Here is a 111,435-nt window from a genome sequence, read left to right as displayed (position 1 = left end):
ACCCGGTGGCCATGCGCGCCGAAGCTGGTCGCGTAGTCGACGAAATCGGGATTGCCGAAGGTCAGGCCATAATCGGCCAGGCCCATGTTCTTCTGCTTCCAGCGGATCATGCCATAGGCATCGTCGCGCAGGATCAGCACGGTCAGGTCGACGCCCAGCCGCACCGCCGTTTCCAGTTCCTGCCCGCTCATCATGAAGCCGCCATCGCCGCACACCGCCAGCACCTTGCGCTGCGGATGGACCAGCGCGGTGGCGATCGCGCTGGGCAAGCCCGCACCCATGCTGGCGAGCGCGTTGTCGAGCAGGATCGTGTTGGGCAGATGCGCCATGTAATTGCGCGCAAACCACAGCTTGTAGACCCCGTTGTCGAGGCAGATCACCCCGTCGCGCGGCATCGCCCGGCGGATCGCGGCAACCAGGAACGGCGGGAAGATCGGGAAGCGGCGATCCTCCATCAGTTCGCGCGAATGCTCCTGCTCCGCCTCGCGGTAGCGCAGCATGCAGCCTGCATCCCAGTCTTCGCGGGGGGTGATCGCCTCCTTCATCTGCCAGATCGCGTTGGCGATATCGCCGATCACCTCGATCTGCGGGAAGTAGACCGGGTCCACTTCCGCCGTGTTGTACGACACGTGGATGACGACGCGCTTGTCGTCGCGGTGCATGAAGAAGGGCGGCTTCTCGATCACGTCGTGCCCGATCGAGAGGATGCAGTCCGCTTCCTCGATCGCACGGTGGACGAAATCGCCCGAAGACAGTGCAGCGCAGCCGAGGAACAGCGGCCGCTTCTCGTCCAGCACGCCCTTGCCCATCTGGGTGGTGACGAAGGGGATACCCGTCTTGTCGACGAATTCGCCGAGCATCTTGCTCGCCATGTTGCGGTTCGCGCCCGCGCCGATCACCAGCAGCGGTTTCTTCGCGGCCTCCACCGCCTCCACCGCGATCCGCACCGCCTTGGGCTCGGCAGAGGGGCGGCGCGCGACCGAGGCTTTCAGAGGCGCAGCGATTGCCTCTTCCGCCGCAATGTCTTCCGGCAGTTCGAGATGGGTCGCGCCGGGGCGCTCTTCCTCGGCCAGCCGCACCGCCTCGCGCACCCGCGCGGGCAGCGTCTCCCCGCTCGCCAGCTGGTGCGCGAACTTGGTCACCGGGTTCATCATCGCGACCACATCGAGGATCTGGAAGCGGCCCTGCTTGGAATGCTTGATCGGCTTCTGCCCGGTGACGGTCAGCATCGGCATCCCGCCAAGCTGCGCATAGGCGACTGCGGTCAGCGCATTGGTCGCGCCCGGCCCCAGCGTGGTCAGGCATACCGCCGCCTTGCCCGTCAGCCGGCCATAGGTCGCGGCCATGAAGCCTGCGCCCTGCTCGTGCCGGGTGAGCACCAGGCGGATGTCGGAGCGCGAGAGCGAATCGAGCAGGTCGAGGTTCTCCTCGCCCGGAACGCCGAAGACATATTCGACGCCCTCCGCTTCAAGGCATTGGACGAACAGATCGCTCGTCTTGATCGCTTGTCCCTCGGCCATCGCTCTCTCCCCTCCTGGTGTGCCCGACCTATACGGGCGGCGGCACGGATTGGTTTCGCGAAGCGTTCAGTACCCCAGCGCGGGGTCGAAGCGCGGTTCAACCGGTTCGCCGGCGTGCCAGCGGGCAAGGTTCTCGATGAAGCGGTCCGCGCTGCGCTGAAACATCCCGGTTTGCGCCCGTGCCGACAGGTGCATGGTGATGTGGGCATTGTCGAGCGCCCAGAGCGGATGGTCCTGGGGCAGCGGTTCGGGATCGGTCACATCGAGCAGCGCGGCCTCGATGCGCTTCGCCTCCAGGGCCTCGACCAGGGCTGCCTGATCGACAACATCGCCGCGCGCGAAGTTGGCCAGTACCGCGGTGCTTTTCATCTCTGCCAATTCGTCCGCACCGATCATGTGATGTGTTTCCGGGGTGGAAGGAAGCACCAGGATTACCCAGTCAAAATCGGCGAGCTGGCCGCGCCACTCGTCTGGTCCGAGCGCTCCATCCTTGTCCGACCGCCGAACGGGAACGACCTCCATCCCGAAGGCCTCCAGCCGTGGTTTCACCAGCGATCCGATCGCACCCAGTCCGAACAGCAACACGCGTTCGCCATTCAGCTCGCGCTTGCCCGGGCTGTCGAGCAGCCACTCATGCCGGTCCTGCGCGTGAACAACCTCGCGATAGCGTTTGGCGTGAACGAGCATCATCATGACGATGTACTCCGCCATCGTGACCGCGTTGATGCCGGCGCCATTGGTGACGATCGTGCCGCGCTCGTTGAGCAGGTCGAGCGGCAGGAAATCGAGCCCGGCATAGATGGAGTTGAGCCATTTGAGGTTTGTCGTGGCGGCCACGACCTCGCACATCGGGCCGGGCTGGTTGAAATCGAACCAGCCGATCTCCGCACGCGGCGCGAGTTCGATCGCCTCCTCCTTGCTCATGAACCACAGCGGCTCGACCCAGTCGGGCAGGCGTGGTTCGACCAGCGGGCGGATCAGGGCGGACAGGACTGCGGTGGTCAAAGGCTCAACCTCTCTTGTCTCGTCGGCCCGGACTTGATCCAGGCCAGGGCTTCTCTCTCACGCGAACGGATCAGAAGTGAAGCACCAACCCCGCATCAAGTCCGGGGTGGCGGTTCGGCCTCAAGCCAGCTTCCACTCCCAGCCGAGGGGGTCACCATCCATCACATCGACGCCTTTCGCGGCGAGCTCGTCCCGGATCGCGTCCGAGGTGGCGAAGTCCTTCTCCACCCGCGCGGCCTTGCGGCGCTCCAGCGCGTCCTCGATTTCGGCTTCGGTGATGACCGCGTCCTTCGGGCGAATGCGCAGATCGGTCCGCGCGAGGTCGAGCAGACCGAGGCCAAGGACGGCGTCCATCGCGGAAACTGCCCGCAGCTTTTGCGCTGGGTCGACCTTCTTGATCGTCAACGCCTCTTCGAGCGCAGTCAGTGCGATCGACGTGTTGAGATCGTCGGCCAGTGCCGCCTGAAACTTCTCGATCGCCGGCGCGAGCTTGCCCCAGTCGTCACCCTGAACTTGTTTCAGGGTCCAGCCCGCCTCCTGCACAAACGGCTCGGGCTGCTCGCTGGATGCCGGAGTCGAAGACCTGCTTGCAGAAACAAGTTCGGCATGACGGTTTTTGAGCTGTTCAACAGCCATCACCATCCGCTTCAGCCGCGTCAGCGCGGCGCCCAGCCCCTCCCACGAGAACTCCAGTTCGCTGCGGTAATGCGCCTGCAGGCACATCATCCGGTAGGCTACGGGCGAGTAACCCTTGTCGATCAGCAACTGGAGCCGAAGGAACTCTCCGCTCGACTTGCTCATCTTGCCCGACCGCACGACCAGGAAGTTGTTGTGCATCCAGATCTTCGCGCCCGAATGCGCCGCGTCGTCGAGCCCGCCGCAGCCGCAGTAGGCCTGATTCTGCGCGATCTCGTTGGGGTGGTGGATCTCCCGGTGGTCGATCCCGCCGGTATGGATGTCGAACGGGAAGCCGAGCAGCTTGCCGCCCATCACGCTGCATTCGAGGTGCCAGCCCGGCGCGCCGCGACCCCACGGCGAATCCCACTCCATCTGCCGCGTCTCGCCCGCGGGCGTGGTGCGCCAGATTGCGAAGTCGGCAGCGTTGCGCTTGCCCTCGACCGTGTCGATCCGGCCCTCCCCCTCTTCGGTCACGGCACGCGCCAGCCGCCCGTAGTCCTCGACCGTAGAGACGTCGAAATAGAGGCCGCTATCGAGCTGGTAGCAGTGCTTCGGCTCGATCTTCTTCGCGAAGTCGATCATCTCCGCGATGTAGTCGGTCGCGACCGACCACTGCGCCGGTTGACGTATGTTGAGCGCGCTTATGTCGTCCTTGAACGCCTTGGTGTAATGCTCGGCAATATCCCAGATCGACTGCTTCTGCTTGGCAGCCATCTTCTCCAGCTTGTCCTCGCCCGCATCCGCGTCGTCGGTCAGGTGGCCGACATCGGTGATGTTGATGATGTGGGTGAGTTTGTAGCCGCGCCAGCTGAGCGTGCGGCCCAGCACATCGGCGAACACATAGGCCCGCATATTGCCGATGTGCGGGTAGTTATAGACCGTCGGCCCGCAGGTGTAGACGCGCGCCTCGCCCTCGTGGACCGGAACGAAGGGTTCCAGCTGACGGTTGAGAGAATTGAACAGCTTGAGTTGCGGCGCGTCGGTCATAGCCCGCGCAAATGCGCCAAGCCGCGCGGCTGCGCAACACCGGAGCAATCATATCAGCAAGGATTCAGGAACCGACACCCTCTCACGCACGCTGGGCTGCGTGGCCATCGCGGGCTGCGCGATCTCTGTGGTGTGCGACCTGCTGGGGGCTGCCCTGTCGGACCGGATCGGGCTGGCCAGCGACACGATCAGCAATCTGGCGGCGGGCAAGTGGGACATCCTTTCCGACCTCGGCATCTATGCCTTCGTCGTGGGCGTGCTCGCGGTGACGGTGGGGCTGATCCGCTGGCGCGTATCCCGCTGGGACTGGCGGCTGGGCACGATTCTGCTGGTGGTTCTGGCAGTCGATTACTCGCTGATCGCGGCGTACGAGGCCTATTCGACCGGCGAAGGCACGCAGATCCACTACAAGCTGGTCTACCTGATGGGCGTCGCCTTCCCGCTCACCGTGCTGCTGACCGCGGGCCAGTTCTACGAGATCGACCGGCGGCTGGGCATTGCGCTGTATGTCGGCGGGGTGCTGTGGGCGATCGCCGCGCCGTTCCTGTTCGTCGTGCCGACCGGGTGGGACGGGCTCTACGAACGCGCACTCGCCTTCGGCAAGCTGGGCTGGTTCGTCGCCATGGGGGTGATGATCTGGCGCGACCCGGACATTGTCCGCCGCGTCCCCGAAGACGAGCGGAGCTAGAGACCTTCGCAATAGTCCGGATTGTCAGAAGTTTCCCCGAAGTTGCAGCCGCGCTTCAGCTCGGCGCGGATCGTGTCGCAGGAGTTCTGGATATTGCACGCCGGCCGCGTGGCGGGCGACATCTCATAGCACTGCTCGGACAGGGTTTCGGCCTTCTCGCGCCCCAGTTCGGCAAGGCAGGAGCCTTCGGTCGGCTCGGCCGCGCCGTTGTCGAGCGCGGGACGGCTGTTGGCATATTCCTCGCTGGGCGGAGCGGGCTCGGCCTCGCTCGGAGTTGCAGGCTCAGCCACCGAAGATTGCGCTTCGGGCGGCTCAGCATCGGACGTGGCCGTGTTGGGCGCATCGCACGCCGCGAGCGCGCAGACTGCCGCCATCGTCGAAATCCATCCGATTATACGCATGTCCGCTCCCTGAGTTGGTGCCCCATCAATCTCTCGGCGCAGGGAGCGGTTCCGCGCCTCAGCCGCCCATTGCGGCGATCGTCGCAAAGATCACGATGCCGACGCCCGCGATTCCCATCACGATGGTCAGCCCGCGCGGGATCGCCGCGCCTTCCCTGCCGCCCGCATCGCGTCCACCAGCGGTCAGCACCGCCGTGGCAAGCAGGATGGCGAGCGCGGTGCCCAGCCATTCGAGCGTTTCGAGCAGCGACGACATCGGCACGGGCGTCACCGGGAATATCTCGAACAGGTCGAGCAGATAGGTCGCTGCAAAGCCGACCGCCGCCGCCATGCTCCACACCCGTCGCACGCCGCCGCGCCAGGTCAGCCATGCTAGCACCAGAGAGCCGAGGCCAAGCACGGTCAGGAAGATGTTGAATGCGGCCAGCCCGCTCGCCGGATAGGCACTGAAATCGCGCGTCTCGACGAAGCCGCCGGGGATCATCAGCGCGAGGTTGATCGCCGACAGGGCGAGCAGCAGGGCAACGAGGTAGCGCGGGCTCATGGGCGTGTATCCTTATTCGAAGCCTTCAAACCGGACATGCTCTTCCAGCGGCACGCGGTTGCGCTCGAAGCTGTTCACCGGCGCATCCGGATCACGATAGCCGATGCCCATGCCACAGAAGAAGCGGTGCGTTTGCGTACTCACGCCAATGTGCTCCATGATCGGATCGGCGTAGTAGGCCATGAATTCCTGCGGGCAGGAATCGAGCCCCTGCTCGCGCAGCAGCAGCATGATGGTCTGCAGCCACATCCCCGTATCGGACCACTGCGCTTCCTTCATCAGGCGCGGGAAATAGCACAGCAGGAGGACGGGCGCGCCGAAGCTGACGACGTTGCGGCCCATCGCCGCGGCGCGACCCGCCTTGTCCTCGCGCTCGATCCCGAGCGATTCGAACATGCTGGCCGAAAGTTCGTAGAGGCGCTGCTTGTAGCGATCCTCCTGCTTGGGCGCGTCCCAGTCGTAATCGGGCTTCTTCATCTCGGAGCCGCGCAGCTTTTCGCGCAGCTGCGCGAGCGGTTCGCCGGTCAGGATCGTCGCTTCCCACGGCTGATAGTTGCAGCCCGAAGGAGCCCAGCGCGCGGTGCCCATGACCTGCCGGATCGTCTCAAGCGGCACCGGCGTATCGAGGAAATCGCGCACCGAACGGCGCGAGGTGACGGCTTCGGAAACGGACATTGTCTGATCGCTCATGAGCGGCTGGCTAGCGGCTGGCCGCCGTCGCGCCAACCCGGCAGGCTGCATTTCGCGCTGTCCTACTCGCAAATCGCGCTCTAGCTGGACTCGCCCTGCGACCCTTTCGGGAGGACCACATGGGCGACCCCGCCACCTATCATTTCGATCTCGACCTCACGCTGCGCCCGGCGCACGCTCCGCTGGAGGAACGCTGGTGGCCGGACATCCGCGACGCGGCGCTCAAGGCATCGAGCGCGCGCATCTACGACGCGATCCTCGGCGTGCGCGCGGTGGTAATCCACGCCACGGCGGGTGGCAGCTCGGCAGGCGCGGCGAGCGTGATCTTTGATCGCAAGGCGAGCTTTCACTGGCTGGTACCCGACGAGGACGAGCCCCAGCACGGGCAATTTGTGTGGGCGACCTGCCACGAGGCACGCGCGGCATGGCACGTGCGCAATAGCTGCTCTCACCCCGCGATCTGGGGCGGGCGCGGACGGATCAACCACTGGTCGCTCGGGATCGAGGTGGTGAACCGGCAGGTGCGCACGGACGATTTCTCCGACTGGCAGATAGAGGCGACTGCGCAAATCGTCCGCTACGCCTGGGCCAAATACCCCAACCTGCGCCATGTGGTGAGCCACGCGATGCTCGACCCTGCGCGAAGGAGCGATCCGGGGAGCCCGTTTCCGTGGGCGCAGTTTCGGGAGGAGGTGCTGGATGCGCGGGGGGATGTTGTGCCGGAGCTGGTGGCGGAGGCGGCGGAGCTGGAAGCGGTCATGCCGTCGGTCCCGTGTTGCATGACGGTGTGAAGCACAGGCCTGCAGCTACGTGTCGCGCAAAATAGAGCCGACATCACGACGGCCCCGCAGGATGCGCAAGATCAAGACCGCATCATCAGGGCATTCGTAGATCACGAGGTAGGAGCCATAGCGTGCGGCGCGAACAGCCTGACCCCATTCGTGTCTCAGCCGATAGGCTAACGGGCGATCTTCGAGTTCGGTGCAGAAGCCGATGATCTCTTCGATATAATCGGCGGCGCGATCGGGATTGTCTTCACCGATGAACTCGGCAATCGCCAGCAGATCTTGCTCGGCCTCTGGCGCGAACCGCAAGGTCATTTCCCGGGCGCCGTGGCCTCTGCAACGACATCGGCAACCCGCTGCCGAACACGAGCGAACACCTCATTCGCGGGGAGCGAAGGGCTCTGCCGCGCCTCGTCCAGAAGCTTACGGATTGCGAGGTTCTCCGCTTCGGTTCGTTCACGCTCCTCGCCCCAGTCGCGCAGCGCCTCGCGAACCACTTCGCTGGTGGTGGCGTATTCGCCGCGCTCGACCGCAGCGCGGAGCCGCGCAGCCATTTCGGCGGGCATGGTGACGGTGATACGTTCAAGCTTGCTCATGCGTATGCATATATCACACGATGTGTGATATATGCTACTGGATCTCACACGCTCTTATCTTGTGGCTCTGGCAATTATCCCTCGCCGCAAGCGAGCCATCCAGAACGCAAGAAAAGCGCTCGGAATACTGAGCAGGAACAGAAAAAGCACTCCAACAAGCATCAGCGGACCTAAACCCGACTGAACTGTCATGACAGGCAACATCGCCCAGACTACGAGACCGCCCGCTAGCCAACCTTGCTGCGGAAAGATCAAGCCGAGACCTGCCGCAAGAACAAGAGCCACAGCGTAGGCATATCCGAAAGTCGGCGCATCCCAGGGTTCAGCAACTCCCGCGAGCCCGTTGAAGACGATCCATAAGAGCGCCCCCACCGCCAATGCAGTGATCGCACCCGGCAGCGCCCGTATCAACCCTCCACCTCGAACAGATCCGCCATCTGCCCGATCATCGTCCCGCCGAGCTGCTCGACATCCATGATCGTCACCGCGCGCTTGTAATACCGCGTCACATCATGGCCGATGCCGATCGCGACCAGCTGGACGGGCGAGGCCTTCTCGATCCACTCGATCACCTTGCGCAGGTGCGCTTCGAGATACCCTGCCCGGTTCACCGATAGTGTGCTGTCATCCACCGGCGCGCCGTCGGAGATCACCATCAGGATGCGGCGGTCCTCGGGCCGGGCGAGCAGGCGCTGGTGCGCCCACATCAGCGCCTCGCCGTCGATGTTTTCCTTCAGCAGCCCTTCGCGCATCATCAGGCCGAGATTGCGGCGCGCGCGGCGCCACGGCTCGTCGGCCTGCTTGTAGACGATGTGACGCAGGTCGTTGAGACGGCCGGGCTGCTGCGGCTTGCCATCGGCGAGCCACTTTTCGCGCGTGTGCCCGCCCTTCCACGCGCGGGTGGTGAAGCCGAGGATTTCGGTCTTCACCCCGCACCGCTCCAGCGTGCGCGCGATGATATCCGCGCTGATCGCAGCGATCGAGATCGGCCGCCCGCGCATAGAGCCCGAATTGTCGATCAGCAGCGTGACGACCGTGTCCTTGAACTCGGTCTCCCGCTCGACCTTGTAACTCAGCGAGTGGCCGGGGCTGATGACAACGCGCGCCAGCCGCGCGGCATCGAGCATGCCCTCTTCCTGATCGAAATCCCAGCTGCGGCTCTGCTGCGCCATCAACCGGCGCTGGAGCCGGTTGGCCAGCCGCGTGACGACATGCTGCAAGCCGGTCAGCTGGCTATCGAGATAGGCGCGCAGCCGGTCCAGCTCGTCGGCATCGCACAGTTCGGTCGCGGCGATCTCTTCGTCGAACTTGCGCGTATAGACCTGATACTCGAAATCGTCGGGAATGTCGGTCCAGTGGCGATTGGGGCGCACGGGCATCATGCCCTCTTCGCCGTCGTCGCCAGCGTCGTCGCTGTCGCCGTCCTCTTCGGACAGCTCGCCCTCGCCATCCTCGTCGGCATCGCCTTCCGCCATTTCGGAGGCGGCTTCGGGGCTCTGCTGCGGCGACTGGTCGCCCGCGTCTTCCTCGTCGGTATCGTCCTCGGGCGATTCGCCCTCGTCGTCGTCGCCGTCCTCGTCCGCATCATCGGGCGCGCTGTCTGCGCCTTCGATCAGGTCGAGCTGGCGCAGCATCTCGATCGAGAGGTCCTGAAACGCCTTCTGGTCGTCGAGCTTGTCGGCCAGCGCAGAGAAATCGCCGCCGGTGCGCTCGTTGACGAAGTTGCGGACGAGATCGACGCCCTTCTTCGCGCGTTCGGGAATCGGCTTTCCGGTCAGCGCCTCGCGCATCATCAGCGATACGGCGGTGGAGAGCGGCACGTCGCGCGCTTCGGTGGCGCGGGCAATGGGGTCGCTGGCGGCGCGCAGCTCGGTCGCGGCGGCGAGGTTCTCACCCACGCCCGCAAACCCTTGCGCGCCCAGCGCCTCGTACCGGACCTGCTCGACCGCGTCGTACACGGCGCGCGCGACCGGATCGCCCGGCGCGCCCGCATCATGCAGTGCGTTGTCGTGCAGGCGGATCTTGAGCGCGAAGCTATCGGCAAAGCCGCGCGCCTCGGCGGCCTGTTCGGGCGGCAGCTGGCGTCCGGGCAGCGGCACGCGGAAGTTCTTGCCTGCCGCGCCGGGTCGGTCCGCGCTCCACGCGACTTCCACCTCGGGCTCGCGCGCAATCGCTCGCGCGCCGCCGGTCAGCGCGCGTTTGAAACGGTCGAGAGGGGTTTCTTCGCTCAAGCCCGAAACCTCAGAGAATGCTCTGACCGGTCGACTGCCAGTCCTTCAGGAAGCCCTCGATGCCCTTGTCGGTCAGCACGTGGTTGACGAGGCCACGGATCACCTTGGGCGGCGCGGTCATCACGTCCGCACCGATCTTCGCCGCCTGCAGCACGTGGGTCGCATGGCGCACGCTTGCGACGAGGATTTCGGTCTCGAACGCGTAGTTGTCGTAGATCAGCCGGATATCCTCGATCAGCTGCATCCCGTCGAAGCCGTTGTCGTCGTGGCGGCCGACGAAGGGCGAAATGAAGGTCGCGCCCGCCTTCGCGGCCAGCAGCGCCTGGTTGGCGGAGAAGCACAGCGTCACGTTCACCATCGTGCCATCGTCGGTGAGCGCACGGCAGGTCTTCAGCCCGTCGAGCGTCAGCGGCACCTTGATGCAGACATTATCCGCGATTTTGCGCAGCTTGTCGGCTTCCTTCATCATCGTCTCGTGATCGAGCGCGACGACTTCGGCGCTGACCGGACCATCGACGATGCCGCAGATTTCCTTGGTCACCTCGATAAAATCGCGGCCCGATTTGTGGATCAGCGAGGGGTTGGTGGTCACCCCGTCGATCAGGCCCGTTTCGGCCAGGTCGCGGATGTCGGCGATGTCGGCGGTGTCTGCGAAGAATTTCATTTTGGTCACATACCTGTCATGGAAGCGTCACACCCGAACCCTGTTCAAGGATTCCCGATGCGATCAGTCAATCTTGCGGCGCGCGCCCTCCCACTTGCCGCCGCGACCGTGCTTTTGCAACCGAGCGCAGCTCTGGCAGACGAAAGCGAATTCTGGATCGAGCTGGCGGCCAAGGGTGATATCGCCGAGGGCACCAGCCTGAAGGTGGAAGTAGAGCAACGGCGCAAGGCCGGGCCCGACGAATATATCGTCGGTGCAGTGGTCGATCACGAAATCGGCGATGGCTTTTCGCTGGGCGGTGGGATCGAGATCCACGACATCGACGGCTTTACCGAGGTTCGCCCCTACCAGCAGGTCGGTTTTTCGACCGGAATCTTGTCGCTGCGCACCCGGATCGAAGAGCGCTTCTACGACAATTCGGACCGGATGGCGCTGCGCCTGCGCCAGCGCGTGCAGCTGAGCGACACGATCGCCCCAAAGCTCAAGGCCAGCGCATCGGCAGAACTGCTGTATCAGTTGCGCGATCGCAATGATGGCGGGCCGGAGCGGGTCGACCAGCTGCGCTTCGCCGTCGGGCTGACCTACCGCGTGGCGGAGCGATTGGAGGTAAGCGGCGGTTACCTGCTGCAACTGCGCCCGCGTCCGGGCGGCGACACCTATACCCACGTGCCCCAGCTGAGCGCGGCCTACCGCTTCTAGGCGCTCCTCGCCAATCAGCGCCGCCCGGCGAGGCCCAGGGCGCCGATCAGCACCGGATCATTGGTGCTGCGCGGATCGGCACGGATCGCCGCTTCCTCGCGCCCGATCTCGGCCCACACGGTATCGTCGATCTCGTTCGCGAGCCGCGCGGCCACCCCGCCGACATCGACCCCGGCCAGCGCCGAGACCAGCTGGCCGATCACCGGATCGCGCGCCAGCCGCATCGCATCGCCGAGTTCGGGCACCATCGCATCGACCAGCCGCGGGCCAAGGTCCGCGCGCAGATAACTCGTCGCGGCGGTCGGCCCGCCGGTGATCAGCCCGATCGTGTTCTCGACCCCGATCAGCCGGATCGAATCATAGATAATCGGCGCGGCGCGCTCGCTCGCCTCGACCGCAAAGCCTGCAAACTCCCGCTCCAGCCGCGACTTGACCAGGCCCGAGGTGAGAATCCCGGCGAGCACATTGCCCCGCGCACCGAGAAAATTGTCGAGCCCGGCCTGTGCGATCTGCTGGTCCCAGAAGCCGCCCGGCACGGTCAGCCGGGCGAAGGCGCGCTGGCTGGAGAGCAGCAGCAGCCGCTCGATCACGTTGGTCACGCGGGTCTCGTAGGTCGCGCAGCCGCCCAGCAGCATCGCGCCCGCCCCGGCACCGATAGCCCCCAGCAGGCTGCGCCGGTTCAGGCCATTTTCCAGAATTCCGGTCATCGTCTCACCTTCCATGCTTGTGGCGCGGGAGCCCCTGCACCCATATTGGCGGACGACCCATGCGCCGTATCCGCCTCCTCGTCCTCAACGCCGCGCTCGGCGTACTCGATTACCGCGTGCCCGATGGCATGGCGGTCGAGCATGGCAGCGTCGTGGTCGCCCCGCTAGGCCCGCGCCAGGTCACCGGCATCGTGTGGGAGGAAGAACGCCTTCCCGGCGAGTCGGTGCCCGAGGCGAAGCTGCGCCCGATCCTGTCGGTCCTCCCGGTGCGCCCGCTGCACGCACAACTGCGCCGCCTGATCGAATGGACCGCGGACTATTACTGCGCCTCGATGTCCTCGGTCGCGCGGATGGTGCTCGCCAGCGGAGGCGCGCTGAAGGGCGGCGTCACCGTCACCGAATACCGCCTGACCGGCACGCAGCCCGACCGGATGACCCCGCAGCGCAAGCAGGCGCTGGAAAAGCTGGTCGACCGGCAGGGCACGATCCGCGAACTGGCCGCGATTGCGGGGGTCTCCGACGGGGTATTGCGCGGCCTGGTGAGCCAGGGCGTGCTTGAACCCGAAGAGGTCGACGCGGACCGCCCCTACCCCCGCGCGCAGCCCGACCATGCCGAGCCGGTGCTCTCACCGCAGCAGGCCGAAGTCGCGGACGAACTGGTCAGGGCGGTCGAGGCGGAGGACTTCGCGCCGATCCTGCTCGACGGGGTGACCGGATCGGGCAAGACCGAGACCTATTTCGAACCCGTCGCCGCCGCGATCCGCGCGGGCCGTCAGGTGCTGGTGCTGCTGCCGGAAATCGCGCTGACCGAGAACTTCCTGCGCCGGTTCGAGGATCGCTTCGGAGTGGTCCCGGTGCTGTGGCACTCCTCGCTCAAATCTTCGGAGCGGCGCCGTGCATGGCGCGCGATCGCCCGCGCGCCGGAAGAGGGCGGCGCACAGGTGGTGGTCGGCGCACGCTCGGCACTGTTCCTGCCCTATGCCAATCTCGGCCTGATCGTGGTCGACGAGGCGCACGAGATCAGCTTCAAGCAGGATGACGGAGTGCGCTACAACGCCCGCGATGTCGCGGTGATGCGGGGGCATTTCGAGCGGATACCAGTCGTTCTCGCCAGCGCCACGCCGGCGCTCGAAAGCCTACACATGGCGGAGACAGGCACTTATCGGAAGCTCGACCTGCCCAGCCGTTTCGGCGGTGCCACGCTACCCACGATCCGCCTGCTCGACCTGACCGAGGAGCCGCCCGAGCGCGGCCGCTGGCTCGCCCCAACGCTCGCCCACGAGCTGTTCGCGCGGATGGAGCGCGGCGAGCAGACGCTGCTGTTCCTCAACCGGCGTGGCTACGCGCCGCTGACGCTGTGTCGCAATTGCGGATACCGCTTCCAGTGCAAGCAGTGCAGCGCCTGGCTGGTGGAACATCGCTTTTCACACCGCCTCGCCTGCCACCATTGCGGGCATGAGGAACCTACGCCCGAAGCCTGCCCCGAATGCGGCGAGAAGGACAGCCTCGTCCCCTGCGGTCCGGGGGTGGAGCGGGTGGCGGACGAAGTGCGCGAGATCGCACCCGAAGCGCGGATCGCGGTTGCCACGTCCGACACCCTCAACACCCCAGCCCGCGCCGCCGAGTTCGTCGCGATGGCGGAAAGCGGCGCGATCGACGTCATCGTGGGCACGCAGCTCGTCACCAAGGGCTTCCACTTCCCCGACCTGACGCTGGTCGGCGTGGTCGATGCGGATCTGGGGCTGGAGGGCGGCGACCTGCGCGCGGCGGAGCGCGTGTACCAGCAGATCGCACAGGTCGCGGGCCGCGCGGGCCGCGCCTCCAAGCCCGGAGAAGTGCTGATCCAGACGCGCCACCCGGAGGCGCCCGTCATCGCCGCGCTGGCGGAGGGCGACCGCGATGCCTTCTACGCGGCCGAGCTGGAGGCGCGTCGCCACGCCAATGCCCCGCCCTTCGGACGCTGGGCAGCGATCATCGTGTCGAGCGAGGACGAAAAAGAAGCGCGCCTGGCCGCTGCACGGATCGGAGATGCGCGCCCGCGGCTGGACGACATCATGATCCTTGGCCCCGCACCTGCCCCGCTTGCCCAGCTGCGCGGACGCTATCGTTATCGCCTGCTGATCAACGCCAAACGCACCGCCGCGCTGCAGGACGCGATCCGCGACTGGCTCGGCCCGCTGGAACTGCCGCGCGGCGTGCGCGTGGGAATCGACATCGATCCGTATAGTTTCGTCTAGGCGACGCTGATCTTGCCCCTCGCTTTCAAGCCGTTAGGGTAGCGCCAAAGGACATTTCGGGGGGTCGATATGAAGAACTGGGTCGCGGGACTGTGCGCGCTGCTGATGGCGATGGCGGTGCCTGCCAGCGCGGCGGACTGGAAGAAGGCCGAAACGCGCCACTTCGTCATCTATTCGGACGGCAGCACCAGCCAGCTGGAGGACTATGCAATCCAGCTGGAAAAGTTCGACGCTCTCCTTCGACTGGTGTTCGGTCGACCGGCAAGTGAACAACCGACCCGACTGCGCATCTACCTGCTGCGCTCGATGGGCCAGGTCGAGGATTTGCGCGGCCGCAACATCGCGGGCTTCTATTCCCCGCGGGTCGAGGGCAGCTACGCAGTCAGCAACCGGGAAGCGAACGACCGCGGCCTTCGCACGCTGTTTCACGAATATGCGCATCACTTCATGTTCAACAATTTCGGCATTCCCGCTCCTGCGTGGTTCGTGGAAGGCTTCGCCGAATATGTCTCGACCGCCGAATTCAAATCGAACGGAGAATGGATCTTCGGCTACCCCCAGAAGGACCGGGCCTATTCGGTCAACAACGGGCAAAAGATTCCGATCGAGGCGTTGCTGACTTCCGACGTCTCCGAGATTCGGGATGGTGGCGCTTTCTACGGCTGGTCGTGGGCATTGACCCACATGCTCGATTCGGACCCGAAGAAGCGCGGGGACCAGATTCAGGCCTACCTGCGCGAGATCAATAGCGGGACCGAGAACCTTGAGGCGGCGCGCAAGCACTTCGGCGATCTGGACGAGCTGGAGAGCAACTTGCGCCGCTACGTGCGGGGATCGATGGGCTATTCGAAGTCCGACCTTCCGCTTGCCTACGCCCGTGACATTCGGATCACCGATCTGTCCTCGTACGAGGGCGAACTTGTCGAGCTGACCCTGGAAAGGATCGCCCGATACGAGCCCGAAGCGACGCGCGACAAGCTGCGCAGCCTCGCGGAACGCGGCGAAGGCACGGCCGAGAGCTGGTACCAGTTCGCGGAGATCGAATTCGCACTCAACCACAAGGAGGAGGCCGGTTACGACTTCAGCGCGGCCGAGGCCGCGGTCGACCGGGCGCTCGCACTCGACGGCAATCATGTGAGAGCAAACCTGCTCAAGGGCAGGCTGCTACTCGAACCTTTCGACCATGGGGACGATCCGGACCCGGCCAACTGGGCGGCAGCCCGCGAATATATCGGCAAGGCCAACCGGCTCGATCCGGCCGACCCGCTCGCGCTATACGACTTCGCCAACAGTTATCTGCGTGAAGGCGCCAGCCATCCGCAAATAACCGATGCGCTGAAGATGGCATTCTCGTTGGCGCCCGAAGCTGCGGAAGTGCGATTCGCCTACGCCACCCAGCTTGCGCGTGAGGGACGCTATGATGATGCGATCTTCCTCCTGAAGGTGCTGGCCAACAATCCGCACGGAGATCGCGGGGCGAAAGCGGTGATCGAAGCGCTCACCAAAGCGCGCGACAGCGGAGGGATCGCCTCGATCCGCTTCGAGCCCTCGGAGGAAGAGGACGAAAGCACAGGAGACGAATAGGGTCGTGAATGCGCGTCCGCGAGGGTCCATCCTGCGGAGATCGGAACACTGCGGCTCCCTGCCGATTGACCGTTGATGCCATCCCCCGCCGAACGCCCCGTTCTCGTCCCCATCCTGGGCGACCAGCTGACCCGAACCATCGCCTCGCTGCGAGGGCGCACAAAGGACGACACCGTCATCCTGATGATGGAGGTGTGGGACGAGGCGACCTATGTGCGCCATCACAAGCAGAAGATCGCGCTGATCTTCTCCGCCATGCGCCACTTCGCAGCCGAACTGCGCGATGCGGGGTGGACCGTCGATTACGTCAAGCTGACTGATCCGGACAATGCGGGCAGCTTCACCGGCGAGGTCGCGCGCGCAATTGAGCGGCACGATCCGCGCGCGATCCACGTGGTCGAGGCGGGCGAATGGCGCGTGCAGCAGGCCATCGAGGAATGGCCCGACAAGTTCGCCTGCGAGGTGGAAATCCTGCCCGACGACCGCTTCATCTGCTCGCTGGCCGATTTTCGCGACTGGGCGGAGGATCGCGACAGTCTGCGCATGGAGTTCTTCTACCGCGAAATGCGGCGCAAGACCGGGCTGCTGATGGATGGCGACAAGCCCGAGGGCGGCGAGTGGAACTACGACAGCGAGAACCGCAAGCCACCCAAGGAAGGGCTTGAGGCGCCGGAGCGCCCGCTATTCAAGCCCGACGAGATCACCCGCGAATGCATCGATCTGGTCGAGGAGAAGTTCGGCGACCATTTCGGGAGCCTCGAGAGCTTCGGCTGGCCGGTAACGCGCGATCAGGCGGAAGAAGCCGCCGACGCGTTCTTCGCCGAGCGGATCGCGTGCTTCGGCCCCTACCAGGACGCGATGGTCCACGGGCAGGACGACCTGTTCCACTCGATGCTGTCGACCAGCCTCAATCTCGGCCTGCTCGACCCGCTCGACCTGTGCCAGCGTGCCGAGACAGCATACAAGGATGGCAAGGCCCCGCTCAACAGCGTCGAAGGGTTCATCCGCCAGCTGATCGGCTGGCGCGAATATGTCCGCGGGTTCTACTGGCTGCACATGCCGCATCTCCAGAAGGCGAACGCGCTCAATGCACAGCGCGCCCTCCCCGAATTTTTCTGGACCGGCGAGACCGATATGCGCTGCCTCGCCGACTGCATCCGCTCGACGCGCGACAATGCACATGCACATCATATCCAGCGGCTGATGGTGCTGGGCAATTTCTGCCTGATCGCAGGGATTTCCCCTCGCGAAGTGCAGGACTGGTACCTGGTGGTCTACGCCGACGCCTATGAGTGGGTCGAACTGCCCAACGTGGCCGCGATGGTGCTCTATGCCGATGGCGGCAGGCTCGCGAGCAAGCCCTATGCGGCGTCCGGCAACTACATCAACAAAATGAGCAATTACTGCTCGGATTGCGCCTACTCGGTGAGCAAGAAGACGGGCGACGGCGCGTGCCCGTTCAATGCGCTCTACTGGCATTTCATGGACCGCCATCGCGACACGCTGGAAAGCAACCACCGGATCGGGCGGATCTATTCCAACTGGGACCGGATGGGGGAGGAGAAACAGGCCGCCTATCTGGAGACCGCGCAAGACTTCCTCGAAACGCTGGAGCCCGCCGCGAAGGGCTGGGCGCGCGCCGACTAGGCCGGCTGCGCCTCCGCATCCTCGCGCTTGGCGAGCTTGTGCTCGTCCTCGATCAGGCCCGCCTTCCAGTAGCTGGAGATGTAGAGCGAGCGGCCACGCAGGCCCAGCTCGTCCCGCAGGAAGGCGCGCAGGTTTCGCATGCCTGAGAACTCGCACGCGGCCCAACCCGCCACCCGGCCCTGCGGCAGATCGACGCTGCGGAGTTGGTCGGCGAGCAGATCGGGCTGGCTGCCCGGCTCCCGGTTGACCAGCCAGCAGATCTCCACGCCCTCGGGCTCGTCCAGTTCGATCTTGTCCGCTTCGTTCTGGATCTCGATCGCGGCGAACCCTCGCGCGTCATCCGCCAGCGCCGCGAGGTTGACCGAAATCGCGGGCAGCGCGGTCATGTCGCCCGCAATCAGGTAGAAATCGTGCGCTTCGGGCAGCGGCTTCGCCGCGCCCGGGCCGCCGACCCTGATCGTGCTTCCCGGCTCGGCAGACAGGGACCATTTCGTCGCTGGACCCGCCGCGTCGTCGCCATGCAATGCAAAGTCGATATCCAGCTCGGTCTCGCGCTGGTGGCGGATCGTGTAGGTCCGCACGATCGGTTTGCCCTTGGCATCCTCGCCAAGGAACAGCTTGAGGTAGCCGCCCTGCTGGTCTGCGGGAAAGCCCGCCAGCCCTGACCCGCCCAGCGTGACGCGCTGGAGCGAGGGGGTAATCCGGGTGCGGTTGATGACGGTGAGTTCGCGGGGGTCTGGTCTGTTGCTCATGCCCGGCCATGTAATGCGAACGACTCTCATTTGCAATGAGAGGGGCAGGTGCGCAATTCGCGTGGGCTTGGAACGGGAGCCCGTCGCGAGACTTGGACAGGAGTACCCCCAAACGAAAGATTACCCCCAATGACTGATATTACGACCATCAACCCCGCCACCGGCGAGCAGATCGACAGCTATGCCCACCTCTCGAAGGACGAGGCCTTCGCCAAGGTCGATGCCTGCCATGAGGCTTTCAGCGAGTGGAAGCTGCGCAGCCTCGAAGAGCGCGCCGAGGTGATCAAGGGCCTCGGCAAGGCGCTGCGCGACAACAAGGAAGAGCTGGCCCAGCTGATGACCGCAGAGGTCGGCAAGCTGCTGCGCGACAGCCGCGACGAGGTGGAGCTGTGCGCCGCGATCTGCGACTACACCGCCGCCAACGGCCCCAAGGAACTGGCGGACGAGAAGCGCGACCCGAACAATGCCGGGCGCGGCATCGTCACCTACTCCCCCATCGGCGTGATCTACGGCATCCAGCCGTGGAACTTCCCCGCCTACCAGGTGATCCGCTACGCGATCGCCAACCTGATGACCGGCAATGGCGTGCTGCTGAAGCACGCGGCGAACTGCACCGGCAGCGGGCTCAAGATCGCGGAGATCTTTACCAAGGGCGGCCTGCCCGAAAACCTGTTCACCGTGCTGGTGGTCGACCACGACACGTCGGACGAACTGATCGCGCACGACAAGGTGCGCGGCGTGACGCTCACCGGGTCGGACGGCGCGGGCCAGCACATCGCGGAGGAAGCGGGCAAGGCGCTCAAGAAGACCGTGCTCGAGCTCGGCTCTAACGATGCCTACATGGTGCTGGAGGATGCCGACATCGACAAGGCGGTCGGCATCTGCGCCACCGCGCGCCTCTACAACAACGGCCAGACCTGCATCGCGGGCAAGCGCTTCATCGTGACCGAGAAGGTCTACGACGAATTCGTCGAGAAATACGTCGCGAAGTTCGAGGCGATCAAGACGGGCGATCCGACCTCTGACGATACCGACATGGGCCCGATGGCCCGCGAGGATCTGCGCAAGACGCTGCAGGAACAGGTCGACAAGTCGGTCGAGAAGGGCGCCAAGATCGCCTGCGGCGGCACGATCCCCGACGGCCCCGGCGCCTTCTACCCCGCCACCGTCCTGACCGATGTCGCCCCCGGCCAGCCCGCCTATGACGACGAGCTGTTCGGCCCCGTCGCCAGCGTGATCAAGGCGAAGGACGACGAGGATGCGATGCGGATCGCCAACGACAGCCGCTATGGCCTTGGCGGCGGGATCATGTCGAAGAATGTCGACCGCGCGATCGAGCTTGCCAGCAAGCACTTCGACACCGGCATGGTGTTCATCAACACCTTTGGCCTTGCCGATCCCTCGATGCCGTTCGGCGGGGTCAAGAACTCGGGCTACGGGCGCGAGCATGGCGGCTTCGGCGTGAAGGAATTCGCCAACGCAAAGGCGATCTTCGTCGGCGCGGAGTAAGCACCAACCAACCGCACTCGCGCACCATGCGCGAGCTTGTGATCGGCCATGCGAGACGGTAGCGTTTCGCATGGCCGAAACTTTTGAAAGCACCAAGCCGCGTGGTCGCCCCCGCAGCGAGCAATCGCGCGAGGCAATCCTGATTGCAGCGCTCAAGATTCTGGTCCGCGATGGCTATCAAAAGCTGACCATCGAAGGTGTCGCGCGCGAGGCGGGTACGGGCAAGAGCACGATCTATCGCTGGTGGGACGGGCGCAGCGACCTGGCGATCGACGCGTTCTTTTCCGCGGTCGACGAAACGCTCGACCTGCAGGACACCGGCTCTGCCGAGGCGGATTTCCGCGCGCAGATATTGGGCATGGCGAACCAGCTTCGCGGGCCCACGGGCCGGGCGTTCGCCGCCATGCTGGCCGGTGGGCGCGACAGCCCGGCAGTGGCCAGCGCGGTGCGCAAACGCTGGCTCGACCCGCGCCGCGACTGGGCGCGCAGGCGGATCGCGTGGGCGGCGAAGGCCGGGCAGTTGCATGAAGGCGTGGAGCCTCGCGCCGCACTCGCCCTGCTCTATTCGCCGCTCTATTCGCCGCTGCTGTTCGGCAACGACATTCCGGCGCAAAAGGATCTTGCAGCCTGCGTCGATCTTGCCGCGCAGGCGATCTTCAGGCGCTAGCGCAGCCTGCCGAGCTGTTCGTGGAAGGCAGCCGGATCGTCGAGCTTGAACGCCACCTTGTCGACCAGCCGCTCCCGCCCCAGCGGACCCGACACCCGCATGGGCTCGTGCAGATGGAACACGATGTCCGGCCAGGCGAGCAGCGCCGCGTTGAGCGTGGTTTTCGCCTTCACCTCAGCCGCATCCGAAGGCCCGCGCACTGCGGCGATCCGGTCGAATGGCACCAGCACATCGATGAGAAGCCCCGCACGCACCCGGACGCCCTTGTCCGTCAGCAGAACGGGACGCAGCCAAAGGCTCTTCAAGAGGGCGACGATCCACAGCGCGCCCCAGACGCTGAGCGCCAGCAGCACCCACGCGACCGTCGGGCTCCACAGCATCACCAGCAGGTGGACCACCGAAAGTTCGATCGTCTGCAGGGCCAGCAGCACCCAGATCATCGGCGCCAGATAGCGGTGGTAGGCAAAGCCGATGGCACCCTCGGGCACATCGGCGGGCCTCCGCCAGCTCAGCAGCGCGAGATGGAGCACGCGTGCTTCGGCCAGCGCCAGCGCGACCAGCGGGCGCGGCAGGACCTGCGCCAGCGCGTCCTCCATCGAGCCGCCCCCGCGCCGCACTTGCCATGCCTTCCGCCCTGACCAGCCGAGGTAGGAGAAGATCGTAAGCCCCAGCGCCAGCGGGACGGCAGGCACGCCCATGATGGCATCGCGCACCGGCCCGCGGGGGCCGATCAGCAGCACCAGACTGGCAAGGGCGAAGGCTCCCAACAGCGCTTTCGCACCGGGCCGACGCGCTTCGTGTTTCGCGATCGTGCCCAGCGCGAGCGCATCCGCCACGATCCAGCACAGCAATAAAGCAGCAATGCCGGGATTGGCCGCCGCCCAGCCGCTGGCCGCGAACGCCAAAGCAGCGACGACCGCGAAGGGCGGCGCGAGTGTCGCCAGGGTTCTGCGCGACAGCACGGTGTCGAGGGCGGACATGCAGCTACACTAGGCCGGGGTGCCCGGCCCCGGCAATCGAAAACGGGCCGGCGTACCGGGCGCTGCCCGTTGCGCCGCCTCGCCTACTCCTTGCCGCCCTGCTCCCGCTTCAGCAGCTCTTCCTTGATCGCGGTGCCATAGGCGTAGCCACCGATTCCGCCGTCGCTGCGGATCACCCGGTGGCAGGGGATCAGCACCGCGACATTGTTCGCCCCATTGGCACTGCCTGCCGCGCGCACCGCCTTTGGATTGCCCGCCGCCGCCGCAATCTCGGAATAGCTGCGCGTCTCGCCCGGCGGAATTTCGCGCAAGGCCTTCCAGCAGACTTCCTGAAACGCGGTGCCTGCGACGTCGAGCGGAATGTCCTGCGCGATTCCCGGACGCTCGACCGCAGCGATCACCCGTTCGAGCAAGTCTGAGAACTCAGCGCCTCCCTCGGCCAGTTCGGCCCGTGGGAAGCGGCCGCGCAGATCTTCCTCGCCCTCGTCGAACGAGAGGCGGCATACGCCCTTGTCGGTCGCCGCGACGAGCATCGCGCCCAGCGTGGTCTCGACCACCGCCCAGCGGATCGTCACTCCGCGTCCGCCATTCCTCCATGCGCTCGCACTCATGCCCAGTTTCCCTTCCATCGCGGCGTAGAAGCGGCTCGGCGCCTCGTAGCCCGCATCATAGATCGCATCGGTCACCCGCGCGGCACCGCTCAAGGCGTCTCGCGCGCGTTCTTCCTTCAGCGCGCGCGCATAGGCGGCAGGCGAGAGGCCGGTGGCGCGCTTGAACACGCGGCTGAAATGCGTCGGCGAATAGCCGGTGATCGCGCCCAGTTCGTTCAACGTTGCGCTTTCCCCGCTGCGGATCGAATCGATCGCGGCGCGCACCGCCGCTTCGTCTCGCGATACGTCGTCGGGCAGGCAGCGCTTGCAGGGCCTGAGGCCAGCCGCACGCGCCTGCGCCCCGTCGACGAAGAAGCGCACGTTGGATCGCGCAGGATGGCGTGCGGCGCAGCTGGGCCGACAATAGATACCCGTCGACAGCACGCCGGTGACGAACTGCCCGTCACACGCCCGGTCGCGCCGCATCACGGCGGCCCAGCGCATATCGTCGTCGGCATCGCAGGGGGCGGGTCGGGTCGTCATGGTGAAAGGCCTATACACAATGCGCAGCCACCGCATCCCGAAGCTTGCGGCCAAACCCGCGCGCGGTCAAAAGAGCGCCGATGATGCGAATCCTGATCCTGCTCGCCATGCTGATCGCGCCGCTCGCGATGCCCGCTCCCGCTCATGCCGAGCCTGCGGATATCGACGCCGCCGCGCGCGGTGTGGTGCGGATCGTGATCTTCGCCAGGGGGACCGACAGCCAGGGCGGGGAGTCGCTCTACCCGCTCAGCCATGGGACCGGCTTTGCGGTTTCTCCGCAGCGGATCGTCACCAATGCCCACGTCGTACGTGAGGCGCTGGCGGGAGGGACGCTGGGTGAGGACCGGGTGATCGGCATCATCCCGCCCGATGGTGATGCCTCCGCCTTTGCACGCGTGGTCGCGGTCGATCCGGGGACCGATCTTGCCCTGCTCGCGATCGAGGGATCGCTGCGCCTGCCGCCGCTCACGCTGGTTGGCGGGCGACCGGGGGCAAGCGGCGATTCGGTGACCTCGGTCGGCTATCCGATGAATGTCGACCGCGCGCAGGGTCTTTCCATCGAGGATATCGTCCGCTCGCAGCCGCCGGTAAAAAGCCGCGGCTTCATTTCGGGGGAGCGGCCCAGCCGCCAGTTCGACACGATCCTGCACACCGCACCGATCGCGCGCGGCAATTCGGGCGGCCCGCTGCTCGATACCTGCGGGCGGGTGCTGGGGGTCAATTCCTTCGGCGCGGAAAGCGACGGGACCGATGCCGAGTTCTACTTCGCGGTCTCCAACCGAGAGCTGCTCCCGTTCCTGCGCGCCAACAAGGTCTCTGCCCAGCTCAACGACCTGCCCTGCCGCAGCCTGGCCGAGATCGACGAGGCGGAGCGCGAACGGCGCGCTGCCGCCGCCGACGCGGCGCGCGCGCAGATGGAAGCCCGCTCCGAGGCGGCGAGCGAGCGGCGCTCGCGCCTCCAGCTCGAAGCTGCGCTGGCGGTGCAGGAAGAGCGGGAAGACCGCATTGCGCTGGCGCTGCTCGCCCTGCTCGCAGGGATCGGGCTTGGCGTGCTCGGCTATGCGCTCGCCCAACGGCGTGAGAAGGAACTCGCCGCCGGCGTGGCGGTGACCGAGGATGAGGCTGAGGACGATCCCGAGTGGGACGACGACGCGCGCACCACCCTGCCCCACTGGCTGCCCTATGCCTGCTACGCGGTGGCGGCGGTGCTCGTCTTGACCGCAGCGGCGCTCTATCTGACGCGGCCCGGCCTCGATGCGATCGACCGGCGGGTCGCCGCCGCGCTGGGCGAGGAGACGGGCAGCAACCAGGTCTCCAATGATTCGGCTGCAGCGGCCGCAGGCCATTTCGTGTGCACGCTGGAGCCTTCGCGCAGCCGGGTGACCGGCGATGCCGAGCGTTCGGTCGATCTGCGCTGGTCGGCGCAAGGCTGCGTCAACGGGCGCACGCAATACGGCTTCGCCAGCGGCCAGTGGGCCCGCGTATTCGTGCCCAATGAAGAAGACGTCGTCAGCGTCGCCCGGTACGATCCGCAGACGCGGACCTATCGCGCCGACCGCTACCTGCTGTCGCGCAACGCGATGGCCGCCGCGCGCGAGGCGCGGGGCTCCTACGCAGCGCCTTCGTGCGAGGCGCAGGACGGTGCGGCTCAGCTGGGCCGCCAGCAGGAGGCGGTGCTCTCCGCCTTGCCCAGCCAGCCGAACGAGCGGCTGGTCTATTCCTGCCAGCCGGCAGACTAGGCCGCCAGCGCCTCGCCGGTCAGGGTGATGCGGTGCATCGTGCGCGCATGGCCCTGATAGTCGTTCATCGCCATGTGCCAGGTGGTCCGGTTGTCCCAGATCGCGACCGAGCCCGGCTGCCACTCCACCCGTGCGGTATTGTCTGCCGAAAGGGCGGTGGCGAACAGGCGCTGGAGCAGCGGCATGCTTTCCTCCCGGGTCCGCCCAACGATGTGGGTGGTGAAAGCCGCGTTGACGTAGAGCAGCTTGCGCCCCGTCTGCGGGTGACGGATCGCCACCGGGTGCCTCGCGCCGGTGGTCATCTGCTGACCGCGCAGCGATTCGGCCATGTCGGTCTGCGCGTAATAGCCGTCCGGGCTATAGACGTGGTCGGCGCTGTGAAATGCCTCCAGCCCCTCGATCTCGGCTTTCAGATCGTCGGACAGCGCGTCGTAGGCCGCGCCCATATGCGCGAACAGCGTATCCCCGCCTGTGGGGGGCAGCTCGCGCGCGACCAGGATGGAGCCCATCGCCGGGATCTGGTCGTAGGAATGATCGGTATGCCAGCCGCCGCCGATATTGGTCGTCTGGTCGGCGCGCTTGCCGACCACTGCGATCTCCGGAAAGGCATCGGTCAGCGGGAAGTAATTGTTGATGTCGATCCCGCCCCACGCCCGCGCGAAGGCGATGTGTTCCTGCGGCCCGAAATCCTGATCGCGAAACACAGCCACGCCATGTTCCCACACGGCATTGCGAATCTCGTCCAGCAGCGCGGCGTCACCGGTCGCCTCGGCCAGTTGCACTCCGCGTATTTCCACCCCGCAATGCGGGGCCAGCGCCGTCATCTGCATGATCACCTCCCGATGCCATCTCTCCCGCGCCCGCGCCTTTGTGTACGGGTCGCGGGGCGCAGCCTACGCCTGCCGCACAGCTTTGGGCAAACGAATCCACTCCCCCTCGGCTTGCGCTTCGCAAACCCCGATGCTAGGCGCGCGCCAGCTTCGCCGGGGTGCCCAACCCTATCCATTGGACGCGCCCCGCTTAGGCAGGCTACACACTCGTTTCTTTCCGGACCCGAAGAGGACCCCCAGGCGTGGAGATTTCCGCCGGTATTCAGGCTAGCCTTGCAGGGCGTTACGCAGTCGCGCTGTTCGAGCTCGCTGCCGAAGATGGCGTGGTGAGCGCGGTCGAATCCGATCTCGAGACGCTTTCCGCCGCATTGGCGGAATCGTCGGAGCTCGCTTCGCTGATCACCAACCCCCAGCTCGGCCGCACCGCCAAGGCAGGCGCGATCGAACAGGTCGCCAAGCTGCTCGAGCTCAACACGCTGACGCGCCGCTTCCTCGGCGTGCTGGCGGAGAATCGCCGGCTGGCGGAACTTCCGCGCATGATTCGCGCCTTCCGCGACATCGCCGCCGCCCAGCGCGGCGAAGTGAGCGCGGACGTGATCAGCGCGCACCCGCTGACCGAAGACCAGCTCTCCACGCTGAAGGCGAAGCTGACCGCGCGCGAAGGCCGCACGGTCAAGCTGACCAGCAGCGTCGACCCCGATATGCTCGGTGGCCTCATCGTCACCATCGGCTCCAAGCGGATCGACGGATCGATCCGCACCCGTCTCAACGCGCTTACGCAGGCAATGAAAGGCTGACAGCGACCTCCTTCGGGAGGGCTGTCGATGAAAGGCTCAGGCAATGGATATTCGCGCCGCTGAAATCAGCAAGGTCATCAAGGACCAGATCGCAAACTTCGATTCGCAAGCGCAGGAAAGCGAAGTCGGCACCGTGCTTTCCGTCGGTGACGGGATCGCCCGCATCCACGGGCTGGACAAGGTCCAGGCCGGCGAAATGGTCGAGTTCAACGGCGGCGTGAAGGGCATGGCCCTGAACCTCGAAGCCGACAATGTCGGCGTCGTGATCTTCGGCTCGGACACCAACATCAAGGAAGGCGACACCGTTCGCCGGACCGAAACCATCGTCGACGTGCCCGTGGGCAAGGCCCTGCTGGGCCGCGTGGTCGACGCGCTGGGCAACCCGATCGACGGCAAGGGCCCGATCGCCACGACCGAGCGCCGCCTGGTCGAACAGAAGGCCCCGGGCATTATCCCGCGTCAGGGCGTGCACGAGCCGGTGCAGTCGGGCCTCAAGGCGATCGACGCGCTCGTCCCCGTCGGCCGCGGCCAGCGCGAGCTGATCATCGGCGACCGTCAGACCGGCAAGTCCGCCGTCGCGATCGACACCTTCATCAACCAGCGCGATGCGCACAAGGGCGATGACGAGAACGAGAAGCTGTACTGCATCTACGTCGCGGTCGGCCAGAAGCGCTCGACCGTCGCGCAGATCGTCAAGCAGCTCGAAGAAAACGGCGCGATGGAATACACCATCGTGGTCGCCGCGACCGCATCGGAGCCCGCTCCGCTGCAGTATCTCGCGCCCTATACCGGCGCCGCGATGGGCGAATTCTTCCGCGACAACGGCATGCACGCCGTGATCGTGTATGACGACCTTTCCAAGCAGGCCGTTGCCTACCGCCAGATGTCGCTGCTGCTGCGCCGTCCTCCGGGCCGCGAAGCCTATCCGGGCGACGTGTTCTACCTCCACAGCCGCCTGCTCGAACGTGCGGCGAAGATGAGCGACGAACAGGGCGCCGGTTCGCTGACCGCGCTGCCGATCATCGAAACGCAGGCGGGCGACGTGTCAGCCTACATTCCGACCAACGTGATCTCGATCACCGACGGCCAGATCTTCCTCGAAACCGACCTGTTCTTCCAGGGCATCCGCCCGGCGATCAACGTCGGCCTGTCGGTCAGCCGCGTGGGCGGTGCCGCACAGACCAAGGCGATGAAGAAGGTTGCTGGTTCGATCAAGCTGGAGCTGGCGCAGTATCGCGAAATGGCGGCCTTCGCGCAGTTCGGTTCGGACCTCGACGCCTCCACGCAGAAGCTGCTCAACCGCGGTGCGCGCCTGACCGAGCTGCTCAAGCAGCCGCAGTTCAGCCCCATGCCGTTCGAAGAGCAGACCGTGTCGATCTTCGCGGGCACCAACGGCTATCTCGACTCCGTCGCGACCGACCGGGTGACCGAATACGAAACGCAGATGCTCAGCTTCATGCGCCACGAACATGCGGACATCCTGAAGGACATCCGCGAAACCAAGAAGTTCGAAGGCGAGATCAAGGACCGCACGGTGGCCGCGCTCGACGCGTTCGCCAAGCAGTTCGCCTGAAGCCCAGCGAGATAGGGAGCCACGATGGCTAACCTCAAAGAACTCAAGGGCCGGATCAAGTCGGTCAGGTCGACGCAGAAGATCACCAAGGCCAAGCAGATGGTTGCGGCGGCCAAGCTGCGCCGTGCGCAGGAGGCTGCCGAAGAGGCACGCCCCTACGCCGAGCGGCTGAACGCGGTGATGGCCAGCTTGGCCGCCAAGGTTGGCGATTCGGCGGCGGCCCCCAAGCTGCTGACCGGCACCGGGAGCGACCAGCGCCACCTGCTGGTGGTGGTCAACACCGACAAAGGCCTGTGCGGCGGCCTCAACGCCAACATCGTCAAGGAAGCGCTGCGCAAGGCCGCCGCGCTCCGTGAAGCTGGCAAGACGGTCGAATTCTATCTCGTCGGCAAGAAGGGCCGCGCCCCGATCAAGCGGGCCAATGCCAGCGCGATTGCCAAGCACTTCGATACCTCCGACGTGCGCACCCCCGGCTTCAACGAGGCGGAAGCGATCGCGAACGAGCTGCTCGAAATGTTCGAGGACGGCGCGTTCGACGTCGCGCATCTGATCTATCCGATCTTCAAGTCCGCGCTCGCGCAGAACCCGACCGTGCAGCAGTTGATCCCGGTCCCCGCACCCGAAGCGGGCGACGTGCCCAAGGCGGATGCGGTGGTCGAATACGAGCCGGGCGAAGAGGAAATCCTCGAAGCCCTGCTGCCGCGCTACGTCCGCACCCAGCTGTTCGCCGCGCTGCTCGAACGCGAAGCGTCGGAACAGGGTGCATCGATGACCGCGATGGACAACGCAACGCGCAATGCGGGCGACCTGATCAAGAACCTCAACATCGAGTACAACCGCCAGCGTCAGGCTGCGATCACCACCGAGCTGATCGAAATCATCGCAGGCGCGGAGGCACTGTAATGCTGGGCCGCTCCATCATCCTCGCATCGCTGTTCGCGCTCGCCGCCTGCGCCGAGCCGGTGGATGATGACGCCACCACCGATACGGCCGACATCGAGGCCGCGCCGGTGGTCGAACAGAGCCCGGCAGCGCCCGAACCGGTCGGCGCGACCGCCGAGCTGGAAGCGGACGAAAACGTGCCCTCGCTCGCCGAGGTGCAGGTCGCACTGCAGCAGTGCGTCAAGGATCGCAAGGTTCTGGACGCGCAGTGCGAGGCGACCGGCGAAGGCACGGAATTCACCTGTACCTATTCGCTCGACGGCGACACGCCCGAAACCGAACGCGAGGCCATGATCGCCGCCGATGGCGCGAGCTATGTCCTCATCGATATTCCCGAAGACTGCCAGCAGCTGTAAACCGCTAGGATAAACACAATGGCCACCGCCGCAAAAACCACCACCAAGCCCAACCTTACCGGTAACGGCACGATCGCGCAGGTGATCGGTGCCGTCGTCGACGTGCATTTCGAAGGCGAACTGCCCGCGATCCTGACCGCGCTGGAAACCAAGAACGGCGATTCGACGCTGGTTCTGGAAGTCGCGCAGCACCTGGGCGAAAACACCGTGCGGACCATCGCGATGGACGGCACCGACGGCCTGACCCGCGGGCAGGAAGTCACCAATACCGGCGCACAGATTTCCGTGCCGGTCGGCCCCAAGACGCTGGGCCGGATCATGAACGTGATCGGCGAAGCGATCGACGAGCGTGGCCCCATCGGCGCGGAAAAGACCGCCCCGATCCACGCCGAAGCCCCCGAATTCGTCGACCAGTCGACCGAATCGAGCATTCTCGTCACCGGCATCAAGGTCATCGACCTGCTCGCGCCTTACGCGAAGGGCGGCAAGATCGGCCTGTTCGGCGGCGCGGGCGTCGGCAAGACCGTGCTGATCCAGGAACTGATCAACAACATCGCGAAGGGCCACGGCGGCGTGTCCGTGTTCGCGGGCGTGGGTGAACGGACCCGCGAAGGTAACGACCTGTACCACGAATTCCTCGACGCAGGCGTCATCGCCAAGGACGCCGACGGCAACGCGACCTCGGAAGGCTCCAAGGTTGCGCTCGTCTTCGGCCAGATGAACGAGCCTCCCGGTGCGCGTGCGCGCGTGGCGCTGTCGGGCCTGACCATGGCGGAATATTTCCGCGATGAAGAAGGCCAGGACGTGCTGTTCTTCGTCGATAACATCTTCCGCTTCACGCAGGCGGGTTCGGAAGTGTCCGCGCTGCTGGGCCGTATTCCCTCGGCCGTGGGCTACCAGCCCACGCTGGCGACCGACATGGGTAACCTGCAGGAACGCATTACCTCGACCAATAAGGGCTCGATCACCTCGGTGCAGGCCATCTACGTGCCCGCCGACGACCTTACAGACCCTGCGCCTGCCACCTCGTTCGCCCACTTGGATGCAACGACCACGCTGAACCGCGCGATTTCGGAGCTGGGCATCTACCCGGCGGTCGACCCGCTCGACTCCACCAGCCGCGTGCTCGAACCGCGCGTCGTGGGCGAAGAGCACTACGAGACCGCTCGCAAGGTTCAGGAAACGCTGCAGAAGTACAAGTCGCTGCAGGACATCATCGCGATTCTGGGCATGGACGAGCTTTCGGAAGAAGATAAGCTGACCGTCGCCCGCGCGCGCAAGATCCAGCGCTTCCTCAGCCAGCCGTTCCACGTGGCCGAGGTGTTCACCAACATCCCGGGCCAGTTCGTGCAGCTCGAAGACACCGTGAAGAGCTTCAAGGCGGTGGTCGACGGCGAATATGACCACCTGCCCGAAGCCGCCTTCTACATGGTCGGCGGGATCGATCAGGCGGTCGAGAAGGCCAAGAAGATGGCCGAGGACGCTTAAGCGACCATGGCTGATGGGCAGCAGGTGAGTGCGCCGACCGGCGTCGACCTGCTGCTCCGCCGGCTATTGCAGCTTGGCATAGCGGACTTTCTGCTGATCTCCGCCTTCGACATCCATCGCTGGCGGCGCGACAACTGGCAGGAATTCGACGAAATGTTCCGGATCGCAGCGCGGATGGTGTTCGATCAGCCCGCGCAGCCGGTCTGGCTCTATGCCTTCGCCTTCCCGTTCGTCGCGATCAATTTCGGCTGCATGGTCCATTGGCTGCGCGGCAAGCGCGTTCCGATCATGCTGCCGCTGTTCGTGATCAGCGCGATCGCCATCGCCGCAATGCCGCTGGCCGCGTGGCAGATGGTCGTCTACCGGATGATCTGGCCCGACATCCTGAGTTTTGTCGGCTATATGATCGGCGGCGGAATAGCGATTATCATCGGGCTGCGGCTCGACAGCACATCACAGGCCGCGGCGACCCTGCGGCCCGACACGGAGACCTGAAGATTATGCCCCTCCACTTCGAACTGGTGACCCCCGCCCGCCACGTGCGCAGCGACGACGTGCACATGGTCGTCGTGCCCGGGACCGAGGGTGAATTCGGCGTTCTGGAAGGCCACGCGCCCTTCATGTCGACGATTCGCGACGGCGCGCTGCAGATCTTCAAGACCGCCGGTGCCAGCCCCGAGACGATCGAAGTGCGCGGCGGCTTCGCCGAAGTGGGCGAGAACGGGCTGACCATCCTCGCCGAGCACGTCGAAGGCTGATTTCCCGGCGGGGCCTCCTGTCCCTGCCACGGGTCGCACCATGATCGTCTCCCCCCGCCTTGCCCGCTTCGCGCGGATCGCGCTGGTCGTGGCTGCGATCGGCGCGTTCACGCTGGCCATCCTGCCGACCGCGCCGGGGCCGGAGAACATGAACGACAAGGTCAACCATGCCTTCGCGTTCTTCGTCCTCTCAGGGCTCGCCTATGCCGGCTGGCCCAGGGCGGGCGCGGTGCGAATCTTCGTGCTGCTGACCGCGTTCGGCGGGCTTATCGAGATCGTTCAGGGGCTCGATCTGATCGGTCGCGATGCGGATATCTACGATCTGTTCGCGGACATGGTCGGTATCGTGATCGGCCTCTTCACCGCGCGGCTGGTGCTGCGCTTCGCACCCGAACTGACCGAAGAACTGCGCGAAAAGCTGAGCGACTAGCGTCGCTTCGCTAGCGCGTCGGCGCGTGGAAATCGGGCGGCTTGTCCGCGATCCAGCCGACGAATTTCGCCACCGCCGGATTTTCCTTCAGCCGCTCCGGATCGTCGCCGATCCGGGCCAGCTGCGCATTGGTGAAATTGGCGTGGATCGTGCGGTGGCAAATCGGGTGGACCGGCACGGTGCCCCGCCCCTTCTTCGCCTTGGGCACCGGATGATGCCATTGCAGCCGGGTCGCGATGGGCCGCCCGCACAGCCAGCAGGCGAGCGGGCCATCATCGCGCCCGTTCCGATCTTGGGTGTCGTCAGTCGTAATAGAACAGCTCGTTCGCGACGCCGCCGTAGGAATCGCCCGCCATCACATCGACCGATTCGACCTTGCCGGTGCAATTGCGCTCGGCAATCGGCTTGCCGTCACGCACGACCAGCACGCCATCGGTGAATTCGGGATTGTTCGGCTCGTCCGCCTCGAAATTGGTCCGCACCGTGCGGCTGTAGACGATGTAGCGCACGCCGCCGTTGGCAAACTCGATCTGCGCTTCGCCACCGCCCGAATAGGGCACGCTGGCGAAACGACCGCCGTCCAGCACGATCTCGGGCTTGCCCGAACCGCCGAAACGGTACTGCGCGGTCTTCTGGCCCTGCGCGTTGGTCACGCCACACACAGCGATCCGCTTGGTACCGGCTGCGCAGGAAAACAGCTCCTGCTCGTCCGATGCACAGGCAACCTTCGCCACGGCCGGAGCTTTCTCATCGCCCGACGCATCGGCCTGTGCAGCGTCCTCTTGCGCCTCGGCACCCTCGTCCGCTGCCTTCGCGGGAGCTTCGGCAGTCTCATCCGCGCTCGCCCCGCTGGTTTCTGCAGTAGCATCGCCACAGGCCGCCAGCGCGAGCGCGCCGCAGCCGACCAGAATCATTCGCTTCACTTGGTTTCCCCCCGCTTCTTCTTCTTCATCGTATCGTGGAAACGGTCCGCCCAGCCGGGTTTGATCGACTGCTCGGCCCGCTCCATCCGCAGTTCACCCGGCGCGACATCGCGCGTCACCGTGCTGCCCGCCGCGACGATCGCGTCCGCACCGATGGTGACGGGGGCGACCAGCGCGGAGTTGGAGCCGATGAAGGCCCGCTCCCCGATGGTCGTCTTGTACTTGAAGTAGCCGTCGTAATTGCAGGTGATCGTGCCCGCGCCGATGTTCGCGCCCGCGCCCACTTCGGTATCGCCGAGGTATGTGAGGTGGCTGGCCTTCGCGCCTTCACCCAAGGTCGACTTCTTCATCTCGACGAAATTGCCGACGAAGGCGTCCTTCTCCAGCACCGCACCGGGTCGCAGGCGGGCGTAGGGCCCGACCTGCGCGCCCTCGCCCACGGTGGCCCCCTCCAGGTGGCTGAACGCCTTGATATGCGCGCCATCCGCCACCCGCACGCCGGGGCCGAACACCACGTTGGGGTCGATCGTCACGTCGCGGCCGATCTGCGTGTCATAACTGAAGAACACGGTTTCGGGCGCGCGCAGCGTGGCCCCGTTCGCCATCGCTTCCTCGCGCTTCAGATCCTGCCACTGCGCCTCGGCGCGGGCGAGTTCGGCGCGGCTGTTGATCCCCGCGACCTCGCCCGGATCGCTTGCGGTCACCGCCGCGCAGGTGTCGCCATCGGAGATCGCGATGTTGACGATGTCGGGCAGGTAATACTCGCCCTGCGCATTGTCGTTGCCCACCCGGCGCAGCAGCGCGAACATGTCCTGCGCGCGCGCCGCCATCAGCCCCGAATTGCACAAGCTGCACGCGCGCTCTTCCTCGCTCGCGTCCTTGAATTCGACCATCTTGGAAATGCGGCCGTGTTCGTCGGCGATTACGCGTCCATAGGCCAGCGCGTCTTCCGGTTCGAAGCCCAGCACCACCACCTTGGGCGCATCCTCGGCATGCAGCCGGTCGAGCATTGCGCGCATGGTCTCCCCGCGCACGAAGGGCACGTCGCCATAGAGCACCAGCACATCGCCGGTGAAATCGCCCAGCGGTTCTTCCGCCTGCTGCACCGCGTGGCCCGTGCCCAGCTGCGGCTCCTGCACGCGCGTTTCGGCGTCGTCGCCCAACGCAGCTTCCAGCTGATCGCGGCCCGCACCGACCACCACGACCTTGCGCTTGGGCCCCAGCGTGTCGATCGAGGCCATCAGGTGATGCAGCATCGCCCGCCCCGCAATCGGGTGGAGCACCTTGTGCAGGTCGGACTTCATGCGGGTGCCCTTGCCCGCGGCGAGAATGATGGCTGCGAAATCGGTCATGCGGCAGGCTGTGCCACCATCGGCTTGCAGATTGAAGAAGGTTTCGCCACGCAGACCCGCATGAGCGATTTTCCCTTTGATGCGATAGGCCTCGATCTCGACGGCACGCTACTCGACACCAAGGCAGACCTTGCGGCGGCGGTGAACCACGCGCTGGCAGATGGCGGCTACCAGCAGGTGCCTGCCAAGCAGGTGGAGGGTCTGATCGGCGGCGGCGCGAAGGTGATGCTCGCCCGCGCGATCGAGGCCCAGGGCGGCAGCATGGCGGAGGAAGACTTCCGCCCGCTCTACAAGACGCTGCTGCGGTATTACTCGCAGCACAATGCGGTCCATACGCAGCCCTTCCCCGGAGTGATCGAGACGCTGGACGAGCTGGCCGCGATGGATGTGAAGCTGGCGGTGGTGACCAACAAGTTCGAAGGCTTCGCTGCCGAGATCCTCGAGCAGCTGGGCCTGACCGACCGCTTCGTGACGCTGATCGGCGGGGACAGTCTGGGCAAGGATGCGAACGGCAATTTCCGCGCGAAGCCAGCCGCCGATCCCGTGCTGACCGCGATGGAGCGGTGTGGCGCGCGGCGGCTCGCATTCGTCGGAGACAGCACCTACGACGTGATGGCAGCGCGCGCAGCGGGCGTGCCGGTGGTCGCGGCAGGCTACGGCTATTGCGACAAGCCCGCGCATGATCTGGGCGCGGACGCGGTGATCGACAGCTTCGACGCGCTGATACCTGCGCTGCGCGGGCTCGCCTGACGCGGGTGTGCAATCGACAAACAGACAGCCGCTTCCGTCGAGCGACATTGGCAAGTCTCGCCCCGCGCGGGACAAGTGCCTCACATTCCACTCACTTTCATCCGTTCCAGGGGGAGCCAGCCGATGAAATCCACTTCACTTCGCGCGATCATCGCATCGCTTGCCGTGTCGGTCGCCAGCGCGCCGCTTCTCACCAGTCCGCTTGCCGCGCAGGATACCAACGCCGTGGTTGAACCCGAATTCGAAGCCGAGAACGATCCCTTCATCTGGCTGGAGGAAACCCGCAGCGACCGCGCGCTGAAATGGGTCGAGAACGAGAACGAGAAGACCGTCGCCGCGCTGCAGACCGACCCGCGGTTCGAGGAACTGAAGGCCGAAGCGCTGGCGATCTACGATGCCGAGGACCGCATCCCCGGTGTCTCTTTCACCCCATACGGCCTGGTCAATTTCTGGCAGGACGCGAAAAACCCCAAAGGCATCCTGCGCCGCACCACGCTGGAAAGCTGGCGGACCGACAACCCGGAATGGGAGACCATCCTCGATGTCGACGCGCTTGCTGCGGCAGAGGGCAAGGAATGGGTCTATGGCGGGATGACCTGCCTGCCGCCCGCCGGCACGCATTGCATGGTCTACCTGTCCGATGGCGGCAAGGACGCGAGCATTGCGCGCGAGTTCGACCTCGACACGCTCGACTTCGTGGATGGCGGTTTCGAACTGCCCGAAAGCCAGGGCAGCGCGAGCTGGGTCGATGAAGACACGCTGCTGGTCAGCCGCGATTTCGGCGACGGCACGGTTACCGACAGCTTCTACCCCTTCACCACCCGCGTGTGGAAGCGCGGGACCGCGCTGGAGGATGCGCCGGAAATCTTCCGTGGCGAGAAGAGCGATGTCTCTGCCGGGGCCTACCTGCTGCGCGATGGCGAAGGGACGATCCACGGACGCATGGCCTATCGCGGGGTATCCTTCCACGAGCGCGAATATTTCTACGAGATGGACGGCGAGTGGGTGAAGCTGGACCTGCCCGCCAAGGCCGGCCCCTATGGCATCATCGACGGCCAGATCCTGTTCTCGACCGATGTCGACTGGGAAACACAGGGGCAGACGTTCCCGGCGGACTCGCTGGTCTCCGCCGATCTGGAAGAATGGAAGGCCGATCCCAACGGCGCGACCAAGACGCTGGTGTGGAAGCCCGCCGATCGCCAGACAAAGCGCGGCGCCAGCTCCACCAAAAGCAGCCTCTATGTCAGCATCCTCGACAATGTCCGGGGGCAGGTTCTCAAGTTCGACTATGTCGATGGCGCGTGGACCAGCCAGCGGATCGACCTGCCGGAGAACGCGACCGTCGGCGTGGCAACGGCGTCGGATGAGACCGACCAGATCATGTTCACCTCGACCGACTTCCTGTCGCCGGGCACCTATTACTACGCCGGGAACGGCGTCGATCTGGAAGTGGTCAAGGAAAGCCCCGAGCGGTTCGATGCCGCGGACATGGACATCGAACAGTTCGAGGCGACCAGCCCGGACGGTACCAAAATCCCCTACTTCCTCGTCAAGCCCAAGGGCATGGCGATGGATGGCAGCACCCCGTTGCTGATGGGCGGCTATGGCGGCTTCCAGGTGCCGCGCCTGCCCTCCTATCTCGGCAGCACGGGCAAGATGTGGCTTGAGCGGGGCAATGCCTACGTCCTCGCCAATATTCGTGGCGGTGGCGAGTTCGGGCCGAACTGGCACCAGAGCGCCATTCGCGAGAACAAGCAGCGCACGTGGGACGATTTCATCGCGGTGGGCCGCGATCTTGTCGCACGCGGGATCACCAGCCCGGAGCATCTGGGGGTCGAAGGCGGCTCGCAGGGGGGGCTGCTGGTCGGCACCGCGTTCACCCAGGCACCCGACCTGTTCAACGCCGCGATCGTCCAGATCCCGCTGTTCGACATGCTGCGCTACCAGTATATCGGGCGCGGAGCCTCGTGGATCGGCGAATATGGCGACCCGCGCATTCCCGAACAGCGCGCGTGGATCGAGGGCTATTCCCCCTACCAGAAGCTGCTCGAGCAGAAGGACTACCCGCGCGTGTTCTTCGTCACCTCCACCGCCGACGACCGCACGCACCCCAGCCACGGGCGCAAGGCCGCCGCGCGGATGGCCGCGCAGGGCGACGATTACCTCTATTACGAGGATACCAAGGGCGGCCATTCAGGCGGCGTCGACAACGAACAGCGCGCGACGCTGCGCGCGATGCAGATCGTCTATCTGCTGCAGCAGCTGGCGGACGACTGATCGCCGCAAAATAGCAGGCCGCGCAATGCAGGCGCGGCCTGCCCCTACGGCATGGCGGTCCATCCCGCGCGGTGTTGCCAGAATGGCCGGAACCTGCCACTCCGCAGCCAATTTTCACGTTCTGGAACCCTAGCGGAGAGACACTCATGAGCATCTCGTTCAAAGACAAGGTCGCAATCGTCACCGGTGCAGGCGGGGGCCTTGGCCGCGCCTACGCGCTCGAACTCGGGCGGCGCGGCGCGAAGGTCGTGGTCAACGATCTGGGCGGTTCGCGCGACGGCACCGGTTCGTCCGACGCGGCGGCGCAGGTGGTCGAAGAGATCGAAAAGGCCGGCGGTGAAGCAATGGCCAACGCAGCCTCGGTCACCGAATACGAGCAGATGGAAAAGATGGTCGCCGACGCCAAGCAGAAGTGGGGCGGCGTCCATGTCCTGATCAACAACGCGGGCGTCCTGCGCGACAAGAGCTTCGCCAAGATGGAGCCGGCCGACTTCGAATTCGTGGTCGACGTGCACCTCAACGGATCGGCCAACGCGACCAAGGCCGTTTGGGAGACCATGCGCGAACAGGCCTATGGCCGCATCCTGATGACCGCCAGCTCCACCGGGCTGTTCGGCAATTTCGGCCAGGCCAACTACGGCGCAGCCAAGCTGGGCCTCGCCGGCCTGACCAAGACGCTCCAGATCGAAGGCGCGAAGTACAACATCAAGGTCAACACGCTGGCCCCCGTCGCGGGCACGCGGATGACCGAGGACCTGTTCCCCAAGGAAGCGTTCGAGCTGTTCGCCCCTGAGAACGTGGTGCCCGCCGCGCTCTACCTCGTCAGCGAAGATTCGCCGACCAACGCGATCGTGGGCGCAGGCGCGGGCGGCTTCCACTCGGCATGGGTGGTGATGAACGACGCGGTGTGGCTGCCCGAGGGTGAGCGTACCGTCGAAGGCTTTGCCGAAAACTGGGCCAAGATCAGCGAACAGTCCAACCTCAAGGCCCCGCAGTCGGGTGCCGAGCAGTCGGGCGCGATCCTCGCCGCGATGCAGAAGGTCACCGGCACCGGTCCGGACAGCGCGCGCGGCTAACGCCCGCCGCAGATCCGGCTAAGGTCCGGTCGCCGCCGCGTTTTTTCGATAGCGCGGCGCGACAGGGCAGGATAATTCAGCCCCCGGGGGTCGGGGGAGCGGCCAGTACGGCTCGCTCCGCCCCTCGGGGGCTGATACTTTATGGAAACCATGGAATTTGCCGCGGCCGACGCACAAGCGGAGGCTTCGGACGGCGGCTTTGCGCAGCTGAAATCGCGCGCCCGCAATGCCGGTTACGCGATCATCGCCTATATCGGCATCGCCGCGGTGATGCTGGTGTTCGAAGTGCTCGCGCTGACGGGCCAGGTCGATCTTTATGCGATGACGCCGGAAACGCTCGCGGTCACCTACGGCTTCGCGGCGATCGCCTATCTGGCGATCTTCCTCGTCTCGGTCGTGCTGGTGGGCATGTGGATTTACCGCGCGCACGCCAATCTCAAGGAGCGCGGGATCGAGACCGAGTCCTCGCCCGGAATGGCGGTTGGCTGGTACTTCATCCCCTTCGCCAATCTGATCAAGCCGTTCCAGAACATGCGCGATCTGTGGAACGAGAGCCATCTGGAAAGCGACAGCTACGGCGAGCCTGCGCCGGGCCTCATCAACGCCTGGTGGGCCTGCTGGATCATCGGCAGCATCCTGTCGAATATCAGCGCGCGGATGGAAGGCTATGGCGATGGCAGCAATATGGTGGTCGCCAATGGCATGGGCGCCGTGTCGAGCGTGCTGCTGATCGCATGCGCGATGATGCTGCACCGGATCATCCGCCAGATCACCCACGCGCAGGACACCGCGCTCCACGTCAGCCACGTGTTCGACTAGCACCTGCCCGCATACCTGCACCCGACCAGCGACACACTCGCTCCGTCAGGCTGTATTGACACGCTAACACACTGGTCATAGCCTCCCTTTCCGAACAGGCAGGGGAGGCTTGGCCGGTGTATTCCGAAGAAGACATCAATTCCGCCGTCGCGGCAGGCGCGCTTTCGGAGGATGCTGCGGCAGCCTTCCGTGCGCACATGAGCGAGGTGCGCGGCATTTCGCGCGGGGACGAGGAGAATTTCCGGCTCCTCAACTCCTTCAACGACATCTTCGTCGCGATCGGCATCGCGATCATGCTGTTCGCCGCAGGTGCGATCGGGCAGCAGATCGGCAAGCTGATCGTACCGGTGCAGGCCTGGGACTGGTCGGTCGAGGCCTCCGAGGCCGCATGGGCCGCCTACCAGCAGCAAAGCAGTCTGAGCACCGCGGTATCGGTTGCGATCGCCGCCGGGCTGGTCGCGCTCACCGCGTGGCCGCTGGCCGAGTTCTTCACCCGCAGGCGGCGCATGGCGCTGCCCAGCATCATCCTGCTGCTGGCCTTCGTGGGCGGCGTGTTCATCGGCACGACCGCGCTCGGCGTGGTGCTGGTGGGCACCGAACAGGGCGAACCGCTGGCAGGCTATTTCGTAGCCGGAGCGGGCCTCATCGCCGCGCTCGCTGCGTGGTTGCACTGGCTGCGCTTCAAGGTGCCGATCACGATTGCAGCGGGCGCGGCGGCGCTTTCCGCGACGGCGATCGGGCTGGCGCTGTCGGCGCTCGCGCCACTCGATATCGACAAGGGCGACGTTGCGCTGTGGCTCACCTTCGTCGCTGGGCTAGCGGTGTTCGCCTTCGCGATGCGGTGGGATCTTCAGGACCCGGCGCGCACCACGCGGCGCAGCGATGTCGCCTTCTGGCTCCACCTGCTTGCCGCGCCGATGATCGCACACCCGATCTTCGCCACTCTCGGCGTGGTCGGCGGGTCGGATATCGGGATCGGCAAGGCGATCGCGGTGCTGGCGATCTACATCGTCTTCGGGATCGTCGCGCTGATCGTGGACCGGCGCGCACTGCTGGTTTCGGCGCTGATCTACGTGCTGTTCGCGCTCGCCTTCCTGTTCGACCGCTTCGGCGCGGTGGAACTGACCGTAGCGCTGACCGCGCTTGTGATCGGCTCTGCCCTGCTGACGCTGTCGGCCTTCTGGGCCCCGATCCGGCGCGGCGTGCTGGGCATCGTGCCCGAGGACTGGCGCGAGGCCCTGCCCAGCAGCGAGCGGGTGCTGGCGGCGGCGTAGCGGCCTCTCGTCGGACATCAGAACAAGGCCCGTCATCCCTGTGGATGGCGGGCCTTTTCTACGCCTAGTCCTCGATCGCCTTGACCAGCCGCCGTTCGAGCGGGGCGAGGACACCCGCCAGTTCGTGTCCGCGCTTGAGGATCTGGCCGTGTTCGCCGAACAAAGTCCACATGCCCTGCTTGTTGCGCAAGGAAGGGCGCTTTTCCACGCGCGCCTGCGGGCGTTCGGCGGCGCGGCGGAAGGCGGCGAAGCTGGCCGCATCGCGGCCAAAATCCATCGCGTAATCGCGCCATTCGCCCGCCGCGACCATCCGGCCGTACAGATCGAGAATGCGCATCAGCTCTTCGCGCGCAAAGCCGACCTGGCTAGGCTTCGCGCCGGGGAAAGCGAGTACGGTGCCGCCGGGACCGGCCGCCATCAGCTACCCGATCCGCTGCGCCGCATGGGGTCGCGCTCCGGCGCCCCGGGGGCGGCGCGATCGGCCTTCAGCGCCTCCAGCTCGGCACGCAGAGCGGCGAGTTCCGCCTCCATCGCGTCCGCGCGCCGCTTGCCGACCGTCGACTGGTCTTCGCACGGTTCGTCGCAGGGGGTGCCGTAGGGGATGAACTCGCGCAGCCATTCCTCGGCAGGCACCAGGGTCGATCGCGCCTTCATGCCGATCATCGTCGCGCCCTCTGGCACATCGTCGGTGACGACCGCATTGGCGCCGATCCGCGCGCGCTGGCCGACCGTGATCGGGCCGATCACCTGCGCACCCGAGCCGATGATGGCGTAATCGCTGATCGTCGGGTGCCGCTTGCCCGGCTGCCCGTTGGTCGGGTTGGTCCCGCCCAGCGTCACGCATTGGTAGATCGTCACCCAGTCGCCGATCTCGGCGGTCTCGCCGATCACGGTAAAGCCATGGTCGATGAAGAAGTATTTCCCGATCGTCGCGCCCGGATGGATGTCGATCGCGGTCAGGAAGCGCGAGAAATGGTTTACCAGCCGGGCGAGGAAATAGAGCTTGGCTTCGAACAGCCAGTGCGCGACCCGGTGCAGCCCCAGCGCGAGCACGCCCGGATAGAGCAGCACTTCCCACCGCGACCGTGGCGCGGGGTCCCGCTTCTTAACGGAGTCGAGATAGTCGATCAGACCCACGAGCATCGTGCTTTCAACATTTCACCGTTCCCCGACTAAAGCAAGCGGCCCTGATCGGGACCATATAGGGTTTCGAGCGCATCGCGGCACAGGTTACGCGTCGGGCGGGCCTGTCGTTCCAAAGCGAGACGGTCCAGCACGGCAACGAACCTTTCTGCAGCGGCAAAGCTGCGGGTCATGCGCGGAGCCACATAGGTCAGCGCGTCTTCACCCAGCATCAGCCCGCGGCGCGCCGCATGGCTGACGATCAGGTCCCGCATCATGTCGTCGTCGGGCTGGCCGATTTCAAGCGCCAGAGCCGCGCCCAGCCGCGATCTGAGGTCTGGCAGTGCGATCTCCCACGGGGCCTTTTCGGGGATCAGCAGCAGCGCGGTGCCCTCTTCCTGCGCGCGGTTCCAGCGGTGGAACAGCGCGGTTTCCTCCATCGCGTCGGCCGGATCGATCGTCTCGCCCAGCCCGGCATGGGCGAACCAGCGCCCCAGCAGCGATTTGCCCGAGCGCGGCTCGCCTCGCAAAATCGCGGTCCGGAAGGGCCAACGCTCCGGCTCGCGCAGCGCCTCGACCACTGGCAGATTGGCGGAGCCGATCACGATGCTGGCCGGGTCGCCCTCTTGCGCCGGAGGCAAGGGGAGCGCGAACTGGGAAGAGGGGCGCGACACCTAACGGCCCCGACTAGCGACTGATATTGAGCGAATTGCCCGCGCGCTGCACGTTGTAGCCGCGCTGCGCCAGCGCGCCGACCAGCTCTTCGATCGTGCCCTCGTAGGTCACGCTCAACACCGAGGTGCCGCCGATCGCGGCGCTGCCGATCGAGGCTCCGCGCACGCCCGGCGTCCCGCGCACGGTGTTCAGGCCCGCTTCGAAGCTTGCCGCATCGGGGGTGGGGAAATTGATGAACAGGTTGATGATGCTCGGCGCGTCGCCGCCCGCCGCCGCATCGGCCTGCGCGGCATTGGCATCGGCGACGTTCTCTTCCTCAGTCGCGGCGCGATTGCGCGCAGCTTCCGCCTGGGCGAGGATCGCGCGGCTCTGTTCGATCAGGCGGGCGATGTCGCGGTCCATCATCCCGCTGCTGCGGCCCAGCGTCTTGTCCGGGCGAATCGTGCCATCGGCCAGCGCCTTGACGAACATCTCGTCGAACCGCTCGACCGCGCGGTTCAGCATCGCGGGCAGTTCGCGCGGCGAGTTCGCGCGCAGGGAGAAGCTGCCGAGATATTCGTCGTCGGGCCCGTGACGCGCCACGAAACGCCCTTCGACCGGGCCGCCGGGATAGACATAATGCAACTGCGCGATCGGCACGAGGACGTCGGCCGCGCCGAACTGGTCGAGAATGGTCGCCCACCAGTTGCGGCTGCGGCGGCCGGTCTGGCCATAGGTCAGCAACAGCGATTCGCCCGCCTGCCCTGCGGGCCGCACATAATCGACCCGGCTCGCGCCCGGCTGATACTCGGCCCAGGCGCGCTGCCACGGATTGGCCTGTTCGTACATCAGCTCGGTCCCCGCGCTGACCGTCACCGGCAGCAGCAGGATCGGTGCGGAGCGCTGCGTCTCGCCCGAACGCCCGAGATAGCCCGCCGCGCGCTGGCGATCGAAGGTCACGCCCAGCGTGGCGACATAGCGCTTCGGCCCGGTTTCCTCGTGCTGGATCACGATCGCGGAGACGAGGCCCTGCAGCTGGCTATCGGAAATGTCGGGTCCGCCCAGCTTTTCCCACGCCTTGCGCTGCGCTTCCTGCCAGCCCTTCTGGCGCGCTTCCTCGGGATTATCGGCGGTCACGTTGACCTCGATCCCGCCGACATTGATGTCGGTGCTGACCATCAGCGGCGCGATTCCCCGATCGCCCTCGACCTGCGCGTTTACCCAGCCACCATACAGCGCGGCCCCAAGCCCGCAGAGGGCGAGACAGGCGATGGCGATGCGCGCGAAAGGGGAAGCCGGAAGGGTCATCGGGGAAACTCGTGGGCCTTTTGCCCAAGTGGCGATGGATTTCCAAGCGCGAAAGCGTAAGACGGGGCCGCAATGACCGACCCAGAAAAAAGCTACACCTACGAAGGTGCCGGAGTATCGATCGCGGCAGGCAATGCGCTGGTCAAGGCGATCGGCCCACTGGTACGCGCAACCGCCCGGCCCGGCGCGGATGCCGAACTCGGCGGATTCGGCGCGTTCTTCGATCCCAAGGCGGCCGGGTTCAAGGACCCCTTGCTGGTCGCCGCGAACGACGGCGTCGGCACCAAGCTGAAGCTGGCGATCGATCACGACCGGCACGATAGCGTCGGCATCGATCTGGTCGCAATGTGCGTCAACGATCTGATCGTGCAGGGCGCGGAGCCGCTGTTCTTCCTCGACTATTTCGCGACCGGCAAGCTGGAAAGCGGCGTTGCGGAGCGCGTGATCGCGGGCATCGCGGAGGGCTGCAAGCAGGCGGGCTGCGCACTCATCGGCGGCGAAACCGCGGAAATGCCCGGCATGTATTCGCCCGGCGACTATGATCTGGCAGGCTTCTGCGTCGGCGCGGTCGAGCGCGGGGCACAGCTGACCGGAGAGAGAATCGCTCCGGGCCATGTGCTGATCGGCCTCGCCAGTTCGGGTGTGCATTCCAACGGCTTCTCGCTGGTCCGGCGGCTGGCGGAGGACAAGGGCTGGAAGATGGACCGTCCCGCCCTGTTCGATCAGGACAGGCTGCTGGTCGATCACCTGATGGAGCCGACGCGGATCTATGTCGGCAGCCTGCTGCCGCTGATCCGCGACGGCCTGATCGACGGGCTGGCGCACATCACCGGCGGCGGCCTGCTGGAAAATATCCCGCGCGCGCTGCCCGACGGCACTCGGGCGAAGGTCCACGCGCAGCGCTGGCCGCAGCTGCGGCTGATGGCGTTCCTCCAGTCGCAGGGCAATATCGAGCCCGAGGAACTGGCCCGCACCTTCAACTGCGGCATCGGCATGGTGCTGATGGTGGCCCAGGAGCACGCCGACGCGGTTACGCAGCGGCTTCAGGACGCTGGCGAAACCGTCTTCACCATCGGCGAGGTCGTCGAAGGGACGCGCGGCTGCGATGTCGACGGCACCGCCGGGCTATGGTCGGCGCAGAGCGACTGGGTCGCCCGGCACGATCACTGAGGCCGAGGGGCGCTAAACGTCATGAGCGCTAATCCGTCGCGCGCCAAAGTCGCGGTACTGATCTCGGGCGACGGCACCAACATGGCCGCGCTGCTCTATGCCAGCAGGCAGGGCGCGCCGTTCGAGATCGTGCTGGTCGCCAGCAATGATCCCCACGCAGGCGGCCTCGCGCTGGCCGAGGCGGAGGGCATCGCCACCTTCGCCCTCTCCCACAAGGGCATGAAGCGCGCCGAGCACGATGCCGCGATGGATGCCTCGATTCGCAAAAGCGGCGCGGAATATGTCGCGCTGGCTGGATATATGCGCGTGCTGGACGATGCCATCGTGGAGCGGTGGGAAGGCCGGATGCTCAACATCCACCCCTCGCTGCTGCCCAAGTACAAGGGGCTCGATCCCCATGCCCGTGCGCTGGAGTCTGGCGACGAGCTTGCCGGTGCATCGGTTCACCTCGTGACCACCGAACTGGATGGGGGCGAAGTGCTGGGGCAGGCGGAGGTCGCGGTGATCGGCGGCGACACGCCCGAGACGCTCGCCCACCGCGTGCGGATCGCAGAGCACCAGCTCTACCCGCGCGTGCTGGGCGACTATGTCTCGCGCGCCTATGATCCGGACTGGCTGCTGGGACGTGTACGCAAGCTGGCGATGGAGCTGCCCGAAGCGGAGGCGGCCACCAGCCACGGCTCACCCGGGTTCAAGATCGCCGGCAAGAGCGGCAAGTTCTTCGCCCACTTCGCGGATCGCCACCACGGCGCGCATCAGATCGCGCTGCTCGCGAAAACGAGCGGGCAGGACGAACTCGCCGATCTGGTCGAGCGCGACCCCGAGGTGTTCTTCCGCCCCGCCTATTACCACGCGAGCGGCTGGGTCGGCATCGCGCTCAACCGGCCCGATTGCGACTGGGGCCAGGTGCAGCACTGGCTGGAACGCTCATGGCGCAGCGTCGCGCCCAAGCGGCTCACGAAGCTGATGGATGCGGCGGAGGAGTTTTAGGGCGCATTCGGAAGTCCGATATGGACGCGCATCTGCTCAACCGACAGCAGACCGCCCCTCCACGTCCCGAGAGGCCGGCGAAATCGTACATTGTACGCCAATGATCGAATCCATTTGCACGCGAGATTGCTCGGGAATTGAGATGCCGCCGGTAAACTTCAGGCTATTCTCGACAGCCGCCTGTGATTGCGCCTGCGCATCGCGCGGGCCACAGGTTTCATCGGCCCATCTTGCGCAATAGAGTACGCCTTCGACGCCCCTGCGCCAGCTTTTGCAAAGTTGCGAGCCAACAATGTCTTCGACCTTTTGGCCATTGAAGGGCCTGTCAGGCTCGAATTTATCGCAGACGTATACGCTAGTGCGCTGCCCCTGCGCGTCGACGGCACTCGACAGACGCAGATCGTCACAAAAGCGCGCCTTCGATGCAGAGACGCCATCCGCAAGATCTGGGCCGACATAGGCCCCGGAATCTGCGCAGAACGGCTTCGAGGGAGCTACCTGGCGGTCAGAATCGCTGATGCATTGCGTTGAATGGTCGGGTCCTGTGTCCGCGCATGCCTTCTGCCAATTGGTCCACAGGGCACACGAGGGATTTTCTGACGCGAACCGCGCGAGATCGGCATCGGCTTCCGCCTGGCTCTCATAATATGCGTCCGGCTGAGGCGGTGCCGATCTCGAAGCTGGCTCGCCGATCGAGCATCCCGCGATCGCGACACTCAGCATCGCCCAAGGCGCAATTCTGAATGTCCAAATCATGACTCACCTCTCTGCTCTTCGACCGTAGGCTCGCTTTTGAGGGGTGATGATACATTAACAGGCTCGGTTGGCCCGGCTTAACTTCGTCGAGTGGCTTCCCGTCGCCATCGTCAGAAGTCTGCCGGGTCATCACATCACCGGGCGATTGCTAGAACGAGCAAAGCTGGTACGCAAACCGGACACGCGACGGCGACCCGCCAGCACTCATACAAAAAGGGCCCCGGATCGCTCCGGAGCCCTCTTTTGATTAGTCAGGCCGAAGCTTAGCCGACGATCTCGTCGTCGCTGAAGAAGAACGCGATTTCGGTCGCGGCGTTTTCGTCGCTGTCCGAGCCGTGCACGGAGTTCGCTTCGATCGATTCGGCGAACGCCTTGCGGATCGTGCCTTCTTCGGCGTCGGCCGGGTTGGTCGCGCCCATCACGTCGCGGTTGCGCTTCACGGCGTCTTCGCCTTCAAGCACCTGCACCACAACGGGGCCGCTGGTCATGAAGGCGACCAGTTCACCGTAGAAGGGGCGCTCTGCGTGGACTTCGTAGAACTTCTTCGCCTGGTCTTCGCTCATCTGGATGCGCTTGGAGGCGACGACGCGCAGGCCGGCTTCTTCCAGCATCTTGGTGACCGCGCCGGTCAGGTTGCGGCGGGTGGCGTCGGGCTTGATGATCGAAAAGGTGCGGGTAACCGCCATGGTCTTGTTCCTTGCGAATTGTAGGGGGAGAATTTTGTCGCGCGCGCCCCTAGCAGCTTCCACGCCAACGGCAAGACCGCGCGGGCTGCTGCGGACGTCAGGCGACCTTCACCCAGCGCCCGTCCTTCTGTTCGAAGAAGCTGCGTTCGAGGCCTTCGGCCGCGCTCACCTCGCGCCAAGCGGTGCGCGCGGCGTCGCGCTGTTCGTCGCCGAACAGCAGGAACACGCGCTCGAACCGATCGCCCGCCAGCGCTTCTGCGCGCCAGTGCCCGTCGGCGAGGATGCAGGCAGTTGCCGCGTTGGTGGACACGCACGCCTCGCCGATCAGGATCGGCTGGTCCGCATCATGCGCCCCGCCCGCCTGCCCGTTGGCGAGGAAGCCTTCGGGCCGCGCCTCCCACAAGGTGGTGGAAACCGATTCGCGCTGCGCGGCATCGCCGCTGACAACCAGCGCGCGCCCGCCCTCTGCCAGCACACGCTCGGCAATCATCGCGACCACGCGTTCCGCCGGATCGCGGGAGAGGAGCCAGAAATCGACCTTCACGAGCCCGCGCCAGCCGATTTGGCCGCCCGGCGGCACCGCTCCGAACAATATTTCACCGCGTCCCAGTCCCGCTCCCACTTCTTCCGCCAGGCGAAGGGCAACCCGCAGGCCGCGCAAGGTTTGCTCGGCAGGTCGCCCTTCTTGCGCATTTTGGGCATGCGGGCTCTCGCCTAGCCCTCGATCACGTCGCGGACATACTGGTCGAGCAGGCGCACGCCGTATCCGGTCGCGCCCTTGCCGTAGGTTGCGCCCGGCTTGTTCGACCACGCCATCCCGGCGATGTCGAGGTGCGCCCAGGGCATCCCGTCCTTGATGAACCGCTGGAGGAACTGCGCGGCGGTGATCGAGCCTGCTTCGCGCGGGCCGACGTTCTTCATGTCCGCGATCGGCGAATCGATCAGCTTGTCGTAAGCCGGGCCGATCGGCATCCGCCACACCTTGTCGCCGCTGGTCGCGCCTGCGGTGGACAGGTTGCCCGCCAGCGTATCGTCGTTGGAGAACAGACCCGCCTGTTCGTTGCCCAGCGCGATCAGCATCGCGCCGGTCAGCGTGGCAAGGTCGATCACCGCAGCGGGATCGAACTCGTTCTGCGCCCAGTGCAGCGCATCGCACAGCACCAGCCGCCCTTCGGCGTCGGTGTTGATGACCTCGACCGTCTGGCCGCTCATCGTGGTGACCACGTCGCCGGGACGCTGCGCCTTGCCGTCGGGCATGTTCTCGACCAGCCCGCACACGCCCACGACGTTGGCCTTCGCCTTGCGCTTGGCCAGCGCGACCATGGTCCCTGCGACAGCACCTGCGCCGCCCATGTCCCACTTCATGTCTTCCATGCCCGCACCCGGCTTGATCGAGATGCCGCCGGAATCGAAGGTCACGCCCTTGCCGACCAGCAGCGTGGGCTTGGCGCCCTCATCGCCGCCGTTCCAGCGCATCGCGAGGATGCGCGAGGGGCGGTCCGAGCCCTGCCCGACGCCGAGCAGCGCGCCCATGCCGAGCTTTTCCATCTGGGCATCGTCGAGCACGATGATCTCGATCCCCGTACCCTCGAGCGCCTTGCGGCAGCGTTCGACGAAGCTTTCGGGGTAGAGGACGTTGGCGGGCAGGGTGACCAGTTCCTTGGTGAACTCGACGCCTTCGGCCAGCGCGCCCTCACGCTGCCACGCGGTTTCGATGCCGTCGGGCGCGCCGACGATCACCGCGCTCTTTAGCGAAACCTTCTCAGCATCCTTCTGCGTGGTGCGGTATTCGTCCCACCGCCACGCGCGCAGCCGCAGGCCGAGCAGCACTGCGGCGGCGTCTTCCGCGGAAAGACCCGCACCGGTCAGGTCGAGCGCGATCGTGCTTTCGCCCGAGGTCAGGAACTTCGCCGCCAGCGCGCCGCCCGCCTTTTCCAGATTGGCGCGGCGGTCCTTCGCCTTGGGATCGCCCGCACCCGCGAGCGCGACCCGCAGCACCTTGCCATCGCGTTCGACGAACCCGTCGACAACCTGGCCTGCCGATCCCTTGAACCGCGACCGCTTGGCACCTTCGGCCAGTGCGGGTTCGATCCCGTCGGGCAGGCTGTCCTTGTTCGCGATCGAGGCGATCAGGACGGCATCGGAGGGAAGGCTGTCGGCGAAGGTGATTTGCATGTGGTGGGGGTCCCTTGGATGATCTCGACCGGCGGCGCGGGGAACTACCTCCCCCGTGTCGCGCGGGCCACTAAAGAGCCGCGCCTGCGCGCGCTGCCGCAAGTGCGATTGCGATTAGGCAGGCTCGGTGCAATAGGCAAGGCATGCGCCTGACCGATCGTTCCGCGTCGCCTGCCTTTGGTGGCCGCGCCTGCCTGCTGAGTGGTGCCGCATTGGCGGTGATGGCGACGATCGCGTGGCCCAGCCTCGCGCACGCCCAGGATGCGCCGCAAAGCGAGCCGCAGAGCGGCCAGCAGGCGGACGAGGAGAGCTCGGTCGACGAGGCGGTGTCCGACTATATCGACGGCGATCAGCCGCCCGGCACCCCGCGCGAGATCGGGTTCGAGGCGGATAGTCTGGAATATGATTCGCAGGCCGACACGGTGATCGCGCGCGGCAACGTGCTGCTGCGCGAGGGCGAGCGTTCCGTGCGCGCCGATCAGGTCCGTTGGGATCGCCCCGCCGGGCGGATCGATGCCAGCGGCGGCGTGCGCTACGTCGATGGCGACGGCAACCAGCTCTATGCCGAACAGCTGGAGCTGACCGACACCTTCGAAGCGGGCGCGCTGGAAGACCTGCTGCTGGTGCTGCGCGAAGGCGGCAGGCTTGCGGCGGAACGCGGCGAGCGTGCGGGCGACGGACGCATTGCGCTGACCAGAGCGGCCTATTCGGGCTGCCCGGTGGTGGACGAGGATGGCTGCCCCAAGCAGCCCAGCTGGAAGATCACCGCCGAACGGGTCGTCTACAATCCCGACGCCAACACGGTGCGGTTCGAACAGGGCTATTTCTCGCTGTTCGGCGCGCGCATCGTGCCCCTGCCCACGCTGGAGCTGCGCACCGACGGCGGCCCGCAATCGGGCTTCCTCGTCCCCAGCCTGCGCATCTCGCGCTCCAACGGGGTGGAGGTCAGCGGCAGCTATTACTGGCGGCTCGCCGAAAACCGCGACCTTGAACTGGGTGCGCACGTGTTCACCGACGCGGCCCCGATGGCGCGTGCGACCTATCGCACCCTGTCGGACAAGGGCGCGTTCCAGGCGACCGGCTATGCCACGGTCAGCCGGCGAATCGACCTCAACACGGGCCTGCCCCAGACCGACGAGGATTTTCGCGGCTACTTCGCCGCCAACGGGCGCTACCAGTTCGACGAGAACTGGAGCTTCACCGGCTCGGTCCGTCGCGCCAGCGACCGCACCTTCCTGCGCCGCTACGACATCAGCCGCGACGACCGGCTGCGCACCGTGGGCGAGCTGGAGCGGATCGATGCCAACAGCTATTTCGTGGTCGCGGGCTTCGCCACGCAGACCCTGCGGCTGGGCCAGCCGCAGGGCGAGGTGCCCGTCGCGCTGCCGCTGATCGATTACCGCCGCCGGATGTCTGAGCCGCTGCTGGGCGGCACGGTGACGCTGCGCGGCAATACGCTGGGCATCCTGCGCGAGGATGGGCAGGATACCCAGCGCGGCTTCGCCTCCGCACAGTGGAACCTGCGCCGGGTGACCGGCCTTGGCCAGGTGGTGGAACTGACCGCGCTGGCGCGCGGCGATGTCTACAACACCAACAATTCGGCGGCGACCACGGTTGCCAGCTATCGCGGGCGCGAAGGGTGGCAGGGCCGCGCGATCGGGCTTGCCGCGATCGACGTGTCGTGGCCGCTGGTCGGCCCGATTTTCGGCGGCACCCAGGTGCTGACCCCGCGGGTCCAGGTGGTCGCCACCCCGCCCATCCGCAACGCCGCGATCCCCAACGAGGATTCGCGCTCGATCGATCTGGAAGACGTGAACCTGTTCTCGCTCAACCGCTTCCCGGGGGATGACCGGTTCGAAGACGGCGCGCGGGTGACCTACGGGGTCGACTGGCAGTTCACCAAGCCGGACTGGCAGGTGACCGCCAATTTCGGCCAGTCCTACCGGCTCGACGACAAGCCGATCATCTTCCCCGACGGGACCGGCCTGTCGGACAGGTTCTCCGACTTCGTCGGCCGGGCGCGCGTGCGCTACAAGGATTTCGTCTCCTTCACCTACCGCTTCCGGCTGGACAAGGACGACTTCACGCCGCGCCGTACCGAGGTGGATGCGACCATCGGATCGCGGCGGACCTATGCCGAAATCGGCTATCTCAGGCTCAACCGGGACATCCCCAACATCAACGAGGATCTGGGCGACCGCGAGGAACTGCGCGCGGCGGGCCGGGTCGCCTTCGCCCGCTACTGGTCGCTGTTCGGTTCGGCGGTGGTCAACATGACCAATCGCGACGAGGACCCGACACTGCAGGCCGACGGGTTCGATCCGATCCGTACCCGGATCGGGATCGCGTACCAGGACGACTGCATCGATCTGGGCCTCACCTGGCGGCGCGACTACGCCACCCAGGGCGACGCATTGCGCGGCAATACGTTCGAACTGACCTTCCGCCTGCTCAACCTCGGCTTCGGTGGATGAGCGCCACGATTGGCACAGCCGCGCGAACGCGCTAGAGGCTCCCTCCGCAGAATACTCAGCAATGGTTCAGCCAGATCGCGCGAATGCGCTCCTCCGGCGGGGACCCATCGCCCGCACCAGCGACCAACAGGCTATCTTCGTGACCGACAGCATCAGCATTATCAGCAAGATCTCCACCTCGTTCGCCGCGTTTGCGATGGCGACGATGCCGATCGCGGCGCAGGCCCAGCAGGCGGGCGACGCGGCGCAGCAGGACGCGCCGCAGCCCTCCGCAGCGCAGCAGGCGGCGAGCGACGGCCCCTTCGGTATCCCCGCCGAGGTGGTCCGGCCGGATCATCTGGACCCGAACATGCGCACCGCGACCGCCAAGGTGAACGGTACGGTCATCACCGGTACGGACATTGATCATCGGGTCGCGCTGGTGCTCGCCGCTTCGGAGCGCAAGGAAATCCCCGCCGATCAGCTGCAGGCGCTGCGGATGCAGGTGCTGCGTAATCTGATCGACGAAACGCTGCAGATCCAGGCCGCCGCCGCGCAGGACATGGAAGTCACTTCGGAAGAGGTGAACCAGCGCTACGCCATCCTGGCGCAGCAGAATTTCGGCAGCAATCCGCAGCAGATGGACAAGTTCCTGCTCGCCGCAGGCTCGTCTCCCGCCACGCTCAAGCGTCAGATCCAGGGCGAGATCGCGTGGCAGATGCTGCTTCGGCGCAATGTGGCCCCCTTCGTCAACGTCTCCGCCGAAGAGGTCAATGACACGATCGAGCGGCTCAAGACCTCGCGCGGGCAGGAAGAATACCGCCTCGCCGAGATTTATCTCTCGGCAACGCCCGAAACCGCCGCGACCGTCGAAGCCAATGCCGAGCAGATCATGGACCAGATCCGCGCCGGCGGCAGCTTCCAGGCCTATGCCCGGCAGTTCTCCGAATCGACCACTGCCTCGGTCGGCGGCGATCTCGGCTTCGTCCGGCTGGGCACCCTGCCCGGCCAGATGGCCGAGGTCGCGACCAAGATGACCCCCGGCCAGCTGGTCGGCCCCGTGCCGATCCCGGGCGGCTACGTCATCATGCTGCTGCTGGACAAGCGGCAGGTGCTCACCGCCGACCCGCGCGATGCCGTGCTCAGCCTCAAACAGATTGCGATCACCTTCCCGCAGGGCATGAGCCAGGATCGGGCGAATGAACGCGTTCAGGAATTCGCCAGCGCGATCGGCACGATCCGCGGCTGCGGCGATGCGAACCGGGTGGCCGAATCGGTCGGCGCGAGCGTGGTCGACAATGATTCGATCACCTTGCGCGATCTGCCGCCGCAGCTGCAGGCTTCGCTGATGGACCTGCAGGTCGGCCAGACCACGCCGCCGTTCGGATCGATGGAGGATGGTGTGCGGGTGCTGCTGCTGTGCGGCCGCGACGATCCGGAAGCGAGCGGCGAACCCGATTTCGACCAGATCATGGACCGGATCGAGGAAGAGCGGATCAGCAAGCGCGCCCAGCGCTTCCTGCGCGACCTGCGCGACGACGCGATCATCGAATATAACTGATCCGGTGACCCAGTTGCGCCCGCTGGCCGTTACCATCGGCGACCCGGCGGGCGTCGGGCCGGAGATTGTCGCGCACATCATGCGCCGCGAGGCCGAGCTTGGCCTGCCCCCGTTGCGGGTGGTCGGAGAGCGCGGCTCTCCGGTGCGTCCCGGCCAGCCGGATCGTGCATCGGCCCAATGCGCTCTCGATGCGCTGGGGCAGGCGGTCGCCATGGTCCGCTCGGGCGAGTGCAGCGCTCTGGTGACAGGCCCGGTGGCCAAGTCCGCGATTGCCCAGATCGATCCCGCCTTCGTCGGCCAGACCGAATTCCTCGCCGATGCCTGCGGGCTGCCGCGCGAGGATGCGGTGATGATGCTCGCCGGGCCGTCGCTCAAAACCGTGCCGATGACGGTGCATTGCGCCCTGGCCGATGTGCCCGCGCGCCTCTCGCACAACCTGATCGTGCAGCGCAGCCGGATCGTCCACGCGGCGCTGCGCCGTGATTACGGCATCGACGCTCCGCGCATCGCGATCGCCGGGCTCAACCCGCACGCGGGCGAGGATGGCCGCATGGGGCGCGAGGAGATCGAGGTGATCGCCCCCGCCATCGCCACCCTGCGCGAACAGGGCATCCACGCCACCGGCCCGCACCCCGCGGACACCCTGTTCGCGCCCCACAAGCGCGGCAGCTACGATGTCGCGATCGCGATGTACCACGATCAGGCGCTGGTCCCGATCAAGGCGCTCGACTTCGACGAGGGGGTCAATGTCACGCTCGGCCTGCCGATTATCCGCACATCGCCCGACCACGGCACCGCGTTCGACATTGCGGGCAAGGGGATCGCCCGGCCCGACGCGATGATCGCCGCGATCCGCATGGCGGGCGAGATTGCCGCGCGGCGCGCCCGATGACCGACCTTCCCCCCCTTCGCGAAGTGATTGCAGCGCACGGGCTCAGCGCGTCCAAGGCGCTGGGCCAGAACTTCCTGTTCGACGAGCAGTTGCTGGCGCGCATCGCGGCGGTGCCCGGCGACCTCTCTGGCAGGAACGTGCTCGAAGTCGGCCCCGGCCCCGGCGGCCTGACCCGCGCATTGCTGCGCGCCGGGGCGAAGGTCACCGCGATCGAGATGGACCGCCGCTGCCTGCCCGCGCTGGCAGAACTCGCCGAAGCCTTCCCCGGCCAGCTGACCGTGATCGAGGGCGATGCGCTGAAGATCGACCACGATGCCATCTTCGATGGCGAGCCCTACGCGATCCTCTCCAACCTGCCCTACAACGTGGGCACCGCGCTGTTCACCCGCTGGATGGGAGGCGAGCAATGGCCGCCCAACTGGACCTCGCTCACCCTGATGTTCCAGCAGGAGGTCGCGCAGCGGATCGTCGCGCAGCCGGGTGGGTCTGCATACGGACGCCTCGCGGTCCTCGCCCAGTGGCGCAGCACCGCGAAGCTGGCGATGAAGGTCCACCGCAGCGCCTTCACCCCGCCGCCCAAGGTGATGAGCGCGATCGTCCATGTGACTCCCGCTGCAATGCCCGAGGGCGGTTCGGCCGCAAAGCTGGAACAGGTCACCGCCGCCGCCTTCGGCCAGCGCCGCAAGATGCTGCGCCAGAGCCTGAAGGGTGTGCCGGGCGCACTCGATGCGCTGGAGACGCTGGACGTCGATCCGCAAAGGCGCGCCGAAACGCTCGACGTCGGGGAATTCGTGGCGCTCGCCCGCGCGCTGTCCACCTGACCGGGCTTGGCCCGCCGCGCCGCGCAGGCTAGGCCCCCGGCATGAACAGACTTTCCGGCCCCCTCCAGCAGGCCATCGAAACCATCGACGGCGCGGCAATGCTCGCGCAGGTCGAACGCTGGGCACGCATCAATTCCGGCACCGCCAACATCGAAGGCCTCGCCCGCATGGCGGAGGAATTGCGAGAGGCCTTCTCCGCCCTGCCCGGCACGATCACGCTGGAAGACCCCGCGCCCGTCACCGCCGTGGACCCCGCTGGCAAGGAAACCGCGGTACAGAACGGCAGGCACTTCGTGCTGCGCGTGCGGCCTGAGGCGCAGCGACGCTTCATCCTCACCGGACACATGGACACTGTCTTCCCCGCCGATCACCCGTTTCAGGACCTGACCTGGCTCGACGACGAAGTGCTCAACGGGCCGGGCACGGCGGACATGAAGGGCGGCCTCGCCATCATCCTCGCCTCGCTGACCGCGCTCGAGCAGATCGAGGCGTGGCAGCAGATCGGCTACGATGTGCTGATCAACGCCGACGAGGAAACGGGCTCGCTCTCCTCCGCCCCGCTGATCGAGGAACTGGCGCAGGGCAAATACGCCGCGCTGACCTTCGAGCCTGCCGCGACGCCCGAGGGCACGCTCGCCCATGCGCGCGGTGGCAGCGGGAATTACAGCCTGACCGTCACCGGCAAGTCCGCCCATGCCGGGCGCAATCCGCACGATGGCCGCAACGCGATCGTCGCCGCATCAACCCTCGCAGTGCGGCTGAAAGAATTGCAGTGCGACGACATCAGCGTGAACCCGGCCAAGATCGATGGCGGCGCGGCCAACAACGTCGTGCCCGACCATGCCGTGCTGCGGTTCAACATCCGCCCGAAGGAGCCCGCTGCGGCGGAACGCTTCGAGGCGGAAATGCACGCGCTGATCGGCGAGGTGAAGCAGGCCCAGGAAGTCGATATCGCAATCCACGGCGGCATCTCGCGCCCGCCCAAGCCGGTCGACCGCAAGGCGCAGGCGCTGTTCGATCTCGTGCGCGAATGCGGTGCCGAGCTGGGGCAGGAGATCGACTGGAAATCCACCGGCGGCGTGTGCGACGGCAACAACATCGCGGCGACCGGCGTGCCGGTGGTCGATACGATGGGCGTGCGTGGCGGCAAGATCCACTCGCCCGACGAGTTCATGATTGCGCCAAGCCTTGCAGAACGCGCCGCGCTCGCGGCGATGGTCCTGCACGGACTGGCAACGGAGGATGTCCTGTGAGTTTCGTAATCCGCCCCTCGCGCCAGGACGACCTCGAGCATCTGTACGAAATGGCCAAGCTGACCGGCGGCGGGTTCACCAACCTGCCCGCCGATCGCGATGCGCTGACGGGCAAGCTGGAACGCTCGGCCAGGGCTTTCGCCAATACGGGCGACGAGCTGGTCGACGAGACCTTCCTGCTGGTGCTGGAGAATACCGAAACCGGCGCGGTGCGCGGCACTTGCCAGCTGATGACGCAGGTCGGCCAGCAATGGCCGTTCTATTCCTACCGCCTCAACACGCTGACCCAGTACAGCCAGGAACTGGACCGCACGGTGCGCGCAGAAATGCTGCATCTGGTGACCGATCTGGAAGGGTGCAGCGAAGTCGGCGGGCTGTTCCTCCACCCCAATGAACGCGCCGGAGGCCTCGGCCTGCTGCTCGCGCGCAGTCGCTACCTGTTCATCGCGATGCACCGCCAGCGGTTTGCCGAGCGCGTGCTGGCCGAACTGCGCGGCATTATCGACGATCGCGGCGGCTCGCCTTTCTGGGACGGGGTCGCCGGGCGTTTCTTCGGGATGACCTTCCAGGAGGCCGACTATTTCAACGCGATCAACGGCAATCAGTTCATCGCCGACCTGATGCCCAAATATCCGGTCTATGTCGCAATGCTGGACGACGATGCACGCGAGGTGATCGGCCTGCCCCACCCCACCGGCCGCGCGGCGATGCGGATGCTGGAGAAGGAAGGCCTGCGTTTCGAAGGCTATGTCGACATTTTCGACGGCGGCCCAACCATGCTCGCGCGGACCGACGATGTGGTGAGCGTGGCCGATGCCACGCCGCGCACGCTCGACAAGGCGCAGCTGGATGGCGGGGAGCGGGCGCTGCTGGCAACCGGTACGCTGACCGATTTCCGCTGCTGCTACGGCACCCGCAACGTGGACGGCGAGCGGCTCGAAATCGGCGCGGAATGCGCGAAGACGCTGCGGGTAGGCGAAGGCGACACGGTGTGGAGCGTGCCGCGATAGCCCTTCCCCACAACACCCGTCAGGGCTGAGCCTGTCGAAGCCCTGCTCTTCCTTCGAGCGCGGGTCCAAAAGTCAAAAACAGCCCTTCGACAAGCTCAGGGCGAGCGGAGTCTGGAATGCCTCTCAAAGAGATCAACTTCGACGGGATTATCGGCCCCTCGCACAATTACGCGGGGCTGAGCCTCGGCAATATCGCCAGCGCGAGCCATCGCGGGCAGACCAGCCACCCGCGCGAGGCGGCGCTGCAGGGCCTCGCCAAGATGCGCGGCAACATGGCGCGCGGGCTTCCGCAGGGCTTCCTGCTGCCGCTGCCGCGCCCCAACGGCGTGCTGGGCGATGCGCTGGCGCTCGACGGCAGCGAAGATCCTGCCCTGCGCGCCGCGCCCTGGTCCGCCTCGGCCATGTGGACCGCCAATGCCGCGACCGTCTCGCCTGCGCCCGACACACGCGACGGGCGCTGCCACCTGACGCCAGCCAACCTCATCACCATGCTCCATCGCGCGCAGGAATGGCAGGATACGAAGGCGCAGCTCGACATCGCCTTCGGTGATGCAAAGCACTTCGCAGTCCACGACGCGGTGCCGCCCACTTTCGGGGACGAGGGCGCGGCCAACCACATGCGGCTTTGCGAGAGCCATGGCGAGGAGGGCGTCGAGGTATTCGTCTATGGCCGTTCGGGCGGCAAATTTCCCGCGCGCCAGCACGAGCAGGCAAGCCGCATTGTCGCCCGCATGCACGGGCTCGATCCGAAACGCACGGTGTTCATCGAACAGAACCCCGAAGCGATCGAGGCGGGCGCGTTCCACAACGACGTGGTTGCCGTGGCGAACGAGCGGGTACTGTTCACCCACGCCCGCGCCTTCGCCGATCCGCAGGCGGCCTACGGAGCGATCCGCGAGGCCTTCCCCGCGCTCGAACTGGTCGAAGTGCCCGAGAGCGCGGTGAGTCTCGAAGAGGCGATCCGCACCTACCTGTTCAACGCGCAGCTGCTCACCCTGCCCGACGGCACCATGGCGCTGGTCGTCCCCAGCGAGTGCCGCGAGAGCGAACCCGTCTGGCGGTTCTGCGAGCAGATGACGGCGGGCAATGGCCCGATCCGGCAGGTGATCCCGGTCGACGTGCGCCAGTCCATGGCCAATGGCGGCGGCCCCGCCTGTCTGCGCCTGCGCGTGGTGGCGGACCCGGCGACGGTCGATCCGCGCTTCCTGCTCGACGAGGCGAAGGCGAGCCGAATCGAGGCGGTCATCGCCGAGCATTGGCCCGAAGCGATCGAACCGGCCCAGCTTGGCACCGATGCGCTGAGCGAACAGGTCCGCGCGGCACGCGGCGCGCTGCTCGACGCGCTCGATCTCAACGAATTAGGGTAAACGCTCTGGTTACCCTGTCGGGTAAGCTTACAATGGCCCGCCCGTTAACCAGCGCGCGCCGCAGGAACCCTCATCTGGCACAGGCTTTGCGTAGGTAACTCGCCCGGCCGTGTTAAGGATGAAGATGCTCCGCAAGATTTCCCGCCTGTTCGTGATCAAGACCCGGTTCGAGGCGTTCCTGATCATCTACGCGCTCGCGCTGGGCGCAACCGCGCGCGGGGCCAACTATCTGGAGCAATATCCCGGCTGGGGCGGCAAGCTGCTGTTCCTCGCCTGCTCGGCGGCGGTGTTCATGGCGGGGGCGAAGATCTTGGACTGCCTGAGGCACGAGAAGGCGGCGCGAGAAGCGCAAGGCCAATCCACACAGGGACGCTGAGAAGCCGCGAAAATAGATAGCGGATTTTCATCATCTTCGGTCGAGATCGAGGCGAGAATGGTGATCGGCGAGAACCGGCGCGCAGCGACCATCAAGGTCGTGAGCACCGGAAGCGCAGCCGGTTGCCGTTCGCAGGCCGATATCGATCGAAGAGGGGGAAATCCAAGGTGGGGGATTCTGTTGCTAGGCTCCCGAGTCTTTGTTTTCGGGGCGAGGACCGCTGCACCATCGGGGAGCGCGGTTCATTCAAGCTAGCGGAGGTGGGGCGGTTCTGTTGCTAGGCCCGCCCCGAGCCCCCGGTATCCGTTCTGTTGCCCGGTCGGTCCAACCGCGCTTTAGCTTTGTAAATTCAGGGCGTTAGCCCGTCAAATTACGCAGCGAGAGCGAGTGCTTCGTTATCGTTGGCACTTGTGAAAAGAGCTTTTTACGGAGTGCTCATTCCGGGCAAAAACGATGCCTTTCAACGCATGTCGATCCTGGTTCGGCCCCATCAGGAAGCCCGCCCCCTCTCGCTAGTGGGACCGGGCCTTTTGGTGGAGCCGCCGGGTACTGCCCCCGGGTCCATTGCGTCTATTATACACCGCAGTTTATCACCATAGCCGGCCGAAACCGGCACCGACCTATATAGGCGCTGCGCGCTTAATGTGAAGTGTACCCGAACATCGTCACCCCCGCGCAGGCGGGGGTCCCGCTTCTTTGGCGTTCAGAAGTACGAAAGCGGGATCCCCGCCGTCGCGGGGATGACGGGAGGGTGCTCTAACCCCGCTCCGCCTTCAGCTCCGCCAGAATCTTCTTCAGCACGTCGAGCTGCGGGTCAGTCGGCACCTCGTCGCTCTGCGAACTATCCTCCACCTCGGCCTGCTTGCGCTGCATTTCCTCGGTCACGCGGTTCACGCCGCGCACCAGCAGGAACAGCGCGAAGGCGACGATCAGGAAGTTGATAATCGCAGTGATCAGCGCGCCGTAGCCGATCATCGCCACGCCAGCCTCTTTCAACTGCTCGTAATTGTCGAGCGCACCGTCGTAGCCTTCGGGCACCTCGCCCAGCCGCAGGAACCAGTTGGAAAAGTCGATGTCACCGAACAGCCAGCCGATCAGCGGCATCAGCACCCCGTCGGTCAGCTGCTTCACGATCCCGCTGAACGCCGCGCCGATCACCACGCCGACCGCCAGATCGATGACGTTGCCGCGGGCGATGAATTTCTTGAATTCCTTGAACATGCGAGAGGTGCCCCCTTCGTCTGCCGCCTGTCTCGCACCTCTTGTGCACAAGGCGATGGGGCGAGACAATCTTGCCCCCGATTGCGCCCACAAATCCTTGCACCGGCGGGGGCGTGTCGTATATTGGCAATACACCATTTTTCCGGAGAGATAATTCGATGGCGTTCCGCACTTTCGCTCGCTCGATCCTGCTCGCGCTCGGCCTCGTGTCGCTGAGCGCATGCGGCATCAACTCGGTCCCCACGGCAGAGGAAGAGGCCAATGCCCGCTGGGCCGACGTGCAGAGCGCGTACCAGCGCCGCGCCGACCTGGTCCCCAACCTCGTCAACACGGTGCGCGCCGCTGCGGCGAGCGAGGAGGATATCCTGACCCAGGTGATCCAGGCCCGCGCCAGCGCCAGCCAGGTGCAGCTGACCACCGAGGATCTGAACGATCCGGCCAAGATCCAGCAGTTCGACCAGGCGCAGAGCCAGCTTGGAGGCGCGCTTTCGCGGCTGCTCGTGACGGTTGAGAAGTATCCCGAACTTCAGAGCCAGGCGCGTTTCGCGGACCTGATGACCCAGCTGGAAGGCACGGAAAACCGGATCGAAGTGGCGCGCAACCGCTACAACGAGGCGGTGCAGAACTATAACACCACGATCCGCACCTTCCCCGCGACGATCGCCGCCAACGTGATCTACGGCGCGAAGCCGATGGAAGGCTTCAAGGCGCAGGCGGGTAGCGAGATCGCGCCCGAAGTGAACTTCGACGACATGAGCAGCCCCAGCGCCGCCGCGCCCGCCAACGACAACGCCGCAACCGGCGCTGCTCAGAACGAGGCCGCGACCGGGACCGACAATTGATCGGACGGCGAATGCCTGTCCGCTGGGTCGCCATCCTGCCGCTTCTACTGGCTGCGTGCTCGCTGCCTGCCGAAACCCTCGAACCGTCGGGGGTGGCGCAGCGGCCGGATGGCCCGGTGCTGGACGAGGCCGCAATCTTCGCGCCCGCCGCCGAGGCCGTGCTCGACCGGGACCTGACCGACTACCGGCGCACGTCGGGCGTAGCGCTGGTGGTCTTCACCGACGCATCGCTCGGCGGCGAGTCGATCGAGCATGTCGCGAACCAAACGTTCAATGAATGGGGCATCGGTGACGAGACGACGAAGTGCGGCCTGCTCGTCCTCGTCGCGCCCGAAGAAAAGATGGTGCGGATCGAGGTCGGCTACGGGCTGGAGGACGATATTTCCGACGTCCTCGCCAAGCGCATCATCGAGAATGCGATGATCCCACTCTTTCGCGCAGGCGACATTGCCGGTGGCACGCTGGCCGGGGTCGAGGAACTCAAGCGCGCCGCCCCCAATCCCCCGCAATGCCATGAAGGTGCCCCCTCGTGACTCTGCTTAGAACCCTGATCCTGTTCGCCCTCGCGCTGCTCGCGCTCCCCGCAGCGGCGCAGGAGCTGCCGCCGCGTCCCGATGGGCCGGTCTACGACGGCGCGAACATGATCGACGCCGCGACCGAGGCGAAGCTCGACGAGGAACTGCGCGCCTATAACGATGCGACCGGCCGCGCGGTGATCGTCGCGACCGTTCCCAGCCTCGATGGCGAGACGGTCGAAGGCTATGCCGTCAAGCTGTACGAGACCTGGGGCATCGGCGGCGAGAAGACCGACGAGGGCGCGCTGTTGCTGGTCGCGAAGGAAGAGCGCAAGATCCGGATCGAGGTCGGCTATGGCTCCACCCCCACCCTGACCGATGCGATGTCCGGGCGGATCATCCGCAACACGATCGCCCCCGCCTTCAAGCAGGGCGATTTCAGTGGCGGGATAGCGGCGGGGGTCGCGCAGATGATCGAGGCGCTCGACATGGACCCGGCGACCGCCAAGGCGATCGAGGAAGCGGAGGCCACCGCGCGCGCACAACGCGGAGACGAGGTGACTGGCGCAACCATCGGCGGCGCCTTCGTCTGGCTGATCCTGATCTTCGCCTTCATCGCCATCTTCGGGCGCGGCAAGAAAGGCCGCAGGCGGCGGCGCTACGGCGCGGGCAGCGCGGTGGGCGATGTGCTGCTGTGGACCGCGATCAACTCGGCACTTAACTCCGGCGACCACGATCACTGGGGCGGCGGTGGTGGCGGCTTCGGCGGGGGCGGAGGCGGCGGTGGTTTCGGCGGCTTCGGCGGCGGCATGTCCGGCGGCGGCGGCGCGAGCGGAGGCTGGTGATGCAGATAACCCACGCAGATAGCGAAGCGGTGACCCGCGCGGTCGCCGAAGCGGAGCTGAAAACTTCGGGCGAGATCGTCACGGTCGTGGCGCAGGAGAGCGACGGCTATACCGATGTCGCGCTGGCGCTATCGGCATTGGTCGCCTTCACCGGGCTGGTGCTGCTCGCCTTCTTTCCCGATCCCGTCACCGGGCTGGTGGATACGCTGTCGGGCGGTTGGAACAGCGAATGGACCGCGTCGGGCCTGCTGGGCCTCGCCAGCGCGATCACCATCGTGCTGTTCCTCGCCACCTTTGCGCTGACGCTGAGCCCGGCGGTGCGCTTCGCTCTCATCCCGGGCCGGGTGAAGACGTTGCGGGTGGAAGACGCCGCGATCCGGCATTTCAAGGTCGGCGCGGAACGGCGCACGCATGGCCGCACCGGGGTGCTGATCTTCGTCTCCTTGCGCGAACATCGCGCGCAGATCGTGGCCGATTCCGCGATTGCCGAGCAGGTGCCGCCCGAAGTGTGGGGCGATGCGATGGTCGACATGCTGCGCGAGATCAAGGCGGGCCAGCTGGGCGCCGGGATCGCGGCGGGCGTGCGCGACGTGGGCGAAATCCTCGCGCCGCACTTCCCCCGCGCCGACGACGACCAGAACGAGCTGCCCGATCGCCTGATCCAGCTTTGATGGCCAGGACAACCTGAACCTCCCCTCCTCCTGGGGAGGGGTCGGGGGTGGGGGTTCGACCTCTCGGCCCCGAGTACTCCCTCCCCAACCCCTTCCCTTAAGGGAAAGGGCGTTTTAGGGCCCGCCTGACATGACCTATCCCCCCGACCACGACGCGCCCGAGGAAATCCGCTGGCAGGGCGACTATATCGTCGCCAAGCAGCGGGGCCGGTGGGAATATGCCAGCCGACCGCGCAATATCCGCGCCGCCGCGATCATCGCGATCGACGCCTCCGATTCCGGGGCACATGTACTGCTCGTCGAACAGTACCGCGTACCGCTGGGCCGCCGCTGCCTCGAAATCCCCGCCGGGCTGGTCGGCGACGATGACGGTGCGTCGGACGAAAGCGCGATCACCGCCGCGCACCGCGAGCTGGAGGAAGAAGCTGGCTACCGCGCCGCGAAGATTACCGATCTGGGCGAGTTCTTCTCCAGCCCCGGCATGGTCTCGGAAGGCTTCTCGCTGCTGCGCGCCGAAGGGCTGACAAAGGTCGGCGATGGCGGCGGCGTCGATGGCGAGGATATCACGGTCCACCGCGTAAAGCTGGCCGAGCTGGCCGCTTTCGTGGACGAGAAACGCGCAGCAGGGGTTGCTCTCGACGTGCGCCTCGCCATGCTGCTGATGACACAGAAAATTGGAGAGAACGGATGGCTGGACGGGTAGCGGGCAAACTCGCACTGATTACGGGCGCGGCGCAGGGGCTTGGCGCTCAGGCCGCGACCACGCTGGCGCGCGAGGGTGCGCGGGTGCTGTGCACCGACATCAACGGCGACGGCGCGCAGGCGACCGCCGATGCGATCAACGAAGAGCTGGGCGCGGATACCGCCTTTGCGATGACGCACGACGTGACCGAGCCCGACCAGTGGGACGCGGCAATCGCGATGGCGGACGACAAGCTCGGCGGGCTGAGCATCCTGCTCAACAATGCCGGCATCGGCGTGCGTGGCAATATCGAGACCTGCACGCTGGAGGAATGGCGCCGCGGCTTCGCGATCAATGTCGATGGGCCGTTCCTGGGCTGCCAGAAGGCGCTGAAGCTGATGAAGGACAATCAGCCCGGCTCGATCATCAATATCAGCTCGATCGCGGGTCTGATCGCGAGCGATACCATGCCCGGCTATAATGCCAGCAAGGCGGCGGTGTGGATGCTGACCAAGTCGGTCGCGCTCTATTGTGCGAAGATGGGCTGGAATATCCGCTGCAACTCGATCCATCCGACCTTCGTCGATACGCCCATTCTGGATGGGATCGGCAAGAATGCCGGGCTCGACAAGGAAGTGGTGATGGGCAAGCTGGCGCGTCAGATCCCGCTCGGGCGGGTTGGCAAGCCGCAGGAAATCGCCAATGGCGTGCTCTATCTCGCCAGTGACGAGAGCAGTTTCATGACTGCGGCGGAGCTGCGGCTGGATGGCGGCATTTCGGCAATGTGAAGAAGGCTTGGTGCGGGGGCGATCCACTCGCCCCCGACCGGGAGTTGTGGCCGGAGTGGGCCTCCGGCCGGGTCAGTCGGCGATCGCCCACAGGATGAGATAGGCGATCAGCGGGGCGCCGGTCAGGAAGATGGTCGTCAGCACGAAGGCGAGGCGGACCATGGTGACATCCCAACCGAAATAGTTGGCGATCCCTGCGCAGACCCCGGCGATCGAGCCGCGCTGCTTGTCGAGGCGGAACTCGCGGGCGGGCCGCGATGCGTGGCGGTCGGTGTCGAGCTGGCTCATGCGACCATCCCGGCAGTATCGACCATCACGGGCACGATGGCGAAGGCGAAGGCGAGGCCGGTGAAGGCGAGTGCCCCGGCGGCGGCGAGCAGGTTGCGGGTAAGCGATTGCATGGTGTCGGTCTCCAGTGAAGAATCTGTGGTGGGGTGGCTCAGGCGATGACCAGGCCGGTCGGGCTGGCAGGGATGATCGCGGTGGCGAAGAACATGGCCGAGATGCCGACTGCGAAGACGGCGGCGAAGGTGTTGCGAGCGATGGATTGCATGGTGAGTGTGTCCTTTGAAAAGCGGTTTGTGAGGTAGGTCAGGCGATGATGGTTCAGACGATGACCAGGCCGGTGGGGCTGGCGGGGACGATCGCGGTGGCGAAGAAAACGGCGGAGATACCCAGCGCCATAACGGCTGCGAACATGCGGCTGCGGAGGTCGGTGGTGGTCATGTGAGTGGTTCCTTTCGTGTTTCCGGGGGACCATCCCGCCGGATATCGACTACTTTGCAGGAGCCGTGCCAAGTTCAAGAAATGGCGGAAATGCGCGGGTTAGAGGTGAGCGAAGCGACAACCACTCGTTCACCTTTCCGAAAGCTTGGGGATTTTTCCCAACTCTTGGAGGCGGGCTTTTCACGCATTCCGCTGGCCTGCATCCCCGCGCCGCGCTAGGCCCCGTTCTCAAAGGCCCCCATGGCGCTCGACCGCATCTCGATCCTCGATTTTCGCAACCATCGGCAGACCGCGCTGGAGGACACCGCGCGGTTCAATCTGCTCGTGGGCGCGAATGGTGCGGGCAAGACCAACGTGCTCGAAGCGCTCTCCCTGCTCGCCCCGGGGCGCGGGTTGCGGCGGGCGAAGCTGCCCGAGATGGCGCGGATCGACGGGCCGGGCGGATTTACCGTCGCGGCACGGCTGCAGCCTGCCGACGGCGCGGAGCCGGTCCAGCTGGGCACCGTGGTCGATGCGGCACAACCCAATCGTCGCCGGGTGCGTGTCAACGGGGCGGAGCGCAGCGCGCTGGGCCTGTCCGAATGGCTCTCGGTCCGCTGGTTGACCCCGGCGATGGACGGGTTGTTTACCGACAGCGCGGGCGCGCGGCGGCGCTATCTCGACCGGCTGGCGCTGGCGACCGCGCCGGGCCACGCCGCGCTCTCCAATCGCTACGAAACCGCGCTGCGCAACCGCAATCGCCTGCTCTCGGACGATGCGCCGCCCGATCCGCAATGGCTCGATGCGCTTGAGGCGCAGCTGGCGGAGCATGGCGCAGCGATTGCCGCCAATCGCCGCGCGCTGGTCGAGGAGTTGAACCGCGAGCTGGAGGCGCAGGCCGATGCGCTCTTCCCCCGCCCGCTGCTGGCGATCGAGCCGACCGGGCCGGAGGAGCGCGCCGCGCTGGCCGAGGCTCTGCGCGGCAATCGTCGGACGGAACGCCGCGCAGGCCGCACGCTGATCGGCCCGCATCGCGCGGAACTGGCGGTGACGCTGGCCGACAAGGGCGTACCCGCCGCCCGCGCCTCGACCGGCGAACAGAAGGCGATGCTGATCGCGATCACGCTGGCGCACGGCGCGCTGGCGACACGGGGGCGCGCAGGGCTGTTGCTGCTGGACGAGGTCGCCGCGCATCTCGACCCGCAGCGGCGCGAGGCGCTGTTCGCGCGCCTCGCCGCCAATGGCGAGCAGGTGTGGATGACCGGGACCGAGCGGACGCCGTTCGACCCGATCCTGCCCGACGCCGCCGTGTGGGACGTGTCGGGCGGTTCGCTGCGGCGGATCTGAGCCCGCCCGCTGCCTATTCGAAGGTCGCGGCGGTCACCTGCTCCTTGGGACTGGGCCCGAACCTGTTCGGCCCCGGCGTTCCCGGCAGCGCCATGATGACGATGAAGGCGATGCTCGCCAGCAGCCCGATCAACGGGATGAAGCCGAGAATGATGAAGCCGAGATACCACCAGCCGGTCATGTCGCGATCGTGCAGGCGGCGCACCGATACCGCGATGCTGGGGATCAGGATGACCAGCCCCCACAGCAGGAACAGCATGCCGACCCCGCCGAAGATCAGCGAATAGGCCGACGCCGGGTCGTTCGGGTCCGAAGCTTCGAGCTGCTGCATGGTCGATCCCGTCCCCAGCACCGCGATCGCGAGCACCAGCGAAACGAGCATGTTGAGCAGGGCGAACATCCAGAATTCGAGCCTGCGCGAACGGCCCTGAAAATCGAAATACCGCTTAAACGGCAGAATCATCCACTGCATCATTGGTCCCCCAAGCCATTGGGCGTGCCTCTACCCGCCCGTGCGTTACCCGGCGATATTGCGCATGGCCGCAACGCTGCCGCAAGACCCAGCATCGCTGCTTCCATGCATCTCGACGCAAAAAAAGAGGCCCCGCAACGGGGGCCTCTTCTCCTGGTGTCCAATTCTCTTGCGAGAGGCTTAGAACTTGAAGCGCACGGTGCCGCCATAAGTGCGCGGCGCGCTGGGGTAGCCCGAGACCGAGCCAGACTGCGCAACGCTGGGGAAGACCGTCAGGATGTAGCGGTCGTTGGTCAGGTTGCGGACATAGCCCGAAACCTCGATCCCGTTGGCCAGCGCCAGCGTGAGCGATGCGTTGACCAGGTTCACTTCGCGGCGGAAGTTGTTGTCGCGCACCGTCGTAAGGCCGTTGTTCACGAACACGTTGCTTTCGTGGCTGTAGTCCACGCGGGCGATCAGCTGGTTGCCGCTGTAGCCGAAGTCGTGGGTGTACGTCGCCGAGGTCGAGATCGCGAACTCTGGGATGCCACCCGGCCGCATACCGGTCAGGTCGCCAACCGGTGAGTTTGCAAAGCTGTCGTAGGTTGCGTCGAGATAGGTCATCGCGAAGGTGATCGCCAGCGGATCTGCCGGAGTGATGACCGTGTCGAACTCGAACCCGCGGGTCGACTGCTGTTCGGCGTTGGACAGCGCGAACCCGGTGCCGGTGAACAGGTTCGACTGGAAGCCCTTGAGCGTCTGGTCGAACAGCGCGAGGTTGAACGAGATGCCCGGGTAGTTCCCCTTCAGGCCGATTTCGTACACTTCGGCATTTTCCGGCCCCGCAAAGCGCGTGCCGACCGTCAGGTTGGTGATCGGCAGGCCCGCATCGCGGATCGGCGAAGACGGCGACAGGAAGCGGCTGCCACCCACCACGCCCGGCACACCCGCAGGAAGCGTGGCGGGAATGTAGTCACCGAACACCGGCCGGCTATCACGCGACAGGTTGATCGAGCTTGCCTTGAAGCCGGTCGCGTAGGTCACGTAGGTGTTCAGCTCCGGCGTGATCTCGAACGAGGCACGCAGGGTGTAGGTGAACTTGTCGTCATGGGTCTTGCCCGGCTCGACCGCGTTGGGAACACCGAGGAACGGCGGCAGGAACTGCAGCGCGGCAAGGCCCAGCAGCGGGTTACACACCGCCGGGTTGGACACGCCGGACGGGCACGGCGTCACCGCCAGCTGCGACACCTGGCCGAACACGGCCTGCCCCAGAGGGGTGCCGACGAAGGCATTGAACTGGGCCGGGTCGGTCGCGTCGATCCCGGCCGCATTGGCCAGGGCGCCGACGATATAGGCATCCGCCAAGTTGACGTTCGCCAGCGGATCGAGCGAGCGCTGCGAAAGCTGGAAGTCCTTCCGGTCGTCGGTGTAGTTGAACCCGGCGGTCAACGTCAGGCGATCGTCGAGCATGGTGAAGTCGAGCGTGCCGAAGACCGACCAGCTCTCGTTCTGCATCGCATAGCTTTCCAGCGTGCTCGGCCCGGCAGCGAAGCTTGACCCCACCGGCAGACCCAGCTGGGTCTCGACCGCTGCGAGCGTGCCCGGCCTGCCGCCACCTGCCAGCAGATCGAAGAACAGACGCCCGTCTTCGCCATTGATGATGCTGCTCTGCTGCGTCACGTCGTCGTTGTAGTAGAAGCCGCCCAGCAGGAAGTTGAACGGTCCGTCGAAGTCCGAGGCCACCCGCACTTCCTGCGTGAAGGTCTTGGCCTTCTGGTCGCGGAACTCGCGGATGAAGTCGAGCCCGGTGAAATCGACATCCTGGTTGAAGAAGTTGTCGAGCACACGATACGCGGTGATCGCGGTGATCCCGATCGTATCCAGATCGAGGTCGGCCTGCCACGAAAGACCGTAGCTTTCGACTTCGTTGGTCGGCAGGATGTTGAGCGCCGCGGTATCGCCGAAGAAATCATTGGTGATGATGTTGCCACCTGCGGCGAACACCAGCGGCGTGGTCGGGCCGGCAACAAGGTTGTTCACCTGGCAGCAGATCTCGTCGATCTTGGAATAGTCGCCGATCGCACGCATGCGCAGCGGGCCGCCATTGTCGAACAGCAGGTCTGCACGCGCGTTCCAGCGGTTGCGATCGTTCAGCTTCTCGTCGAAGCCGATCACTTCGGCATAGCCGTCGCGCTTGTTGAGCCCGCCCGAAACCGCGAAGGCCAGATCGTCGGTCAGCGGACCGGTAATGTCGCCCTTCAGCACGATCTGGTTGAAATTGCCGTAGGTCGCGCTGACCGAACCGCCGAAGTCGAACTGCGGCTCACGCGTGATGACCGAGACGACGCCCGCGCTCGCGTTCTTGCCGAACAGGGTCGATTGCGGACCGCGCAGCACTTCGATGCGGCTCACATTGGCAAGGTCGCCGATCGCGCCGGCAGAGCGCGAACGGAACACGCCGTCGATGAACACGCCGACCGACGGCTCGACGCCGAAATTGTTGTCGCCGTTGCCGAAGCCGCGGATGATGAAGGTGGTGGTCGACGAGTTCTGCAGCTGGCTCACGCGCAGCGACGGGGTAACCGTCTGCACGTCGATAAGGTCGCGGATTTCCGCACGCTCAAGCGTTTCGCCGGTGGTCACGCTGACCGAAACAGGCGCTTCCTGAAGGGTCTGTTCGCGCTTGGTCGCGGTGACGACGATGGTGTTGCCACCCAGCGCCTGTTCCAGCTCTGCCGCGGTCTCGACATCCTCGCCGTTGTCGGACTGGCCGGCAGGCGCGTTGTCCTGCGCATGGGCTGCGACCGGCAGCGCGAGCGCGGCAACACCGGCAAACAGGGCGTGGCGGGAAAATCCGGCGATGCCGGAGGACGAATGAGCCATCGAGTGCTTCCTCTCTCATGTGGTTTCGGTGCGCATGATTTGCGCTTGGTGAAATTCAGTAAACTGCGAAATACCCTCACTCAACTGCGAAAAGCGCGGAATCCGAAGGGCTCGCGCGCAAGTGTTGCCCAAACGGCACAGGGATACGCCGCCGGTCGCGCTTGCCGTAGCGTAATGGAACAGGTCGCCCGCGCCTTTCTACCAGGCGCGATTCGCCGCCGCTGCGACAACTTGCGCGATTCGCCCGGTTATGCGCTGGCATCGGCCCTTCGCATGCCGCTTTGAGTGCGCGAGAGCCTCGCATCACTTGCTGCATTGCACCAAGGCGGCTAAGGGCGCGGCGCAACAGCGCCCCGCGCGCGTCTTCCTCCCCGAAAGCGAACCTCTTCCATGTCCCTGCGCAATATCGCAATCATCGCCCACGTCGACCACGGCAAGACCACGCTGGTCGACCAGCTGTTCCGCCAGTCCGGCACCTTCCGCGAAAACCAGCGCGTCGACGAGCGCGCGATGGATTCCGGCGATCTCGAAAAGGAACGCGGGATCACCATCCTCGCCAAGTGCACCAGCGTCGAATGGCAGCACGGCGACGAGACCACGCGGATCAACATCGTCGATACCCCGGGCCACGCCGACTTCGGCGGCGAGGTGGAGCGGATCCTCTCCATGGTCGACGGCGTCATCCTGCTGGTCGATTCCGCCGAGGGCCCGATGCCGCAGACCAAGTTCGTCACCGGCAAGGCGCTCGCGCTGGGCCTCAAGCCGATCGTGGTGGTCAACAAGATCGACCGCTCCGACGCGCGCCCGCAGGAAGTGCTCGACGAAGTGTTCGACCTGTTCGCCTCGCTCGACGCGAACGACGAACAGCTCGACTTCCCCAGCCTGTGGGCCTCGGGCCGCGACGGCTATGCCAGCGAGGACGAGACCGCGCGCGAAGGCGATCTCCAGCCGCTGTTCAAGCTGATCGTCGACCACGTGCCGCCCCCCGGCCTCGACACCGACGGCCCCTTCGCCTTCCTCGCCACCCTGCTCGACCGTGACAACTTCATGGGCCGCGTGCTCACCGGCCGCGTCCAGCAGGGCAAGATCAAGGTCAACGACCCGATCCACGCGCTCGACCGTGACGGCAAGGTGATCGAAGTCGGCCGCGCGACCAAGCTGATGAGCTTCGACGGGCTCGAGCGCGTCCCGGTCGACAGCGCGCAGGCGGGTGACATCATCGCGATGGCCGGCCTGGAAAAAGCCACCGTCGCCAACACCATCGCCGACCCGAGCGTGAAGGAACCGATCGCCGCGCAGCCGATCGACCCGCCCACGCTCGCGATGCGCTTCGCCGTCAACGACAGCCCGCTCGCAGGGCGCGAGGGCGACAAGGTGACCAGCCGCATGATCCGCGACCGCCTGATGCGCGAAGCGGAAACCAACGTCGCCATCCGCGTGACCGAAGCCGACGACAAGGACAGCTTCGAAGTCGCGGGCCGCGGCGAATTGCAGCTGGGCGTGCTGATCGAGACGATGCGCCGCGAAGGCTTCGAACTCGGCATCTCGCGCCCGCGCGTGCTGTTCAAGGAAGAGAACGGCCAGCGGATGGAGCCGTACGAAACCGTCGTGATCGACGTGGACGACGAATTCTCCGGCACGGTCGTCGAGAAGATGCAGCGCCGCAAGGCCGAGCTGACCGAGATGCGCCCGTCGGGCCAGGGCAAGACCCGCATCACCTTCTCCGCCCCCAGCCGCGGCCTGATCGGCTACCACGGCGAATTCCTGTCCGACACGCGCGGCACGGGGATCATGAACCGCCTGTTCGAGAAGTACGACGCGTACAAGGGCCCGATCGAAGGCCGCCAGAACGGCGTGCTGATCTCGATGGTGCCGGGCGAGGCGGTGCCCTACGCATTGAACGCGCTGGAGGACCGCGGCGAGCTGTTCATCGGCGGCGGCGCGAAGATCTACGAGGGCATGATCATCGGCGAGAACGCCAAGCCCGACGATCTCGAAGTCAACCCGATGAAGTCGAAGCAGCTGACCAACTTCCGCTCGACCGGCAAGGACGACGCGATTCGCCTCACCCCGCCGCGCGTGATGACGCTGGAACAGGCGATCGCCTATATCGACGACGACGAGATGGTCGAAGTCACCCCGCAGAACATCCGCCTGCGCAAACGCCACCTCGACCCCCACGAGCGCAAGCGCCACAAGCGCAAGATGGACGCGTAAGCCGTCTCAGGCGGAGGCTTCGGCCTCCGCCTGAACCCATTAGTATTCGTCACCCCGGACTTGATCCGGGGTCCAGCTATCTTCCTTGCTTTGGAGGACGCCCAGCACCCTGCTCCACGGCAAAAATGGGTTTGGCTACTCTGGCAGGAATCCTAGTTCGAACACCATCGGCCTTAGCTTGTCGGACAGGCGCAAATAGGCTGCTCGGAAAGGTTCGAAATCGGTCAGCTCAGCCTCGCTGTTGGCTTCCAGCGCACGACGGACTTGATACCAGCCCGCATCGGGACGGTTGAGCTTGAACTCATCCCTGATTTTGCGCGGGAACTGCGTCTCGTGGAAAAGCGCCCACAACTTCCGGCCTTCATCCATGACTGCCTCTGCCTGCGGCGACAAATCAATGTCTGCGATGTAGCGAGCCATAAAATCCGACTCGAAGCGCCCCTTGGCGCCCACTTCAGCCTCCGTAAAGGGAATGAAATGGTTCGTCAGCGACCACTCGCGACCATTCCATTCAAGACCGTCGACACCCGCGGAGAGATTGCCGCCATTAAAGAGCATCCAAACAAGGCAGTCGGACTTAAACTCGTCGCTAAGCGGCTTGGAGGGCTGGAGGAATTGATCGCGGTCATTAAGCCACGTTGGCTTGATCAGCCGCCGCACCGCGAAAACTATCGCGGCCTTCCAAAGGTTTTCTTCGGTGACGAAGAACGCCCCAGCGTTTCCATAGCCCGAGGATAAGAGACCAGTGGTGGCTGCATGCTGTAGGTCGTTACCAAATACAATCATGCTGCCGATTGCGCCATCGGCCCATTTCCTGCCCCGAACATCCTTCGTACTTGAAGATGGTGTGAGCGCGTTTTTCAAAGGCACCGCGTCAACCGAGTTGGAGCGTGGACGAACGATCCATTCAGCTAGAGGCGGTCTGAGATTTGTTCGGTAAAATCGTTTTTCGCCAACCGGCTGACCGCTACGATCAAGGGCAAGCGTATTGATGTGCGCGGGAGGATGCGGCTTCGCCAAACTCCAGATGAGAAAGCCAATCGGGAAATTACCTTTTAGGCTATCGAATGCTTTGTTATGAACTACGAACCCGTCAAGGTATTCAGCATTCCATTCCTCCCTAAACTTCTCAAAGTTCGGTGCATTTACGTATTTTAGGGTACTAAACATCGCCAGAGTTGCCCTCGGCACTTCCTGCCCGATCCTATAGAGGAATTGGGCAAAAAGCTCCCTTTTAGCATAGCCAAAACCATCCATCTGATGACTTATTTTTGTTTTGGCGACTCCCTTCTTGAGCTCGGCCCGCCTGCCCTTTTCCTTTGTATTGCCGACGTTCATAGCCTCAGCGTAAGGGGGATTGATCAAAACAAGAATTGGCTTAGCGCCCTTCTTGCCCACTCTTGCATTAGCAATTGCCTCTTGCAGCGCGCAGGGCATTTTATTGCTAAGCTTGTAATCAATCTCGCCGAAATCGCTGATGTCGTCGTTGAGGTAGTCATACTGAAAAATCTCTGCGCCGGCAAATGCTGGATTTGATTTCATTATCTTGACATCAGCCTCGTCAAGAGTTGACATATAGACATTTCGTAGATTGGAATGCTTGGCTTCCAAATTACCCACCCCTGCACACATATCCCAAACGATATAGCGCTCCTGCCATTTTGCTCCGAGAGTGGCTTTCAGATGATCATAAGCTTTGTCGACGATATGCAGTGGAGTATAATACGCACCCTTGAATTTCTGCTCGTCGAGCGGGAGCAAGCTATCGCGCCGCTCCAGCAGGTAATGCCGATGCTGCCTCTCCGGCGGACGGTGATAAATCGCCCAGAAGTTCTGGTAACCCCGCTTGCTCGCAAGTTCGTAAACTTGACCATCGAGCAAGAATGTTGGGCCTGCGGCGGTCATCAGCATCCGCGCTGGTAGGTTCGCCATCTTTTCACTGGTCCCGTCGTGCATGATGTCGGCGAAGAAAAGAACCGCGTAATCGGCTTGATTTTGAACGCCCAACTCGCTCCCGACCATATCAACCCAGCGGTCAAAAACTTGTCGCAAGTTGTCCGGCGTAATCGGTGTACGGATTATTCGTCTGTCGCGGATGGCGTCTTTGACAGCGGAGACAAAAGCGGCCTCGTCATGCTCGATCTCATACTCGACAATATGTGCTTGGACATATGGGGCGATCTGCGCCGCCAATTTTTTGTCCGCCCCCGACCCTGACTTAGGCCACTCGATGGTTTTGTCATCGAGAAGCGCAATCGCCTTCTCAGTCTGCATCAACGCCGCCTTCTCACGGTCAATCACCGCCAAGAAAGCAGGAATTGCCTCACCCCGCTTCTTCGCCGCGCGAACGTAGAAGAAGAGCTGCGCGAACATTATGATGGTCGGCGCTGGCGCATCTTTGGCCTCGAACCAGACCTCTTCTGTCTGAATGTCCACCAAGCCTTTGAAATAGGACTTGAGACCAAGCGCCTTGATGTAGGCGTCCTTTACGTCTTCTTCTGTCCGAGCTCGAGCGAGAGCATCAATCAGTCTCATGTCAGTTCGCCCCTCCTGCCCGCCCGTCTTAGCGCAGCGGAGTCGCCGGACAACCCGATGATTTTCCTACTCCCCCGCGCCGCGCTACACTCCACGCTGCTCTTTCGCACCGTCCGTCACCACGCCGCGCCCCCGTCACGCCGCTGATCGACGGGGTCGATAAGTCCGCGCCGTTCGATCGAGTGGATTTGAACCCCTGGACTGTGTGTCAGGTGTGTCAGGCCACCGCGGAAATGCCGCTCTGCGCCCGCTCCGCCTGCCCTGCGCGGGGCACTTTCCGGCTCCCTGTGGTCAAACCGTTCAGGAGTCGTTAGGCAATGCGCCCATGCAGACAGGCGTACTCATCTCACTCGCAGCCTATTTCGCCCTCATGCTGGGCATCGGGCTATTTGCTTGGAAGAAATCGACCGATACCTCGGAAGGGTATCTGCTCGCCGGACGCGGGCTTTCGCCCGGGGTGGCGGCGCTCTCCGCCGGCGCGTCGGACATGTCGGGCTGGCTGCTGCTGGGCCTGCCCGGCGCGCTCTACGCCGCCGGCCTGGTCGAGGCGTGGATCGGCATCGGCCTGTTCCTGGGCGCGGTGCTCAACTGGACGATCGTCGCGCCGAGACTGCGCGAACAGACCGAACGGCTGGGCAATGCGCTAACCATTCCGGAGTTCATGGCCAACCGCTTCCCCAGCCGCGCGGTGGCGCTGCGGGTGGTCTCCGCGATCGTGATCGTGGTGTTCTTCATGGTGTACTCCGCCGCAGGCCTGGTCGGCGGCGGCAAGCTGTTCGAAACCGCCTTCCCCGCGCTGCTGCCCGATACCGGGCTGAGCGACTACATGATGGGCGTGTGGATCACCGCGGGCGTGGTGCTGGCCTACACGATGGTCGGCGGGTTCCTCGCGGTCAGCCTGACGGACTTCGTGCAGGGGGTGATCATGCTGCTGGCGCTGGTGGTGATGCCGCTGGTGGTGATGTTCGGCCCCGGCGGGAGCGCGGGCGACAGCCTGACCGACATCCAGCCCGGCTTCCTCAGCCTGACGCAGGGGCTGACCGCCATCGGCTGGCTCAGCGCGGTGACCTGGGGCCTGGGCTATTTCGGGCAGCCGCACATCATCGTGCGCTTCATGGCGATCCGCTCGATCCCGGAGGTGGCGACGGCGCGCAATATCGGGCTGATCTGGATGTTCGTGTGCCTGCTCGGCTCGCTCGGCATCGGTCTTGCCGGACGCGCCTATGCGGACCGCAACGGGATCGTGGTCGACGATCCGGAGACGATCTTCGTGGTGCTGGCAGACCTGCTGTTCCACCCGCTGGTGACCGGCTTCCTGCTCGCCGCCCTGCTGGCCGCGATCATGAGCACGATCTCCTCGCAGCTGCTGGTCTCCTCCAGCTCGCTGACCGAGGATTTCTACCGCCTGTTCCTGCGCCGCGACGCGAGCGAGCGCGAGGCGGTCAATGTGGGCCGCGTCAGCGTGCTGATCGTGGCGCTGGCCGCGATCTGGGTCGCGAGCGATCCGGAGAGCGAGGTGCTGGGCCTGGTCGCCAATGCCTGGGCGGGCTTCGGTGCCGCCTTCGGTCCGCTGATCCTGCTCGCGCTGGTCTGGCCGCGGATGACCGGGTCCGGCGCGCTCGCCGGGCTGGTGGTCGGCGCGGGCACGGTCGGCTTCTGGATCGCACAGGGCTGGAACAGCGAGTTTCTGGGCGGCCCGGGTGTGTACGAGATCATCCCCGGCTTCATCGCCTCGACCATCGCGGTCGTGCTCGTCAGCCTCGCCACGAAGGAAGAGGATCTGGGCCACTACGCGGTCGAGGGTGAGGCCGAGGCAGCCTAGCTGGCGTCGCTCCCGGTCACGACCTCGACGATCGCGTCCACCACTCCGGGCGCGAGCGGCAGGTCGGGGTCGGCATAGGTAGCAAGGTTGGCCGCGCTGGTGTCGTCCGGCACCTGCTTGAGGACGTGGTTCGCGCGCTCGAGGATCACCAGCGTTGCATCGGGCCGCACGTTCGCCAGCGCCCGCGCGTCGGCGGCGGGCGTCTGCAGGTCCGCGCTGCCGTTGAGGATCAGCACCGGCAGATCGTGCGCCGCGATCACCTCGGCAGGCTCCTGCCGGAACACGCTGCCGAGGAAGCCCTGCACCTGCGGGGCGAACAGCGGCACGAGTGCGGGATGCATCCCGGCAGCCGGAACGCTATCGCCCGCCTTGAGCTTAGCGATGATCGCATCGATCTCGGGCAGTAGCGGAGCATTTGCGGGATTGGCGGCGAGCTGCGCCCTGAGGACATCGCCCAGGTTGCGCGCCACGCTCGCCACCAGCAGCAGCCCGCAATAGCGCGAAGGGTCTTTCGCCGCTGCCGCCATCGTCATCAACCCGCCCTCGCTATGGCCGAGCAGCCAGACGCACTGCCCGCCGCTTGCTTGGGAGATCCTATCCGCCCAGCTTTCTATGTCGGCGACATAGTCGTCCACGGTCACATCGTTGGGATCGGGCACCGCGGCCGCGCTGCCGAACATCCCGCGCTTGTCGATCCGGACCGAGGCAATGCCCCGCTGCGCCAGCGCCTCTGCGAGCAGCTTGTAGCTCTGCGCCGCGATGCCCAGCGGACTGTTTCCGTCGCGGTCGGTCGGGCCGGAGCCGGGTACGATCAGCACTGCGGGAGTCCCTTGCGCGAGCGTGCCCTCCAGCGTGCCAGCAAGGTCGCCCTGCAAACCGGCATGGGTGGTGGTGATCGCCTCCTGCGCGGACAAAGGAGAAGCCATTGCCGAGAGCATCAGCGCGGTCGCGAGTGTGGTAGCTTTGCGCATCTTACGCCTCCTTCCCGGTGTGGCTGTGTGTGCGCCAGAACCACCAGCTGTAGATGACCGGCACCAGCGCGGCGAGCAGCGTCCCGCCGAGCATCACTGCCAGACGCAGCCCGGCAGACACATCCAGCAGCGCCGCGATCACGAGCGCGCCGCCCGCCAGCATGAACAGCTTGCCGCCCAGACGATGGGTGGCGACCCAGTTGTCCTCATCGGTGATCGTCCACGGCGTCCGGATCCCGACGAAGAAGCCCGGGCGCGACTTGGGCAGTGTGTTGCCGATCACCACGAACAGCAGACCGACCAGCAGCATGATTGCCCCGGCACCGGGCGAATATCCGAAGACCGGCGCCGCGATGATGCCCTGCAGGGCGACGAACAGCGCCATGATCCCGATCCATACCGCGCGCAGCAGCGGGGCGGATTTGTCGAGCTTGTCCTGCAGCGGCTCCAGCATCGGAGTGACCGCGAAGACCAGCGCGACGAACAGGGAGACACCGGCAGGCATCAGCAGCGCGGGCAGCGGAGACATCGTCTGGTCCACTTCGCCGGCAGCGTTCCAGTGGGTCGGCAATTCCATCCCCACGGGCGCGATGCCCGCAACCCAGAAGGCAAACCCTGCCATCAGCGCGACGAGCAGCAGATTGACCAGCAACAGCGATCGTACCTTCATGTGCTTTCCTTTCCATTCAGACCGTCGCGCTGCGACACGGCGTCCGGTGCGGAGCCGATCCCGACCCGTCCCATGAACCCGTGCAGCGCCTCTTCGAGCGTGGACATGTTGATCGTGTAGACCACCGATCCCCGTCGGTTTTCTCCCTGGATCAGCCCGGCTTCCTTCAGCTTCGCGAAGTGGCCGGACATGGTCGGCTTGGATACGGGGAAGCGATCAGCGAGATCGCCCGCGGTCATCCCGCCCGACTTGAGCAGTTCGAGCACTTCCCGCCGGATGGGGTGCGAAAGGGCGTCGAAGACCTTGTTCATAGGTATTTAGCTAAATGCCTAAATGATTCGAGTCAAGATGCCCGTTAGGCGCACGGCCAGAGGTGCGGTAGAATAGCGAAAGGTCGCGCAGGGAGAGGATGACGAGATGGCGAGAGTGACCGGCCTGGGCGGCGTATTCTACGTCGTGAAAGATCCCGCTGCGACGCAGCGGTGGTACGAGGAGATTCTCGGCCTGACCGGCGATTACGGCCCGCAGATCCCATGGTCGGACGAGCCGCACGCAGCGCCCTACTCGCTGATCAGCCACTTCGCGGACGACAAGTATATCGAACCCGGCAAGGGCGGCTTCATGATCAACCTCAGGGTCGATGATTGCGACGCGATGGTCGAGCAGTTGAAGGCCAAGGGCGTCGAGATCTTCGGCCAGGTCGATGAAGGCTATGGCAAGTTCGCCTGGCTGCTCGACCCGGACGGGGTGAAGATCGAGTTATGGGAACAGGGCGACGCGCCCGATTCCTGACCGCTCGCCACGGGTTGCGCCGGCATGCTATATTCGCGCAGGGCCGCACAGCCGGGGGAGTTCGTCGAACATGATTGCACGTGTGATGCCGCGCGCAGCGCTGCTGGCGGCGGTGGGTCTGCTGCTCGCCAGCCCGATCGCCGCGAATGATTCCGAAGCCGAAATCGGCCTCGGCGGGATCGTCCTCAAGCCGTCGAGCGCGCTGCGCCTGCTCAAGGAAGACCTCTATCTCTCCGCAGAGCTGGTGACGGTCGACTACGTGTTCGAGAACCCGACCGACGAGTACGTCACCACCACGATCGCCTTCCCCATGCCGGCGCAACCACGCGGCCTGGTCGCGCGCGATGTCTATTACGACAACACCGAAAACTGGTCCGGCTTCGACTTCTCTACCCATGTCGATGGTCGCCCCGTTCGCCTCCGGCAGATCGACCGCGCAATGATCGGCACGCGCGACGTCAGCGATCTGATCGCCAGCCGCGGATGGCCCGCGGCATGGGCGCTCGCCGACGAGCTCAACCCCTTTGCGGGGCTTTCGGAGGCAGAGCTTGCCCCGCTGCTGGCCGAGGGATGGGCGGTGCGCGATCCGCTGTTCGGCGAGCAGGCAGTCCCCGCGTGGGATCTGGTCACCTACTTCGTGCGCGAACAGACGTTCGAACCGAACAGCAAGGTCGCGGTGCGTCACGAATATGTGCCGCTGGTCGGCGGGAGCGCCGGAAGCGCGCTCTATCCGCAATATCGTAGCGACGATTCCGACAGCATCCTGACCGAGTACCGCACGAAATACTGCCTCGACGACAGCATCCTTGCCGGGGTGGACAAGCGGGTTGCCAATCCCAGCGGCGATGAGGCGCAGCAGACCTACATGGGCGAGACCTGGCTAAGCTACGTCCTCTCCTCGGGCGCCAACTGGAGCGGGCCGATCCGCGATTTCCGCCTGGTGGTAGACAAGGGATCGCCCGACAATCTGGTCAGCTTCTGCATGGGCGGAGTGACGAAAATCAGCCCGACCCGGTTCGAGGTGAAGAAGACCAATTTCGAGCCCAGCCGCGATCTCGACGTGCTGATCCTCAGCTTCTTCCGCTACGACTGAAACGCCTGGAAATTGGGCTGGCCGTTGGACGCGCTGACCCCGCCATCCACGGGCAAGTTCACACCGGTGACGTGGCGCGCATCCTCGCTGGCGAGGAAGGCGACAACCGCTGCAACGTCTTCCGGTTCGCCCGCCCGGCCCAGCGGGATGCGGCGCAGGAAGGCGTCCAACAGCTCGTCCTTATCACGGATGCCCTCGCTCATCTCGGTTTTCGTCAGCGACGGGCACACCGCGTTGACGCGGATGCCTTGCGCACCGAGTTGCAAGGCGAGGCCGCGCGTCAGGTTCGTCACGGCACCCTTGCTCGCGTTGTAGATCGGCATGGTCCAGTCGCCGCCGGTGCCAGACACGCTGGAGGTGTTGACGATCGAGCCGCCGCCGGGCGCGTCGCTATTGCCGAGATGCGGGATCGCGGCGCGGCACAGGTACAGGACGCCCTTCACGTTGATATCGATCACTGTGTCGATATCCTCGTCGCTCGCCTCGGCAAGCGGGCCTGCCGTTGCGGTGCCCGCATTGTTCACCAGGCAATCGAGCCCGCCAAACCGCTCGACAGTGCGCGCAACCAGTTCCTTCGCGAAGGCGGCGTCTGACACGTCCCCCTCCACCAGCAGCGTGCGGGCCTCGTCCAGATCGCTCGCCACGCTCTCCAGATCGTCGCGGCTGCGGCTGTTGAGCACCACATTGGCACCCTCCTGCGCAAAGCGGCGGGCGATGGCTGCGCCGATCCCTTTGGAGGATCCGGTCACGATCACGGTGCGGTCGGTAAAGCGTTGCATGCATTCCTCTTTCTGGCTGCGTCACCTTGGCAATGGGCGGCCCCCGCGAATGTTTCCAATGCCCCGATCTTAGGCTGGTGTTAACCAAGCTCCAGCCATGATCGCGCCGTCATGCACCTGTCGAGATTCCTTCTTGTGGCCTGCATCGCGATCGGCCTTTCCGGCTGCCAGCTGCTGCCCGGTGGTGGCGGTCGCGCCGATCGACCGGGACCGCGCACCCCGACCAGCGCCCCGCAGACCGGCGCGGTCGCGCCGAGCCTCATCGGCCAGCAATGTCTCGCCAAACTGGGTGCCTCTGGCGCGAGTTTCTCGCCCCTGCCCAACGCCTACGACGCGCCCGGCTGCACCCGGATCGACACCGTCTCGCTGAGCGATCTGCGGGGCGATGCGGGCCGCTTTGGAATCGCCAATATTGGGCCGGTCACCTGCCAGACCGCGAGCACCTTCGCAGGCTGGGTCCGCTACGGTGTCGATCGCGCGGCGCGTGCCTATCTCGGCAGCCCGCTCGCCCGGATCGAGACGATGGGCAGCTATTCGTGCCGCAACGTCGCGGGCACCAGCAGACGCTCCGCCCACGCGCGGGCGGAGGCGATCGACGTCGCTGCCTTCGTGCTCGAAGACGGGCGGCGCATTTCGGTGATCGGAGACTGGAAGGGCGGCAGCTCGGACGAGCGCCAGTTTCTACGAGTGGTTCGCGAGAGCGCATGCAAGCGCTTCGGCACCGTGCTCAGCCCCGATTACAACGCCGCACATGCCGATCATCTGCATCTGGAAGTGGGCGACAGCAGCTTCTGCCGCTAGTCAGTCCTCGTCGGCCCAGTCTATCTCGCGGGCGACCGCACGGATCGCCTCGGGCGAATAGGAAAAGCCCATATGGCTGCAGCGGAGGGCAACCGCCCGGTCGCGCTCACCCGGGTAGCCGGCGGCCGAGCGCGGGCTGATCGCGCCGTCGCGCGGGCTCCACAGCGCCACGGTTTCGACCGGGGGTTTGCGTGAAAGCTGCGCGGCGATCTTCACATCGGCGATCCGGTGGCCGGCCACCGCCTGATAGATCCGCCACACGTTGTTCGCGCGCAGATTGCCCGAAAAGGGCGAGCCCATCGAAATCACCTTCGCCACCGCATCGGGCTGACGCTTGGCCAGTTCGCGCGCGTAGAGTCCGCCGAGGCTCCAGCCGACCAGCACCACCGGCGCGCCCGCCCGCTGGTGCAGGTCGAGCAGGCGGTTCTCCAGCTGGCTGAACAGATCTTCGGAAAAGCCCCAGTTATAGCCGCATCCCCAGCGCTTGACCGTATGGCCCGCGTCTTCGAGCCGCCGCGCGAAATAGCGCATCTTGATCGGATTGGTCCCGAAACCGGGCAGCACCATCACCATCCGCGGGTTCTGCGCTTTGGCCATGCGAAACGGTTTGAACAGGCTGCGGTAGAGGCGGCGCACGGGTTCGATCATGTAGCCAAGCTCGCGCAGCAGCAGCCACAGGCGCGGGCCGGTAGAGCCGTCGGGATCGGGTTCGCTGGCAAGTTCGATGCGGCGCGCCCACTCGCTGTCGGCGAGCGCGGTGAACCCGTACACGCCGGTGCTGGGTGCTGGCTGAGCGCTGGCCTGTGCTATCCTGAAAAAGCCTCGCATGCCTTCATAATGCGGCAAGAGGCTTAGAGTTTCACGAACCGGTCGACACCGGCCCTATGCGCGGGGCGCATGGGTGGTACGCGCGCCTACTTCCCCTCGTCGGGGCACTCACCGATCCGCTCGCTCGTCACGCGCATGTCGATGCCGCCCTTGCCGCCTTCGAACCCGGCGACGGTCATCCTCAGGTCGGTCGCGGTCTCGCTCAGCGTGCCCTCGATCCGGGCCTCGGTCTCGGGCTGGAACTGGTCGCCCTTGCAGGTCATCACCGCGTTCAGCGTACCATCCTGCAGATCGTAGCTATCGAAGCGACAAGCATCGCGGCCCTGCATGTCGAGCAGCATCTCGCGATAGCCACCCGCGACATCCGCCTGTGTCAGGCACGTCGTGTCGTCGGCGAACTGGCTGCCCGAGGCAGCGCCGCCCGCCCCGCCGATGCTCACCTGCATGCGATACAGGCCGGGCTGGAGTACGACATCGCCCTCCACCTTTTCGGGCGGAGCCTCGTCCTTGTCGTAGAGCGACTCCCCGCAGCCCCCCAGACCCAGCGCGAAGGACAGGGTCAGGAGCGCGACGATGCCGCCCCGGGATACAACGCGCTTGGTCATGGGGTGCCTTTATCGCTTGCCTGTCAGGTTGGTCTGAGGGCGGGCCGGGTGACTAGGTGGGGCAATCGCCGATCCGCTTGCCGGTGACAGTGCCCTTCATGGTGACATCGCCTGCACGCGTGCCGCTGATCCGGTTATCCATGGTGAGCGTGAAGCTCTCGTCCCCGAACTGGCCGTCCATTGCGATTTTGGCCGTGCCGCCCTCATCGGTTGCGCAGGTCATCCGCAGGGTCAGGTTGCCGCCTGCATGGTCGAACTTGTCATAGGTGCAGTTGTCGTTCTTCTCACCGCCGAAGAAGCCCGCGTTGGGCCGGTCCGCTTCCTCCTGCGTCAGGCAGGATGTGGTCGTCATCGCGCTGCCCATCTGCTTGGTCATGAAGTCTTTCATCTTCTCGGGCACGCCGGGAATATCGAATTCGGTGAACTCGATCGTGTTTTCCCACTGGCCGGGGCGCATGGTGATCTCGTCGCCGGCAGCAGCGACTTCGCTGGCCATTTCCTCGCTGGTGAGTTTGCCATCGGCGTCGGCCTTGTCGGCATTATCGCTCGCGCCGTCGGAGCAGGCGGCCAGCAGGGCCAGGCAGGCGGATGCGGCAAGAATGGTGCGCATGGTGTGTCTCCCGGGAAGCATTGGTGGGCCGTAACCCGTCAGGCCATCACCCTAGGCAGCAGGGCCAAGCGCGACAACTGCCATTGCGACGGGCGTGCGATGCGCCAATATGAACGCCATGGCCGAACTCATCATCAGACGCGGGCTCGACGAGCCGGACACCACCGGCGAATTCGTGCCCCACAAGCCCGCGCGCCCCGAAAAGTCGATGCCGGGCAAGCGCTTCGAGCTTGTCAGCGAATACGAGCCCGCGGGCGACCAGCCGACCGCGATCGAGGAACTGGTGCGTGAGGCCGAGGGCGGCGAGAAAACGCAGGTGCTCCTCGGGGTGACCGGCTCGGGCAAGACCTTCACCATGGCCAAGGTGATCGAGGAACTGCAGCGCCCTGCGCTGATCCTCGCGCCCAACAAGATCCTCGCCGCGCAGCTCTATGGCGAGTTCAAGAGCTTCTTCCCCAACAACGCGGTCGAGTATTTCGTCAGCTACTACGACTACTACCAGCCCGAAGCCTACGTGCCGCGGTCCGACACCTACATCGAGAAGGAAAGCTCGGTGAACGAGGCGATCGACCGGATGCGCCACTCGGCCACCCGCGCGCTGCTGGAGCGGGACGACGTGATCATCGTCGCCTCGGTCAGCTGCCTTTACGGTATCGGCTCGGTCGAGACCTATTCGGCGATGATCTTCGACATCAAGACCGGCGAGAGCGTCGACCAGCGCGAGCTGATCCGCAAGCTCGTCGCGCTGCAGTACAAGCGCAACGACCACGCCTTCGCGCGCGGCAATTTCCGCGTGCGCGGCGACAATCTCGAAATCTTCCCGTCGCACTACGAAGACACGGCGTGGCGCATCAGCTTCTTCGGCGACGACATCGAGGAAATCGTCGAGTTCGATCCGCTGACCGGCAAGCCCGGCCGGAAGCTCGAAAAAGTGCGCGTCTATGCGAACTCGCACTACGTCACCCCCGGGCCGACGATGAAGCAGGCGACTGAGGCCATCAAGTTCGAGCTCGCCGAACGGCTCAAGGAGCTGGAGGCGGAGGGCAAGCTGCTCGAACACCAGCGGCTGGAGCAACGCACCAATTTCGACCTCGAGATGATCGCCGCGACCGGCAGCTGCAACGGGATCGAGAACTATTCGCGCTTCCTCACCGGCCGCCTGCCCGGCGAGCCGCCGCCGACCCTGTTCGAATACCTGCCCGAAAACGCGCTGCTGTTCGTCGACGAGAGCCACCAGACCGTGCCGCAGATCGGCGCGATGGCGCGCGGGGACCACCGACGCAAGATTACGCTGGCCGAATACGGCTTCCGCCTGCCCAGCTGCATCGACAATCGCCCGCTGCGCTTCAACGAATGGGACGCGATGCGCCCGCAGACCTTCGCCGTCTCCGCCACGCCGGGCGGGTGGGAGCTGGAACAGACCGGCGGCGTCTTCGCCGAACAGGTCATCCGCCCCACCGGGCTGATCGACCCGCCGGTCGAAATCCGCCCGGTCGAAGACCAGGTCCAGGACTGTATCGAGGAGTGCAAGGCGACCGCCGCCAAGGGCTACCGCACGCTCGTCACCACGCTGACCAAGCGCATGGCGGAAGACCTGACCGAGTTCATGCACGAGGCGGGAGTCAAAGTCCGCTACATGCACTCCGACGTCGAGACGCTGGAGCGTATCGAGCTGATCCGCGACCTCAGGCTGGGCGTGTACGACGTGCTGGTCGGCATCAACCTGCTGCGCGAAGGCCTCGACATTCCCGAATGCGGGCTGGTGTGCATTCTGGACGCGGACAAGGAAGGCTTCCTACGCTCCGAAACCTCGCTGATCCAGACCATCGGCCGCGCGGCGCGCAACGTCGATGGCCGGGTGATCCTCTATGCCGACCGCATCACGGGCAGCATGGAACGTGCGATGGCGGAGACCGAGCGCCGCCGCGAGAAGCAGCGCGCGTATAACGAAGAACACGGGATCACCCCGACCACGATCCGCCGCGCCATCGCCGACATCACCGCCCACGCGACCAAGGGCGAGGATGGCGAACCCGAGGACGAGGCCGCGCCGCTCGTGGGCCACAACCTGCGCGCCTACATCGAAGACCTCGAAAAGAAGATGCGCGAAGCCGCCGCGAACCTGGAGTTCGAGGAGGCAGGCCGTCTGCGCGACGAAATCCGCACGCTCGAGGCGGACGAGCTTGGGTTGCCCGAGAGTGAGCAGAAAGCGCCGCGCGTGGGGCGGAGCAACGAAGGCAAGCCGGGGACGAGGAAGCTGCGGTATGGGCGGACGCAGAAGAAGTGGAGCAAGTGACGATAACACGATCGTGTTATCGGGACACATTATCGTGTTTTCGAAGGGTGCTACTGAAACCTAATGACACCCTTCGAAATCGTCTCCCTGATCGTCGCCATCATCATGCTCGCGGGCGGCTTCGCCTATGCGGGCATCCAGATCGGCAAGTCGCTCGGCGAGAAGAAGTGAGCGCCCATCCCCCCACCGTCATGCCGAACTTGTTTCGGCATCCAGCCCTCCGCCTGATCCGATCGTCCAAAGCCGAAGACTGGACCCCGAAACAAGTTCGGGGTGACGGTCTGGACGCTCGCCATGCCCTGCGGCCCGCATCCTAACCTGCGCTGATTGTCCATCCCCAAACCTAAGATGACGCCGGGGGGCAGTGGGCTTAATCCACCGCCATGCTATACGCCCTCGCCATGAGCCTCTCCGCCATCGAACCCGGCACCTGCCGCACGCTGATCGATTTCAGCGATCCCGACGAGTTCGCGCGGTGGGAGGTCGTCAACGACGGGGTGATGGGTGGCCGCTCGAAGGGCCATATCGAGCAGGTCGGCGGCGCGCTTTCCTTCACTGGCACCATCAACCCCAATGGCGGAGGCTTCACCTCGCTGCGGCGAACCTTGCCCGAAAGCGCAATGGCAGGGGCGCGCTGGCTGCGGATCGTCTATTCGGGCGATGCGCGCACCTATGAGGTGACGCTGCGCTCCGATGCGAGGGAGCGGGGGCGGCGTATTGCCTATCGCGCAACCCTGACACCCGAGGAAAGCGAGGGCCAATGGTCCCTCGCGCTGATCGACCTTGCAAACTTGGATACCTCGCTGTTCGGCCAGCAGGTCGACGCGCCCGCCTTCGCAACGCAGGAAGCGCACAGCGTCGGGCTGATCATCGCCGACGGGATCGATGGCGATTTCGCGATGCGGCTCCAGCGGATCGAAGCCTGCGCCTAGCGGCCATGCGCTGGCCGCAGGTGGATTTACGCGTGCGTGAAGGGCTGGCATAGCGCCGCCATGATCCTTCGCACGTTCAGTAATCTTGCCGCCGCAGCCGCGCTGGCAGCCGCCCTCCCCACCATCGCCATCGCGCAAGACAACGCAGACGCCGCCAAGTCGGAAGCGCCGAGTATCGAGCCGCAGGTGCGCACCCGCGACCTCAGCGGCACCTTCGGCGGGCAGCGGATCGGCTACACCGCGACCATCGCCGAGCACGTGCTGGCCAACGACGACGGCAAAGCAGAGGCAGTGATCGTCACCACCAGCTACGTGAAAAACCCGCGCGACACTTCGCGCCCCGTTTTCTTCATCTACAACGGCGGGCCCGGCTCGGGCTCGGTATGGCTGCAGATGGGCGCGTTCGGGCCGAAGCGGGTGGCGATTCCCAGCGATGCGCGCGACGATGGTGCGCCGCCATACCCGATCCTCGACAATCCGGACTCGCTGCTCGACGTCGCGGACCTCGTCTTCATCGATCCGCCGGGCACGGGCTTCAGCTACCTGACCGAGGGCACCGACCCGAAGAAATATTACGGGCTGGAGCAGGATGCGCGCGCGGTCGCCACAGTGATCCGCCGGTGGATCAACGACAACGGGCGCTGGAACAGCCCCAAGTACCTGGGCGGCGAAAGCTACGGCACCACGCGCACCGCGATGGTCGTGCGCGAGCTGGAGGGCGCGACCTACAACGATGTCGGCCTCAACGGGCTGATCCTGATCTCGACCATCCTCGACTTCGCCGCGCGCGAGCCGACGCCGGGCAACGAGATGGCGTACGTGATGGCGCTGCCCAACATGGCGACCGCGGCCTATTACCACGGCAAGGCGACCGCGCCTTCGGTGGAGGCGATCGCCGAGGAAGCGCGCCAGTTCGCGATCGGCCCCTACGCCACCGCGCTGATGAAAGGGCAGGACCTGCCCGCCGCCGAACGTGCGAGCGTGCGCGCCGAACTCTCCCGCCTCACCGGCCTTTCCGACGCCTTCCTCGACCAGGCGGAGCTGCGAGTGACCGACCAGCGCTTCTACAAGGAGCTGCTGCGCGACCGGGGGCTGACCATCGGCCGGCTCGACAGCCGCTATACCGGCACGGATTACGACAATGCGGGCGAATATCCGGACAACGACCCCAGCTTCTACGGCATCGATGGGGGCTATACCGCCGCGATCAATTCCTGGGCGCGCGACACCCTCGGTTTCGAGACCGACCGCGAATATCAGGCGATCGGCAGCGATCCGGGGCGCTATTGGGACTGGTCGCTCTCGGGCCGGGGGCGCGGAGCCTACCTCAACGTCGCGCCCTTCATCGGCGATGCGATGCGGCAGAATTCGCAGCTGCGCACCTTCGTGGGCCAGGGCTGGTACGATTTCGCCACGCCCTTCTTCGGCGCGGAATATTCATTGAACCGCGTGGGCATCCCGCAGGACCGGGTCGAGTTCCACTACTACGACGCAGGCCATATGATGTATATTCGCGACGAGGACCGGGCGAAGCTGTCGCGCGATATCCGCGCCTTCATTCGCGCCCGCTAATGGAGCGCCGCACCCTCGCCCTGTTCGCCGCGCTCCCGCTCGCGCTGGCGGCGTGCCAGCCGCCTGCAGCAGAGCGTTACGAAGAGCGTAACGATCCGCCCGAGCCAGAGAGCTTCGCCAGCGAGCCGCAGGCCTCTCCCGATGCGCAAGGCGCGGTGTGGGCACCCAGCCAGACGCCGCTGCGCCTGCTCTATGGCATTCCCGGCCAGCAGCCCTTCGCCGCGATCGCGTGCGAGATGGAAGGCGAAACGCCATCGCTGCGCGTGACCCGCTTCGTGCGGGCGGACGAGGGCGCGCAGGCGCTGATGGCGATGGTCGGCAATGGCCACAAGGAACGCTTTGCCGTCGATGCCATCGATAATGGCCGCGCCTTCCTGTGGGAGGGCACGATCCCGCTCGCGTCGGAAAAGCTCGACGTGCTGACGGGCCTGCGCCGGGTGGAGCTGACCATTCCGGGTGCGGGCACGCTGGCGCTCAATGCCAGCGATGCGCCGCGCAACCTTATCGAGAGCTGTCGTCTGGCTGCGCGGAAGCAGTCGCCAGATCCGGAAGAACCTGCGGAGTAAGCACCTGCGGCAGGCGCTGCGGTGCGCTCGCGCCCGGCGCATACCACAGGTAAAGCGGCACGCCCGCCACCCCCTGCTGCGTCAGGAAGGCGGTAATCGCGGGATCGCGCCGCGTCCAGTCGCCGCGCAACACCACCGCATCGGCACCGTCCAGCGCCTTCGCGCTCGCCTGCGTCTCGATCGCAACGCTCTCGTTCACCTTGCAGGTCAGGCACCAATCGGCGGTGAAATAGAGGAACACGGGGCGGTTTGCTGCACGCGCCTGCGCCAGCGCGGCCTCGCTGAAGGGCTGGCTGGCGAGCATGTCGCTGGTCGCGTTGCTCGCATCCGGATCGAACTGCTGCGCTGCGTGCATAAGCAGGAGGGGCGCGACGATCGCGAACATGGCTATCAGCGGCTTGCGCTTTGTCTGCTGCCGCTCCGCCGGAGCAAGCAGGACCGCGAGAAGCCCAAGCACGCTCGCAGCCGCGCCGACGCACACGACGAGGAACATCGTCCCGCCGGTGCGCCACAGCAACCAGCCGAGCGCCAGCGCGGTCAGCCCCATCGGCAGCGCCATCCAGCGGCGGAAGGTCACCATCCACTTGCCGGGCCTCGGCAGCCGCTGGCGGATGGCGGGCACGAACCCGACCAGCAAGAACGGCAGCGCAATACCCAGCCCCAGCGCGGCAAACAGGCCGAGCGCGAGGGGCCACGGAAGCACCAGCGCCGCGCCCAGCGCCGCCGCCATGAACGGCCCGGTGCACGGCGTGGCGACGAAGGCCGCGAGTAGGCCGGTGGCGAACGAGCCGCGCCCGCTCGCGCCGCCGCCGGTGATCGCCATCCCGGGAATCTCGAACGCGCCGAGGAAGTTCGCGGTCAGCGCCACCGCCAGCAGGAACAGCGCCACCACCACGCCCGGCTCCTGCAACTGGAACGCCCAGCCGACCGCCTCTCCGCTCGCGCGCAGAACCAGCAGCAGTCCGCCCAGCGCAAGGCAGGCAAGCACAACGCCTGCGGTATAGGCCAGCGCATCCTTGCGCGCCGACGCTTCCGACCCGCCCGCCTTGGCCAGCGACAGCGCCTTGAGGCTGAGGATCGGGAACACGCAGGGCATGATGTTGAGGATCAGCCCGCCCAGCAGCGCCGCACCCAGCAGCGCCCACCATGGCGGGAGGTCGCTGCCCATGCGGATCGGCTCGCCCCCGGTCGGCACTGTGCCCGGCGCGCCTTCGAACTGGAGGCCGGTGCCATCGCCCAGCCTCACGATACCTGAAAGGCTCGCGGGCATGGCCGCCCCCTCGGCGAGCGGGATCTCCGCGACCAGCATGTCGCCCGCGCGCGCAAAGCGCTGCGGCGCGGCGTAGCGGACCAGTTCGCGCGTCCCCACGAAGACATGCGGGGTGCCGACATTGAGGCTGGCGGGCAGGGGAATCGCGATCCGCAGGCTATCGCCCTCCATCGCGAAACGTGCGGGTTGATCGAGCGGGGCGGCAAGCGCGCTCTGGAATGCGGCGAAGCGCGAATCCTGTTCACCCGCGCCCACCCCGACCACCGCGCGCAAGCGCGCCTCCTGCGGCACGCAGATTGTGTCGGTGCAGGCGAGGTAGAAGGCCTTCCCAGTCAGCTCGAACGGGCCGTCCACCGCCGCATCCGATGCGACGCGCAGTGGCGCGACGACCGCGTAATCGCCTTCGAACACGTGGTTCATCAGCCCGCCGATCAGCAGCGTCTTGGGCGGGGGATAGTGGAAGTCGCCGATGGTGATACCTGCGGGCAGGTCCCACTCGACTTGCATTCCCAGCCCCGCATCGCCGGGATTGGACCAGTAACCGTGCCATTCAGCGGACTTGGGTGAGAACTCGATTGCGATCCGCGTCTCGCCGCCCTTGGCCACCGGCCCTTCGACCAGCAGGCGCGCGGCGATGTTGGCGTCCTGTGCCTGCGCCGCGCCGGGAAACAGCGCCGCGAACAGTGCCGCAACGAACAGCGCCAGCACACGGCGAACCACGGGGAGGCTTGCGGAGGTCATCGCCAGCGGCCTAGGGCTGTCGCAATCCCAAGACAAGCGAGCGCCCAGCAATGCCCCAACCTTCAGATACGCGCGATCTCCTGATCCTAGGCGGCGGACTCGTCGGCATGACGCTGGCGCTGGCGGCGGCGAAGAAGGGCATCGCCAGCCATGTGGTGGACCGCGCCGATCCCGCAAGCCTGACCGCGGAAGGCTTCGACGGGCGCGCCTCGGCGATCTCCACCGCCAGCTGGAACCTGTTCACCAATATCGGCCTGGCCGAATCGCTCGAGCCTTATGGCTGCCCGATCGCGAAGATCGCGGTGACCGACCAGCTCAAACCCGGACGGATCGACTTCGCGCCGGAGGAGCATGAGGGCTCGCTCGGCCGCATGTTCGCCAACCGCCAGCTGCGCCTCGCGCTGTTCGAAGCGGCCAAGGCAGAGCCGCTGATCGCGTGGCACGCGGGCGTGGATGTTGTCGCGCGCGAGCGTGGCGACCACGGCGTCAGCGCAACGCTGGCCGACGGGACCGTGCTGAAGGGCCGGCTGATGGTCGCCGCCGAAGGCCGCCGCTCGCCCACCCGCGAGGAGGCCGGACTCAAGATCGCCAACTGGCAGTACAACCACCGCGCGATCATCGCCGGGCTGATTCATTCCCAGCCGCACGAGAATGTCGCGTGGGAAATCTTCTATCCCGAAGGCCCCTTCGCGCTGCTGCCGATGCTCGACGACGAACAGGGCCGCCACCGCAGCGCGCTGGTGTGGACGGTGGACGAGAGCGATGGCGACGGCGTGCTCGCGATGGGCGACCGCGCCTTCATCGCCGAGGTCGAGAAGCGGATGGGCCGTATCTTCGGCGATCTGCAGGCTAACGGCCCACGTTCATCCTATCCGCTCGGCTTCCACCACACCGCCAAGATCGTCGAGCACCGGCTGGCGCTGGTCGGCGATGCGGCGCACGGCATTCACCCCATTGCCGGGCAGGGTCTCAACCTGGGCCTGCGCGACGCGGGTGCGCTGGTGGAAGTGATCGCGGAGGCCAGGCGGCTCGGCCTCGATCCGGGCGATGCGGAGATGCTGGCGCGCTACGAAAGCTGGCGCGGGCTCGATGCCTTCATGGTCTCGCTCGCGACCGACGGGCTGACCCGGCTGTTCGGCGTTTCGGGCCCCGGTGCCTCGGCGATCCGGCGGCTGGGCATGGCGGGCGTGCAGCGGATCGAGCCGCTCAAGCGCTGGTTCATGGACGAAGCGCGCGGGGTGAGCGGGGACGTGCCTGCGCTGATGCAGGGCTAGGCTCGCCTCGCACCGGGCGGCTGCCCGGCCCGAGAGAGGCTATATATTACCGCTGCTGCTGCTCCTTTACCGGCGCGACCGCCGGGCTGGGCTGATCGATCCGCTCGCCCGAGCCATCGCGCAGCTTGCGCGGTTCGAGCACTGCGGCGGTTTCAATGAGGTCGAGCGCGCGCTGCGCGGCAGCGTAGCGGCGCACGTCGGCAATCCACTGATCGGCCGCCTCGGCACCCGGCATGTTCTGCACTTCCTCGATCGCGGCCTCGTAACGGCCCGTTTCAAGGAACATCTTCGCCCGTTCGATGCGCCGCTGGGGGCGTGGCGAGGGCGAGCTGCGACGGCGGACTACGAAAAGGTTGGACAATTCGCGCCGGAGCCGTTGCAAGCTGGGCTCTTCGGGAGAAGCGCGCAGCTTGGGCTCAAGGCCCTCGAGCCGTGCGAGCAGCTGGTCGAGCGTGACCGGATTGCGGCTCATATCGGTCAGCGTGCGCACCGCATTAGGCAGCGCATCGCCGAAACGCAGGCGCAACTGATCGGCCAGATAGCCAAGCTCCGCCCCACGCTCGATCGAGCGGCGGGTGGCGAAGGAGATCAGCAGCCCCTCGGCCCGCGCGGCATTGCCGGCGGCAGCCTGCGCCTGCAGGTCGAGCCGGGACAGGCGCGCTTCGGCCTGTGCAAGCCGCTGCTCGATCCCGCCCTGTTGCTGTTCCACGCGCGCGGCGCTCGCTTGCGAGGCGGTCTGGCGTGCGTTCGGAGTGCCGGAGGCGCTTGGATTGGTGGCGGAGCGGCGCGGCGTGGGGATGATGGTCGCGACCTGCGCGGGTTCGGTCATCGCCGGGGTTGCCATCGGGCTGGCCCCGGCGTGCGCCGACGGCGCGTTCGCATCGCTGCTCTTGTCGGTTAGGGCGGCAACCGTTTCGGTATAGGTTTCGGGCCGCCAGACGAGGAACAATGCCCCCGCCGCGACCAGCAGCACGATTACCAGCACAATGCCCAGCCAGGCACGCGACGGGCGCATGCTATCCTGCCGGACTTCATCCAAATCCATTACATTTCCATTCCCGTATGCTCCGTGATCCCGCACCGAAGCTTAGCGGTTATTGGTTAATGGCACATATCCGCGACCAGGGAAAGCAGGGCCGCGTCGTTGGTTTCAGGTGCCACGGCGACGCTTTTCCAGCCATCCGAAGCCTGTGATGCAATACGCGGGGCGAGCGCGGCAAGCGACAGATTCGTACGATCCACACCTGCGCGCTCGCACTCGGCAGCGAAGTGGCGCGCCGCCACGCCCGAGTGCAGCAGCACGACCCCGCCCTCACGCAGCCGCGCGGCATCTTCTTCATCCAGCGCGCGGTGGACGATCCGGTAGGTGGTGCAGGTCTCGATCGTCACCCCCTCGGGCGGGGACAGCGTCATGCGATCCTCGCCCGCCAGCCGCAGCAGCCGCAGCGGGGCATCGGGAGCCAGCGTGTCGAGTAGCTTCTGGAGCCCGCCCTCGCCCACCTGCGCGATCGGGAATCGCAGCGAGCACGCGGCCTGCGCGGTCGCCTTGCCCACCGCATAGACGGGCAGGCGCGGCAGCATGTCGAGGCCGGTATCCGCCGCGCTGCCGCCCATTGTCTCTGAAATTCGGCCCGCGCCCTCGTCCGTACCCTTCCCCGCATGGCGCAGCGCGTTGGCGCTGCCCAGCAGGATGCCGTCGAACGTGCCCTCGGGCACCTGCCAGGCAACCGCCTCGGCATGGCTCAGCGGCATCGCCTCCATCGCAAGGCCCCGCTTGCGCCCACGCGCCAGCGTGGCGGAGAGGCCCGGTTCGGGCCGCAGCACGAAGACGGTCACACCCATGGCTTTCGCTCAGCTCGCGCCGGTGAACAGTGGGGTGATGCCCGGAGTGGCGCGCGCCAGCAGGTCGGCGGCGAAGGCGCGAATGGCCTCCACGTCGCCCGGCGTCAGCTCGATCGTACCATCGACCCGCTCAGCCCCGTCTGCGCTGAACAGCGCGGCGCGCATGTGCAGGCCTTCATCCGCGTTCTCGACCAGCACGCCCACCGGGCTGTGGCACGATCCGCCCAGCGCTTCCAGCAGCGCACGCTCCGCCTCGACCTCGCGCCGCGTGGGCGCATCGTTGAGCGCATCGAGGTGTCCGCGGGTCACGCTATCCTTGGTCCGGCACTCGATCCCGATCGCCCCCTGCGAGGGCGCTGGCAGCCAGGTTTCGAGCGGCAGCGGCGTGCCGACCGATTCCTGTCCCAGCCGCTCCAGCCCCGCCGCAGCGAGCAGCGTCACATCCGCCTCGCCCGCCTGCAGCTTGGCCATCCGGGTGGCGACATTGCCGCGAAACAGCACGGTCTCGATATCGGGGCGCAGGTTCTTCATCTGCGCGGCGCGGCGCGGTGCGCTGGTCCCCAGCGTTGCCCCCTGCGGGATGCTGCGCAGCGAGCTTGCGCCGAGCAGCACGTCGCGCCGGTCCGCACGCGGCAGGATCGCGGCGAGCGTGATCCACTCCGGCCGGATCGTCTCGACATCCTTCAGCGAATGGACCGCTGCGTCGATCCGCCCTTCGTCGAGCCACGCGTCGAGTTCGCGGGTCCACAGCGCCTTGCCGCCGACATCGGCCAGCGGGCGGTCCTGCACCTTGTCGCCCCCGGCAACCACGGGGACCAGTTCGACCGCGCTTTCGTCCCATCCATGGGCGGCGCACAGCCGCGCGCGGGTCTCGTGAGCCTGCGCCATGGCTAGCGGGGATCGGCGGGTGCCGAGGCGGATGACGGGTATCGCTTTCATAGGCTTTGCTTGCCCTAGCCCGGCGCAGCGTTAAGGGAAAGCGCCATGCCAGTGGTACTCGGGATCGAATCCAGTTGCGACGAAACCGCGGTGGCGCTGGTCGGCACCGACCGGCGGATCATCGCGCAGCGCATCGCATCGCAGGACGAGGCGCATCGCCCCTATGGCGGCGTCGTGCCGGAAATCGCCGCGCGCGCCCATGCGGAGCGGATCGCGCCGATGCTGGCCGAGGTGATGGACGAAGCCGACATGCAGCTCGCCGATCTGGATGCGATCGCCGCGACCGCAGGGCCGGGACTGATCGGCGGAGTGATGGTCGGGCTGGTCAGTGCCAAGGCGCTTGCGATGGCGAGCGACGTGCCGCTGATCGCGGTCAACCATCTGGAAGGCCATGCGCTCAGCCCGCGGCTGGTCGATGCCGAACTCGAATTTCCCTACCTCCTGCTGCTCGTATCGGGCGGGCACTGCCAGATCCTGCGCTGCGAAGCCGTGGGGCAGTACCGTCGGCTGGCGACCACGATCGACGATGCGGTGGGCGAGGCGTTCGACAAGACCGCCAAGATCTTGCGGCTAGGCTTTCCGGGCGGGCCCGCGGTCGAGAAGCTGGCGCGCGAAGGCGATCCGAAAGCGGTCCCGCTGCCCCGGCCGCTGGTCGGCGGCAAGGAACCGCATTTCTCCTTCGCAGGGCTCAAGAGCGCGGTGCTTCGCGCGCACGACAGCGGGAAATATTCGACCGCCGACATCGCCGCCTCGTTCCAGCAGGCGGCGATCGACTGCCTGACCGATCGGCTGGAACGCGCGATCGCGACCTCGGGCCATGCGCCCGCATTGGTCGTCGCGGGCGGCGTGGCCGCCAATGCCAGCGTGCGCGCCGCGCTGGAGGCTTTGGCCGAGCGCCACACGATGCGCTTCGTCGCGCCTCCGCCCAGGCTGTGCACGGACAATGCCGCGATGATCGCATGGGCCGGTTGTGAAAGGCTGGGCCAGAACGATCCGCTCGACTACAAGGCACGCCCGCGCTGGCCGCTCGACCCCGAGGCAGAGCCAGCACGCGGGGCGGGAGTGAAGGCCTGATGGCAGATGTAGCAGTGCTTGGTGGCGGAGCGTGGGGAACCGCGCTCGCGCAGATGCTCGCCAGCGATGGGCGCGACGTGACGCTGTGGGCGCTGGAGCCCGAAGTGGTGGCTGAGATCAATGCCGACCACCGCAATACGCCCTTCCTGCCCGATGCCCAGCTCACCCCGTCCATCCGCGCCATAAGCGATCTTGCCGATATCGCCGATGCGCAGACCGTGCTCGCGGTCGCGCCCGCGCAGCACCTGCGCAAGGTGCTCGCCGAAATGCCCGAATTCTCCGGCGATCTGGTGATCTGCGCCAAGGGTATCGAGCAATCGACCGGCGCGCTGATGAGCGACATGGCACACGAGACCTGCCCCAGCGCAAGCCTCGCCGCGCTGTCCGGCCCGACCTTCGCGCACGAAGTCGCCGCCGGACTGCCCGCTGCCGTGACGCTCGCGTGCGAGGGCGGTGAGGAGCAGTGGAAACGGCTCTCCCCGGTGATCGCACGGCCCACCTTCCGCCCCTATTACAGCGACGACCTGATCGGCGCGGAGATCGGCGGCGCGGTCAAGAACGTGCTCGCCATTGCCTGCGGGGTGGTCGACGGGCTGGCGCTGGGCCAGAATGCGCGCAACGCGCTGATCACGCGCGGGTTCGCCGAAATGGCGCGGTTCGGGGCAGCGCGCGGCGCCAGTTTCGACACGATGACCGGCCTGTGCGGGCTGGGCGATCTGGTGCTCACCTGCTCGTCCACCTCCAGCCGCAACTTCTCGCTCGGCAAGGCGATCGGTGAGGGGCAGGCTGCGGCCGACCTGATGGCCAACCGCCACACCGTGGCCGAAGGCGCGCACACCGCGCCCGTTCTCCAGCGGCTTGCCCGCGCGGAAGGCATAGACATGCCGATCGTCGACGCGGTGGTCGCCATGCTAGAAGGCGCCAAGGCCGCCGATATTGCCGACGCGCTGCTCGCCCGCCCGCTGACCACCGAAAGCCGCTCCGCTTGAGCGCGAACGACACGGCCGGAAATCCGCCCGACGAGGCTCCCGCCAAGGAGGCTCCGCGCGACGATATGGCTGCGCTCGCGCGCGGCGGACGGACCAATTTCTTCGGCTTCCTGATCCGCCTCGCGGCGCGCATCCCGTTCCTGTTCATCGGCGGGCGCCTGTATGGCGACGAGATGCTGGGCCGCTTCGCCGCCGCGCTGGTGGTGATCGAGCTGGCCAGCCAGGTCGCGGTGCTCGGCCAGAAGCGCGGCCTCGCCCAGCAGCTGAGCGAAAACGAAACGCGCGACCCATCGCACACCGTCGCCGATGCGCTGACGCTCAGCCTGGTCACCTCGCTGGTCTTCACCGGCCTGCTGCTGCTGTTTCCAAAACTGATGTTCCCCAACGGCGCGAATGGCGATCTGTCGTGGCTGCTGGTGTTCACGATCCTGCCTTTCGCGCTCACCGAGGTTGCACTGGCGGCCTGCGCCTACCGGTTCGATATCGGCGCGACCGTGCGCAGCCGCGCGATCGTGGAGCCGTGGGCGATCTCCATCGCGGCGGGCGCGCTGTTCTTCGTGGTGCCCGACAGCGGGCTGGAACTGGCCTATGTCGTGTCGATCATCGCCGCGTCGGTCGCCGCGTTCATGCCAGCGATCCACCATTACGGCTTGCCCCGCGGCTGGCTGCCGCATCCCGTGCGCGTGTTCCGCCTGGCGGTGCGCAACCTGCCGCTGGCAGGCGCGGATGCGATCGAATGGGGCACGCGCAAGCTCGACCTGTTCATCCTCGCGCAGTTCGCCAATCCCTCGCAGGTCGGCGTCTATTACGCGGTCCAGCAGGTCGCCACGCTGCCGCAGAAGCTGAAGACCAGCTTCGATCCGATCCTGGGCCCGGTGATCACCGCCGCGCTGAAGGTGGGCGACCGCTCCGCAATCGCGAAACAGATCTGCCAGGTCGGCTTCTGGATCGTCGCCATGCAGGCAGGCATCGCGCTGGCGCTGGCGATCCCCGGCGAAGCGGTGATGGGCCTGCTGGGGCCGGACTTCGTCAGCGGCACCGGCGCGCTGTCGATCCTGCTGGTGGCCGAAGTGGTCGCCGCGCTGGCGGTCGTCTCCGAAAGCGCGCTGATCTACATCGCGCGGATGCGCAACCTCATCGTCTCGATCGCGACCATCGCGTTCCAGGCGGTGCTGACCATCGGCTTCATGGTCGCGATCACCGAATATGACCTCGCCGAAAGCCTGCGTGCGCCCGCCGCCGCGCTGGCGCTGGCCATCTCGCTTGCTGCGGCGAGCATTATCAAGAGCGTGATGCTCGGCCGCATGCTGGGCGAAACAGTCAACAATTTCCGCTGGGGGCTGGTGATCGCCGCGATCCCCGCCGCGCTGGTCGGCTGGGGGGTGACGCAGCTGCCCGAATGGGTCGAGCTGGTGGTCGGCATTCCCGCCATCCTCGCGACCTATGCGGTGATCGTGTGGTTTGTCGGCTTCCGCGAAGACGACCGCGTGCTGTTCCGGCGCAATCTCGGGCAGGAGCAAGAATGAACGCGGCGCGCCCAGTGCATTCACAAGACATTCACTGGCTTGGGCTGAACTAGTCGCACTACAGATTGCACGCCGACATGGGGAGATCGAGCGGTGGGAAAAAGCAAACTTGCGGTAGCAGCGGTTCTTACAGTGGCCAGCATCGGCCTCGCGGGTTGTGCGACTGCAGACGGCAGCAATGCCTCGCGCGGCGACAGCGAATTCCTTCCGCCGATGCCGCCTCCGCCACCGCCCCCTCCGCCTCCTCCCCCGCCGCCTCCGGCAATGGCGATGGCCGCCCCCAGCGCGGTTATGGTCACCGGATCGCGTATTTCGCGCGAGGACGCCAACGGGACCGCGCCAGCGCAGACCACCTCGCCCGATCTGCGCTACGTCCCCTCGATCGTCATTCCGACCGTGCCCGACCGGGAGCGGTACGATGGCAAGGACGTGTCCGAGGTCGCGGTGACGCTCGAACAGCCGGTCTCGACCTTCTCGGTCGATGTCGACACGGGCGCCTATTCCAACGCGCGCCGGATGCTGACCGACGGCCAGCTGCCGCCGAAGGGCGCGGTGCGGACCGAGGAATTCGTCAACTACTTCCGCTACGACTATCCGCGCCCGACCAGCGCCAAGGATGCGCCCTTCACGGTCAACATGGATGTCGCGCGCACGCCGTGGGATGCCGACACGCGGCTGGTCCGCATCGGGCTCGCCGGATACGAAGCGCCGAAGGCGCAGCGGCCCGCCGCCAACCTCGTCTTCCTGCTCGACGTGTCGGGTTCGATGTCAAGCGCGGACAAGCTGCCGCTGGTGAAGACTGCGATGAAGACGCTGGTCGGCCAGCTGACGCCGAAAGATCGCGTTTCGATCGTGGTGTATGCAGGCGCGGCGGGCCTCGTGCTCGAACCGACCAGCGACTCGCGCGAGATCATGGCCGCGCTCGACCAGTTGCAGGCAGGCGGCTCGACCGCCGGCGGCGCGGGGCTGGAACTGGCCTACAAGGTTGCCGAGGCGAGCAAGGTCGACGGGATCAACCGTGTGATCCTGGCCACCGACGGCGATTTCAACGTCGGCCTGTCGGATAACGACGCGCTGCTCGAATATGTCGAAGACAAGCGCAAGAACGGCATCGCGATGAGCGTGCTTGGTTTCGGCACCGGTAACATCAACGAAGCGCTGATGGAGCAGATCGCCGACAAGGGTAACGGCAACTACGGCTACATCGACAGCGCGATCGAGGCGCGGAAAGTTCTGGGCGAACAGCTCGGCGCGACGCTCTACACCATCGCCAAGGACGTGAAGATCCAGGTCGAGTTCAACCCCGCGGTGATCAGCCAGTACCGCCTGATCGGTTACGAGAACCGCGTGCTTCGCGAACAGGATTTCGATAACGACGCGGTCGATGCGGGCGATATCGGATCGGGCCATCAGGTGACCGCGATCTACGAGGTCGTGCCCGCGAATGCCGACGGCTGGATTGCCGAGCGCCGCTATCAGGACAAGATTCCGCAGGCGGCGAGCGACAAGGCCACCGAAGCCGCCTTCGTCAAATTGCGCTACAAGCAGCCGGACGGTGACACCTCGACGCTGATCACCGAGGCGCTGCCCGCGCGGATGCTGGCCGCCGCGCCCGCCCCCTCGGGCGACTTCGCCTTCGCCACCTCGGTCGCCGCCTTCGCCCAGAAGCTGCGCGGCGACACGCTGCTGGACGACTATTCCTACGATGCGATCCGCGCGCTGGCCGGGCCGCAGCGCGACTTCTACCGGCAGGAATTCCTCAAGCTGGTCGGCGTCGCCGAAGGGCTCGATCAGGAATAAGCCTGGCCCGCACGCTTGTCCTTTGGGGCAGGCACTGTCTATCGGGGTGGGGTGAGCAATCGCCCCATCCTGATCCTGATCGCCGGCGCACTGCTTGTCTGTGCGATGGCTTTGATCAGTGCCGCGCAGACCGGTCCGGCTTTTGTCGGTCGCTTGGCGGCCGCGGCCGCCGCCCTGCCCGATCAGCAGGGCGACAAGCGCAAGGTTTCGGTCCGCTTCGCCACCGCGCGCGGCTGGCCGACCCGCCACCCGATGCTGACCCCCGCGCGCGACCTGACCGAGCTTGAGCGCGCGCGCATCGCACAGGCGATCGCCGCCATCCCCGGGGTGGGCGGGGTCCACTGGACCGACGGCACGATGCTCGCCTCGGGCGACATGGATATCGAATCGCTGCGCTGTGAGAGCGAGCTCTTGGGCGTGCTGGCCGAACGCACGATCCGGTTCGAGGAATCCTCCGCCGAGTTCATCCCCGGCAGCGAGCAACTGCTCGACGAACTGGCCACCGCGATGCGCCCCTGCGTGGGCGCGATCGTGGCGATTTCGGGCCACACCGACACCTCCGGCTCGCCCAAGGTGAACCTCGCGCTCTCGCAGGACCGCGCGCAGATGGTCCGCCGCGAACTGATCGAGCGCGGGATTCCGGGGCAGAACCTGATCGCCAACGGCTTCGGCTCCTCGCGCCCGGTCAAAGGCCTGAGCCCGGCGGACCCGGCCAACCGGCGGATCGAGTTCCGCGTGGTCTCGATGGAAACCAGCCGCCCGACCCCGATCGACACCCCGGCAGCACGGTAGGGAGCAGCGCAAAGAATGGCCATTTCCTTCGAACTCGTGCTGCTTGCGCTGGCCGCCTATACCGTCGGCCTCGGGCTGGGAGCGCTGGCCTCAAGTCTTTGGTCTTTGCGCAAGTGACGCTTTCGCGTTAATGCGCGAGCAAGAATACGGCAAAAGACGCTAGAGAGGCTTAGCCCCACATGATTGAACTGATCGAGGCAAACTGGCTGCTGATCCTGCTGGCCGTGCTGGTCGGCTTCGTGGTCGCCTGGTTCCTGCTCTCGGGTTCGCGCAAGACCCGGATCACGCGCGAGGATACCGGCGAGGAGCCGGGCAATGCTCGTCGCAACCAGGCGCTGATTGACGCGCCCCCGGCGGCCGCGAAGGATACCGCTTCCCCGCCCGAGCCTGAAGACAAGCCCGAACCTGCCCCGTCTCCGGCACCCCCGCCGGTAGCCACTCCGCGCGCCGAACCCGCCGCCGCAGCCGCTTCGCTGGGCGGAGCGGGAGCTGCGGTGAACACTGCTGTGTCGCAGGAAGAGGCGGGGCAGGCAGCGCCCGAAGGTGCAGACGACCTGACCCGCCTCAAGGGCGTCGGGCCCAAGCTTGCAGCGCAGCTGAACACGCTGGGCGTCACCTCCTTCGCGCAGATCGCGGGTTGGAGCGAGGCGGAGATCGACCGGATCGACGACCAGCTGGGCCGGTTCAAGGGCCGCATCCGGCGCGACAACTGGATCGAACAGGCGAAACTGCTCAGCGAAGGTGACACTGCCGCTTACGAGAAGCGCTTCGGCAAGCTCTGATCCGCCCCTCCTCCAGGGCGCGCCGCTTCCAAGTTTCCGCTTGCCAAGCAGCGCGTTTTGGAACGATCATGGTCCAGGGTCGTTCTTTTGCATTCCGATCGCGCCGTGGCGATCGCGATGGGAGAATGTATGGACCAACCTGTCATCCTGATCGCCGAAGACGAAACGATCGTGGGGCTGGACCTGTGCCACACGATCGAAGAAGCCGGGTACGAGGTCGAAGGCCCGCATGCCGATCTCAACTCGGCGATGCTCGCCTTTCAGAAGCGGCGGCCCGATCTCGCGATCCTCGACATTCGGCTGAACGACACGGTCGTCTATCCCTTTGCGGAGAAGCTGATCGCGGAAGATGTGCCGGTAATCTTCCATTCCGGCCATCTGCCGCTGGACGAGGTCGATGCGCGGTTTCCCGATGCGCCCGCGCTGTCCAAGCCGTGCCCGCCCGGCGAAATCCTCAGCCAAGTGCATTCGACCCTGAATCCCGACGGTCAGACCGCCGACGAGCCGATGATCGAGCCCGCGACCCCGGACGCCCAGACCGCCTGATCGCGCCCCGGCACAGGCAGGCGGGACGGCAGGGCTTGCCCGAAGGGGCGTCCCTTTGCCATGGGCTGCTACACATCTACGAGCGAGCCCCGATATGATCCCCTTCGACGCCACCGACCCCTTCCGCCTCGACGACCAGCTGACCGAGGACGAGCGGATGATCCGCGAGTCCGCGCACGCCTTTGCGCAGAGCGAGCTGCAGCCGCGCGTGATCGAGGCCTTTCGCGAAGAAACCAGCGCGCCCGAACTCTTCCCGCTGATGGGCAAGGCCGGGCTGCTGGGCGCGACCATTCCCGAGGAATACGGCGGCGCGGGCGCGGGCTACGTCGCCTACGGCCTGATCGCGCGAGAGATCGAGCGGGTCGATAGCGGATATCGCTCGATGGCCAGCGTCCAGTCGAGCCTGGTGATGTATCCGATCCACGCCTTCGGCAGCGAAGAGCATAAGAAGAAGTACCTCCCCGGCCTCGCCAGCGGCGAGCTGATCGGCTGCTTCGGCCTGACCGAACCCGACGCGGGCTCCGACCCGGCGGGGATGAAGACTCATGCCAAGAAAGATGGCAACGATTACGTCATCTCGGGCAGCAAGACGTGGATTTCCAACTCGCCCTTCGCCGACGTGTTCGTCGTGTGGGCCAAGAGTGAGGAACATGGCGGCGCCATTCGGGGCTTCGTGCTGGAAAAGGGCATGGAAGGCCTCTCCGCCCCCAAGATCGAGGGCAAGATCTCGCTGCGTGCGAGCACCACGGGGATGATCATGATGGACGAGGTGCGCGTGCCCGCATCCGCCATGTTCCCCGAAGTGCAGGGCCTCAAAGGTCCGTTCAGCTGCCTCAACCGCGCACGCTACGGCATTTCGTGGGGCGCGATGGGTGCCGCGGAGTTCTGCATGGACGCGGCGAAGCAATACGGGCTCGATCGGCAGCAGTTCGGCGTGCCGCTTGCCAGCAAGCAGCTCTACCAGCTCAAGCTCGCCGACATGCTGACCGAGATTGCGCTGGGGCTTCAGGCGTCTTTACGCGTCGGTCGCCTGATGGACGAGGGCAACTGGTCGCCGGACATGGTCTCGATCGTGAAGCGCAACAATGTCGGCAAGGCGCTGGACATCGCGCGCGTTGCGCGTGACATGCATGGCGGCAACGGCATCAGCGAGGAATATCAGGTGATCCGCCACATGGTGAACCTCGAGACGGTGAATACCTACGAGGGCACGCATGATGTCCACGCGCTGATCCTGGGCCGCGCGATCACGGGCATTCCGGCGTTCTGAAGACCGCCTGTCCTACACGCGCCAGCCGTGCGATAGGCGGGGAATGCAGCCCTCCCCGCCCGCACTGACCGAGACCGGCAAAGGTTCGGAACCGGAGGCCGGTTTTTCGTCTTAGGACTGTGTGTCAGGTGTGTCAGGGCCGCGAAGCGAACGGCCCGGCGCAGGAGAGGATGAGATGAAACTCTACGGCTATTTCCGCAGCTCCACGAGCTACCGCCTGCGGCTCGCGCTGCAATTGAAGGGCCTCGAATACGAGAATTGCCCGGTCAATCTGGTCGAGGGCCAGCAGAAGGGCGAAGCCTTTGCCGGCCGCAACCCCTTCGCCACGGTTCCAATGCTGGAAGTGGACGGCAAGGACCGCGTGCAGTCGATGGCCATCATCGAATGGCTGGACGAGGCCTACCCCGAAAACCCGCTGCTGCCCGCGGATATCGAGCAGCGCTACCTCGCGCGCGAACTCGCATATGCCATCGCGACCGAGCTGCACGCGCCGCTCAACCTGCCCGTGCTCAAGTATCTCAAGAGCGAATACGGGCAGGATCAGGACGGCGTGAACACCTGGTATCGCCACTGGCTCGCGCGCACATTGCAGCCGATCGAACGGCGCCTCGCGCAGCTGAACACCGGCGATTTCCTGTTCGACAAGCCCGGCTTCTTCGAAGTCGTGCTGATGCCGCAGATCTACAACGCGCGCCGCTTCGGCTACGATTTCTCCGATGCGCCGCACACGACCCGGATCGAAGCCGCCTGCCTCGCATTGGATGAAGTGCAGCGGGCGCACCCCGACAACCAGAACGACACCCCCGAAGGAGAGACAGTCCAATGAAACTCGCCACGCTCAATGACGGAACGCGCGACGGCAAGCTGGTGGTCGTCTCGAAAGACATCACCCGCTACTGCGCGGCGGACAATATCGCGGCGACCATGCAGGACGCGCTGGACGACTGGGCGAATATCGCGCCCAAGCTCGAAGCGCTCTACCGCGACGTGAACAACGAAGCCGTTCCCTGCGAGCGGTTCCACGAGCGCGAGGCGCACTCGCCGCTGCCGCGCGCCTACCAGTGGGCCGACGGCAGCGCCTACATCAACCACGTCGAACTGGTGAGGAAGGCGCGCGGCGCCGAGGTGCCCGAGAGCTTCTATCACGACCCGCTGATGTACCAGGGCGGCAGCGACGACTTCCTCCCCCCACGTGCCGACATCCCGCTCAAGGACACCAGCTGGGGCTGCGACATGGAAGGCGAGATCGCCTGCATCACCGACGATGTGCCGATGGGCGTCTCTTCCGACGAAGCAGCCGACCACATCAAGCTGTTGATGCTGGTCAATGACGTGAGCCTTCGTGGCCTGATCCCCGGCGAACTGGCCAAGGGCTTCGGCTTCTTCCAGTCCAAACCCGCGACCGCGTTCAGCCCCGTCGCGATCACGCCCGACGAGCTGGGCAATGCGTGGAAAGACGCCGTAATCCAGCTGCCGCTGATGGTCGACTATAACGGCGATCCCTTCGGCCGCGCCGATGTGGGCCAGGACGCGACCTTCAGCCTCGCCGATCTGGTCGCGCATGCGGCCAAGACGCGCAATCTGGGCGCGGGCTGCATCATCGGTTCGGGTACGATCTCCAATCAGGGCCCCGACGGCGATCCCGGCAAGCCGGTGAGCGAAGGCGGCAAGGGTTACTCCTGCATCGCCGAGATCCGCATGATCGAAACCATCGCCAGCGGCGAAGCCAAAACGCGCTTCATGCACCCCGGCGACACGGTGAAGATCTGGATGGAAGACGAGAAGGGCCATTCGATCTTCGGCGCGATCGAGCAGAAGGTGGTGGAGGCGTAGCGCAAGGAGGGACTGATGTTCTTCGACGATACGACCTACGACCTGATCGCCCGAGGGACGATCCTGACCGCGATCGGGATCGTCTATGTCATCGCGCTGACCCGGATCGTCGGCCTGCGCAGCTTTTCCAAGATGACGAATTTCGACTTCGTCATCACCGTTGCCAGCGGCACTGTGCTGGCCGGGATGGGCCGCGCGACCGACTGGCAGGGCTTCACGCAGGCGGCAGTCGTGATGTTCGCGCTGTTCGCGGTGCAGTTCGTCATCGCCAAAATCCGCAAGAAATCCGAGACGTTTGAGGAGACGATCCAGAACGATCCGGTACTGCTGATGATCGACGGCCGGTTCTGTACCCAAGCGATGAGCAAGACCCGCGTGTCGCGATCCGACATCATCGCCAAGCTGCGCGAATCGAACACCATGAGTTTCGACGAGGTGCGCGCGGTAGTGCTGGAGACCACCGGCGATATCTCGGTGATGCACGGGCCCAATCTCGACCCAGCAATCCTCGAAGGCGTGGACGACGTGCGCGATCCCTCGCCCGAACTTCAGAAGCCGTAACGAACCCCAGCCCACAGCGTACGCGGCGCGCCAAGGTCCAGATCGCCGCCATCATTGCGGGTGACGATAGTCTCATCGAACAGGTTCTCGGCCCGCAGCACGAGATCGAGCTGTCCTACAAGCGGCACCTGCGCGTATGCGCCCAGCGTGGTGAAGGCGGGCAGCACATCGGTTTCAAGGTCATCCTCGAACTGATCGCCGACATGGCGCAGCGAAAGCACAATGCGGGTCCGATCCGACGGGGCGTAGGCAAGGCTCCCGGCCGCCATCCAGCGCGGGCTTTGCGGCGGGCGGTTGCCGTCGAGCGCCAGCGACGCCCCCTCGCCCTCGATGCGCGGGTCGGAGTAGCTCACGCTGCCGTCAAAGCGGATCGGCCCCCGCGCCACCCGAAGACCGGCCTCGACCCCGCGCGTCTCGATCGCGGGCAGGTTGCGCCGCTGGCGCAGGTTGGGCGCGATGGTGAAGTTGGCGATCGCGTTCTCCAGCCGGTTGTCGAACGCGGTCAGCGATAGCGCGACCCCTTGGAGCGGTCGCCAGTCGAGCCCCAGCTCGACCCCGCGCAGCTCCTCGTTGGCGAGGTCGGCATTGGCCTGCGTCACCACGGGGAAGACAACGAAGGGACGGTACAGCTCGTTGAGCGTCGGCAACCGGAGCCCGCTATAGGCCGCAGCGCGCAGGTCGAGCGAAGGCGTCGCTCGCAACAGCGCGCCGCCCCGCCAGCTCAGCGTCCAGTCGCTGCGGTCGGCGAAGGCAGTGTCGGTCACCACTACGCCGGCTGCGTTGCTCTCGCGGAAGAACCCGTTGGCGATCACCGTCCGGTCGGCACGCAGCCCGCCGGTCAGGACCAGCTGTCCTACTTCCCAGTCGTCCTCTACGAACAACCCGAGATCGCTGGTGACCCCGCCCGCACGCCGCCGTGCGGTGATTTGCCCGGTGAGCGCACTGATCGGGGTCTCCTGCAATTCGCCCGAAGCCCGGCGATAGTCGACCCCGACGCGCAGGGTATGCGCATAACCAACGGGCGGGCGAACCTCGATCTTGCCGCCCAGCCCGGTCGAGGGCGTGTTGCGCTGGTCGAGCACGGGCACGAAGCGGGTCGAGCTGACGACGAGGTTGGAGAAGTTGCGTGCCTGCACATAGCCCAGCGCATCCACCTGCCAGCGCCCGCGCCCGACCAGCCGGACCGAATAGTCCTGCCCGCTCGCCGAACTGTCCGCCCCGGCGAAGCGCAGCGTGCGTGCATCGTCGAACGCAAGCATCCGCGCCTGCAGTTCCAGATCGCTCGCCAATGGCACGACGGCCCGCAGCTGGCCCGAGACGCTGTCGAACCGCGCGGGCACGCTGGCAGCGACTCGCTGATCCTCGGGGGCCGTGTAAAACCCCGGCCCGCGATCCCAACGCACCGCGCCAGTCGCGTAGCCTGTGCCAAGCACTTGAGAGAACGACCCCGCCGTCTCGGTCCCGCCGCGATCGTTCACCAGCACGCTCGCGCCCAGCGGAGCCTGCATCTCGGGCGACAGGCTCTCGATCGCGATCGTCCCCGCCAGCGCCCCCGCGCCGAACGGACCGGAGCCGCCGCCGCGGGTCACTGCAATGCGCCCGATCTGCTCGGGCAGCAGCGCCGCGAAGGGAATGTAGCCGAAGAACGGGTCGGCCATCGGCACCCCGTCGAGCGTCACCAGCGCGCGGCTCGTGGCATTTCCGCCCAACGCGCGCAGCGTCACGCCCTGCGCGGTCGGGTTGGAGGATCGGCTGTCCGAGCGGCGGAATTGCTGGAAGCCTGCGACGCCCGCCAGCGCCTCCTCGATCCGGCCCGACGGGGTGCCCAGCATTTCCTCCCGCGTGATCTCGACCGTGCCATATGCGGGCGCTGCCGGAGTTTCCTCCAGCCCGCGTCCGGTGACCACGATCACCGTGTCCTGCGGGTCGTCGGTCGCCTCCTGCGCCAGTGCAGGGGTGGCGAGGCCAGCGGTGGCCAGAAGAGCGAAGCGGAGCGGGTTGCAGGGCATGGTCAACGCCCTAGCCACGATGAGCAGCAAGGTCAGCCACCCTCTCGCCATCAGACGAATCATGCGATAGGTTGCGAAAAAAGACGGAGAGTGATGGGCGATGGATAGCAGTGACACCGATTTCGACGTGCTGATCGTCGGCGCGGGTATTTCCGGCATCGGGATGGCCGCGCATCTGGAGATGGAGTGCCCGGACAAGCGCTACGCGATCCTCGAGAGGCGCGAGCGGTTGGGCGGCACATGGGACCTGTTTCGCTACCCCGGCGTGCGCTCGGACAGCGATATGCACACGCTGGGCTTCGTCTTCGAGCCGTGGCGTCACGAGAAGAGCATCGCCGATGGCTCCTCCATCCTCGAATACCTCAACCGCATCGTCGATGAACGCGGCATTCGGGAAAACATCCGCTTTGGCCTGAAGGTGGAGAGCGCGGATTTCGACAGCACTACCGCGCGCTGGATCGTTACCGTGGTCACCGCCCAAGGCGAGCACAAGCGGCTGACCGCGAACTGGCTCTATCTCGGATCGGGTTATTACGATTACGACGAACCCTACGATCCCGGCTTCGAGCTGGGCGCGTTCGAGGGCGAGGTGGTCCACCCGCAGTTCTGGCCCGAAGATCTGTCTCACGAGGGCAAGCACGTGGTGGTGATCGGGTCGGGAGCTACGGCCGTCACCATCGTCCCCGCGATGGCTGAAAAGGCGGCCAAGGTCACCATGCTCCAGCGCACGCCGACCTGGATGTTCAGCCGCCCCGCGCGCGACGGGCTGGCCAATTTCCTCCGCAAGGTCCTACCCGAAGAGACCGCGTACAAGATCACCCGCTGGAAAAACGTGGTCATGCAGGACATCGGCTTCAAGCGCGCGCAGAGCCAGCCGGAGAAGGTCAAGGAATTCCTGACCAAGAAGATGCAGGGCCATCTGGGCGACAAGTACGACCCGGCCGCCTTCACCCCACCCTACGACCCGTGGGACCAGCGGCTATGCCTGGTGCCCGATGCCGACCTGTTCGAGGCGATCAAGAGCGGCAAGGCCGAGGTCGTGACGGGCAGGATAGCCCGCTTCGCCAAGGACGCGGTGGTGCTGGAGGACGGGCGGGAAATCCGCGCGGACATCATCGTCACCGCGACCGGCCTCAAGCTCGCGGTGGCGGGCAAGATCGCAATCTCGGTCGATGGCGATCCGGTCGATTTCTCGCAGCGCTATTACTACAAGGGCTGCATGTTCTCGAACCTGCCGAACCTCGCGGTGGTGTTCGGCTATCTCAACGCCAGCTGGACTTTGCGTGCGGACCTCAATGCGGCCTATGTGTGCGATGTGCTCAAGATGATGGACGCCAGGGGGATGGACATCGCGGTGCCCGCCCTGTCAGCGGCAGACGAGGCCGCTTTGGAGGAGGACGATATCTTCGATTTCTCGTCAGGCTATATCCAGCGTTCCAAGGCGATCATGCCGAAAAATGCGGTCGCCTTCCCTTGGCGGCTCAATCAGGATTACCGGGTCGACCGCAAGCAGATGAAGAGCGATCCGGTCGACGACGGTATCCTGCACTTCCGCGCGCTGCCCCACGCCCCCGGCGAGCGACGCCGCACCCGCCCGGACGACCACCGCCGGCAGCACGACCTGAGAGCATTATGAGCGAACGTATCTGGACCGCAGGGCTGGTCGTCATCGGCGACGAGATCCTCTCCGGCCGCACCCACGACAAGAATATCGCACAGGTCGCCGCCTGGTTGCAGGTGCAGGGCATCCGCCTGGCCGAGGTGCGCGTGGTCCCCGATGTGCAGGACCGGATCGTGGAGGCGGTGAACGCGCTGCGCAGCGCCAACGACTACCTCTTCACCACCGGCGGGATCGGCCCGACCCATGACGACATCACGGTGGACGCAGTCGCCGCCGCGCTGGGCCGCGAGGTGGTGATCCACCCCGAAGCGCGGGCGATCCTCGAACGCTACTATACGGACAAGCCCGGCGGCCTGACCGAGGACCGACTGCGCATGGCGCGGGTGCCCGACGGGGCCGAACTGATCCCCAACCGCATGTCCGGCGCACCCGGGATCAGGATCGGCAACGTGTTCCTGATGGCCGGCGTCCCGCATATCACTGCCGGGATGCTAGATGCGCTGACCGGCACGCTCGAAGGCGGCGCCCCGCTGCTCAGCGAAACCATGGGCTGCTGGACCGCCGAGAGCGAAGTTGCGGGCCTGCTGCGCAAGGTCGAAAAGGCACACGAGGACTGCCAGATCGGCAGCTACCCCTTCTTCCGCGAAGGCAAGGTCGGGGCGAACTTCGTCATCCGATCGACCGACGCGCAGGCGCTGGCGGCGTGCGCGAAGGATCTGCGCGACAGCCTGAGCGAGGCTGGCCACGCGCCGGTCGCTGGCGGGATTTGACGCCGCGAGGCGACGCGAACCCCGTCTTAACCCAAGCATGCCTAGTCTCAGCGTGCCATGACCAGCGTCTATCTCACCATCGATACCGAGTATTCGGCTGCGCTGCCGCACCGGCCATGCCGGGTCGACCGGGCGGAGAACTTCGCACGCTCGATCGCCTGCATCACGCCCGATGGGCCTGCCGGGATTACCCACAAGCTGCAGTTGCTTGAGCAATACGGCCAGCGCGCGGTGTTTTTCGTCGATCCGATGCCCGCGCTGATCTGGGGTGTCGGCGCAATCGAGGACGTGGTCGCACCAATCCTCGCCGCGGGTCAGGAGGTGCAGTTGCATTGCCACACCGAATGGCTCGGGCTGGCCCCGGCAGGCGGACCATTGGGGGGACTGGCCGGCCGCAATATCAAGGACTTCGCGTTCGAGGAGCAATGCCGCATTCTCGAATGGGCGCGCGACACGCTGGTCGCGGCGGGTGCGCCGGTCCCGACTGCCTTTCGTGCGGGCAATTATGGTGCGAACCGCGATACCCTGCGCGCGCTGAACGAGATCGGACTGCATTACGACAGCAGCCACACGCCCGGCATCTCCGATGGCGAAAGCGCGCTCGACCTGCGCGCAACCGACACCCAGCCGCTGCTGTACGAAGGGATCGTCGAAGTGCCGGTGTCCTGCGTCGGCGACATCGGCGGCGGGCTGCGGCATGCGCAGATCACCGCGCTTTCGCTGAAGGAGATGGAGGCAGCCCTGCTCCATGCCCGCGACGGGCGGATGACCTGCTTCACCATCGTCTCGCACAGTTTCGAGCTGGTCAACCGCCGCAGCCTCGCGGTGAACAAGGTCGTGCGCAATCGCTTCGAGGGGTTGTGCCGCTTCCTTGCAGAGACCGACGGCCTGTGGACCGCGGACTTTACCGGATCGCCCCCGGTCAGGGTCTTCCGGCGATCGGAGATGCCCCGCCCGGTCCCTGCCAGCGCGTGGACGGTGGGCCTGCGCTATGCCGAACAGGCGGTTTCGAACACGCTCTACGGCGCGCAGTAATGGCCGCCGAACCGGTCCAGATCGCCTTCACGCTGGGCGC

The 111,435-nt window shown here is 65.9% G+C and carries 111 protein-coding genes and 1 other RNA gene (2 of these 112 cut by a window edge); 64 read left to right on the top strand and 48 right to left on the bottom strand.

The window, feature by feature from the left end:
* The 3 genes from KYN89_RS09515 to cysS form a co-directional block, all read right to left on the bottom strand.
* Positions 1-1,520, bottom strand: partial view of an acetolactate synthase large subunit gene (locus tag KYN89_RS09515; RefSeq protein ID WP_222824815.1) — the 5' portion only. Its footprint begins 142 nt before the window's first position; only the first 1,520 of its 1,662 coding nucleotides appear in the window; it begins with the start codon at positions 1,518-1,520; its stop codon lies beyond the left edge, outside the window.
* A gap of 66 nt (positions 1,521-1,586) precedes the next feature.
* Positions 1,587-2,525 (bottom strand): D-2-hydroxyacid dehydrogenase, encoded by a 939-nt coding sequence (locus KYN89_RS09510; protein WP_222824814.1) that lies wholly within the window; start codon positions 2,523-2,525, stop codon positions 1,587-1,589.
* A gap of 120 nt (positions 2,526-2,645) precedes the next feature.
* Positions 2,646-4,190 carry a cysteine--tRNA ligase gene (gene cysS, locus KYN89_RS09505; RefSeq protein WP_222824813.1) on the bottom strand — a complete coding sequence of 515 codons (1,545 nt, stop codon included), beginning with the start codon at positions 4,188-4,190 and terminating at the stop codon, positions 2,646-2,648.
* 100 nt (positions 4,191-4,290) lie between these two features.
* Between cysS and KYN89_RS09500 the strand changes: the two genes are divergently transcribed.
* Positions 4,291-4,878, top strand: a complete 588-nt coding sequence (locus tag KYN89_RS09500) for a DUF998 domain-containing protein (protein WP_222824812.1) — start codon at positions 4,291-4,293, stop codon at positions 4,876-4,878.
* Here the strand turns inward: KYN89_RS09500 and KYN89_RS09495 are convergent.
* From KYN89_RS09495 to KYN89_RS09485, 3 genes are read right to left on the bottom strand one after another with little or no spacing between them, the layout of a single operon-like run.
* The gene (locus KYN89_RS09495) at positions 4,875-5,279 is read right to left on the bottom strand and encodes a hypothetical protein (protein ID WP_222824811.1); all 405 of its coding nucleotides are present in this window, start codon (positions 5,277-5,279) and stop codon (positions 4,875-4,877) included. The two genes, KYN89_RS09500 and KYN89_RS09495, sit on opposite strands and share 4 nt — an antisense overlap.
* Before the next feature lie 58 nt (positions 5,280-5,337).
* Positions 5,338-5,823: a DUF8051 family protein gene (locus KYN89_RS09490; protein ID WP_222824810.1), complete on the bottom strand. Its 486-nt coding sequence runs from the start codon at positions 5,821-5,823 to the stop codon at positions 5,338-5,340.
* 12 nt (positions 5,824-5,835) lie between these two features.
* Positions 5,836-6,513: a nitroreductase gene (locus tag KYN89_RS09485; protein ID WP_222824809.1), complete on the bottom strand. Its 678-nt coding sequence runs from the start codon at positions 6,511-6,513 to the stop codon at positions 5,836-5,838.
* Positions 6,514-6,632: 119 nt separating this feature from the next.
* Between KYN89_RS09485 and KYN89_RS09480 the strand changes: the two genes are divergently transcribed.
* Positions 6,633-7,304 (top strand): N-acetylmuramoyl-L-alanine amidase, encoded by a 672-nt coding sequence (locus tag KYN89_RS09480; protein ID WP_222824808.1) that lies wholly within the window; start codon positions 6,633-6,635, stop codon positions 7,302-7,304.
* Between the two features lie 15 nt (positions 7,305-7,319).
* On the opposite strand, the gene KYN89_RS09475 is transcribed toward KYN89_RS09480, so the two are convergent.
* The 5 genes from KYN89_RS09475 to fsa are packed head-to-tail and all read right to left on the bottom strand — an operon-like array spanning position 7,320 to position 10,789.
* The gene (locus KYN89_RS09475; protein WP_222824807.1) at positions 7,320-7,613 is read right to left on the bottom strand and encodes a type II toxin-antitoxin system RelE/ParE family toxin; all 294 of its coding nucleotides are present in this window, start codon (positions 7,611-7,613) and stop codon (positions 7,320-7,322) included.
* Positions 7,610-7,894, bottom strand: coding sequence for a ribbon-helix-helix domain-containing protein (locus KYN89_RS09470; RefSeq protein WP_222824806.1), 285 nt, complete (start codon positions 7,892-7,894; stop codon positions 7,610-7,612). The genes KYN89_RS09475 and KYN89_RS09470 overlap by 4 nt, the downstream gene beginning before the upstream one ends.
* A gap of 54 nt (positions 7,895-7,948) precedes the next feature.
* On the bottom strand, positions 7,949-8,305 hold the full coding sequence (locus KYN89_RS09465; RefSeq protein WP_222824805.1) for a hypothetical protein: 357 nt from the start codon (positions 8,303-8,305) through the stop codon (positions 7,949-7,951).
* Positions 8,302-10,125, bottom strand: a complete 1,824-nt coding sequence (cobT, locus tag KYN89_RS09460; protein ID WP_222824804.1) for a cobaltochelatase subunit CobT — start codon at positions 10,123-10,125, stop codon at positions 8,302-8,304. Before cobT ends, KYN89_RS09465 begins: the two co-directional genes overlap by 4 nt.
* 10 nt (positions 10,126-10,135) lie before the next feature.
* The gene (fsa, locus tag KYN89_RS09455) at positions 10,136-10,789 is read right to left on the bottom strand and encodes a fructose-6-phosphate aldolase (protein WP_010234315.1); all 654 of its coding nucleotides are present in this window, start codon (positions 10,787-10,789) and stop codon (positions 10,136-10,138) included.
* 108 nt (positions 10,790-10,897) lie between these two features.
* Here fsa and KYN89_RS09450 point away from each other — a divergent pair, with 108 nt between their 5' ends.
* Positions 10,898-11,488, top strand: coding sequence for a DUF2490 domain-containing protein (locus KYN89_RS09450; protein ID WP_346727222.1), 591 nt, complete (start codon positions 10,898-10,900; stop codon positions 11,486-11,488).
* 14 nt (positions 11,489-11,502) lie between these two features.
* Here KYN89_RS09450 and KYN89_RS09445 read toward each other — a convergent pair whose 3' ends face one another.
* A complete protein-coding gene (locus KYN89_RS09445; protein ID WP_248285096.1) occupies positions 11,503-12,195 on the bottom strand; it encodes a DUF4197 domain-containing protein in 693 nt (230 codons plus the stop codon).
* Positions 12,196-12,254: 59 nt separating this feature from the next.
* Between KYN89_RS09445 and KYN89_RS09440 the strand changes: the two genes are divergently transcribed.
* The 3 genes from KYN89_RS09440 to KYN89_RS09430 all read left to right on the top strand — a co-directional run bounded on the left by KYN89_RS09440 (position 12,255) and on the right by KYN89_RS09430 (position 17,663).
* The gene (locus tag KYN89_RS09440) at positions 12,255-14,432 is read left to right on the top strand and encodes a primosomal protein N' (RefSeq protein ID WP_222824801.1); all 2,178 of its coding nucleotides are present in this window, start codon (positions 12,255-12,257) and stop codon (positions 14,430-14,432) included.
* Between the two features lie 69 nt (positions 14,433-14,501).
* Positions 14,502-16,016 carry a tetratricopeptide repeat protein gene (locus KYN89_RS09435; protein WP_222824800.1) on the top strand — a complete coding sequence of 505 codons (1,515 nt, stop codon included), beginning with the start codon at positions 14,502-14,504 and terminating at the stop codon, positions 16,014-16,016.
* 75 nt (positions 16,017-16,091) lie between these two features.
* Positions 16,092-17,663, top strand: a complete 1,572-nt coding sequence (locus KYN89_RS09430; protein ID WP_222824799.1) for a cryptochrome/photolyase family protein — start codon at positions 16,092-16,094, stop codon at positions 17,661-17,663.
* Here KYN89_RS09430 and KYN89_RS09425 read toward each other — a convergent pair.
* On the bottom strand, positions 17,660-18,415 hold the full coding sequence (locus KYN89_RS09425) for a siderophore-interacting protein (RefSeq protein WP_222824798.1): 756 nt from the start codon (positions 18,413-18,415) through the stop codon (positions 17,660-17,662). The genes KYN89_RS09430 and KYN89_RS09425 overlap by 4 nt on opposite strands.
* A gap of 129 nt (positions 18,416-18,544) precedes the next feature.
* On the opposite strand from KYN89_RS09425, the gene KYN89_RS09420 reads away from it, so the two are divergent.
* Entirely contained in the window at positions 18,545-19,924 is a 1,380-nt protein-coding gene (locus KYN89_RS09420) for an NAD-dependent succinate-semialdehyde dehydrogenase (RefSeq protein ID WP_222824797.1), read from the top strand.
* Between the two features lie 70 nt (positions 19,925-19,994).
* Positions 19,995-20,591, top strand: coding sequence for a TetR/AcrR family transcriptional regulator (locus KYN89_RS09415; RefSeq protein ID WP_222824796.1), 597 nt, complete (start codon positions 19,995-19,997; stop codon positions 20,589-20,591).
* Here KYN89_RS09415 and KYN89_RS09410 read toward each other — a convergent pair.
* The gene (locus KYN89_RS09410; RefSeq protein WP_222824795.1) at positions 20,588-21,571 is read right to left on the bottom strand and encodes a hypothetical protein; all 984 of its coding nucleotides are present in this window, start codon (positions 21,569-21,571) and stop codon (positions 20,588-20,590) included. The two genes, KYN89_RS09415 and KYN89_RS09410, sit on opposite strands and share 4 nt — an antisense overlap.
* 83 nt (positions 21,572-21,654) lie before the next feature.
* On the bottom strand, positions 21,655-22,704 hold the full coding sequence (locus KYN89_RS09405; RefSeq protein ID WP_222824794.1) for a bifunctional transcriptional activator/DNA repair enzyme AdaA: 1,050 nt from the start codon (positions 22,702-22,704) through the stop codon (positions 21,655-21,657).
* Between the two features lie 80 nt (positions 22,705-22,784).
* On the opposite strand from KYN89_RS09405, the gene KYN89_RS09400 reads away from it, so the two are divergent.
* Positions 22,785-24,443, top strand: a complete 1,659-nt coding sequence (locus KYN89_RS09400) for a trypsin-like peptidase domain-containing protein (RefSeq protein ID WP_222824793.1) — start codon at positions 22,785-22,787, stop codon at positions 24,441-24,443.
* Here KYN89_RS09400 and KYN89_RS09395 read toward each other — a convergent pair.
* Complete coding sequence (locus tag KYN89_RS09395) at positions 24,440-25,273, bottom strand: TauD/TfdA dioxygenase family protein (protein WP_222824792.1); 834 nt, start codon at positions 25,271-25,273, stop codon at positions 24,440-24,442. The genes KYN89_RS09400 and KYN89_RS09395 overlap by 4 nt on opposite strands.
* Before the next feature lie 242 nt (positions 25,274-25,515).
* Here KYN89_RS09395 and KYN89_RS09390 point away from each other — a divergent pair, with 242 nt between their 5' ends.
* The 8 genes from KYN89_RS09390 to KYN89_RS09355 are packed head-to-tail and all read left to right on the top strand — an operon-like array spanning position 25,516 to position 31,617.
* Positions 25,516-26,070, top strand: coding sequence for a F0F1 ATP synthase subunit delta (locus tag KYN89_RS09390; RefSeq protein ID WP_010234281.1), 555 nt, complete (start codon positions 25,516-25,518; stop codon positions 26,068-26,070).
* 43 nt (positions 26,071-26,113) lie between these two features.
* On the top strand, positions 26,114-27,643 hold the full coding sequence (gene atpA, locus KYN89_RS09385) for a F0F1 ATP synthase subunit alpha (RefSeq protein WP_010234279.1): 1,530 nt from the start codon (positions 26,114-26,116) through the stop codon (positions 27,641-27,643).
* Positions 27,644-27,667: 24 nt separating this feature from the next.
* A complete protein-coding gene (locus KYN89_RS09380; protein ID WP_222824791.1) occupies positions 27,668-28,546 on the top strand; it encodes a F0F1 ATP synthase subunit gamma in 879 nt (292 codons plus the stop codon).
* Positions 28,546-28,941 (top strand): hypothetical protein, encoded by a 396-nt coding sequence (locus KYN89_RS09375; RefSeq protein ID WP_054526213.1) that lies wholly within the window; start codon positions 28,546-28,548, stop codon positions 28,939-28,941. Before KYN89_RS09380 ends, KYN89_RS09375 begins: the two co-directional genes overlap by 1 nt.
* 18 nt (positions 28,942-28,959) lie before the next feature.
* On the top strand, positions 28,960-30,429 hold the full coding sequence (gene atpD / locus KYN89_RS09370) for a F0F1 ATP synthase subunit beta (RefSeq protein ID WP_222824790.1): 1,470 nt from the start codon (positions 28,960-28,962) through the stop codon (positions 30,427-30,429).
* A gap of 6 nt (positions 30,430-30,435) precedes the next feature.
* Positions 30,436-30,924, top strand: coding sequence for a hypothetical protein (locus KYN89_RS09365; RefSeq protein ID WP_222824789.1), 489 nt, complete (start codon positions 30,436-30,438; stop codon positions 30,922-30,924).
* Positions 30,925-30,929: 5 nt separating this feature from the next.
* Positions 30,930-31,187, top strand: coding sequence for an ATP synthase F1 subunit epsilon (locus KYN89_RS09360; RefSeq protein WP_010234269.1), 258 nt, complete (start codon positions 30,930-30,932; stop codon positions 31,185-31,187).
* Between the two features lie 40 nt (positions 31,188-31,227).
* Positions 31,228-31,617 carry a VanZ family protein gene (locus KYN89_RS09355; RefSeq protein WP_222824788.1) on the top strand — a complete coding sequence of 130 codons (390 nt, stop codon included), beginning with the start codon at positions 31,228-31,230 and terminating at the stop codon, positions 31,615-31,617.
* A gap of 10 nt (positions 31,618-31,627) precedes the next feature.
* Here KYN89_RS09355 and KYN89_RS09350 read toward each other — a convergent pair whose 3' ends face one another.
* The 3 genes from KYN89_RS09350 to glmU are packed head-to-tail and all read right to left on the bottom strand — an operon-like array spanning position 31,628 to position 33,892.
* A complete protein-coding gene (locus tag KYN89_RS09350) occupies positions 31,628-31,930 on the bottom strand; it encodes an HNH endonuclease (RefSeq protein ID WP_346727227.1) in 303 nt (100 codons plus the stop codon).
* Entirely contained in the window at positions 31,920-32,531 is a 612-nt protein-coding gene (locus KYN89_RS09345; protein WP_222824927.1) for a hypothetical protein, read from the bottom strand. Before KYN89_RS09345 ends, KYN89_RS09350 begins: the two co-directional genes overlap by 11 nt.
* Positions 32,532-32,536: 5 nt before the next feature.
* Positions 32,537-33,892 carry a bifunctional UDP-N-acetylglucosamine diphosphorylase/glucosamine-1-phosphate N-acetyltransferase GlmU gene (gene glmU / locus KYN89_RS09340; protein WP_222824787.1) on the bottom strand — a complete coding sequence of 452 codons (1,356 nt, stop codon included), beginning with the start codon at positions 33,890-33,892 and terminating at the stop codon, positions 32,537-32,539.
* Positions 33,893-33,952: 60 nt separating this feature from the next.
* Here glmU and KYN89_RS09335 point away from each other — a divergent pair, with 60 nt between their 5' ends.
* The 5 genes from KYN89_RS09335 to KYN89_RS09315 all read left to right on the top strand — a co-directional run bounded on the left by KYN89_RS09335 (position 33,953) and on the right by KYN89_RS09315 (position 40,088).
* Positions 33,953-34,642 carry an HAD family hydrolase gene (locus tag KYN89_RS09335; RefSeq protein ID WP_222824786.1) on the top strand — a complete coding sequence of 230 codons (690 nt, stop codon included), beginning with the start codon at positions 33,953-33,955 and terminating at the stop codon, positions 34,640-34,642.
* 123 nt (positions 34,643-34,765) lie between these two features.
* On the top strand, positions 34,766-36,919 hold the full coding sequence (locus KYN89_RS09330) for a prolyl oligopeptidase family serine peptidase (protein ID WP_222824785.1): 2,154 nt from the start codon (positions 34,766-34,768) through the stop codon (positions 36,917-36,919).
* Between the two features lie 146 nt (positions 36,920-37,065).
* A complete protein-coding gene (locus KYN89_RS09325) occupies positions 37,066-37,995 on the top strand; it encodes an SDR family NAD(P)-dependent oxidoreductase (protein ID WP_054523637.1) in 930 nt (309 codons plus the stop codon).
* A gap of 150 nt (positions 37,996-38,145) precedes the next feature.
* Complete coding sequence (locus KYN89_RS09320; protein WP_222824784.1) at positions 38,146-38,814, top strand: DUF4328 domain-containing protein; 669 nt, start codon at positions 38,146-38,148, stop codon at positions 38,812-38,814.
* Positions 38,815-38,930: 116 nt separating this feature from the next.
* Positions 38,931-40,088: a hypothetical protein gene (locus KYN89_RS09315; protein WP_222824783.1), complete on the top strand. Its 1,158-nt coding sequence runs from the start codon at positions 38,931-38,933 to the stop codon at positions 40,086-40,088.
* A gap of 64 nt (positions 40,089-40,152) precedes the next feature.
* On the opposite strand, the gene KYN89_RS09310 is transcribed toward KYN89_RS09315, so the two are convergent.
* Genes KYN89_RS09310 through KYN89_RS09295 form a run of 4 tightly spaced genes read right to left on the bottom strand, consistent with a single transcriptional unit; the run spans position 40,153 to position 43,172 of the window.
* Positions 40,153-40,506: a DUF2794 domain-containing protein gene (locus KYN89_RS09310; RefSeq protein ID WP_010234252.1), complete on the bottom strand. Its 354-nt coding sequence runs from the start codon at positions 40,504-40,506 to the stop codon at positions 40,153-40,155.
* Positions 40,506-41,231 (bottom strand): serine O-acetyltransferase EpsC, encoded by a 726-nt coding sequence (epsC, locus tag KYN89_RS09305; RefSeq protein WP_010234249.1) that lies wholly within the window; start codon positions 41,229-41,231, stop codon positions 40,506-40,508. Before epsC ends, KYN89_RS09310 begins: the two co-directional genes overlap by 1 nt.
* Positions 41,232-41,260: 29 nt before the next feature.
* Positions 41,261-41,851, bottom strand: coding sequence for a P-loop NTPase family protein (locus tag KYN89_RS09300; protein ID WP_222824926.1), 591 nt, complete (start codon positions 41,849-41,851; stop codon positions 41,261-41,263).
* A 46-nt stretch (positions 41,852-41,897) separates the two neighbouring features.
* Positions 41,898-43,172, bottom strand: a complete 1,275-nt coding sequence (locus KYN89_RS09295; protein WP_222824782.1) for a heavy-metal-associated domain-containing protein — start codon at positions 43,170-43,172, stop codon at positions 41,898-41,900.
* Positions 43,173-43,244: 72 nt separating this feature from the next.
* Between KYN89_RS09295 and purM the strand changes: the two genes are divergently transcribed.
* A complete protein-coding gene (gene purM, locus KYN89_RS09290; RefSeq protein WP_222824781.1) occupies positions 43,245-44,342 on the top strand; it encodes a phosphoribosylformylglycinamidine cyclo-ligase in 1,098 nt (365 codons plus the stop codon).
* Between the two features lie 21 nt (positions 44,343-44,363).
* Positions 44,364-45,332 carry a phosphoribosylglycinamide formyltransferase gene (gene purN, locus KYN89_RS09285; RefSeq protein WP_222824780.1) on the top strand — a complete coding sequence of 323 codons (969 nt, stop codon included), beginning with the start codon at positions 44,364-44,366 and terminating at the stop codon, positions 45,330-45,332.
* Positions 45,333-45,368: 36 nt separating this feature from the next.
* Here the strand turns inward: purN and KYN89_RS09280 are convergent, their stop codons facing one another.
* The 5 genes from KYN89_RS09280 to KYN89_RS09260 all read right to left on the bottom strand — a co-directional run bounded on the left by KYN89_RS09280 (position 45,369) and on the right by KYN89_RS09260 (position 48,949).
* On the bottom strand, positions 45,369-46,088 hold the full coding sequence (locus KYN89_RS09280) for a hypothetical protein (protein WP_222824779.1): 720 nt from the start codon (positions 46,086-46,088) through the stop codon (positions 45,369-45,371).
* A 263-nt stretch (positions 46,089-46,351) separates the two neighbouring features.
* Positions 46,352-46,774 carry a nucleoside-diphosphate kinase gene (gene ndk / locus KYN89_RS09275; protein ID WP_010234237.1) on the bottom strand — a complete coding sequence of 141 codons (423 nt, stop codon included), beginning with the start codon at positions 46,772-46,774 and terminating at the stop codon, positions 46,352-46,354.
* A 97-nt stretch (positions 46,775-46,871) separates the two neighbouring features.
* Entirely contained in the window at positions 46,872-47,366 is a 495-nt protein-coding gene (locus KYN89_RS09270) for a DNA polymerase III subunit chi (protein ID WP_248285095.1), read from the bottom strand.
* Positions 47,315-47,476: a DUF2256 domain-containing protein gene (locus KYN89_RS09265; RefSeq protein WP_222824777.1), complete on the bottom strand. Its 162-nt coding sequence runs from the start codon at positions 47,474-47,476 to the stop codon at positions 47,315-47,317. The genes KYN89_RS09270 and KYN89_RS09265 overlap by 52 nt, the downstream gene beginning before the upstream one ends.
* Positions 47,477-47,488: 12 nt before the next feature.
* Positions 47,489-48,949, bottom strand: a complete 1,461-nt coding sequence (locus KYN89_RS09260; RefSeq protein ID WP_222824776.1) for a leucyl aminopeptidase — start codon at positions 48,947-48,949, stop codon at positions 47,489-47,491.
* 143 nt (positions 48,950-49,092) lie between these two features.
* On the opposite strand from KYN89_RS09260, the gene KYN89_RS09255 reads away from it, so the two are divergent.
* From KYN89_RS09255 to KYN89_RS09220, 8 genes are all read left to right on the top strand, one after another.
* A complete protein-coding gene (locus tag KYN89_RS09255; protein WP_248285094.1) occupies positions 49,093-51,423 on the top strand; it encodes an LPS-assembly protein LptD in 2,331 nt (776 codons plus the stop codon).
* 139 nt (positions 51,424-51,562) lie between these two features.
* A complete protein-coding gene (locus tag KYN89_RS09250) occupies positions 51,563-52,963 on the top strand; it encodes a peptidylprolyl isomerase (RefSeq protein ID WP_346727221.1) in 1,401 nt (466 codons plus the stop codon).
* A gap of 4 nt (positions 52,964-52,967) precedes the next feature.
* On the top strand, positions 52,968-53,855 hold the full coding sequence (pdxA, locus tag KYN89_RS09245; protein WP_222824774.1) for a 4-hydroxythreonine-4-phosphate dehydrogenase PdxA: 888 nt from the start codon (positions 52,968-52,970) through the stop codon (positions 53,853-53,855).
* Entirely contained in the window at positions 53,852-54,676 is an 825-nt protein-coding gene (gene rsmA, locus KYN89_RS09240; protein WP_222824773.1) for a 16S rRNA (adenine(1518)-N(6)/adenine(1519)-N(6))-dimethyltransferase RsmA, read from the top strand. Before pdxA ends, rsmA begins: the two co-directional genes overlap by 4 nt.
* Before the next feature lie 41 nt (positions 54,677-54,717).
* Positions 54,718-55,929 (top strand): hydrolase, encoded by a 1,212-nt coding sequence (locus tag KYN89_RS09235; protein ID WP_222824772.1) that lies wholly within the window; start codon positions 54,718-54,720, stop codon positions 55,927-55,929.
* Positions 55,926-56,939, top strand: a complete 1,014-nt coding sequence (locus KYN89_RS09230; protein ID WP_222824771.1) for an arginine N-succinyltransferase — start codon at positions 55,926-55,928, stop codon at positions 56,937-56,939. The genes KYN89_RS09235 and KYN89_RS09230 overlap by 4 nt, the downstream gene beginning before the upstream one ends.
* Positions 56,940-57,055: 116 nt before the next feature.
* Positions 57,056-58,306 carry an N-succinylarginine dihydrolase gene (locus KYN89_RS09225; protein WP_222824770.1) on the top strand — a complete coding sequence of 417 codons (1,251 nt, stop codon included), beginning with the start codon at positions 57,056-57,058 and terminating at the stop codon, positions 58,304-58,306.
* Between the two features lie 124 nt (positions 58,307-58,430).
* On the top strand, positions 58,431-58,682 hold the full coding sequence (locus KYN89_RS09220) for a hypothetical protein (protein ID WP_222824769.1): 252 nt from the start codon (positions 58,431-58,433) through the stop codon (positions 58,680-58,682).
* A gap of 297 nt (positions 58,683-58,979) precedes the next feature.
* On the opposite strand, the gene ssrA is transcribed toward KYN89_RS09220, so the two are convergent.
* Positions 58,980-59,335: a transfer-messenger RNA gene (gene ssrA, locus KYN89_RS09215) on the bottom strand.
* A gap of 103 nt (positions 59,336-59,438) precedes the next feature.
* Positions 59,439-59,903: a large conductance mechanosensitive channel protein MscL gene (gene mscL / locus KYN89_RS09210; protein WP_222824768.1), complete on the bottom strand. Its 465-nt coding sequence runs from the start codon at positions 59,901-59,903 to the stop codon at positions 59,439-59,441.
* Between the two features lie 158 nt (positions 59,904-60,061).
* Here mscL and KYN89_RS09205 point away from each other — a divergent pair, with 158 nt between their 5' ends.
* From KYN89_RS09205 to KYN89_RS09180, 6 genes are all read left to right on the top strand, one after another.
* On the top strand, positions 60,062-60,745 hold the full coding sequence (locus tag KYN89_RS09205) for a LemA family protein (RefSeq protein ID WP_222824767.1): 684 nt from the start codon (positions 60,062-60,064) through the stop codon (positions 60,743-60,745).
* A gap of 11 nt (positions 60,746-60,756) precedes the next feature.
* Entirely contained in the window at positions 60,757-61,278 is a 522-nt protein-coding gene (locus tag KYN89_RS09200) for a TPM domain-containing protein (RefSeq protein ID WP_222824766.1), read from the top strand.
* On the top strand, positions 61,275-62,105 hold the full coding sequence (locus tag KYN89_RS09195) for a TPM domain-containing protein (RefSeq protein WP_222824765.1): 831 nt from the start codon (positions 61,275-61,277) through the stop codon (positions 62,103-62,105). Before KYN89_RS09200 ends, KYN89_RS09195 begins: the two co-directional genes overlap by 4 nt.
* A complete protein-coding gene (locus KYN89_RS09190; protein ID WP_222824764.1) occupies positions 62,105-62,776 on the top strand; it encodes a TPM domain-containing protein in 672 nt (223 codons plus the stop codon). Before KYN89_RS09195 ends, KYN89_RS09190 begins: the two co-directional genes overlap by 1 nt.
* A 130-nt stretch (positions 62,777-62,906) precedes the next feature.
* Complete coding sequence (locus KYN89_RS09185; protein WP_222824763.1) at positions 62,907-63,479, top strand: NUDIX hydrolase; 573 nt, start codon at positions 62,907-62,909, stop codon at positions 63,477-63,479.
* Entirely contained in the window at positions 63,464-64,246 is a 783-nt protein-coding gene (locus tag KYN89_RS09180; RefSeq protein ID WP_222824762.1) for an SDR family oxidoreductase, read from the top strand. The genes KYN89_RS09185 and KYN89_RS09180 overlap by 16 nt, the downstream gene beginning before the upstream one ends.
* Positions 64,247-64,318: 72 nt before the next feature.
* On the opposite strand, the gene KYN89_RS09175 is transcribed toward KYN89_RS09180, so the two are convergent.
* The 3 genes from KYN89_RS09175 to KYN89_RS09165 form a co-directional block, all read right to left on the bottom strand.
* A complete protein-coding gene (locus KYN89_RS09175; RefSeq protein ID WP_010234197.1) occupies positions 64,319-64,534 on the bottom strand; it encodes a PspC domain-containing protein in 216 nt (71 codons plus the stop codon).
* Positions 64,535-64,685: 151 nt separating this feature from the next.
* On the bottom strand, positions 64,686-64,799 hold the full coding sequence (locus tag KYN89_RS09170) for a hypothetical protein (RefSeq protein ID WP_010234194.1): 114 nt from the start codon (positions 64,797-64,799) through the stop codon (positions 64,686-64,688).
* 53 nt (positions 64,800-64,852) lie between these two features.
* Positions 64,853-64,972 carry a recombination protein F gene (locus tag KYN89_RS09165; RefSeq protein ID WP_222824761.1) on the bottom strand — a complete coding sequence of 40 codons (120 nt, stop codon included), beginning with the start codon at positions 64,970-64,972 and terminating at the stop codon, positions 64,853-64,855.
* Positions 64,973-65,212: 240 nt separating this feature from the next.
* Between KYN89_RS09165 and recF the strand changes: the two genes are divergently transcribed.
* On the top strand, positions 65,213-66,298 hold the full coding sequence (gene recF, locus KYN89_RS09160; RefSeq protein WP_222824760.1) for a DNA replication/repair protein RecF: 1,086 nt from the start codon (positions 65,213-65,215) through the stop codon (positions 66,296-66,298).
* A 13-nt stretch (positions 66,299-66,311) separates the two neighbouring features.
* On the opposite strand, the gene KYN89_RS09155 is transcribed toward recF, so the two are convergent.
* Together KYN89_RS09155 and KYN89_RS09150 are read right to left on the bottom strand one after the other, a co-directional pair.
* Entirely contained in the window at positions 66,312-66,761 is a 450-nt protein-coding gene (locus tag KYN89_RS09155) for a DUF805 domain-containing protein (protein WP_346727220.1), read from the bottom strand.
* A 189-nt stretch (positions 66,762-66,950) separates the two neighbouring features.
* Positions 66,951-69,632, bottom strand: a complete 2,682-nt coding sequence (locus KYN89_RS09150; protein WP_222824758.1) for a TonB-dependent receptor — start codon at positions 69,630-69,632, stop codon at positions 66,951-66,953.
* Between the two features lie 390 nt (positions 69,633-70,022).
* Between KYN89_RS09150 and typA the strand changes: the two genes are divergently transcribed.
* The gene (gene typA / locus KYN89_RS09145) at positions 70,023-71,849 is read left to right on the top strand and encodes a translational GTPase TypA (protein WP_222824757.1); all 1,827 of its coding nucleotides are present in this window, start codon (positions 70,023-70,025) and stop codon (positions 71,847-71,849) included.
* A gap of 135 nt (positions 71,850-71,984) precedes the next feature.
* On the opposite strand, the gene KYN89_RS09140 is transcribed toward typA, so the two are convergent.
* Positions 71,985-74,384, bottom strand: a complete 2,400-nt coding sequence (locus tag KYN89_RS09140; protein ID WP_222824756.1) for a hypothetical protein — start codon at positions 74,382-74,384, stop codon at positions 71,985-71,987.
* Between the two features lie 325 nt (positions 74,385-74,709).
* Between KYN89_RS09140 and putP the strand changes: the two genes are divergently transcribed.
* Complete coding sequence (gene putP, locus KYN89_RS09135) at positions 74,710-76,206, top strand: sodium/proline symporter PutP (protein WP_222824755.1); 1,497 nt, start codon at positions 74,710-74,712, stop codon at positions 76,204-76,206.
* On the opposite strand, the gene KYN89_RS09130 is transcribed toward putP, so the two are convergent.
* From KYN89_RS09130 to KYN89_RS09120, 3 genes are read right to left on the bottom strand one after another with little or no spacing between them, the layout of a single operon-like run.
* Positions 76,203-77,177, bottom strand: coding sequence for an alpha/beta hydrolase (locus KYN89_RS09130; protein ID WP_248285092.1), 975 nt, complete (start codon positions 77,175-77,177; stop codon positions 76,203-76,205). The genes putP and KYN89_RS09130 overlap by 4 nt on opposite strands.
* Before the next feature lies 1 nt (position 77,178).
* Complete coding sequence (locus tag KYN89_RS09125; protein ID WP_222824754.1) at positions 77,179-77,847, bottom strand: SdpI family protein; 669 nt, start codon at positions 77,845-77,847, stop codon at positions 77,179-77,181.
* Positions 77,844-78,158, bottom strand: a complete 315-nt coding sequence (locus KYN89_RS09120; protein ID WP_010234167.1) for a metalloregulator ArsR/SmtB family transcription factor — start codon at positions 78,156-78,158, stop codon at positions 77,844-77,846. Before KYN89_RS09120 ends, KYN89_RS09125 begins: the two co-directional genes overlap by 4 nt.
* A gap of 106 nt (positions 78,159-78,264) precedes the next feature.
* Between KYN89_RS09120 and KYN89_RS09115 the strand changes: the two genes are divergently transcribed.
* Positions 78,265-78,639, top strand: a complete 375-nt coding sequence (locus tag KYN89_RS09115; RefSeq protein WP_222824753.1) for a VOC family protein — start codon at positions 78,265-78,267, stop codon at positions 78,637-78,639.
* Between the two features lie 70 nt (positions 78,640-78,709).
* The gene (locus KYN89_RS09110) at positions 78,710-79,732 is read left to right on the top strand and encodes a DUF4424 family protein (RefSeq protein ID WP_248285091.1); all 1,023 of its coding nucleotides are present in this window, start codon (positions 78,710-78,712) and stop codon (positions 79,730-79,732) included.
* Here the strand turns inward: KYN89_RS09110 and budC are convergent.
* Positions 79,723-80,511 carry a meso-2,3-butanediol dehydrogenase gene (gene budC, locus KYN89_RS09105; RefSeq protein ID WP_222824752.1) on the bottom strand — a complete coding sequence of 263 codons (789 nt, stop codon included), beginning with the start codon at positions 80,509-80,511 and terminating at the stop codon, positions 79,723-79,725. The genes KYN89_RS09110 and budC overlap by 10 nt on opposite strands.
* A gap of 111 nt (positions 80,512-80,622) precedes the next feature.
* On the opposite strand from budC, the gene KYN89_RS09100 reads away from it, so the two are divergent.
* A complete protein-coding gene (locus KYN89_RS09100) occupies positions 80,623-81,312 on the top strand; it encodes an extensin-like domain-containing protein (protein WP_222824751.1) in 690 nt (229 codons plus the stop codon).
* Here KYN89_RS09100 and KYN89_RS09095 read toward each other — a convergent pair whose 3' ends face one another.
* From KYN89_RS09095 to KYN89_RS09085, 3 genes are all read right to left on the bottom strand, one after another.
* Entirely contained in the window at positions 81,313-82,083 is a 771-nt protein-coding gene (locus KYN89_RS09095; protein ID WP_222824750.1) for an esterase/lipase family protein, read from the bottom strand.
* 143 nt (positions 82,084-82,226) lie between these two features.
* Positions 82,227-82,745, bottom strand: coding sequence for a DUF3617 domain-containing protein (locus KYN89_RS09090; RefSeq protein WP_222824749.1), 519 nt, complete (start codon positions 82,743-82,745; stop codon positions 82,227-82,229).
* 52 nt (positions 82,746-82,797) lie between these two features.
* On the bottom strand, positions 82,798-83,355 hold the full coding sequence (locus KYN89_RS09085) for a DUF3617 domain-containing protein (RefSeq protein WP_222824748.1): 558 nt from the start codon (positions 83,353-83,355) through the stop codon (positions 82,798-82,800).
* Positions 83,356-83,473: 118 nt separating this feature from the next.
* Here KYN89_RS09085 and uvrB point away from each other — a divergent pair, with 118 nt between their 5' ends.
* From uvrB to KYN89_RS09065, 4 genes are all read left to right on the top strand, one after another.
* A complete protein-coding gene (gene uvrB, locus KYN89_RS09080; RefSeq protein WP_222824747.1) occupies positions 83,474-85,651 on the top strand; it encodes an excinuclease ABC subunit UvrB in 2,178 nt (725 codons plus the stop codon).
* Between the two features lie 401 nt (positions 85,652-86,052).
* A complete protein-coding gene (locus tag KYN89_RS09075) occupies positions 86,053-86,583 on the top strand; it encodes a CIA30 family protein (RefSeq protein WP_248285089.1) in 531 nt (176 codons plus the stop codon).
* A 60-nt stretch (positions 86,584-86,643) separates the two neighbouring features.
* The gene (locus tag KYN89_RS09070) at positions 86,644-88,155 is read left to right on the top strand and encodes a S10 family peptidase (RefSeq protein ID WP_222824745.1); all 1,512 of its coding nucleotides are present in this window, start codon (positions 86,644-86,646) and stop codon (positions 88,153-88,155) included.
* The gene (locus tag KYN89_RS09065) at positions 88,155-88,721 is read left to right on the top strand and encodes a hypothetical protein (protein WP_222824744.1); all 567 of its coding nucleotides are present in this window, start codon (positions 88,155-88,157) and stop codon (positions 88,719-88,721) included. The genes KYN89_RS09070 and KYN89_RS09065 overlap by 1 nt, the downstream gene beginning before the upstream one ends.
* Here KYN89_RS09065 and KYN89_RS09060 read toward each other — a convergent pair.
* Positions 88,657-90,732, bottom strand: a complete 2,076-nt coding sequence (locus tag KYN89_RS09060; protein WP_222824743.1) for a protein-disulfide reductase DsbD family protein — start codon at positions 90,730-90,732, stop codon at positions 88,657-88,659. The genes KYN89_RS09065 and KYN89_RS09060 overlap by 65 nt on opposite strands.
* Positions 90,733-90,782: 50 nt before the next feature.
* Between KYN89_RS09060 and KYN89_RS09055 the strand changes: the two genes are divergently transcribed.
* The gene (locus tag KYN89_RS09055) at positions 90,783-92,006 is read left to right on the top strand and encodes an FAD-dependent monooxygenase (RefSeq protein ID WP_222824742.1); all 1,224 of its coding nucleotides are present in this window, start codon (positions 90,783-90,785) and stop codon (positions 92,004-92,006) included.
* A 46-nt stretch (positions 92,007-92,052) separates the two neighbouring features.
* Here the strand turns inward: KYN89_RS09055 and KYN89_RS09050 are convergent, their stop codons facing one another.
* From KYN89_RS09050 to hemC, 3 genes are read right to left on the bottom strand one after another with little or no spacing between them, the layout of a single operon-like run.
* Positions 92,053-93,051: a hypothetical protein gene (locus KYN89_RS09050; protein ID WP_222824741.1), complete on the bottom strand. Its 999-nt coding sequence runs from the start codon at positions 93,049-93,051 to the stop codon at positions 92,053-92,055.
* A 56-nt stretch (positions 93,052-93,107) separates the two neighbouring features.
* Positions 93,108-93,848 (bottom strand): uroporphyrinogen-III synthase, encoded by a 741-nt coding sequence (locus KYN89_RS09045; RefSeq protein WP_222824740.1) that lies wholly within the window; start codon positions 93,846-93,848, stop codon positions 93,108-93,110.
* 9 nt (positions 93,849-93,857) lie between these two features.
* Complete coding sequence (gene hemC, locus KYN89_RS09040) at positions 93,858-94,787, bottom strand: hydroxymethylbilane synthase (RefSeq protein ID WP_222824739.1); 930 nt, start codon at positions 94,785-94,787, stop codon at positions 93,858-93,860.
* A gap of 45 nt (positions 94,788-94,832) precedes the next feature.
* Between hemC and tsaD the strand changes: the two genes are divergently transcribed.
* From tsaD to KYN89_RS08985, 11 genes are all read left to right on the top strand, one after another.
* Positions 94,833-95,861: a tRNA (adenosine(37)-N6)-threonylcarbamoyltransferase complex transferase subunit TsaD gene (tsaD, locus tag KYN89_RS09035; RefSeq protein WP_222824738.1), complete on the top strand. Its 1,029-nt coding sequence runs from the start codon at positions 94,833-94,835 to the stop codon at positions 95,859-95,861.
* Complete coding sequence (locus KYN89_RS09030; RefSeq protein ID WP_222824737.1) at positions 95,861-96,850, top strand: NAD(P)H-dependent glycerol-3-phosphate dehydrogenase; 990 nt, start codon at positions 95,861-95,863, stop codon at positions 96,848-96,850. The genes tsaD and KYN89_RS09030 overlap by 1 nt, the downstream gene beginning before the upstream one ends.
* On the top strand, positions 96,847-98,376 hold the full coding sequence (locus KYN89_RS09025) for a lipopolysaccharide biosynthesis protein (RefSeq protein ID WP_222824736.1): 1,530 nt from the start codon (positions 96,847-96,849) through the stop codon (positions 98,374-98,376). Before KYN89_RS09030 ends, KYN89_RS09025 begins: the two co-directional genes overlap by 4 nt.
* 264 nt (positions 98,377-98,640) lie before the next feature.
* Positions 98,641-100,176, top strand: a complete 1,536-nt coding sequence (locus KYN89_RS09020) for a vWA domain-containing protein (RefSeq protein WP_222824735.1) — start codon at positions 98,641-98,643, stop codon at positions 100,174-100,176.
* 51 nt (positions 100,177-100,227) lie between these two features.
* Entirely contained in the window at positions 100,228-100,968 is a 741-nt protein-coding gene (locus tag KYN89_RS09015; protein ID WP_346727219.1) for an OmpA family protein, read from the top strand.
* Positions 100,969-101,147: 179 nt separating this feature from the next.
* A complete protein-coding gene (locus tag KYN89_RS09010; protein WP_222824734.1) occupies positions 101,148-101,750 on the top strand; it encodes a hypothetical protein in 603 nt (200 codons plus the stop codon).
* 129 nt (positions 101,751-101,879) lie between these two features.
* A complete protein-coding gene (locus tag KYN89_RS09005; RefSeq protein ID WP_222824733.1) occupies positions 101,880-102,296 on the top strand; it encodes a response regulator in 417 nt (138 codons plus the stop codon).
* 94 nt (positions 102,297-102,390) lie between these two features.
* Positions 102,391-103,566 (top strand): acyl-CoA dehydrogenase, encoded by a 1,176-nt coding sequence (locus tag KYN89_RS09000; protein ID WP_222824732.1) that lies wholly within the window; start codon positions 102,391-102,393, stop codon positions 103,564-103,566.
* Between the two features lie 175 nt (positions 103,567-103,741).
* Positions 103,742-104,392 (top strand): maleylacetoacetate isomerase, encoded by a 651-nt coding sequence (maiA, locus tag KYN89_RS08995; RefSeq protein ID WP_222824731.1) that lies wholly within the window; start codon positions 103,742-103,744, stop codon positions 104,390-104,392.
* Positions 104,389-105,399: a fumarylacetoacetate hydrolase family protein gene (locus KYN89_RS08990; RefSeq protein WP_222824730.1), complete on the top strand. Its 1,011-nt coding sequence runs from the start codon at positions 104,389-104,391 to the stop codon at positions 105,397-105,399. Before maiA ends, KYN89_RS08990 begins: the two co-directional genes overlap by 4 nt.
* Positions 105,400-105,414: 15 nt before the next feature.
* Complete coding sequence (locus KYN89_RS08985) at positions 105,415-105,960, top strand: DUF421 domain-containing protein (RefSeq protein ID WP_222824729.1); 546 nt, start codon at positions 105,415-105,417, stop codon at positions 105,958-105,960.
* Here KYN89_RS08985 and KYN89_RS08980 read toward each other — a convergent pair.
* Positions 105,948-108,032: a TonB-dependent receptor gene (locus KYN89_RS08980; RefSeq protein ID WP_248285088.1), complete on the bottom strand. Its 2,085-nt coding sequence runs from the start codon at positions 108,030-108,032 to the stop codon at positions 105,948-105,950. The genes KYN89_RS08985 and KYN89_RS08980 overlap by 13 nt on opposite strands.
* A gap of 37 nt (positions 108,033-108,069) precedes the next feature.
* Between KYN89_RS08980 and KYN89_RS08975 the strand changes: the two genes are divergently transcribed.
* The 4 genes in view from KYN89_RS08975 to KYN89_RS08960 are tightly spaced (at most 57 nt apart) and all read left to right on the top strand, a layout consistent with a single transcriptional unit that may run on beyond the window.
* On the top strand, positions 108,070-109,605 hold the full coding sequence (locus KYN89_RS08975) for a flavin-containing monooxygenase (RefSeq protein ID WP_248285087.1): 1,536 nt from the start codon (positions 108,070-108,072) through the stop codon (positions 109,603-109,605).
* The gene (locus KYN89_RS08970) at positions 109,602-110,360 is read left to right on the top strand and encodes a competence/damage-inducible protein A (RefSeq protein WP_222824728.1); all 759 of its coding nucleotides are present in this window, start codon (positions 109,602-109,604) and stop codon (positions 110,358-110,360) included. The genes KYN89_RS08975 and KYN89_RS08970 overlap by 4 nt, the downstream gene beginning before the upstream one ends.
* 57 nt (positions 110,361-110,417) lie before the next feature.
* Entirely contained in the window at positions 110,418-111,395 is a 978-nt protein-coding gene (locus KYN89_RS08965; protein WP_222824727.1) for a polysaccharide deacetylase family protein, read from the top strand.
* Positions 111,395-111,435: the start of a GNAT family N-acetyltransferase gene (locus KYN89_RS08960; RefSeq protein ID WP_222824726.1), read on the top strand. 868 nt of this gene lie beyond the right edge of the window; the window shows 41 of its 909 coding nt (coding positions 1-41); its start codon is at positions 111,395-111,397; its stop codon lies beyond the right edge, outside the window. The genes KYN89_RS08965 and KYN89_RS08960 overlap by 1 nt, the downstream gene beginning before the upstream one ends.

This window comes from Alteriqipengyuania abyssalis, assembly GCF_019857185.1.
Taxonomy (GTDB): domain Bacteria; phylum Pseudomonadota; class Alphaproteobacteria; order Sphingomonadales; family Sphingomonadaceae; genus Alteriqipengyuania; species Alteriqipengyuania abyssalis.
The sequence above is the reverse complement of the archived record's forward strand: the minus strand, read 5'-3'. Positions and strand labels throughout refer to the sequence as shown.

Excerpts from the sequence above, each read along its gene's own strand:
- cysS (WP_222824813.1), bottom strand. The coding sequence starts at position 4,190 with ATGACCGACGCGCCGCAACTCAAGCTGTTCAATTCTCTCAACCGTCAG.
- KYN89_RS09495 (WP_222824811.1), bottom strand. The coding sequence starts at position 5,279 with ATGCGTATAATCGGATGGATTTCGACGATGGCGGCAGTCTGCGCGCTC.
- KYN89_RS09490 (WP_222824810.1), bottom strand. The coding sequence starts at position 5,823 with ATGAGCCCGCGCTACCTCGTTGCCCTGCTGCTCGCCCTGTCGGCGATC.
- KYN89_RS09485 (WP_222824809.1), bottom strand. The coding sequence starts at position 6,513 with ATGAGCGATCAGACAATGTCCGTTTCCGAAGCCGTCACCTCGCGCCGT.
- KYN89_RS09480 (WP_222824808.1), top strand. The coding sequence starts at position 6,633 with ATGGGCGACCCCGCCACCTATCATTTCGATCTCGACCTCACGCTGCGC.
- KYN89_RS09475 (WP_222824807.1), bottom strand. The coding sequence starts at position 7,613 with ATGACCTTGCGGTTCGCGCCAGAGGCCGAGCAAGATCTGCTGGCGATT.
- KYN89_RS09470 (WP_222824806.1), bottom strand. The coding sequence starts at position 7,894 with ATGAGCAAGCTTGAACGTATCACCGTCACCATGCCCGCCGAAATGGCT.
- fsa (WP_010234315.1), bottom strand. The coding sequence starts at position 10,789 with ATGAAATTCTTCGCAGACACCGCCGACATCGCCGACATCCGCGACCTG.
- KYN89_RS09445 (WP_248285096.1), bottom strand. The coding sequence starts at position 12,195 with ATGACCGGAATTCTGGAAAATGGCCTGAACCGGCGCAGCCTGCTGGGG.
- KYN89_RS09440 (WP_222824801.1), top strand. The coding sequence starts at position 12,255 with ATGCGCCGTATCCGCCTCCTCGTCCTCAACGCCGCGCTCGGCGTACTC.
- KYN89_RS09435 (WP_222824800.1), top strand. The coding sequence starts at position 14,502 with ATGAAGAACTGGGTCGCGGGACTGTGCGCGCTGCTGATGGCGATGGCG.
- KYN89_RS09430 (WP_222824799.1), top strand. The coding sequence starts at position 16,092 with ATGCCATCCCCCGCCGAACGCCCCGTTCTCGTCCCCATCCTGGGCGAC.
- KYN89_RS09425 (WP_222824798.1), bottom strand. The coding sequence starts at position 18,415 with ATGAGCAACAGACCAGACCCCCGCGAACTCACCGTCATCAACCGCACC.
- KYN89_RS09420 (WP_222824797.1), top strand. The coding sequence starts at position 18,545 with ATGACTGATATTACGACCATCAACCCCGCCACCGGCGAGCAGATCGAC.
- KYN89_RS09415 (WP_222824796.1), top strand. The coding sequence starts at position 19,995 with ATGGCCGAAACTTTTGAAAGCACCAAGCCGCGTGGTCGCCCCCGCAGC.
- KYN89_RS09410 (WP_222824795.1), bottom strand. The coding sequence starts at position 21,571 with ATGTCCGCCCTCGACACCGTGCTGTCGCGCAGAACCCTGGCGACACTC.
- KYN89_RS09405 (WP_222824794.1), bottom strand. The coding sequence starts at position 22,704 with ATGACGACCCGACCCGCCCCCTGCGATGCCGACGACGATATGCGCTGG.
- KYN89_RS09400 (WP_222824793.1), top strand. The coding sequence starts at position 22,785 with ATGATGCGAATCCTGATCCTGCTCGCCATGCTGATCGCGCCGCTCGCG.
- KYN89_RS09395 (WP_222824792.1), bottom strand. The coding sequence starts at position 25,273 with ATGCAGATGACGGCGCTGGCCCCGCATTGCGGGGTGGAAATACGCGGA.
- atpA (WP_010234279.1), top strand. The coding sequence starts at position 26,114 with ATGGATATTCGCGCCGCTGAAATCAGCAAGGTCATCAAGGACCAGATC.
- KYN89_RS09380 (WP_222824791.1), top strand. The coding sequence starts at position 27,668 with ATGGCTAACCTCAAAGAACTCAAGGGCCGGATCAAGTCGGTCAGGTCG.
- KYN89_RS09375 (WP_054526213.1), top strand. The coding sequence starts at position 28,546 with ATGCTGGGCCGCTCCATCATCCTCGCATCGCTGTTCGCGCTCGCCGCC.
- atpD (WP_222824790.1), top strand. The coding sequence starts at position 28,960 with ATGGCCACCGCCGCAAAAACCACCACCAAGCCCAACCTTACCGGTAAC.
- KYN89_RS09365 (WP_222824789.1), top strand. The coding sequence starts at position 30,436 with ATGGCTGATGGGCAGCAGGTGAGTGCGCCGACCGGCGTCGACCTGCTG.
- KYN89_RS09360 (WP_010234269.1), top strand. The coding sequence starts at position 30,930 with ATGCCCCTCCACTTCGAACTGGTGACCCCCGCCCGCCACGTGCGCAGC.
- KYN89_RS09355 (WP_222824788.1), top strand. The coding sequence starts at position 31,228 with ATGATCGTCTCCCCCCGCCTTGCCCGCTTCGCGCGGATCGCGCTGGTC.
- KYN89_RS09345 (WP_222824927.1), bottom strand. The coding sequence starts at position 32,531 with ATGATTCTGGTCGGCTGCGGCGCGCTCGCGCTGGCGGCCTGTGGCGAT.
- glmU (WP_222824787.1), bottom strand. The coding sequence starts at position 33,892 with ATGACCGATTTCGCAGCCATCATTCTCGCCGCGGGCAAGGGCACCCGC.
- KYN89_RS09335 (WP_222824786.1), top strand. The coding sequence starts at position 33,953 with ATGAGCGATTTTCCCTTTGATGCGATAGGCCTCGATCTCGACGGCACG.
- KYN89_RS09330 (WP_222824785.1), top strand. The coding sequence starts at position 34,766 with ATGAAATCCACTTCACTTCGCGCGATCATCGCATCGCTTGCCGTGTCG.
- KYN89_RS09325 (WP_054523637.1), top strand. The coding sequence starts at position 37,066 with ATGAGCATCTCGTTCAAAGACAAGGTCGCAATCGTCACCGGTGCAGGC.
- KYN89_RS09320 (WP_222824784.1), top strand. The coding sequence starts at position 38,146 with ATGGAATTTGCCGCGGCCGACGCACAAGCGGAGGCTTCGGACGGCGGC.
- KYN89_RS09310 (WP_010234252.1), bottom strand. The coding sequence starts at position 40,506 with ATGGCGGCCGGTCCCGGCGGCACCGTACTCGCTTTCCCCGGCGCGAAG.
- epsC (WP_010234249.1), bottom strand. The coding sequence starts at position 41,231 with ATGCTCGTGGGTCTGATCGACTATCTCGACTCCGTTAAGAAGCGGGAC.
- KYN89_RS09295 (WP_222824782.1), bottom strand. The coding sequence starts at position 43,172 with ATGACCCTTCCGGCTTCCCCTTTCGCGCGCATCGCCATCGCCTGTCTC.
- purM (WP_222824781.1), top strand. The coding sequence starts at position 43,245 with ATGACCGACCCAGAAAAAAGCTACACCTACGAAGGTGCCGGAGTATCG.
- purN (WP_222824780.1), top strand. The coding sequence starts at position 44,364 with ATGAGCGCTAATCCGTCGCGCGCCAAAGTCGCGGTACTGATCTCGGGC.
- KYN89_RS09280 (WP_222824779.1), bottom strand. The coding sequence starts at position 46,088 with ATGATTTGGACATTCAGAATTGCGCCTTGGGCGATGCTGAGTGTCGCG.
- ndk (WP_010234237.1), bottom strand. The coding sequence starts at position 46,774 with ATGGCGGTTACCCGCACCTTTTCGATCATCAAGCCCGACGCCACCCGC.
- KYN89_RS09265 (WP_222824777.1), bottom strand. The coding sequence starts at position 47,476 with ATGCCCAAAATGCGCAAGAAGGGCGACCTGCCGAGCAAACCTTGCGCG.
- KYN89_RS09260 (WP_222824776.1), bottom strand. The coding sequence starts at position 48,949 with ATGCAAATCACCTTCGCCGACAGCCTTCCCTCCGATGCCGTCCTGATC.
- KYN89_RS09255 (WP_248285094.1), top strand. The coding sequence starts at position 49,093 with ATGCGCCTGACCGATCGTTCCGCGTCGCCTGCCTTTGGTGGCCGCGCC.
- rsmA (WP_222824773.1), top strand. The coding sequence starts at position 53,852 with ATGACCGACCTTCCCCCCCTTCGCGAAGTGATTGCAGCGCACGGGCTC.
- KYN89_RS09235 (WP_222824772.1), top strand. The coding sequence starts at position 54,718 with ATGAACAGACTTTCCGGCCCCCTCCAGCAGGCCATCGAAACCATCGAC.
- KYN89_RS09225 (WP_222824770.1), top strand. The coding sequence starts at position 57,056 with ATGCCTCTCAAAGAGATCAACTTCGACGGGATTATCGGCCCCTCGCAC.
- KYN89_RS09220 (WP_222824769.1), top strand. The coding sequence starts at position 58,431 with ATGCTCCGCAAGATTTCCCGCCTGTTCGTGATCAAGACCCGGTTCGAG.
- mscL (WP_222824768.1), bottom strand. The coding sequence starts at position 59,903 with ATGTTCAAGGAATTCAAGAAATTCATCGCCCGCGGCAACGTCATCGAT.
- KYN89_RS09205 (WP_222824767.1), top strand. The coding sequence starts at position 60,062 with ATGGCGTTCCGCACTTTCGCTCGCTCGATCCTGCTCGCGCTCGGCCTC.
- KYN89_RS09200 (WP_222824766.1), top strand. The coding sequence starts at position 60,757 with ATGCCTGTCCGCTGGGTCGCCATCCTGCCGCTTCTACTGGCTGCGTGC.
- KYN89_RS09190 (WP_222824764.1), top strand. The coding sequence starts at position 62,105 with ATGCAGATAACCCACGCAGATAGCGAAGCGGTGACCCGCGCGGTCGCC.
- KYN89_RS09185 (WP_222824763.1), top strand. The coding sequence starts at position 62,907 with ATGACCTATCCCCCCGACCACGACGCGCCCGAGGAAATCCGCTGGCAG.
- KYN89_RS09180 (WP_222824762.1), top strand. The coding sequence starts at position 63,464 with ATGGCTGGACGGGTAGCGGGCAAACTCGCACTGATTACGGGCGCGGCG.
- KYN89_RS09175 (WP_010234197.1), bottom strand. The coding sequence starts at position 64,534 with ATGAGCCAGCTCGACACCGACCGCCACGCATCGCGGCCCGCCCGCGAG.
- KYN89_RS09170 (WP_010234194.1), bottom strand. The coding sequence starts at position 64,799 with ATGCAATCCATCGCTCGCAACACCTTCGCCGCCGTCTTCGCAGTCGGC.
- KYN89_RS09165 (WP_222824761.1), bottom strand. The coding sequence starts at position 64,972 with ATGACCACCACCGACCTCCGCAGCCGCATGTTCGCAGCCGTTATGGCG.
- recF (WP_222824760.1), top strand. The coding sequence starts at position 65,213 with ATGGCGCTCGACCGCATCTCGATCCTCGATTTTCGCAACCATCGGCAG.
- KYN89_RS09155 (WP_346727220.1), bottom strand. The coding sequence starts at position 66,761 with ATGATTCTGCCGTTTAAGCGGTATTTCGATTTTCAGGGCCGTTCGCGC.
- KYN89_RS09150 (WP_222824758.1), bottom strand. The coding sequence starts at position 69,632 with ATGGCTCATTCGTCCTCCGGCATCGCCGGATTTTCCCGCCACGCCCTG.
- typA (WP_222824757.1), top strand. The coding sequence starts at position 70,023 with ATGTCCCTGCGCAATATCGCAATCATCGCCCACGTCGACCACGGCAAG.
- KYN89_RS09140 (WP_222824756.1), bottom strand. The coding sequence starts at position 74,384 with ATGAGACTGATTGATGCTCTCGCTCGAGCTCGGACAGAAGAAGACGTA.
- putP (WP_222824755.1), top strand. The coding sequence starts at position 74,710 with ATGCAGACAGGCGTACTCATCTCACTCGCAGCCTATTTCGCCCTCATG.
- KYN89_RS09130 (WP_248285092.1), bottom strand. The coding sequence starts at position 77,177 with ATGCGCAAAGCTACCACACTCGCGACCGCGCTGATGCTCTCGGCAATG.
- KYN89_RS09125 (WP_222824754.1), bottom strand. The coding sequence starts at position 77,847 with ATGAAGGTACGATCGCTGTTGCTGGTCAATCTGCTGCTCGTCGCGCTG.
- KYN89_RS09120 (WP_010234167.1), bottom strand. The coding sequence starts at position 78,158 with ATGAACAAGGTCTTCGACGCCCTTTCGCACCCCATCCGGCGGGAAGTG.
- KYN89_RS09115 (WP_222824753.1), top strand. The coding sequence starts at position 78,265 with ATGGCGAGAGTGACCGGCCTGGGCGGCGTATTCTACGTCGTGAAAGAT.
- KYN89_RS09110 (WP_248285091.1), top strand. The coding sequence starts at position 78,710 with ATGATTGCACGTGTGATGCCGCGCGCAGCGCTGCTGGCGGCGGTGGGT.
- budC (WP_222824752.1), bottom strand. The coding sequence starts at position 80,511 with ATGCAACGCTTTACCGACCGCACCGTGATCGTGACCGGATCCTCCAAA.
- KYN89_RS09100 (WP_222824751.1), top strand. The coding sequence starts at position 80,623 with ATGCACCTGTCGAGATTCCTTCTTGTGGCCTGCATCGCGATCGGCCTT.
- KYN89_RS09090 (WP_222824749.1), bottom strand. The coding sequence starts at position 82,745 with ATGACCAAGCGCGTTGTATCCCGGGGCGGCATCGTCGCGCTCCTGACC.
- KYN89_RS09085 (WP_222824748.1), bottom strand. The coding sequence starts at position 83,355 with ATGCGCACCATTCTTGCCGCATCCGCCTGCCTGGCCCTGCTGGCCGCC.
- uvrB (WP_222824747.1), top strand. The coding sequence starts at position 83,474 with ATGGCCGAACTCATCATCAGACGCGGGCTCGACGAGCCGGACACCACC.
- KYN89_RS09075 (WP_248285089.1), top strand. The coding sequence starts at position 86,053 with ATGAGCCTCTCCGCCATCGAACCCGGCACCTGCCGCACGCTGATCGAT.
- KYN89_RS09070 (WP_222824745.1), top strand. The coding sequence starts at position 86,644 with ATGATCCTTCGCACGTTCAGTAATCTTGCCGCCGCAGCCGCGCTGGCA.
- KYN89_RS09065 (WP_222824744.1), top strand. The coding sequence starts at position 88,155 with ATGGAGCGCCGCACCCTCGCCCTGTTCGCCGCGCTCCCGCTCGCGCTG.
- KYN89_RS09060 (WP_222824743.1), bottom strand. The coding sequence starts at position 90,732 with ATGACCTCCGCAAGCCTCCCCGTGGTTCGCCGTGTGCTGGCGCTGTTC.
- KYN89_RS09055 (WP_222824742.1), top strand. The coding sequence starts at position 90,783 with ATGCCCCAACCTTCAGATACGCGCGATCTCCTGATCCTAGGCGGCGGA.
- KYN89_RS09050 (WP_222824741.1), bottom strand. The coding sequence starts at position 93,051 with ATGGATTTGGATGAAGTCCGGCAGGATAGCATGCGCCCGTCGCGTGCC.
- KYN89_RS09045 (WP_222824740.1), bottom strand. The coding sequence starts at position 93,848 with ATGGGTGTGACCGTCTTCGTGCTGCGGCCCGAACCGGGCCTCTCCGCC.
- hemC (WP_222824739.1), bottom strand. The coding sequence starts at position 94,787 with ATGAAAGCGATACCCGTCATCCGCCTCGGCACCCGCCGATCCCCGCTA.
- tsaD (WP_222824738.1), top strand. The coding sequence starts at position 94,833 with ATGCCAGTGGTACTCGGGATCGAATCCAGTTGCGACGAAACCGCGGTG.
- KYN89_RS09030 (WP_222824737.1), top strand. The coding sequence starts at position 95,861 with ATGGCAGATGTAGCAGTGCTTGGTGGCGGAGCGTGGGGAACCGCGCTC.
- KYN89_RS09020 (WP_222824735.1), top strand. The coding sequence starts at position 98,641 with ATGGCGATGGCCGCCCCCAGCGCGGTTATGGTCACCGGATCGCGTATT.
- KYN89_RS09010 (WP_222824734.1), top strand. The coding sequence starts at position 101,148 with ATGATTGAACTGATCGAGGCAAACTGGCTGCTGATCCTGCTGGCCGTG.
- KYN89_RS09005 (WP_222824733.1), top strand. The coding sequence starts at position 101,880 with ATGGACCAACCTGTCATCCTGATCGCCGAAGACGAAACGATCGTGGGG.
- KYN89_RS09000 (WP_222824732.1), top strand. The coding sequence starts at position 102,391 with ATGATCCCCTTCGACGCCACCGACCCCTTCCGCCTCGACGACCAGCTG.
- maiA (WP_222824731.1), top strand. The coding sequence starts at position 103,742 with ATGAAACTCTACGGCTATTTCCGCAGCTCCACGAGCTACCGCCTGCGG.
- KYN89_RS08990 (WP_222824730.1), top strand. The coding sequence starts at position 104,389 with ATGAAACTCGCCACGCTCAATGACGGAACGCGCGACGGCAAGCTGGTG.
- KYN89_RS08985 (WP_222824729.1), top strand. The coding sequence starts at position 105,415 with ATGTTCTTCGACGATACGACCTACGACCTGATCGCCCGAGGGACGATC.
- KYN89_RS08980 (WP_248285088.1), bottom strand. The coding sequence starts at position 108,032 with ATGATTCGTCTGATGGCGAGAGGGTGGCTGACCTTGCTGCTCATCGTG.
- KYN89_RS08975 (WP_248285087.1), top strand. The coding sequence starts at position 108,070 with ATGGATAGCAGTGACACCGATTTCGACGTGCTGATCGTCGGCGCGGGT.
- KYN89_RS08970 (WP_222824728.1), top strand. The coding sequence starts at position 109,602 with ATGAGCGAACGTATCTGGACCGCAGGGCTGGTCGTCATCGGCGACGAG.
- KYN89_RS08965 (WP_222824727.1), top strand. The coding sequence starts at position 110,418 with ATGACCAGCGTCTATCTCACCATCGATACCGAGTATTCGGCTGCGCTG.